This window comes from Bradyrhizobium daqingense, assembly GCF_021044685.1.
Lineage (GTDB): Bacteria > Pseudomonadota > Alphaproteobacteria > Rhizobiales > Xanthobacteraceae > Bradyrhizobium > Bradyrhizobium daqingense.
Genome location: NZ_CP088014.1, coordinates 2,527,017 through 2,637,563, shown reverse-complemented (window position 1 = coordinate 2,637,563; position 110,547 = coordinate 2,527,017). Strand labels below are relative to the sequence as shown.

Here is a 110,547-nt window from a genome sequence, read left to right as displayed (position 1 = left end):
CGGCCAGCCACTGCTGCCGAGCGGCGCCGCCAGCGCGATCGACGTCGCCACCATCCAGGGCCAGGTCCACGCCCAATCCGTCCACCGCGTCGGCGAGCTCGCCGAACGCAACCCCAACGAAACCGTCGCCATCATCCGCCAATGGCTGACAGAACCCGCGAAATAACCCAAACCAACTCTGCCAAGTGCATCAAGAAGTAATCTGACATGGCCGCCAATCTGCAGAACGCCAACTCCAACGACATCACCAGCGTGATCTCCACGCTCGGTCAGCGCGCCGGCAGCCGTGCAGGCGGCGCCAAGGCTGAAGCGCTTGCGGGTCCCAAGCGTGCCGCGATCCTGATGCTGGCGCTCGGCGAGCAATATGGCGGCAAGATCTGGTCGCTGCTCGACGACGATGAGGTGCGCCAGCTCTCGCTGGAGATGTCGACGCTCGGCACCGTCGAAGTCGACACCGTCGAGGACATGCTGCTCGAATTCGTCTCGCGCATGTCGGCCTCGGGCGCGCTGATGGGCAATTTCGACGCCACCGAGCGCCTGCTGCAGCAATACCTGCCGCCGGAGCGCGTCAACGGCATCATGGACGAGATCCGCGGCCCTGCGGGGCGCAACATGTGGGAGAAGCTCTCCAACGTGCAGGAAGAGGTGCTCGCCAACTATCTCAAGAACGAATATCCGCAGACCATCGCGGTGGTGCTGTCGAAGCTGAAGTCGGAGCACGCCGCCCGCGTGCTCGGCATCCTGCCCGAAGAGCTCGCGCTCGACGTCATCAACCGCATGCTGAAGATGGAGGCGGTGCAGAAGGAGGTGATCGAGAGCGTGGAGAAGACGCTGCGCACCGAGTTCATGTCCAATCTGTCGCAGACCCGCCGCCGCGACGCCCACGAAGTGATGGCGGAAATCTTCAACAATTTCGACCGCCAGACCGAAACCCGCTTCATCACCTCGCTTGAAGAGGACAACCGCGAATCGGCCGAGCGCATCAAGGCGCTGATGTTCACCTTCGACGATCTCGTGAAGCTGGATTCCGGCTCGGCCCAGACCCTGATGCGCAACGTCGACAAGGACAAGCTCGGCGTCGCGCTCAAGAGCGCCAACGAGGATGTCCGCAACTTCTTCTTCGGCAACATGTCCTCGCGCGCGGCCAAGATGCTCCAGGACGACATGGCGGCGATGGGCCCGGTGCGTCTGCGCGACGTCGACGAGGCCCAGGCGCTGCTCGTCAACCTCGCCAAGGACCTCGCCGCCAAGGGCGAGATCATGCTGACCAAGAACCGCGCCGACGACGAGTTGGTGTACTGATGGCCGCTCCGGCGAAATTCCTGTTCGATACCGACTTCGCGGCGCCCGAGCGGTCGACGCGCGAGAAGGGCGCGACCGCCGCCGAGATCGCCCAGAAGGTCGCGGAAGCCGAAGCGCGCGCCTATCAGGACGGCTTTGCCGCCGGCCAGCGCGAGGCCAAGGCGGAGAGCGACCGCCGCGTCGCGCTCGCCATGGAAGAGATCAACATCGCGGTCCGGGGCATCGCCTCCGGCATCGGCAACATCGAATCCAAGATGGAGACCGAGGCGGTCGATGTCGCAGTCGCGGTCGCCCGCAAGCTGTGCGCCGATCTGGTCGCGGCCGAGCCGCTCGGCGAGATCATGGCGCTGGTCAAGGACTGCTTCTCGCATCTGGTCGCGACGCCGCATCTCGTCGTCCGCATCAACGACGCGCTCTATGAGGCTGCGCGCGACAAGATCGAGCGGCTCGCCAAGCAGAGCGGCTTCGAGGGCCGGCTGGTGATCCTGGCCGAGCCGGAGATTGCGACCGGCGATTGCCGGATCGAATGGGCCGATGGCGGCGTCGTGCTGGAGCGCAACGCCATCGCGGCCAAGATCGACGAAATGGTCGGACGCTACATCGCGTCCCGCAGGGGGAATTAAACCATGAGCGACACCGACGGACAGGTCCCGCTGCCCGATCTCAACGGCCCGATGCCGCCCGCCGGCACCGACGTCGGCTATACCGAAGACGAATACGCGGCGCGCGTCGCGGCCGACCTCGAAGCCGTGTTCGACGTGCCGGTGCAGGTCTCTGCCGTGCTCGGCCGCTCCAAGATGGACGTGGGCGAGCTGTTGAAGCTTGGGCCCGGCACCGTGCTCGAGCTCGACCGGCGCGTCGGCGAGGCCATCGACATCTACGTCAACAACCGTCTCGTCGCCCGCGGCGAGGTGGTGCTGGTCGAAGACAAGCTCGGCGTGACCATGACCGAAATCATCAAGACCGAACGCGGCTAGCCAATACACGCGAATGACGCGCGGCAGCGCGAACAGACGGACAGGAGACTGACATGCGGCTTCTCATCGTTGGCACATTGAAGGGCCAGCTCACCACCGCCACCAAGATCGCGATGGAGAATGGCGCCACCGTGACCCATGCCGAGGATCACGAGCAGGCCATGCGCGTCCTGCGCGGCGGCAAGGGCGCCGACCTCCTGCTGGTCGACGTCGCGCTCGACATCCGCGACCTCGTGATGCGGCTGGAGGCCGAGCACATCCACGCTCCGATCGTCGCCTGCGGCATCACCAACGACGCCCGCGCCGCGGTCGCCGCGATCCATGCCGGCGCCAAGGAATACATCCCGCTGCCGCCGGAGCCGGAGCTGATTGCCGCGGTGCTGGCCGCCGTCGCCAACGATTCCCGCGAGCTGGTCTATCGCGACGACGCCATGGCGCGCGTGATTAAGCTCGCCCAGCAGATTGCGGGCTCCGACGCCTCGGTGATGATCACCGGCGAATCTGGCACCGGCAAGGAAGTGCTGGCGCGCTACGTCCACACCCGCTCGTCACGCGCCAAGCGTCCATTCATCTCGATCAATTGCGCCGCGATCCCCGAGCATCTGCTGGAATCCGAGCTGTTCGGCCACGAGAAGGGCGCCTTCACCGGCGCGGTTGCCCGCCGTATCGGCAAGTTCGAGGAGGCGACCGGCGGCACGCTGCTGCTCGACGAAATCTCGGAGATGGATGTCCGCCTGCAATCCAAGCTCCTACGCGCCATCCAGGAGCGCGTGATCGATCGCGTCGGCGGCACCAAGCCTGTAGCCGTGGACATCCGCATCATCGCAACCTCGAACCGCAACCTCGCCGAGGCCGTGCGCGAAGGCACGTTCCGCGAGGATCTGCTGTTCCGCCTCAACGTCGTGAACCTGAAGATCCCGCCGCTGCGCGAGCGTCCTGCCGACATCCTCGAGCTGGCCCAGCATTTCGTGAAGAAATATGCCGAGGCCAACGGCGTGCCGCTGCGCCCGATCTCGACGGAAGCGCGCCGCGTGCTCTCCACCAACCGCTGGCAGGGCAATGTTCGCGAGCTCGAGAACACCATGCATCGCGCGGTGCTGATGGCGCAGGGCGACGAGATCGGTGCCGACGCGATCATCACGCCGGACGGCGACCGCCTCGACCTCGCCAAGACGCCTCCGGCGGTGGCACATGCGACCATGGCCGCCGAGCAGGTGACGCGCGCGCTGGTGGGGCGCACCGTCGCCGACGTCGAGCGCGACCTGATCCTGGAGACGCTGAAGCACTGCCTCGGCAACCGCACCCACGCCGCCAACATCCTGGGGATCTCGATCCGCACGCTGCGCAACAAGCTCAACGAATATGCCGACGGCGGCATCCCGATCACGCCGGCGGGCGCACCCGGCGAATATCCGCGCATGCCGGCCATGGGATGAGCAAACAGCTCTTCGATCTCGTCAAGCCACCCAGGCATTCACATGAAGCGTGCGAGTGGCCGGGACGAGCCCGGCCACCGCCACCAAGTGTCTCGCCTCATGGCGGCGCCACGCTCAGACAAGCTACTTGCCAGGCGGAACGTAGACGCTTGTAAGCTTCGCAGCCTTTTCCGCAACACTCTTGAATTCACCCATCTTCCAGGCGCGTACGGTCTCAATCTTGGCGATAGCCCCGCTCGCCGCGGCCGCCATTCCGAGGGCGACAGCATCGGCTCCATCGGGGAACTCCGCAACGATGAGCGCGTCATGTGCGCCTGTTGTCATGAACGCTCCCTGGAGCTTTCCGCCGGCTTTTTCGATCATCGGTCCGATGACCGCGCTGCGATCGGACGGTTTGTCGACCAATCCCTTGATGCCGGAATTTGAGTATGAGACGTATGAGATGAACAGCGGCATGTTTTCTCTCCGTCGATGTTTGAACGATGACAAATGTCGCTTTGGAAAGAGCTCTCTGAGCGAGAGCAAGGCAGGGCCTGCCGACGGCACGCGAGCTGCCTTGAAAACTCAGTCACGGACTTCGGCACGTCCTACTGGCAGCCTGCCCAGATTATAACTGACGCCGCATCCTGCGCGAACGGTAAGCCAAGCCTACCCATCTCGATCGCGACTGTTGTGCCGATTGCCAACGGAATGTCCAAGGTCGCCGGCATCGACCCAGGGGAAGAAGGCCGCGACAAAGATCATCGCGCTTCGTACAAATGACGGTAGCACCGCTGCGGAAACTTAGCGGCCCCTGACGATACCGGGCGCCTACGTTCCGACCGTGGTCCCATAATTCTCGACCAAGGGCGCGACAATGCGAAGCGACATGCGGGACGGTCCCGACACGCCCCCCCAGTCATCGCTTCGGGCTACGCGACCGAACACATGGCCGCATCGCATTCGGCGACTAGGTCGCGTCTGCGCAAGGCCATATAACCCGCGTCAGGACCACGTGGGGATAAAACATGTCGGAAGCTCAAATCACGGACTGGCTGGCGTCGCAGCGGCAGGCAATGATCAATCTGCTCCGCGATGTCGTGAACATTGATTCCGGCTCCTATGACAAGGAAGGCGTCGATGCGGTCGGTGCGCGGTTCGAGCAGCATTTTGCCGAGCACGGCATTCCGTGCCGGCGCGAAAGCCACGGCACGTTCGGCGACGCGATCCATGCCGAAGTCGCAAAGCCCGGCAGCAACGAGAAGCCGGTGCTGTTGATGGGACATCGCGATACCGTGTTCGGCAAGGGCGAGGCCGGGCGACGTCCGTTCACGATCCGGGACGGGCGCGCCTACGGGCCGGGGGTCTCCGACATGAAGTCGGGCCTCGTCATGAACGTGTTCGTGGCCACCGCCTTCCACAAATTCGGCGGCCATCCGCATCCCATCAAGCTGCTGATCACATCGGACGAGGAAATCGGCTCGCCGTCTTCGCGGCCCGTGATCGAGCGCGAGGGACGTAGCGCCCGCGCCGTGTTCAATTCCGAGCCGGGCCGCCCCACCGGCAACGTCGTCACCGGGCGCAAGGGCGGCATCTTCATGCACATGGCCATCACCGGCAAGGCCGCGCATTCGGGCGCCAATTTCGCCGCCGGCGTCAGCGCGATCGGCGAGCTCGCGCACAAGATCGTGCAGATCCACGGGCTGACCGATCTCGACAAGGGCATCACCCTCAATGTCGGGCTGGTCTCGGGCGGGCAGTCCGTCAACACCACGGCGCCTTACGCCGAAGGCCAGATCGACCTGCGCTATGTCGATCCGGCGGATCGTGCGCGGATCATGGCTGCGATCGAGACGATCGTCACGACGTCCTACGTGCCGGGCACCAGCGCGACGCTGTCGATCAAGGGCGAGTTCGTGCCGGTGGTGCAGAGCGCGGATTCGAAGGCGCTGTTCGAGACCTACCAGGCCGCCGCGAGAGATGCGGGCCTCACCACGCTGCAGGGCGAGTTCTCCGGCGGCTGCGCCGACTCCGGCTTCACCGCCGCGGTGGGCACGCCGACCATCTGCGGCCTCGGCCCGGTCGGCGGGCTCGCGCACACGCCGGAGGAATATCTCGAGGTCGACAGCATCGTGCCCCGCGCACAGGCGCTGGCGCTGGCGATCTTGAGGGGGTAGGCCCACACTCCCTCGTCATGGCCGGGCTTGACCCGGGCATCCACGTCTCTCCCAGATCGCCGATGCACGTGGATGGCCGGGTCAAGCCCGGCCATGACGAGCTCTGAGAGCCGGCACATCGGCGACGCGCGGGCTGACCTACGAATAACTCGGCGCGTCGGGCTTGCGGAAGATGTGGATGGGGTCGCCCGGCACGATCGGCGATCCCGAGAACATCGCATAGGCGTAGAGCGCGAGATAGGCGATCGCGAGCGCGCCGATGGCGTAGAAGGCCCAGGTCGCAACGCGCTTCATCATTCGGCTCCCGCGCCTTCCAGCGGGAAGGCTTGGGGCGTTTCTAGAGCGATGGTGTCGAAAAGACCAGCCTCGGCGTCAGGGCACGGCGGTCAAGCGCCGCGGCGGCTGCGCGTGGGAACACTGACGTTGGCGAGCCTGACCGCGTCCTCGTCCTGGTCGACCGCCACATACTGGCCGTGCCAATAGGCCAGCGCGGCGGTGCGCGGCGAGCTCCTGATGTCCCGGACGCGGCCGATGACGATGCCATGCGAGTGACGCTCGACGATCTCCTCGACCTCGCAATCGACGGCGGACAAGGCGCCGATCAGCAGCGGAACGCCGGAGACGGATGTCACCCACTGGCTGCCTGCAAAACGGTCGGCGCCCTTCAAGCCGCCCTTCCCCGCAAAGCGCTCGGCCACATCGAGCTGGTCGGCGTTGAGGATGTTCACGCCGAAGGCGCCGTAGCGGCGGATCAACGGAAACGACGAGGCATCCCTGTTGATGCTGACTAGCAGCGTCGGCGGCTCCACCGACAGCGAGGTCACGGACGTGACCGTCATGCCGGTAATGTCCCTGCCGCGCCCGGCGGTGATGACGCTGACACCGCCGGTGAGATGACGCATGGCGCCGCGGAAATCGGCGGACGAGACGGGGATTTCGGTCATGAGATCGCGGGGGACTACATTCATGGTGTTGCTCCCCGGACCGGGGTTCCCTCTATTTAGGTACGATCGTCCGTCGACAACAGGTGGCTCAGGATCGAGCCTTCGAGGCCGGCCAGCTCGGCCGACCCACGCTGGCGGGGCCGGGCCACGTTAACCGTGACGTCATGGGCGATATGGCCCTCCTCGATCACGAGCACGCGGTCGGCCAGCGCAACCGCCTCGGCGACGTCGTGGGTGACCAGGATCGCGGTGAAGCCCTGGCCGCGCCAGACGCGCTCCAGAAGACGCTGCATTGAGATCCGGGTCAGCGCGTCCAGCGCGCCGAGCGGCTCGTCGAAGGCGAGCACGCGCGGGCGGGAGACCAGCGCGCGGCCGAGCGCGACGCGCTGCTTCTGGCCGCCCGACAACACCGAGGGCCATTGGTCGCGCTTGTCGGTCAGACCGACCTCGCTCAGCGCCTTCTCGGCGCGGGCCTGCGCATCGGTGGAGGCGCGCTCGCGGCCGAGGCCGACCTCGACATTGGCGAGCACTCGCGCCCAGGGCAACAGCCGCGGCTCCTGGAACATCACGCGAATGTCCTCGGGCTGGATGTCTTTTGGTTGCATGTCTTGGCCGAAGCTGATGCTGCCGGCATCGACTTTTTCCAGTCCCGCGATCAGACGCAGCAGCGTGCTCTTGCCGCAACCGCTTTTTCCCACGATAGCGACGAACTGGCCGGCCGGGATGTGCAGGTCGATGCCGCGCAGCACCTCGTTGCTGCCGTAGGATTTGCGCAAGCCCCGGATGCTGAGCGGGAGGCCGCTGTTCTGCGCCGGGCGCTCCTCGCGCACGACACGGGCGTGCGGCGCGAAACTGGCGCGGCTGGCGAGCTCGGACTCGGGAAGGGAGGTACGAAGCGCTGTCTGCATGTGATTCCCAGTATTTATGCTCAACGTTTCTGGAAGGCGGGATGCCAGGAGAGCGTCAGGCGCTCCAGCACGCGGGAGGCGCTGTCGGCGAGCTTGCCGAGCAGGGCGTAGATCAGGATCGAGAGCACGACGACGTCGATCAGCATGAACTCGCGCGCCTGCATCGCCATGTAGCCGAGGCCCGAGGATGCCGCGATGGTCTCCGCGACGATCAGGGTCAGCCACATGATGCCGAGCGCGAAGCGGATGCCGACGAAGATCGAGGGCAGCGCGCCCGGGAAGATCACCCGTCGGAACAGTTCGCCATCGGTCATGCCGTAGATGCGGCCCATCTCGATCAGTTGCGGATCGACGGTGCGGATGCCGTGCAGCGTGTTGAGGTAGACTGGGAAGAACACGCCGAGCGCCACCAGGAACAGCTTTGCGCTCTCGTCGATGCCGAACCACAGGATCACCAGCGGGATCAGCGCCAGATGCGGCACGTTACGCACCATCTGCAGCGTGGTGTCGGTGAGCTTGGCCGAAAGCTGCGACAGGCCGTTGGCAAGCCCGAAGGCAAAGCCGATGCTGCCGCCGATCAGGAAGCCGATCGAGGCCCGCCAGAACGAGACCCAGATGTTGCGGACGAGCTCGCCGGAGAGCAGCAGCTTCCAGCCCGCGAGCACGACGTCGCTCGGCGCCGGCAGCACGCGGGTCGGCACGAAGCCGGTGACGCTCGCAACCTGCCAGATCGCGATGATGGCGAGCGGCACGATCCACTGGATCAGGCCGTCGACGCGCGGCAGGCGGACGCTGCGCGGAAGCGAGATGCTATCGATCAGGCTCATGACTGCGACACCCGATGCTGCGGACGGAAGTCGCTGCCGACCGTCTCGCCGAACGGACCGCCGTTGAAATGCAGCTTGGTGACGTTGCTCGGCTGCTCCAGCGCAAGCAGCGGGAACACCAGCTCGGCGAAGCGATAGGCCTCCTCCAGATGCGGATAGCCCGACATGATGAACGTATCGATGCCGAGATCCTGATACTCCCTGATGCGGGCCGCGACGGTCTCGGCGTCGCCGACCAGCGCGGTGCCGGCTCCGCCGCGCACGAGGCCGACGCCGGCCCACAGGTTCGGTGCGATCTCGAGCCTGTCGCGCTTGCCGCCGTGAAGCTGCGCCATGCGCTGCTGGCCGACGGAGTCCATGCGGGCAAAATTCTTCTGCGCCAGCGCAATGGTGTCGTCGCTGACATGCTTGATCAGCTCGTTCGCATCGCGCCAGGCCGCCTCATTGGTTTCGCGGACGATGACGTGAAGACGGATGCCGAAGGAGAGCTTTCGCCCACGCGCTGCGGCGACCTCCCTCACCTTGGCGATCTTCTCGGCGACCAGCGCCGGCGGCTCGCCCCAGGTGAGGTATTTATCGACGGTGTCGACCGCGACGTCGATGCCGGCATCGGACGAGCCACCGAAATACAGCGGTGGGCGCGGCGACTGCACCGGCGGAAACAAGAGCTTGCTGCCCTCGACATGGATGTGCTTGCCCTCTGCGTTCACCGTCTTGCCGGCGAGCAGATCGCTATAGACGCCCAGGAACTCACGGGTGACCTCGTAGCGCTCGTCATGACCGAGGAATATCCCGTCGCCCTTGTTCTCGACGGGATCGCCGCCGGTGACGACGTTGACGAGAAGCCGACCATTCGAGATGCGATCCAGCGTCGCGGTCATGCGCGCCGCCACGCTCGGGGATTGCAGGCCGGGGCGGACGGCGACGAGATAGCGCAGCCGCTCGGTGAACGGCGCGACCGAGGACGCGACGATCCAGGAATCCTCGCAGGAACGCCCGGTCGGCAGCAGGACGCCGAAATAGCCGAGCTGGTCTGCGGCCTGCGCGATCTGGCGCAGATAGTTGAAGTTGACCTCGCGGCCGCCGATACCGGTGCCGAGATAGCGGCCGTCGCCGTGGGTCGGCAGAAACCAGAGGATGTTGGGGCTGGGTTGCTTGCTCATGGTCGTGCTCACGATCCTGACTTCCGAGCGACGTCGGAGATCTTGATGGATTTGGGGATGAGGCCCAGCGCGAAGAACGCGTCGGCCACCTGCTGCTGGTCGGCGATGACCGCATCGGTGATCGGCTTGATGCCGTAGGACTGCCGCTTCAAGGCGACCTCGACGACGGGGACCGACAGGCCGATCGCCGGCGCCAGTTGCTGGGCCACCGCATGGATGTCGCCCTTGGCCCAATCGTCGACCGCGCTGAGCTCGGCGAGCACGGCGTCGACGATCTTCGGATTGGCGTCGAGGAATTTCTTCGAGGAGAAGTAGAACTGGTAATTGGCGACGATGCCGGTGCCGTCGGCGAGCGTGCGCGCGCCGGTGGCCGCTTCTGCCGCGGCCTGGAACGGATCCCAGATCACCCAGGCATCGACTGCGCCACGCTCGAACGCGGCGCGGGCATCGGCGGGCGCCAGGAACACCGGTTCGATCTCGTTATACTTGACGCCGGCTTTCTCCAGCGCCTTGACCAGGAGGTAATGGACGTTGGATCCCTTGTTGAGCGCGACCTTCTTGCCTTTGAGGTCTGCGACGGATTTCAGCGGGCTGTCCTTCGGCACCAGGATCGCCTCGCCCTTCGGCGCCGGCGGCTCATAGGCGACATATTGGATCGGCGCGCCGGCAGCCTGCGCGAAGATCGGCGGGGCTTCGCCGGTGTTGCCGAAATCGATCGCGCCGACATTGAGCGCCTCGAGCAGCGGCGGGCCCGACGGGAATTCTGTCCACACCACCTTGTAGCCGTCGGCGGCGAGCTTCGGCTCCAGCGTGCCCTTGCTCTTGAGCAGCACCAGCTTGCCGTATTTCTGGTAGCCGATGCGGACGACCTTGTCCTGGCCGTAGGAGGTACCGACGGCGGCGGCGACGATGCCGACCGACAGCATGATGGCCGCGATCAGACGCTGGATGATACGCCTCATGTTCAAACCCTTGTGCGTGGGAAGAGTGGTCGGCACGGTCAGGCTGCCGGGTTGCGCCAGACGATGTCGCGGATGACGATCGGCTTCGGGATCAGGCCGAGCTTGTAGAAGCGGTCGGCGACGCCCTGCTGGGTCGCGACGATCTCGTCGGTAACGGGGCCAACCACGAAGTTTGCGCGATTGGCGGCGACGGCCTGGATGTCCAATGGGACGCCGGTGATCGCGGCGAGCGATTTGGCGACCTCGTCGCGGTGCTGCTCGGCCCATTTGCCTGCCGCCGTCGTCACGTCGACGATCTGCTGCAGGACGGCCCCATGGTTTCTCGCGAACTCGCGATTGGCGATGTAGAAGGAGTTCGTCTTGGTGACCTCGCGCGAATTGATCAGGATGCGGCCGTTCTGCTTGGTCTCGCCGATCGCGAAATACGGGTCCCAGATCGCCCAGGCCTCGATGCTGCCGTTGGCAAAGGCGGGGCCGGCGTCCGGCGGTGTCAGATAGACCGGCGTGATGTCGGCATAGGTCAGACCCGCCTCCTCCAGCGTTTGCACGACGATGTTGTGCGCGCTGGAGCCCTTGGTGAAGCCGATGCGCTTGCCCTTGAGGTCGGCGATGGTGCGGACCTGTGAATCCTTCGGAACCAGGATGCCCTGACCGTTGGTGATAGGCTGGCCGGCGGCATAGACGATGGCGGCGCCCGCGGCCTGGGCGAACACCGGCGGGGAGTCGCCGACCGCGCCGAAATCGACGCTGCCGACATTCATCGCCTCCATCATCGGCGGCCCCGAGGAGAACTCGATCCATTTCACGTCGATGCCGAGGGGCGTGAAATGTTTTTCCAGCGCGGCCTGCTGACGCGTGATGACCAGCACGCCGGTCTTCTGGTAGCCGATACGAATTTCCTTCGGTGTGCTCTGCGCATTGGCGCGCGAAGCGAACGCAGCGGTAGCCGCGGTTCCAACAGAGAGCTTCAGAAAGTCGCGACGCTGCATTCCACACTCCCGGCCGTGCGCGGCCGTTGTCCCCTGCGATCAGGGAATGATGGTGCGGGTCAGCGGACGTGTCGAGACATGCGGAAAAATAGCGATGCGCGCACTGCGCGCGAGGCAGAGGGCATGACTAATATTTCAAGGGGCGCAGCTGATGCAGCGCGAATTTTTTCCGCACGCGAATGTGACAAACGCGCCACTCAAGCCGAACTGCGAAAACAACCCCATGCACAGTAGCCAAGGTCTTGTTCTTAAACGAGTTTCGCATTTCACGAATTTCGCTTTGACCCGTCGGGCAAAACAGGGGCAGAATGTCATCATGCCGCGGACGGGTGGAGACCGCTCGCCGGCTAGTGCCGCCACTTCACAGGCAAATTCTGCAGCCCACGGAAGGCCCAGCCGCCGATCCGCACCTCCTCGTCATCGGCGATCTCGAGCTCCCCGGCGCGGGCAAACACTGTGGGCAGCGCGACATCCGCGATCATGGCACGCGAAGCCCAGGCGCCGGCGCAGAAATGCGGGCCGGCGCCGAAGGCAACGCTCTTGGAAGTGTCGCGTCGCACGTCGAACGCGTCGGGGCGTTCAAAGTGCTTCTCGTCGCGGTTGGCGGAGCCGAACATCAGGAACACGCGCTCGTCGAGCTCGAACGACACGTCGCGGATGGTCCAGGGCTTTGCGATGCGCCGCGGCGACATGCCGATCGGCGAGATCCAGCGGGCATATTCTTCGAAGGCCTGGAGCCAGGACACCTCACCGCGCCTGATAAGAGCGAGCTGGTCGGGATGGGTGAGCAGCGCCCAGACCGTGCCGGCGATCGCCTTGCGCGGCTCGTTCTGGCCGCCTGATATCGCAAGCTTGACATTTGCGCGCACGCTTTCCATCGGCATGCCCGAGGAAAGCAGCACGCCGAGGATGCTCTGGTCGGGATTCTTGCGCTTCACCGGCAAGATATCGTCGATCGCAGCATCAATGCCTGAGGTCGCCGTATGACAGCGCGCCTCGACCGCGGGGTCACCGCCATAATTGGCAATGCCCTCGATCATGCCTTGCGACCACGCATCCATGTCCTGAAAGCCGATATTGGTGAGGCCGGTGATCGACTTCAGGCATTCGCCAGAGAACGGCAGCGCGAAGTCGCGCATGAAATCGATCCGGCCGGGCTCGATTGCATCGATGATGCGGTCGGCATGAGCCTGGAACTGCGCGGTCCAGTGCGCCTTCACCGTCTTCGGCGACACCGTCGGGAACATGGCGCGGCGCTCGACCTGATGAGCCTCGCCGTCCTTGCGCATCATGTTGTGACCCATCAGCCGGTTCATCAGGCCTGCGGGCTGGTGCGAGGAGAACACGTCGATCTGCTTCTCGGAGATCGAGATGTCATCGCGGCTCGTCAGCAGCGTCGAGCCGAGCTGCGGCACGAAAGCGATCGGCGCCTCCTTGCGCATGGTCGCGAGCATCGGATACGGATCGGCCCAGAACGCGGCCGGGTCGATGTCGATGCGCGGCGCCGTGCTCAAAGGCGGTGTCTCCCCAATTTCTCATGTGCTTCAGGGAGACTAGCGGACTCCGCCGCCGGCGTCTGTCCCCAGCGATAGGGACGGCCAGAATTGGAACGCAGACCGGCAACCGAGGACTGCCGTTACCGGGCCTCGGCGATCCTCGGCTCGGGAGACACCATCTGCGCGTTGGCTGCCAAGGGCCGGTTCGAGGGCGAAGTCGGGGCCGGCGATCGGGAAGCGGCGTCGGCCGGCGCTCCCTGGGAAGGGCGGCGCGCAGCATTTGCCGGAAGCACGATCACCTTTGCGCCGACCTTCACCCGTTCATAGAGGTCCGTGACGTCGTCATTGGTCAGCCGGATGCAGCCGGACGACACCCGCTTGCCGATCGTATCGGGCTTGTTGGTGCCGTGAATGCGATATTCGGTTTCGCCCAGATACATCGCGCGCGCGCCGAGCGGATTGCCGGGGCCGCCTGCCATGAACCGCGGCAGATAAGGCTGACGCCCGATCATCTCGGTCGGCGGATGCCAATCCGGCCATTCGGCTTTGCGGGCCACGGTCTGCTCGCCGGACCATGTGAAACCTTCGCGGCCGACACCGATGCCGTAGCGTATCGCCTGCCTATCGTTCAGGACGAAATAGAGGAATGTGTTTCCGGTATCGATGATCACAGTGCCCGGCGTCTGGCGGCTGGCATAGTCGACCACCTGCCGAACCAATGCCCCGGGAGCGTCGGCATCTGCCTTTGGTGGCTCGGCCAGCGGCGCCGGGGCCGGGATCGGAGCCGGAGCCGACGTGGGAGCCGACGCGGATGCATGGACCGGAGGTGCCACGTAAACCGGGCTCGACGAGGCCCGGGCTTCCTGCGCGGACGGCTTGCGCACCGGTTGCGCGCTCCAAGGGCGAGACAACAAACCGTATCCCAAAGCGGCGACGGCCACCGCGCCAATTCCAACTCGCGCGGCCATCGACAGGGCGAACGGCTCCGCCTTTCCACGCTTGGCACGCTTGCTCATGCTCTCTCCCAGGTCACCATGCCCAAGAGAGGTACCCAGCAAAATTTAAGAAACTTCGAAGCGATGTCGCTCGGAAGGGAACCGTCAGCGATGGTTAACGCGGAGAGGACACGCTCCGCTTGTTCGGGTCACCTGCAGTAAGCGAACCCTCGCGGCGCTCTGAGCTGAGGTTTGCACGGGCTCAGATGCCGGCGTTCAGAGTGATTTGGTGAAACTCGGGAGCAGACCCTCGAAGCTGTTCGCCAGCCTCATTTCTGCCCGATATCGCAAGCGATTCTAGCAGCATTCCTTCTGATATTGATTGCTCCGGTCGGGTAATAACATGACCTTGATTGAGGCTATCGGTTATTTGGCATCGGCTCTTGTCCTGCTCACGTTCTGCATGAGCACCATGTTGAGCCTGCGTGCGGTGGCAATTTGCAGCAACTTCGCGTTCATCAGCTACGGTTTCGGGGCCGGGCTGTACCCTGTTCTTGTTCTGCACGTCGTGCTGCTTCCTTTGAACATTGTATTGCTCGTTCGCATGATGATCTTGCTTCGGAAAGCGAAGCTCGCGGCGGCCACCGATCTTTCACCATTGTGGATGCAGCCATTCATGTGGCCAAAGCATTTCAAGGCAGGGGAGACGATCTTCAGAAAGGGCCAGCATGCCGATTTGCTTTATATGGTCGCATCGGGCGAAGTTGGGCTTCCGGAGATTGACCAACGACTCTCGGCAGGTGATCTCTTCGGTGAAATTGGATTGTTCTCTTTAGAAAGAAGACGCACGCAGACCGCAGTTGCAGCAACCAATGTGGATTTGCTTTGCATCAGCGACGCAGCATTGAAAAAGCTGTGCGAGCGCAATCCTGGCTTATCGTTGTACTTCCTGCGACTGACGGCTACTCGAATGACGCAGAATGCCTCCCGGCTTCCCCCGATCGGCGCCGGCGCCCACTCGGACTGAGATCTTGGATCGGATCGCCTTCTTTAATCCGCAGCGGGTCACAACGCGGCGGCTCAGCGGACTGATTGCATGTCCGCTTTCGAATGCAGGCTGATGCCGAGCTCTTGCTGGCCGCAGGTCAGTTAAGGGGGACAGAGATGACCAGGCCGATCCGCTGCCTGTTTGACTACACCACCACCAGCACCGGCACGCTTCCGTTAGCCAAGACCTCAGATGTCTGACTTCCCAGAAAGAGCCTCTTGAGTCCGCGTCGCCCGTGAGACGACATCACGATCAAATCGCACCCTCTGGACTTGGCAGCTTCGACGATCGCGGTGGCTGGATGAGCGTCTGGAACGTGCAACAGTTCAGCAGATACACCGGACTGCTCCGCGACAGTTCGAGCCTCATGGAGAACTTTGCTCGCGCCTTCTCTCTGAGCGGTATTGAATCGATCCATTTCCTCTTGCGTAGGAATGTACCCTCCGGCGTGTCCGCTCCCATAGTCGATGTACATCCCTTCAGTGACGGTGATGATTGTCGCTCTGGCGCCAACGGCCTTTGCCAGGGCAATGCCATGCTTCACGCCCTTGTTCGCGAGCTCTGATCCATCCGTGCTCAAGAGAATATTGGCGTACATCACGCTCTCCCTTTTTGGTTGAACCGTCAGCAAACCAATCATACCCGCTGTGCAGCGGCGGTCCACTCCTCAGGGATGCGCGTCAGACAGGGCGACAGCTCCGACAGGATCACACATCCGCCTTGCTCTCGGAGTGCAGATACCGCGGACTTAGGGTGCCTCAGTTCAGGCCGTGCGGCCCCGCCAACAGCCGCAGCACGATTCCGAACAATTCGCTCTGCGAGGAGATGCCGAGCCGCTCATAGGCGCGCTTGCGGTAGGTCAGCGTCGAATGCAGGCTGATGCCGAGTTCTTGCGAGATCGCCTCCGAGCTGAAACCTGCGAGGATGCGGCGGCAGACCTCCTGCTCGCGCGGCGTCAGCGATGCCAGCGGCGCGCGCGTTGCGAACAGCGTCGCGAGATCGGGCGCCGGCTTTTCCTGGAAGTGGCGCGCGACACTCGCCGCGATCGCCGGTGCGATCGTCCCCAGCCGCTCGCGCTGTGCGTCGCTGAAGCGGCCCTGCGCGGCGATGCGATAGAAGTTGACGTAGAAGCAGGTGTCCTCAGTCCAGATCGCGGTCGCGCATTTGTCGACGATGCCGGAATCCTGGAAGAAGATCTTCCGATAGCGTGCGCCGTACATGCGCGGCGCGAAGGACGGCAGCATGATCGGCGCATTGCCCTTGCCTTCGAACAGCGCATCGCGGTTCGGATCGGATTCGTGGAACTGGCCGGCATAAGCGGCGCCGAGGTCGCCTCCGATCGGGATGTTGCCGGCATCGAGCAGGCAGCGTGTGGCACCGGCGCGCGACAGCGCAAACACCATGCAATGGCCGACATCGGCGTGCCGGCGCAGCGTGTCGATCAGGACATCTGGGAAATCGGAGCGGCCGATCGCGAGCACCGCGGACGCGATGTCGCCAGCCGGCGGATCGAGGGCTTTCCCGTGGGGTCGCATCGTGTTCCTCCGAAAAACGTTCTTTTGCGAAAGGATAGCAGCAACGGGATTTCGCCGGAAGACGTAGCATGAGGCCCATCGCCCCGGCCGAAGGCAATCGCATGGGCCATCATGGGCGGTTTGCGCGCCGCGCCTCGCCTTCCAGACGATTCCTTCACGGTCTTCCGAGATGAGGCTGATCCGACCGCCCACTCTCCGGTGTGATGTCTCACCTCAATCACACGATTGGGGAGCGGGCGCTATCATTTGAGACTTTTCGCGTTGCATCTGTGCGTGCACCGTTCGCGGCCATCACCTGTGCCAAGAAACGCGCCTCCTGTTCCATCCCGAGGAACGATTGCGTCTGCGTTGTTTTGTTGTCCGTATCGTCATGTCTGCCCAAGCTGCCATCGAAGGATCAGTCAATGCGCATCCTTCTCGTCGGGGCTACAGGACTTATCGGATCGGCGATCCACGCCAGGCTGTCCGCCGAAGGGCATGACTGCGTCCTGGTGTCGCGCCATCCCGCGGCGCCGCACGATCCCCGCCATGTCACGCTCGACGTCGCCCGGACCACCGATGCGTCGAAATGGAAGGGCCTCCTCACCGGCGTCGATGCCGTGATCAATGCGGCGGGTGCGTTGCAGGGACAGGATATGCAAGGCGTCCATGTCGCCGGCAGCGCGGCGCTCTATGCGGCCTGCGAAAGCGCGGGCGTCCGCCGGGTCATCCTGTTCTCGGCGATCGGCAGCAATGTCGATGCACTCAGCGCGTTCTCCCGCACCAAGCGCGCGGGCGAAGCCGCCTTGATGGCGCGGGAGCTCGACTGGGTCGTGCTGCGGCCTTCCGTCGTGGTGGGCCGGCCGGCCTATGGCGGCAGCGCACTGCTGCGCGGGCTGGCGACACTGCCGGTGATGCCGGTGATGCCCGACACGGCGGCGATCCAGCCGGTGCATCTCGACGACGTCGTCGAAACGGTGCTGTTCTTCCTGCAACCCGGCGCCCCTTCGCGGGTCGCGCTTGATCTCGCCGGTCCGCGGCGGATCGCCTTCAGCGACGCGGCCGCGCTGTTTCGCGCCTGGCTGCGCTGGAGGCCGGCTTACCGCCTGCAGCTGCCGTCCTGGGCGGCTTCGATCGCGTACCGCGCGGGCGACGTTGCGCAGATGCTGGGATGGCGAACACCCATCAACGCGACGGCACAGGCGGAAATGCGGCGCGGCGCAACCGGCGACCCCGAGCCCTGGCGGCAAATGACCGGCGTGACAGCGCGCGATCTCGAAGCGGCCCTCGCACGCGAGCCTGCCTCGGTGCAGGAGCGCTGGTTCGCACAGCTCTATGCGCTCAAGCCGCTGATCTTCGGCGTCTTCGGCGCGTTCTGGATCGCGACAGGCATCATCTCGCTGACCGCGGGCTGGAATATCGGCATGTCGTTGCTGCGGGAGGGCGGGCTGCAAGGGAACGTCGCGGCGCTCGTCGTCACCGCAGGCGCGCTCGCCGACATCGCCATCGGCCTCGCCATCCTTTACCGGCCTCTAAGCCGCTACGGCCTGTGGGCAGCATTGATCATCTCGCTCACCTATGCCGTGATCGGCACGGCCCTGGTGCCGCGGCTGTGGGCTGATCCGCTGGGGCCGATGCTGAAGATCTGGCCGGTGATCATGCTCAACCTGGTTGCCATGGCGATCCGGGAGGATCGCTGATGCCCTATCTCCTGGTTAAGATGGCGCACATCATCGGTGCCGCAGTGCTGCTCGGCACCGGGGCCGGCATCGCCTTCTTCATGCTGGTGGCGCATCTGCGCGGCGACCCGCGCGAGATCGCCGGCGTTGCGCGGACGGTTGTGCTGGCCGACTTCCTGTTCACGGCGAGTGCCGTGATCCTGCAGCCGATCACCGGAACATGGCTGGCCTGGTCGAGCGGTTATTCCCTCGGCGACGGCTGGGTGGCGGCATCCATCGCACTGTATCTCGTGACCGGCGCCTTCTGGCTGCCGGTGGTCTGGATGCAGATGCAGATGCGCGATCTCGCCGTCGCAGCGGTTGCGACCAACACCAAATTGCCCGCCCGGTATCACCAACTCTTCCGATGGTGGTTCGCCTTCGGCTTTCCGGCGTTCGCGGCCGTGCTGATGATCTTCTGGCTGATGATCGCCCGTCCGGCCATTCCATACTGGGATTAGGTTCGGACTTCTATCCTGCCACCTTCACTGGCGCCACATTGATCGCGAGCTTGCCGTAACGATCGGTGAAGGCTTCGGTATCGATCTCCTCCAGCTCGATCTCGCCGCTCATGACGCCCTGCTTCCAGGCGGTCTGTGCCGGGTCGTTCTGGAATTCCGGCATCACCTCGCGGCCGAACAGCTCGAGCGATTCGCAGATGTGCTCGTGGCTGTTCTTGCCGGCCTGGTTGAGCAGGATGACCTGGTCGATATGCGAGGACTGGAAGCGCTTCAGCTTCTTTCGGATCGTCTCCGGCGAGCCGATCAGGCCGCCGCGTAGCGCCGCCTCCTGGGCCTCAGGGTTGTCGCGCTTCCACTTGTTGTACTCGTCCCACATGTTGACGGTGTAGGGCGCGGGACGCTGGCGGTTCTGTGAGGCGCCATAGAAGCGCAGCGCGAACTGAAAGAAGGTAGCGCCGTCGGCGCGGGCGCGCGCCTCTTCATCCGTCTTGGCGCACATGAAGAACGAGACCAGCGCCATGTTCGGATTGATCTGGTAATCGGCGAGCTTGCGGAGCCGCTTGGTCATGGCGTTGTAATAAGCGTGCACCCAGGCGTGCGCGGCATCGGCGCTGACGAACTGGAAGCCGAGCGCGCCAAAGCCATGGCGGCCGGCACGCTCGATGGTCGGCAGCTGCGAGCAGGCCATCCACAGCGGCGGATGCGGCTTCTGCACCGGCTTCGGCACGACGTTGCGCAGGGGGATATCGAAATACTTGCCGTGATGCTCGCTTCCGGCATCCTTGAACATCGGGAAGATCGCGGCGACGGCCTCCTCGAACACCTCCTTCTTGGTCTCCATGTCGCGGCCGAACGGGGTGAGCTCGGTGATCGAGGCGCTCTCGCCCATGCCGAATTCGCAGCGGCCGTTGCTGAGCAGATCCAGCACCGCGACGCGCTCGGCGACGCGCGCCGGATGATTGGTGGTGAGCTGCAGGATGCCGTGGCCGAGCCGGATATTCTTCGTGCGCTGGCTCGCCGCAGCGAGGAAGGATTCCGGCGAAGGCGAGTGCGAGTATTCTTCGAGGAAATGATGCTCGACGACCCAGGCATGGTCGTAGCCGAGCTTGTCGGCAAGCTCCATCTGCGACAGCGCGTTCTGGTAGAGGGCGAGCTCGTCACCGGCCACCCAGGGCCGCGGCAATTGCAGCTCATAGAAGATGCCGAACTTCATGGCGTCGCTCTCCCGCACTTGTTGTTAAGAACATCTTAGTGCGTGAGCCGGCGCTGTCTACGCAAACGCAATTCCGTCGCGCGGCAGATCGCTTCCGCCGCGCGTGGCATGAAAGCCCGATTCCGACGAGCACTACGGGGGCCTGCCAACGCGACTGGTTGATCCAGATCAACGCGTTGGCGGCTCGAACGGATCTAAAGTGCGGCAAGGCAACGGCCCGGATGCCGTCCCGATTCCCAGTACCATTTCAGAGAGACCGAACATGTCGGCCCCTGACGACACGACTTCGCGCGTGCGCCGCAAGCGCATGGAGATCTTCGCCTTCTTGTTCCTCACCGCGGTCGTGATGCCCGTGCTCGCGGTTGGAACCGTCGGCTCTTATGGGCTCGGCGTCTGGATCTACCAGATGTTTGCCGGCCCGCCTGGCCCGCCACTCCCGCATTGATTCCTTATCAGCGAAAGACAGGCATCATGGCTCACGCCGCACTCAATCGCCGCGCCTTGATCACCGGCCGCGTGCTCAGCGCCGATCGCATCATCGCGCCGCCTGGCGCCGAGATCGCCAGTATCATCGTCCAGGCGCGCCCCGAGCGTCTCGTAGAGTTGGAAGCTGAGATCACTGCGCTGCCGGGCTGCGAGATCCACGGCCGCGATCCGCGCGGCAAGCTCGTCGTCGTCACCGAAGCGCCAGATAGCGGCAGCCTCGGCACCCTGCTCAACACCGTCCAGTCGCTGCCGAACGTCTATTCGGCAGCGCTCGTCTTCCATGCCATCGAAACCGCCTAAGTCAGGAAGAGCCGTCATGTCATCGCCCAAGCTCGACCGCCGCCAGATGCTCAAGCTCGAGGCCGCCGCCATCGCGGCCGCCGCCGCGGGCATGCCGGCTCCGGCGCTCGCCGCCAATCTCGTCACGGAGCGCAACAACAGCGAGATGAAGTGGGACAAGGCCGCCTGCCGCTTCTGCGGCACCGGCTGCTCGGTGATGGTCGCGACCAAAGACAATCGCGTCGTCGCCACCCATGGCGACATCAAGGCCGAGGTCAATCGCGGCCTCAACTGCGTCAAGGGCTACTTCCTCTCCAAGATCATGTACGGCCATGACCGCCTGATCCAGCCGATGCTGCGCAAGACCGGCGGCAAATACGACAAGAACGGCGAGTTCACGCCCGTGTCCTGGACCGAAGCCTTCGACATCATGGAGCTGAAGTGGAAGGAGGCGATGAGGAAGCGCGGCCCGAACGGCGTCGCCATGTTCGGCTCCGGCCAGTGGACGATCTGGGAGGGCTATGCCGCCTCCAAGCTGTTCAAGGCCGGCTTCCGCACCAACAACATCGACCCAAATGCGCGGCACTGCATGGCTTCGGCCGTGGCCGGCATGATGCGCACTTTCGGCATCGACGAGCCGTCCGGCTGCTATGATGACATCGAGGCGACCGACGCGTTCGTGCTGTGGGGCTCCAACATGGCGGAGATGCATCCCATTCTGTGGACGCGGATCGCCGACCGCCGGCTCTCCGCGCCCCACGTCCGCGTCGCCGTGCTCTCGACCTTCGAGCATCGCTCGTTCGATCTCGCCGACATCGGCATGGTGTTTGCGCCGCAAAGCGACCTCTACATCCTCAACGCCATCGCCAACCACATCATTAGGACCGGCCGGGTCAACAAGGACTTCGTCGCCAAGCATACCGTATTCAAGCGCGGCCAGACCGACATCGGTTATGGCCTGCGGCCCGAGCATCCGCTGCAGAAGGCGGCGACGGGTGCGGCGAAGCCCAACGACGCCACCGACATGAGCTATGACGAGTTCGTCAAGTTCGTGTCGGAGTACACGCTGGAGAAGGCCGCCGAAATGTCGGGCGTGCCGCTCAACCGCCTCACGGCGCTCGCCGAGCTCTACGCCGATCCCAAGACAAAAGTGGTCTCGTTCTGGACCATGGGCTTCAACCAGCACACCCGCGGCGTCTGGTGCAACAACCTCGTCTACAACATCCATCTTCTGACCGGGAAGATCTCCTCGCCCGGCAACAGCCCGTTCTCGCTGACCGGCCAGCCCTCCGCCTGCGGCACCGCGCGCGAGGTCGGCACGTTCTCGCACCGCCTGCCCGCCGACATGGTCGTGACCAACAAGGCGCATCGCGATCACGCCGAGCACATCTGGCGGCTGCCCGAGGGCACCATCCCCGACAAGAACGGCGCGCACGCCGTGCTGCAAAGCCGGATGCTGAAGGACGGCCTGATCAACGCCTATTGGGTGCAGGTCAACAACAACCTTCAGGCCGGTCCTAACATCAACGAGGAGACCTATCCCGGTTTCCGCAACCCCGACAATTTCATCGTGGTCTCGGATGCCTATCCGACGGTGACGGCGCTTGCCGCCGATCTGATCCTGCCGACCGCGATGTGGGTGGAGAAGGAAGGCGCGTACGGCAATGCCGAGCGTCGCACGCAGTTCTGGCACCAGCTCGTCACCGCGCCGGGTGAAGCCAAGTCCGATCTCTGGCAACTGATGGAATTCTCCAAGCGCTTCAAGATCGAAGAAGTGTGGCCCGCGGAGCTGATCGCCAAGAAGCCGGACGTGCGCGGCAAGACGCTGTTCGACGTGCTCTACAGGAACGGCCAGGTCGACAAGTATCCGACCTCGGAAATCGAGGCCGGCTACGCCAACGACGAAGCGAAGGCGTTCGGCTTCTACGTGCAGAAGGGCCTGTTCGAGGAATATGCGCAATTCGGGCGCGGCCACGGCCACGACCTCGCGCCATTCGACACTTACCACCGCGAGCGCGGCCTGCGCTGGCCGGTCGTCAACGGGCAGGAAACGAAGTGGCGTTTCCGCGAGGGCAGCGACCCCTACGTCAAGCAGGGCGCCGACGTGCAGTTCTACGGCTTCCCGGACGGCAAGGCGCGCGTCTTCGCCCTGCCCTACGAGCCGCCGGCTGAATCGCCCGACAAGGACTATCCGTTCTGGCTCTCGACCGGCCGCGTGCTGGAGCACTGGCATTCCGGCACCATGACGCGCCGCGTGCCTGAGCTCTACAAGGCCTTCCCGGAAGCAGTGTGCTTCATGCATCCCGACGACGCGCAGGAAGCCAAGCTCCGCCGCGGGGATGAGGTGAAGGTGGTCTCCCGCCGCGGCTTCATCCGCGCCCGCGTCGAGACACGCGGCCGCGACCGGCCGCCGAAGGGCCTCGTCTTCGTGCCGTGGTTCGACGAATCCAAGCTGATCAACAAGGTGACGCTCGACGCCACCGATCCGATCTCGCTGCAGACCGACTTCAAGAAATGCGCCGTGCGCATCGAGCGGGTGAACCTGTCATGATGAAACGATTTGGTATCGCCCTGCTGGCGATCGCGATCGCTATGGGCACGAGCTCGCTGACGGCGCAGACCGTCAGCTCAGGCCTGCGCGGCCCGACTCCGCTCAACGACGAGGGGCCCGCGCCGCCGATGCTGCCGAACCGCAATACCTCCGAGAAGGAGGTGCGCAATTATCCGGAGCAGCCGCCGGTGATCCCGCACAATATCGACGGCTATCAGGTCGACCTCAACGGCAACAAGTGCTTGTCCTGCCACGCGCGGGCGCGTACCGCGGAATCGCAGGCGCCGATGGTCTCGATCACGCATTTCATGGACCGCGACGGCCAGTTCCTCGGCTCGGTCTCGCCGCGGCGCTTCTTCTGCACGGAATGTCACGTGCCGCAGAACACCGCCAATCCGCCCGTCAGCAACGATTTCACCGACATCGACACGCTGCTGTCGCGCGCAAGTCCGGGTGGCCGCAGATGACGACGACTGCTGACGAGCCCAACGCAGAGCTGAAGGCCAAGCGTGGCTTCATCGCGCGGAGCTGGGCTTTCCTGCTCGAGCTCTGGCAGGTGCTGACCCGGCCAAGCTCGGTGTTCGCCCTCGGCACCCTGGTGCTGGCCGGCTTCGTTGCCGGCGTGATCTTCTGGGGCGGCTTCAACACCGCGCTGGAAATCACCAACACAGAAAAATTCTGCACCGGCTGCCACGAGATGAAGGACAACGTTTACGCCGAGCTGAAGTCGACCATCCACTTCTCGAACCGCTCCGGCGTGCGCGCGACCTGCCCGGACTGCCACGTGCCGCACAACTGGACCGACAAGATCGCGCGCAAGATGCAGGCCTCCAAGGAGGTCTGGGGCAAGATCTTCGGCACGATCGACACGAGGGAGAAATTCCAGGAGCACCGCCTCGAACTTGCAGCGCATGAATGGGCACGTTTCAAGGCCAACGATTCCCTGGAATGCCGCAACTGCCACAGCGCCGATTCCATGGACATCACCAAGCAGTCGCCGCGCGCCTCAGTGGCGCACCAGCGCTTCCTGTTCACCAAGGAAAAGACCTGCATCGATTGCCACAAGGGCATCGCCCACCAGCTGCCCGATATGCGCGGCGTTCCCGGCTGGCAGTAGGGCCGCGGGCGAGGCAACGATTTTGAGCGCCAAACACCTCCACGACGTCATGGCCGGGCTTGTCCCGGCCATCCACGCCTTTCCTCACGGCACAAAGAACGTGGATGCCCGGGACAAGCCCGGGCATGACGACCTCTTGCGAATGCTTCTATGCGGCCCCACCGACAACAGGGGCCTCCCTGCGCTTGAACCGGCGGAGCGAATGGTTAGTTTTGGCAGGTCGCGAATCGCCTCGTTCGCCCTTCCCTCAAGACAGACATGGCCACCTTCACTCCGCATCAGGACGCCGCGCTCAAGGCCGTCGGCGACTGGCTCAAGGCAAAACCCGGCCGGAACGGCACGCCGCCGGTGTTCCGCCTGTTCGGCTTTGCCGGCACGGGCAAGACCACGCTGGCGCGGCACATCGCCGAGGGCGTCGACGGCGAGGTGAAGTTCGCCGCGTTCACCGGCAAGGCGGCCCTCGTCATGCGCAACAAGGGTTGCGACGAGGCCTCCACCATCCACTCCCTGATCTACCGCGCCCGTGAATCCGGCGAGGAGCAGCCGAGCTTCGAATTGTGGGACGACGCGCCGGCCTCCAAGGCCAAGCTGATCGTGATCGACGAATGTTCGATGGTCGACGCCGAACTCGGGCGCGACCTGATGTCGTTCGATTGTCCGCTGCTGGTGCTCGGTGATCCCGCGCAGCTGCCGCCGATCCAGGGCGGCGGCTTCTTCACCAATTCGGAGCCCGACGCGATGCTGACCGAGGTGCATCGCCAGGCCCAGGACGATCCGATCGTGCGGATGTCGATGGACGTCCGCGAGGGCCGCGAGTTGGACATCGGCCGCTATGGCGAGAGCGAGGTGGTCTCACGCAAGGAACTCGACCCCGACCGCGTCATGGGCGCCGACCAGGTGCTGGTCGGCCGCAACAACACCCGCCGTGCCTACAACATGCGGGTGCGCCAGCGCCAGAACATCGAGGACACCTTTCCGGTCGCCGGCGACAAGCTGGTGTGCCTGCGCAACAACCGCAAGAAGGGCCTGTTCAACGGCGGGCTGTGGCGCGTGAAGTCGCGCAACACCGCGCGCTCGAAGTCGCGCATCCTCTCGATGCGGCTGTCGCCGGACGAGGATTTCGGCCACAAGGTGACCAAGGTCTCGGTCCGCGCCGATTGCTTTGAGGGCGGCATCGAGCAGATCGCCTGGGAGCAGCGGAAACCTTACGACGAGTTCGACTACGGCTATGTGCTCACCGTGCACAAGTCGCAGGGCTCGCAATGGGACGACGTCGTGCTGTTCGACGAGAGCTTCGCGTTTCAGGAATCGCGGGCGCGGTGGCTGTATACGGGGATTACGCGCGCGGCGAAGAGGTTGAGTATTGTCGTTTAAGACTCCGCTCCCGTAGGGTGGGCAAAGGCGCAATGCGCCGTGGCCTCCATCTCTCCACACACGCACTAGAAATGGTGGGCACGCTTCGCTTTGCCCGCCCTACGAGACCTGATTTGCTCGTCATTTCCCCACGACAAAATAAAAATCCTCCCTGCCCGGCGGTGAGCCGTAGGTGAACGGCTGCTGCTCGTGCTTGGTCGCGGCCCAGACATCGTCGCGGACGATATCGAACAGTTTTCGGATCTCGACGCGCGGCTGCTTGATCTCGCGGGCAAGCGCGGTGGCGAACGGGCTGTTGGCGGCACCATCGCCGTCCATCGCGGTCTCGCCGTGCTTGGCGGCATAGACCACCATGAATCCGGCGCCGGGCTCGATGTTGGAAAACCCCTTGTCGACCAGCTTCAGCGCCAGCGTGCGCTGCATGGTCGGCGCGAACGGATTGTCACGGCAGGCGTCGAGAACCACGAGCCGCATCTTTCGCGCGGCGCCGACCGCGGCGATCACCTGCTCCAGGGCAACCGCCTGGGTCTCGGCGTCCTTGTCGGCGGCGAGCTTGGCATCAACAGGAACGAGATAATTCACTCCGCCGATCTCGAAACCGTGGCCGGCGTAATAGACCACGGCCCAATCGGCCTTTTCGGCCTCATTGGCAAAGGTCTGCAACGCCTCGAAGAACTTGTCACGGGTGAGATCGCTGACGGAGATGACGGTCTGGAAGCCGACATCGCGTAGTACGCCGGCGATCAGTTTGGAGTCGCGCGGCGGATTGGGCAAAGCGTGGACGTTCTTGTAGGCGCCGTTGCCGATCACCAGCGCGACGCGGCGTCCGGGCGCGGCTCCCGGCGTTTGCGGCGTCAGCGCGGCGAGCCGCTCCTGGGCGACGGCACGGGCGCGCGCGACGTCGATCTCGTCGAGCCTCGTCAGCGAATAGGCCGCGGCGCGATAGTCGGCGCGCGCCTGGGCGAGATCCTTCCTCCGCTCGTAGATCTGGCCGCGGCCGGAATGGGCGCGGACGTTGTTGGGGTTGATCTGGAGGGCCGCGTTGTAGTCGTTCAGCGCAGCGTCGAGGTCGCCCTTCATCATGTTGACGTCGGCGCGGTTGTTGATCACGAATACGTTCTTCGGCTGCTTCTCGATCAGGCCGCTGCAGTCGGCAAGGGCCTGCGCATATTTGCCCATCATGCCGTAGGTGATGCAGCGGTGGCCGGCGATCTGCGGCGCGGCCGGATCAATCTTCCCGGCCTCCGCGAAATCGGCGAGGGCGCCGTCGAAATCCTTCATCAGCGTGCGTACGCGGGCGCGATTGGTCCAGGCGAGCAGGAATTTCGGCGTGTATTTGATCGACAGGCTGAAATCGTCGAGCGCGCTCTGCAGCGCGCCCCGGCGCAGGTGGATGACCCCGCGATTGTTGTAGGGCACGCCGTAGGCCGGGCGCTTCTGCAGCGCGAGGTTGTAGTCGGCCATCGCGAGATCCTCCTTTCCGCTGCGCTCATAGGCGAGGCCGCGCAGATTGAGGGTCACGACATAGTCGGGATCGAGGTCGAGCGCGCTGGACAGGACCTCGATCGCGCGCACGTAGTCGCGCTTGTTGAGCAGCGTGTTACCGCGCACGGAGAGCGCGATCGCTTTGTCCTTGCCGGCGACACGGTCGGCGCTGAGCAGATTGTCGCAGGCGGTGGCGCGGGCCGGCAGCTCCGCCTGGCGGTCGCGGCAAATGGCGAGATCGTCGCCGGCTTGGGGATCGGCTGCGGCAGTGGAGACAAAGGCGGCCAGAGCGGCGAGGGTCAGGGAAACGACGCGCAGCATGTTGTCAGGTCAGCTCCAGTCACCATTCCTATGGTTGATCGTCGATCGCGCCGGTTCATCTAGCGCGGAGTTCCGCATCCCGCCAAGTCGCGCTCGAAGGCGCTGCCGCTCCGGCGGTCTTCACGGCCTCGTGTCCGCCACGGCGTAACATTCGCTGGCGCTGTCCGTATCTCGGATGATGCAAATGCCGCCGAGCAGGCTGTTCGCCCGGGCCCGGCCGCCCTAGACTGTCAGACCTTCGGAAAGAGGATCGCCATGCGCCGACCTGCCGTCCTGTCCCTGCTCGCCGCAACCGCCGCGCTCGCGCTGGCATTTGCCATGCCGTCCCGGGCCGCGGAGGAAGCGGTCGTGATCCCCGCCCCCGCCATGGATGTCGCGCCCGCGAACGGAATCCAAACCGCCGTGATCGCCGGCGGCTGCTTCTGGGGCGTTCAGGGCGTCTTCCAGCACACCGCGGGCGTGGTTAACGCCGTCTCCGGCTATGCCGGCGGCACCAAAGCGACCGCCGACTACCAGAGCGTCTCGAGCGGCCGCACCGGCCACGCCGAGGCCGTCGAGATCAAGTACGACCCGAAGAAGATCTCCTATGGCAAGATCCTCCAGATCTACTTCTCGGTGGTGCACGACCCGACCCAGCTCAACCGCCAGGGTCCTGACGTCGGTCCGCAATATCGCTCGGCGATCTTCACCACCTCCGACGAGCAGAAGAAGGTGGCGGAGGCTTATATCGCCCAGCTCAACGACGCGAAGGTCTTCAAGAAGCCGATCGTGACCAAGCTCGGCGCGCTGGAGGCGTTCTATCCGGCCGAGGCCTACCATCAGGACTATCTGACGCTGCATCCGAACCAGCCCTATATCGCCTATAACGACATCCCGAAGGTCGAGAACCTGAAAAAGCTGTTCGCGGATAGTTACATCGAGAAGCCGACGCTGGTGAATGCCAGCAAAGCCACCAACTGATCGCGAGATCATCAACAGAAACGGGAGACCCATGCCCGACACCAGAACGAAAACCACGGAAGACAAGGTCATCAAGAGCGACGAGCAGTGGCGGCGCGAGCTGACTCCGATGCAGTACGCGGTGCTGCGCGAGAAGGCGACCGAGCGGCCCTTCTCCGGCGAGTATGAGCACGACCACCGTGCCGGCACTTACGTGTGCGCCGGCTGCGGCAACGCGCTGTTCGAGTCGGATGCCAAGTTCGATTCCGGCTGCGGCTGGCCGAGCTTCACTCAGCCGGCGGTCGAGAGCCATATCGACGAGGAGCGGGACGTCAGCCACGGCATGATTCGCACCGAGGTGCTGTGCTCCAAGTGCAGCGGCCATCTCGGCCATGTCTTCCCCGACGGTCCCGGGCCGACCGGCCTGCGCTATTGCATCAATTCGGCGGCACTCAAGCTGGAGCCGAAATAACCCCTAGGCCACGGCGGGTTCCGTGATGGAACCCGCCGTGGCGATGCGCTTTTCTCTCCCGATGGCGCGGCCGTCCTCGCATTTCGGCGGCCGCCAGGGAGGATGCCATGTCACTCGGGACCATCCTGATCATCCTGGTGATCATCTATCTGCTGGGGGGCCTGTCGGGCCGGATCGGCGGCTATGGCTATGGCCTTGGCCATTCCGGCATGGGAATCGGCGGCGTCGTGCTGGTGGTCTTGGTCGTGCTGCTGCTTCTCGGCAAACTGTAAGCCGTACAACTTGTTGAAATTACTGGAGTTATCTCTCGCGCGGGGCTGCCATGCGTGGATTCATCATCTCGCATCGCGGGGGTCGCATTTTTGTCAAATCGGGCTATATTAGAAGACGAAAATGACATGTGCGGCGGGCCCGCTCGATTGCGGCCCCTCCCCTCCCAAACCCCACGCGCTTAAAGCCCCAGAGAAGATCACGAGGTCTTTGACCATGCGTCCACTGCGTCCGTTCAACTTCAACACCTCCGCCGAACTCTTCCCCGCCGCGATCCGCAAGAAGAAGCGCGCGGGCTTCACCTATCGCCGGTTCGGCACCGCCGCTGAGGCCGTGCAGTTCGCGATGGAGCAATTGCCGACGGATTCGCTGAACGGCGCCTATCTGCAGGTCGAGGAAGCGCGCTTCGACCAGAACGGCATCCGCTCGCTCTATGAGAGCGAGGCCTTCCCGCTGCCCCGCCGCCGCAAGCTGGAAACCGAGACCGACGCCGACGCGGCGTAAGTTTTCGCAACACCGTTCGATGTGCGCAAAAGGCGCGATGGCTGAAAGGCTGTCGCGCCTTTTGTGTTTTTGGGCTTTCGTGCTTCCGCAGCGTCATGGCCGGGCTTGTCCCGGCCATCCACGCCTTACGCCACGAAGAACGTGGATGCCCGGGACGAGCCCGGGCATGACGGTCCTTCCGGCATTTCATTTATGCGCTGAAAAGAGGTCCTACATCCGCGGCTGCTTCTCCAGCCAGCGCTGGAGCAGGCGCACATTGCGCATGTTGGCGCGGAACATGACGTCGAAGGCGTCGCCCGCGAAGGGGACCAGGCCGACCACGCCGTCGACTGCGACATTGCCGAGCATGCGCGCGGTGATGTACCAGGGCGCGCCGAGCGCCCGCGCCTCGCGCACCAGCCACAGCGAGATCGCGGTGGTGATGATGTCGCCGACGACCGGGATCAGACCGATCAGCCCGTCGATGCCGTAACGGATATTGGTGCCGGGCAGGATGAAGGCGACGTCGAGCAGTTTCGCGATCGCCTCGAGCCGCGCAATCCGCTGCTCGCGCGTCAGATTGCCGAACGGGCTGCCAGCAAAGGGATTGTCCCTGCCGAACTCGAAGCGAAACTCGCGAAATCCCTGCTCCGGCATTTCGGGGCGGATCTCATGCCCCTCCTGATCGATGATCGGCCCGGGCGCCTCCTTGCCGGAGAAGGTCGCGCGCGAACCGCTGCCAGATCGGGATCGGCGCGGAGCAATGATATCGTCGTCGGACATGGTCATGGTCTCTAGGGAACGCGCCACCGCGGCGGAGGTTGCTGCGCCGCGCCCGAAGGTCGCGCGCTCAGGTCGGCGCCGCCACCGCCGGCGGCTCCTCGACATATCTATGCACGAGCCAGGACGAAATCACCGCCGGCACGAAGCCGACCAGGCCGTACAGGATGAACTGCACCGCGCCCGAATCCGGCCCGCGCGAGGAGTAGGTCATCGAGGCCAGGATGAAGGCGAACAGGCCGACCAGCAGCATTCGCACGCTTGGGCCGATCCGCCTTATATGGACCAGGATGTCGTCGACCGCGCCGATCATCAGCGCGGGCAGGAAGCCGAACAGATAGCTGTATTGCAGCGTCTTGAAGAACACCGCGAACAGCTTGCCGACCTCGCCGAGGCTGGTCTGGGCCCAATAGCCGGACTGATAGGTCGTCGTCAGCAGCAGCAGGAACCCGCCGACGAACGGACCGACCAGCGCAAACACCAGATAGCGTTTCATCGAACCACCTCTTGGACTTCCGCAGCTTTATAGCAGCGCCGCGGGAACCTTGAACAGCTGGGCGCGGGCTCCTCAAAGGGAACAAGTGGCAGGGCGACGAGTTCATGCAGGACCTGAATTTACCTCTGTCCGATTGGAGCGCCGATGGCCCGCAAAATTCTCCTGGCGACGATCACGCTGGCAGCCTTGACCGGTCTTTCGGAGGGGCCTGCTTTTGCGCAAGGCCACATGGGCACGCCGCAAGAACAGAAGGCCTGCACGCGAGACGCACAGCGTTTCTGCCGCAAGGAGCTCGGCAACGACATGGCGGTGCAAGGTTGCCTGCAAGCCAATCGCGCCAAGCTGTCGAAGTCCTGCAGCAACGTATTCAAGAGCCACGGCATGTGAAGACCGGCACCATCCCGGCGAATGGAGCGTGAAGCCATGTTGCGCGATGAACAACTCTCCATCCTCCGGGATATCAGCCAATCCGTTGCCTTCGCCGACGACCGGCAAGGCAAGGTGGGAGAATTGATTGCCGACGGCTACGTGATGAAGGACGGTGACCTGTTCGAGCTCACCGCCAAGGGCGTCACCGCCGTCGAGGAACATGCCGCATCACTCGGCGCGAGCGATGCGGAACAAGCGGACGCATCCTCGGATCGGCTGATGTGAGCACGCGCGACGTGACTCGCGTGCAACAATTGCGAATTCCTTTGCGCTGACCATTGCAGCCGCCGAACAATGGCGCATACTTCGCTCGGGCGGCGCAGCACTTTTCGATTCGAACATCAAGAAATCGAGCGACCACATGCGGGACTGGAGTTCCCGGCGTGAAGGCTGTGACATGCGGCAGATCAAGCCGCGTGCGGCGCCCCAAAAACCAAGTGGCTCAAGCCCAAGGGAAATCGGGGACCCATTCCGCATGACACGCAATCAGACCATGGCAACTCTGTTTAAGACCACCGCTTCGCTGTTGGCCGTCGCCGCCAGCGCCATCGCACTGCAGACATCACCCAGCCTCGCCTTCTCCTCCGAAGCGCAGCAGATGTGCACGGGCGATGCGATGCGGCTGTGCTCCAGTGAAATCCCCGACATCCCGCGGGTCAGGGCCTGCATGGTGCGGAACAAGGCGAATGTCAGCCCCGGCTGCCGCGCCGTGATGGACCGCGAGGCCACCGCGTCGCGCAAGCGGGAAGCGGCGGCGCAGTAGGGTCTGATCATCCGCAGCGTCATGGCCGGGCTTGTCCCGGCCATCTACGGCTTACCCCAGCGTACAGAGAACGTGGATGCCCGGGGCTTCGCCTCACCGAAGCAGCTTCGGTCGCGTAGGCGGGACAAGCCCGGGCATGACGATGTCGCTAAGGCAGAAGAAAGAGCCTAGTCGCCCCACTGCGCGAAGGCGTCGTTGAAGGCGCGTTCGCCGGGGGCGCCCTTCTCGATGGCGATGATGGCGCGGCGCTGGTTGGCGTAGACCAGCGGCACGTCGAACCACGAGCGCTCCTTCAGGAGCTGGACGTTGCGGCTGCGATCGGCATCGACATTGGACAGGCCGACCAGGAAGAAGCCGTCGGTGACCTTGACCGCGAGGCCGGCGAGCGGCGTGCCCCGCGCCTGCTCGTTCGACTTCATCAGGATGCCCGGCACGTTGGAGACGCTGCCGCCTGGAAAGTCCTGCGGCAGGATGAAGGTCAATTCCGCGGTGTGGCTCGCCGGCAGCGACGAATCGGTGTTGCGGCGGAACGACATCGTCATCTTGAACTTGCGGTCGGGAATCTCGATGTCGGCGCGCACGGCGACGTCGGCCTTCTGGTTGCCGGACGCCTTGATCGGCTCCAGCCGCCACACCACCGAGCCGACATATTGCTTGCCCTTCGGGTCGGACGGATCCTCGTCATAGAGCACGACCTTCTGCGCCACCGGCGCGACCGGCTGGTCCGCCGAAGGCTGGCCGACACGATCGGGAATCTTGGGCTTGCTCTGCGGCTGCGCCGGAGTCGGCGTGTCCGACACCTGTGTCACGGACGGCTTGAGGAAGCCGTTGATGATCTGGACCAGCTGCTTGCCCCAGAGGATGCCGGCACCGACCAGGATCAGCACGATGCCGACGGCGATCGCGCTCTTGAACGGGAAGGCGGAGCCGGTGCGGACCCGCTTCTTGACGTCGCGCTCGGCGGCGACGCGCGGACGCGGCGACGGCGGCTGCGGCGTGTAGCGCTCAGCCTCCTCGATCGACTCGTCGTAGGAATAGGGCGCCTCGGCTTCGCCGGAGCGATTTTCCAGGCTCGGCTCCAGCCGGTCGAACTCCGGCGTGGGCGAAGGCACGTTAGCGTAGGTGCGGCGCGCGGCACGGCTGGCCTGCGCGGCGGCGCCGCCGAGATCGTTGGCATCGGCCGTGATGTCGCGGAAGCCGCGCACGCCCGGCGCAGGCGGTACCGGTGGCGGCGGGCCCATGTCCGGTGGACGGCGCGCCCCCGCCCGATCGCGTCCGCCCGCGGGCGGCTCCGGCATTGGTGGCGGCGCGGACGGGCCAGGCTGGCGCGGGGCGTCGAAACGCGGCGCGCGCGGCGGCCGCGGCGCCTCGCCCTGGTCATCGACGTTGAAGGATGGCCGGTCGGCCCGCGGCGGGGTCGGAGCCGGACGCGTGCGCGGCGGGGCCGGCTGGGATGCGGAAGCGTTACCCTCGGCGGCGCGGGCGCTGGCCCGGCGGAAGGCATCGCCGCTGCCGCTGGCGCGGGTGCCGCCACCGGGGCGCGAGGCCTCGCGGGCGCGCTGGGCGGCCTCCGATTCGACCTTGCGGACGGCCTCTTCCAGCGACAGCCGTTCGCGGGTGATCTCGGATTCGGAGAGCGGCGGCTGCACGCTGCGCAGCTGCGCAATCAGCGCCGTGCGCGCCCGCTCATAGAGCGCGCGACGGCTTTCGCCGGGAGCGTTGGGGTCCAGGGCGGCAATAGCGCGGGCGATCAGCGGATAGTAATCAGCCATTTCAACTCAACTATACGCGCGTCCTGGTAAGATATCGTTAAGCCTCAAACGGATTTTGCACCAGGATAGTATCCTCGCGTTCGGGGCTGGTGGAAAGCAGTGCGACCGGGCACCCCACTAATTCCTCGATGCGGCGGACATATTTGATGGCCTGGGCCGGCAGGTCGGCCCAGGACCGCGCGCTGGCGGTCGGCTCCTTCCAGCCCTCGATGGTCTCGTAGATCGGCTCGACCCGGCTTTGCGCGCCCTCGCCGGCCGGGAAATGATCGATCTCCTTGCCGTCGAGCTTGTAGCCGGTGCAGACCTCGATGGTGTCGAAGCCGTCGAGGATGTCGAGCTTGGTCAGCGCCAGGCCGTTGATGCCGCAGGTGCGGACCGCCTGGCGGACCAGCACGGCATCGAACCAGCCGCAGCGGCGGGGCCGCCCGGTGTTGGTGCCGAACTCGCGGCCGCGCTCGCCGATCTTGCGGCCGGTCTCGTTGTCCTGCTCGGTCGGGAACGGACCCTGGCCGACACGGGTCGTATAGGCCTTGCACAGGCCGAGCACGTAGCCGACCGCGCCCGGCCCAAGGCCAGCGCCGGTCGCGGCCTGCGCCGCCACCGTGTTGGACGAGGTGACGTAAGGATAGGTGCCGTGATCGACGTCGAGCAGCGCGCCTTGCGCGCCCTCGAACAGCATTCGCTTGCCTTCACGCCGCTTGATGTCGAGCAGCCGCCAGACCGTCTCGGCATAGGGCAACAGCTGCGGCGCCATCGCCATCAGCTCCTTCAGGATCACTGCGCTGTCGAATTCCGGCAGATTGAGGCCGCGGCGCAGCGCATTGTGGTGCGCCAGCAGGCGGTCGATCTTGTGCGGCAGCGTCTGATGATCGGCAAGGTCCATCAGGCGGATGGCGCGGCGGCCGACCTTGTCTTCATAGGCGGGCCCAATGCCGCGGCGCGTGGTGCCGATCGCGGTCGCCGCGCTGGCGGATTCGCGGTGCGCATCGAGCTCGCGATGCAGCGGCAGGATCAAGGTGACGTTTTCCGCGACACGCAGGTTGTCGGGGCTGACATCGACGCCCTGCGATCGGAGCCTGGCGACCTCGTCGAGGAAGGCGGCGGGATCGAACACCACGCCGTTGCCGATCACCGACAGCTTGCCCTCGCGCAGCACGCCGGAGGGCAGGAGCGCGAGCTTGTAGGTCTTGCCGTTGATCACCAGCGTGTGGCCGGCGTTATGGCCGCCCTGGAAGCGGACGACGATGTCTGCCTGCTCCGACAACCAGTCGACGATCTTGCCCTTCCCTTCGTCGCCCCATTGGGCGCCGACGACGACAACGTTGGCCATTCGCGGGTAATCCCTATCAATCTGTCTCTAGAAGGCATGATCCTCGCGGAAAACCGGTGCCCACTCTTCCGGGATCATGCCTGCGCCCAGCCCAATCGGCGGCCGGAGCCGCCCGCACGCAAGGCAGCCAACCGGATAAAGGAAGCAGCCCCTCTAGGCAAGCAAGAACGGGGCTTTTTCGGGGACCAAAGCCCGACCCAAGCCTTTGATATCCCCTGAAAATCCAGAAACCTTCGGGACGGGCGCGACGGCTTCGACCAAAGCGCAAGACGCCTGTCCGCCGCTGCATGGTCGCGATGCGTCCGCCCCCCGTTGCTGCCATCTCGATTTCCGTGTTTTTGAGCAGGGCCGGGTGATCAACCGGCCCGGACCTCGCCGGGCCGGAGGCCTCGGCGCATCCGCGGGGCCATAACGATCACAATGTCCGCCACCGGCCAGACCAACGCCGCCGATACGTCCGGTCACAGCTGGATCGCCAACCAGCCTTACCTGCTGCTCAGCATCACCGCGCTGTGCTGGGCCGGCAACGCCATCGTCGGCCGTCTCGCCGCCGGCCATATCCCGCCGGTCACCCTGTCCTTCCTGCGCTGGTTCTTCGCCTTTCTCCTGGTGCTGCCGTTCGCCTGGAAGCATCTTGCGCAGGACTGGCCCGCGATCCGCGGGCGGCTCGGCCTGATGGTGACGCTCTCGATCACCGGCATCGGCGCCTTCAACACGCTGCAATACTGGGCGCTGGAGCACACCCAGGCGCTGAACACGCTGCTGCTGCAGTCGGCCGCGCCGCTGATCGTGGCACTGTGGTCGCTGGCCATCCTCGGCGTCAGACTCACGGCGGCGCAGGCCTTCGGCGTGCTGCTGTCGATGTGCGGCGTGCTGACGATCCTGCTGCATGGCGATTTCACCACGCTCTCGAATATCGAGTTCAACAAGGGCGACCTCATTTTCATCGTCGCGCTCGTGATCTTCGGGCTCTATTCGGTGCTGACGTTGAAGCGGCCGCCGATGCACGGCCTGTCGTTCCTCGCCTTCACCTTCGGCTGCGGCGCCGCCTGCCTCATTCCGCTCGAGATCTGGGAATTGCTCGCGCGCCCCGTGATGAAGCTCGACGGGCCGAACCTGCTGACGCTGTTCTACGTCGCGGTATTCCCCTCGACGCTCGCCTATCTCTGCTTCAATCGCGGCGTCCGCCTGATCGGCGCCAACCGCGCCGCGCCGTTCTTCCACGTCGTGCCGGTGTTCGGCTCGATCATGGCGATCGTATTCCTCGGCGAGCACCCGCAGATCTTCCACTTCATCGGCTTTGCCTTGGTACTGTCGGGCGTGTTCGTGGCGTCGCGAAAGCAGGCGAGCTAGCGGCTTCATCGAAGCGCTCGCTGCCTGTCCTGCGTGCGCCGCGAGATGACCACGCCTCAACTGGTCTTGAACTTGCTGTAGGCCTCGCTGGTGGCGACGATCACATGCTCGGCGCAGCCGTTGACGCGATGCGGATCGGCTTCACGCTCGTAGGCTTCCGACGTCATCATATCGAGAAATGCCGAGACAGTCGGGTAATGGACCAGCGCGACGAAGTCCCAGTCGTTGCCGGCGTGAGGACCGAGTGCGATGGCCTTCGCATCACCGGTCCAGAGCAGCGTGCCGCCGCGCGCCTTGATCATGGGCACGGTGATGGCGCTGTAGCGCAGATATGCGTCCCAGCCCGATCCATTGCCATCGCGCGAACGCGTGTGGAAGCGCATCAGGTTCAGCATCACCACCGGTGCGTTCGGATCGAGCCGCTCCAGGCCCTCGATGTTCAACATATTGACCGCCAATGGCACCTCCTCAGGGCTTGGCTGCATTGTAGCATTGCGGCGCCGTGACTTGTGTCATGCCGGCAATCCGCGCAAGCTCGTATCCGACGCCAATGACGATCGCTTCGCCCGCGCCACCGGCCTCGAATCCGGCCAGTTGGCTCAACAACCAACCATATCTGCTGCTCAGCCTGACCTCGCTGTTCTGGGCCGGCAACATCGTGCTCGCGCGCCATGTCGGCGCACATGTGCCGCCGTTGACCATCACAACGATCCGCTGGTTCGGCGTGTTCCTGATCCTGTTGCCGTTCGCCTGGCCGCACCTGAAGCGCGACTGGCCTGCCGTGCGCCGCAGCCTGCGCCTGATGCTGTTCCTGTCGCTGGTGGGCTTTGCCTTCAACAACGCGATCTCTTACTGGGCGATGCAATACACGGAGGCGCTGAACGCGCTCCTGATCCAGTCGGCAGGTCCCCTGTTCGTGGCGCTGTGGTCGCTGGTGCTGTTCGGCGTGCGGCTGACCGGCGCGCAGCTCGCCGGCATCGCGATCTCGCTGCTCGGCGTGCTCATCATCATCCTGCGCGGCGATCTTGCCGCGCTCGCCGGCATCAGCTTCAACCGGGGCGACCTCATGTTCGCCTCCTCGCTGGTGGCGTTCGGGCTGTATTCGGCCTTCATCCCGCGGCGGCCGAAGATCCATCAGCTCTCCTTCCTGTCCTTCACCACCTGCTGTGGCGCCACGATGCTGCTGCCCACCGCGATCTGGGAGGCGGCCAGTGGATACGTGCTGCATTTCGACGGGATCACGCTGGCGACGCTGGGCTACATCCTGATCTTCCCCTCGACACTGGCCTATCTCTTCTTCAACCGCGGCGTGGCGCTGATCGGCCCGAACCGCGCCGCGCCGTTCTTTCATCTGGTGCCGGTGTTCGGCTCGGCGATGGCGATCATCCTGCTCGGCGAAAAGCTGCAGGCGTTCCACCTGATCGGCTACGCGCTGGTGCTCGCCGGCGTCGTGATCGCCTCGCGCCAGGGCTCGGCGGTGAAGTAATTCCGCGCGGCGGGCGATGCACTCTCGTGTGTCCCGGACGCGGCGCAGCGCCAAGCGGTGCGACGCAGAGCCGGGGCCCAGTCTACCGCACGCACGGGCCCCGGTTCAGCAGTGCATCACGCCGCGAGCAGCGGCGCGCTGCACTGCGCCCGGGGCACGAGACAAACTCGCGACTTCCGATTTTGACGAAGAGAAGCTACGTTCCAGCCAACCAAAAAGAGGGAACGTCCAAAGATGATTTCAGCATTGATTCGACACCTGCGCACCATCGGCGCGGCCGTATTGTGCCTTGCCGCATCCACGGCGCAGGCCGACAATTATCCCAGCCGCAACATCACGCTGGTGCTGCCGTTTGCGGCCGGCAGCGGCACCGACACCACCACGCGCCTGATCTCGCAGCATCTGTCGCAGGCGCTCGGCGTCGGCATCGTGATCGAGAACAAGGCGGGCGCCAACGGCATGCTCGCCGCGACCTATGTCGCCAAGGCCGCCCCCGACGGCTACACGCTGCTGGTGACCACCAACACCACGCATTCGGCCAATCCCTATCTGCTCAAGAGCCTCACTTACGATCCGGTCAAGGATTTCACCCCGATCGCGCGCACCGGCGATCTGCCCTTCATGCTGGTCGTCAATCCCGAAGTTCCGGCCAAGACCGTCGGCGAGCTGGTCGCCTATGGCAAGGCCAATCCGGGCAAGCTGAGCTACGCCTCCGGTTCGTCCTCGGCGATCGTGTCGGGCGCGACCTTTGCGCACAATGCCGGACTCGACCTCCTGCACGTGCCCTACAAGAGCTCGCCGCCGGCGCTCAACGACGTCATGGGCGGCCGCGTCTCGATGATGTTCGTGGACATCCTGACCGGGCTGCCCCACGTCCAGGGCAACGCTCTGCGTGCGCTCGCAGTCACCACCAAGGAGCGCACGCCGCTTGTGCCGCATCTGCCGTCGATGCAGGAGGCCGGCGTGCCCGATTTCGACATCTCGTCGTGGCAGGGCTATTTTGGCCCGGCCGGCATGCCGAAGGAGATCGTGACGCGGCTCAACGCCGAGATCAGGAAGATCGTCGAGAATCCCGAGATCAAGGCCAAGCTCGCCACCCTCGGCATGGACGCCTTCTCGGGGACGCCGGAGCAACTCGGCACATTCGTGAACGAGCAGCTCGTGTTGTGGGAAAAGCTGATCACGAACGCGAAGATCGAGAAGCAGTAGGACGGTCTCGTGTCCCGGACGCGACGCGGCATGAGATGACGCGGCGCTGAGCTAGTACCCGGAATCAGAGCTGAGTGATACGGCGGCCTTTGAAACGGCGTTGACGGACCTTTTTCTTGGTCCAGACGAAGGGCTCGGCTCTGTCGTTGTATGCGTTGACGTAGGCATCGATGTGTTCCTGAAGCTGCTTGAGGCTCGTGAAGGAGGTGCCGCTGAGCGACTGCCCCTGCAAGATGGAAAACCATACTTCGACCTGATTGAGCCATGACGCACTTGTCGGCGTGAAATGAAATTGCACGTTGGGGTGGGCCTTGAGCCAGTCCTCGTTCTTTTTATGGGTGTTGAGGTTGTCGAGGATGACGTGAAGCTTGCGGTTCGGAAAAGTCGCGGTGACGCTGTTCATGAAATCGAGAAACTCGACGCGGCGCCGGCGTTTTGAATGGGTCGCGATGATCTTTCCGGTGGCGACTTCGAGCGCCGCAAACAATGTTGTGGTGCCATGCCGCTTGTAATCGTGGCTTTGGCCGGTTAAGGCGCGGCCATTGGGCAACTTCAGATAACCCTGCGCTCGCTCCAAAGCCTGGATCGAGGGCTTCTCGTCCACGCACAGCACAATGGCCTTCGCCGGCGGCGCGACATAGAGGCCGACAACATCGGCGGCTTTGGCCGTAAAGTTCGGGTCGTTGCTCTCGCACCAGGACTTGCGAGCCACCAGGTCAATCTTGTGGCTGCGCAGGAACCGCCAGACATATTGGACATCGACATCGCCCAGCGCCTCGGCCAGCAGGGGGCCGGTCCAGCGCGCAAACCCTTGCGGTGGCGGCTTATCCAGCAGCTTCAGAATCCGCTTGTCGGTCGTCTTCGTATAGATCGGCTGCTTGCCAGGCCGCGGCTTGTCTTGCAGCCCTTCAAGGCCATGGTCGGCATAGCGATGCCGCCAAAGGCTGACAATCCGCGGCTGGACCCCAACTTCCTTGGCGATCGACCGGGTGCTGCGCCCATCCGCCGCCAACAGAACTATCCGCGCCCGCTTCAAATCGCGCTGCAACGTCACCGGTGAGCGACAGCACGCCTCAAGCACCTTGCGATCTTTCCTCGAAAGGTGGACTTCTCTTGCTTCGGGTATCATCCCGACCTTGAATCACGACTCACGTTCCAAGAAAAGTGGGTACTAGGGCACGAGATCCCCGTGCTCCGCATTCTCCGTCATGGCCGGGCTTGTCCCGGCCATCCACGCATATCCGCACGCGGTGCCAAGAACGTGGATGCCCGGGACAAGCCCGGGCATGACGACTTCGTGGACGGAGATGATTGCGCAAAACTTAGGCCGCGCGGACCTTGGCGAGGAAGCTGTCGACGGCGCTGCGCAGCGCGCCGGACTGGTTGTCCAGCTCGCGGGCATTGGTGAGCACGTCGGTGGCCGCACTGCCGGTCGCTTCCGCGGCCGAGGTGACGCTGCCGATATGGGCGTTGATCTCGCTCGAACCGGCCGCGACCGACTGGATGTTGCGGGCGATCTCGCGGGTGGCCTCGCCCTGTTGCTCGATCGATGCGGAAATGCCGGCGGTGATCTCGCTCATCTCGGCGATGGTCTGGGTGATGCCGGAGATGGCCGTGACCGCGTCGCTGGTCGAGGTCTGCATCGCTGCGACCTGCGCCGAGATCTCCTCGGTCGCCTTCGCGGTCTGGTTGGCGAGCGCCTTGACCTCGGATGCGACCACGGCGAAGCCGCGGCCGGATTCACCGGCGCGGGCCGCCTCGATGGTGGCATTGAGCGCGAGCAGATTGGTCTGCGCGGCGATCGAATGGATCAGCTTGACGACCTCCCCGATCTTCTCGGCGCCGGTCGAGAGCATCTGCACGGTGGCGTTGGTGCGCTCGGCGTCGCTGACGGCGCGGCTCGCCACTTCGGTCGAGCGGGTGACCTGGCGGGAGATCTCCGCAACCGAGCTCGACAGCTCTTCGGCGGCGGCCGCGACCGTGCCGACATTGCCGGAGGCCTTTTGCGAGGCCGCGCCGACCGTCGCCGCACGCGACGAGGCGTCGCTCGCGGTTGCCGTCATCGACTGCGCCGTGCTCTGCATGCCGGCGGCGGCCGAGGACACCGAACGGACGATGCCGTTGACGCTGCGTTCGAAGTCGTTGGCGATACCCTCCATCGCGCTGCGACGTTCCGCCGCGGCGCGCTCCTTGGCGTCGGCCTCGGTCTTCTCGAGGTCGCGGATGCGGACGGCGTTGTCCTTGAAGATCTGGACGGTGGCGGCCATTGCACCGACTTCGTCGCCGCGGCCGGCACCCGGAATGTCACCCTCCAGCTTGCCATCGGCAAGGTCCTTCATGCGGGCACCGAGCAGCGCCAGCGGACGGCTGATGCCGCGCCCGATCAGCCAGGCCACGCTGCCGGCCACGATGACGATGCCGAGCATGGCAAGGCCGAGCATCCAATAGACCGGGCCCATCTTGGCGTCGATGTCGTCGAGATAGGCGCCGGTGCCGAGATACATGTCGAAGCCCGGCACGGCGACCGCATAACCGACCTTCCGGATCGGCGTCGGCTGACCAGGTTTCACATATTCATAATGCAGCAGGATCGAACCCTTGGCCTTGACGCCGTCCATCAGCTCCAGGGACAGCTTGCGGCCATTGGTCACGACATCCATGCGGTTGGTGCCGATCTGCTTGGGATCGGGCGCAAGCTGGGTGATGCCATCGTAAGACGTGCCGAACAGGTAGCCCGCGCCGTTGTCGTAGGTCATCGCATTGCCGTAGCGGCGGAGCTCGGCGATGGCCGCGTCCTTGGTCAGCTCGCCGGCATCGACGCGCTTCTTGAGCGCAGCCGCATAGTTGCGCGCCAGCTCGACGATCGCCTTGGCTTGGTCGATGCGCGCGTTCACCATCTCCTGCTTCATCAGATAGCCGGCGAGGACACCGGAGATGCACAGGCCCAACAAGGTGACGCCGACAAGAATGCCGAGCTTCGGGGCGATCTTCAGATTGCTCAACTTCACGGGAGGGCTCCGGCAATAATTGGATACGGGCGCGCGATCAGATCGAAAGGAATCGAATCAATTTTTAGGGGGCGAGGCCTTAGCAAGTTACTTACGAGCCTCCGTAGAAGCCCGGAAACAGCCCGCGGAATCGTCAGTTTATCTCGGTATCACCAACCGTGAATTGTACTCGCTCCCCTCGATTTCGCGTAAAAGAGGCAAGGGCCGCCCGGAAGGTGCGGGCCGCAACAACAACCGACAAACCAAATCGGGAGCCGAAAATGCCGAAATACAGGGTGGTGACGCCGAAGGGCGCGAGCTTCACGGTCGCGGGCAGCGATTATTCCTTCGAGCGCGAGGCGCTCGATCCGATCGATGCCGAGATCGTCGAGGCGCCGGCCGACGAGGCCGGGTTCATCGCCGCCGCGAAAAATGCCGACGCCATCTATGCCAAGGGCATTCCGATCACCAAGACCATCATCGACGCGCTGGAGAGCTGCAAGGTCATCACGCTCGGCTCGGTCGGCGTCGACAGCGTCGACGTCAAGGCTGCCACCGCCCGCGGCATTCCCGTCACCAACATCCCCGACACGTTCATCGAGGAGGTCGCCGACCACGCCATGATGCTGCTGCTCGGGGGCTTCCGCCGCCTGGTCGAGCAGGACCGCATGGTGCGCGACGGCCGCTGGGCCGAGGGCAGGCCGGCGCTGCTCAAGATCCCCAGGCTGATGGGCCAGACGCTCGGCTTCATCTCGTTCGGCCGGGTCGCCCGTGCGGTTGCGAAACGGGCAGCGCCCTTCGGCCTGCGCATGATGGCCTATGATCCCTTCATCCAGGAAACGCTGATGTACGAGCACGGCGTGGTCCCGGCGACGCTGAACGAGGTGCTGTCGCAATCCGACTTCGTCTCGATGCATGCCCCTGCAAGGCCCGAGGTGCATCACATGCTGGCCGAGAAGCACTTCCGGCAGATGAAGAAGGGCTCGATCTTCATCAACACCGGCCGCGGTGCCACGGTCGACGAGGAGAGCCTGATCAAGGCGCTGCAGGAGGGCTGGATCGCACATGCCGCGCTCGACGTGCTGGAGAAGGAACCGCCCTCGCACAACAATCCGCTGCTCGGCATGGAGAACGTGACCCTCACCGCGCATGTCGCTTCGGCCTCGGCACGGTTCGACGAGGCGCGCAAGCGCCGCGTGGGCTACGAATTGTCACTGGTGCTTCAGGGCATGTGGCCGGTAAGCTGCGTCAATCCGTCGGTGCTGCAGAACACCGCGCTCCGCCGCTGGCAGCCCGTCAGCATGGACCGCGGACCGAACAGCTAGGCGGGGCGGCGCGACGGCGCCGGACGATAGGAACGGCCCTTCACCGGCGATCAACGCCGGGAAGGGAGACATCATAGGGAGGAACTGATGAGGAACGACATCACGCGTCGTGATGCCTTAGCGCTGGGCCTGTCCGCTGCCACGCTCGCGGCCACTGGTGCTGCGGCGCAAACAACACCATCGCCAATCAAGGCCGCCGATGTTGCGGCGCCCAAGCTTGAGATCGAGAAGGGCGCGACCTTGCGCATGCTGCGGCCGGTACGCTTCGTCCAGGCCGACGAGGACGTGTTCCGCGCCAATGCGGCAAAGTTCACCAAGGACACCGGGGTCGAGGTCAAGGTCGACTTCGTCGGCTGGGAAGACATCAACCAGCAGACCGCGGTGACCTCGAACTCCGGCGCCGGCCCCGACATCATCATCGGCTTCTCCGACGCGCCTCACATTTACATCGACAAGCTGATCGAGCTCACCGACGTCGCCGACTATCTCGGCAAGAAGTACGGCGGCTGGCAGACTCTTGCGAAGACCTATGGAAAGAAGGCTAAGAGCGACTCGTGGATCGGGCTGCCGTTCGGCGCCACCGCTGGCCCCCTGATCTATCGCAAGTCCATTCTTAAATCAGTCGGATTCGACAAGGCTCCGGAAGATCCAGCCGGCTTCCTCGATCTCTGCAAGAAGCTTCAGCAAGCGGGCAAACCAGCCGGCTTCGCACTGGGCAACGCGGTGGGTGACGGAAACGGCTTTGCGGACTGGATGATGTGGGCGCACAACGCGGCGTTGCTGGACGAGGAGGGCAATGTCACAATCAACAGCAAGGAGACGATCGCGGCACTGAACTTCGTGAAGCAGCTTTACCCGACCTTCATCGCCGGCACGCCGTCCTGGAACGACGTCAGCAACAATCGCGCCTATTCCTCCCAGGAGATCGCGCTGACGGCAAACGGGGTGTCCTTGTACTTCTCGTTGAAGAACGATCCGGCGACCGCCGCCATCGCCGAAGATTCGGAACATCAGTTGTTGCCGAAGTTCTTTGCGCCGGCCCCGCCGATGTCTGGCCTGACGCTAAACGCAATGGTGTTCAAGCACAGCCCGTACCCGAACGCAGCGAAGGCATTTCTGCAATTCATGCTGGAGAAGGAACAGTACGAGCCCTGGCTCAACGCCAATAGCGGCTACTGGTCGCAGCCGCTCGCAGCCTATGCCGATGCAGCAGTGTGGTCAGGTGATCCGAAGGTCGCAATCTTCAAGAACACCATGAACAACGGCTACTACGCCGGCTATAAAGGTCCGATATCGACGGCCACCGGTGCGGTGCGGGCGGACTATGTCACGGTTCAGATGTTCGCGTCCGTCGCCACCGGCGCCGCCACACCGGAAGCCGCGGCGGCGGAAGCCGAGCAGCGCTGCAAGCGCTACTTCCGGCGGCAGGGCCGGTAGAGAACCAACAAGGCCGCCGTCATTGCGAGGAGCTCTTGCGACGAAGCAATCCAGACTGCCAAAGCAGAATCAGACTGGATTGCTTCGCGTCGCTCGCAATGACGAGTGTCATGAAGCCTAGAACAGGACAAACACGCTGATGTCCGTGACCACCCTCTCCTCCTCGGCCCTCGCGCACCGGCAGCCGAACTGGCTGGTGCGGCTGTTCGACTACAAGCCGTTTCTGATCGTGATGTGCCTGGCGCCGGCGCTCGGGCTGCTCGCGGTCTTCCTGACCTATCCGCTCGGCCTCGGGGTCTGGCTCGCCTTCACAGACACCACGATCGGCCGTCGCGGCATCTTCATCGGGCTGGAGAATTTCCAATATTTGCTCACCGATCCCTTGTGGTGGAACGCGGTGTTCTACAGCGTGTTCTACACGGGTATCGCGACCTTCGGAAAGTTCGCGCTCGGCTTCTGGCTCGCGCTGCTGCTCAACAACCATTTTCCGTTCAAGAGCCTGCTCCGCGCCATCGTGCTGCTGCCCTGGATCGTGCCGACCGTGCTCTCGGCGCTGGCGTTCTGGTGGATCTACGATCCGCAATTCTCGATCATCTCCTATCTTCTGGTCGACGTGCTGCATTGGAAGTCGAGCAATATCGATTTCCTCGGCTCGCCCTGGCCGGCCCGCTTCTCGCTGATCGCCGCCAACATCTGGCGCGGCATTCCCTTCGTCGCGATCTCGCTGCTCGCCGGCTTGCAGACCATCTCGCCCTCGCTCTACGAGGCCGCGATGCTGGATGGGGCCAGCGCCTGGCAGCGCTTCCGCTACATCACCTTCCCGATGATGATGCCGATCCTCGCCATCGTCATGACCTTCTCGATCATCTTCACCTTCACCGACTTCCAGCTCGTCTACGCCATCACCCGCGGCGGCCCCGTGAACTCCACGCATCTGCTCGCGACGCTGGCCTTCCAGCGCGGCATCGCCGGCGGCGAGCTCGGCGAGGGTGCGGCGATCGCCGTGTCGATGATCCCGTTCCTGGTGTTCGCGACGCTGTTTTCCTATTTCGGCCTGGCGCGCCGCAAATGGCAGCAGGGAGAGGCCAATGACTGACACCGTCGCGCAACAACCGACCGCGGACGCCAAGGCCGCGCCCGACACCATGGCCTGGGATTCCGGGCTGCGGCGGCTGATGATGATCTACCTGCCGCTGGGCTGCTTCGTGCTGATCCTGTTGTTCCCGTTCTACTGGATGGCGATCACGTCGTTCAAGCCGAACGCGGAGCTGATGAATTACAAGGATCACAACCCGTTCTGGATCTCCTCGCCGACGCTCGCCCATATCAAGCACCTGTTGTTCAACACCGCCTATCCGCACTGGCTGAAGACCACGATGCTGGTCGCGATCGGTTCGACCACTCTGTCGCTGATCGCCTCGACGCTGGCGGCCTACGCGATCGAACGCCTGCGCTTCCGCGGCAGCCCTTATGTCGGCCTCGGCATCTATCTCGCCTATCTCGTGCCGCCGTCGATCCTGTTCATTCCGCTCGCCACCGTCGTGGTGCAGTTCGGCCTGTTCGACTCGCCGATCGCGCTGATCCTGGTCTACCCGACCTTCCTGGTGCCGTTCTGCACCTGGCTCCTGATCGGCTATTTCAAGTCGATCCCCTACGAACTCGAGGAATGCGCGCTGGTGGACGGTGCCACGCGGCTCCAGATCCTGCGGCGGATCACGCTGCCGCTGGCGGTGCCGGGCCTGATCTCGGCCGGCATCTTCTCCTTCACGCTGTCCTGGAACGAGTTCATCTACGCGCTCGCCTTCATCCAAAGCGGCGCCAACAAGACCGTGCCAGTCGCCATCCTGACCGAGCTCGTCACCGGCGACGTCTATCAATGGGGTGCGCTGATGGCGGGCTCTCTGCTCGGCTCGCTGCCGGTTGCGATCTTCTACTCGCTGTTCGTGGACTATTACGTGTCCTCGCTCACGGGCGCGGTAAAGGAGTAGTCGAGACCCGACATGCACCAGCGATGATGCGGCGCGAAAACGCGCCGGGATCGCGTTGGGACTTTACACTCAACGACCGCCTGCATAGGCTCCAAGGCATTATTTTTTTGTTTCTGGAGCATTTGACATGAAAACGTTGGCATTGATCGTTGTCGCTCCCCTGCTTCTCATGCCTGCCGCATCCAGTGTGCAGGCGCAGACTGGAAGCACCACTGCAACCAAGAGCGCCAAGCAGCCGCCGCAGCAGCAGCAAACGAAGAATTTGCCCCGCTGCAGCCGCGCGATGAAGATGTCCGGAAAACCGTGTTACGGCGGATGAGGCTGGGCAGGCGAAACAAGCCCCGGCATCGCGTCGGGGCTTGATCTGCGGCCTTTGGCCCGGCTTCACAAAACTGCAACAAGCGATCCGCATAAGGCGTCGTCCGCCAACAGGAGACGCACATGCGCGCGACTTTTCTTGCCACCGTCGCAACGATCATTCTCACCGCGAGCTCGGCTCTCGCGCAGAGCGAAGGTGAATTCCCGGCCAAGCTCGCCGGCCACGTGGTGATGCCGGCCGCGACGTTCATCGACGCGCCGACTGACGCGCCCGCTGACCTCAAGACCTCGGGCAAATACACCACGGGCAAGCGCGTCGATGCGCCCGGCACCGTGATGGGCAAATCCTACGAACGGGCGACCGGGGTGTCGCTGCCGTTCAAGGGCCAGCCGCTGCAGGGCCATTCCGGCATCAAGACCATGCCCGACGGCACGTTCTGGGTGATCACCGACAACGGCATGGGCGCCCGCGCCAACTCGCCGGACTCGATGCTCTACCTGAACCACTACAAGATGGATTGGGCGAGCGGCAAGATCGAGCGTCTGGAGACCATCTTCCTGCACGATCCCGACAAACGCGTCCCCTTCCGCATCGTGCATGAGGACACGCAGAAGCGTTACCTCACCGGCTCGGATTTCGACACCGAGGGCTTCCAGATCGTCGGCGACACCTTCTGGATCGGCGACGAGTTCGGCCCCTATATCCTAAAGGCCGACAAGACCGGCAAGATCCTCGGCATGTTCGATACGGTCGCCGACGGCAAGCCGGTGCGCTCGCCGGACAATTGGGCGGTGGGAACGCCGGCCGCGCCGGGTGCGACCTACACCAACGTCAACCTCCGCCGCTCCAAGGGCTATGAGGGCTTTGCCTCGTCCAAGGACGGGAAATTCCTCTACGGCCTGCTCGAAGGGCCGCTGTGGGACGCTGACAAGAAAGATTGGGAGAAGGTCGACGGCAAGGAAGCCGCCCGTATCCTCGAATTCGACGTCGCCGCGGAAAAATTTACCGGCCGCTACTGGCACTATGTATTCGAGCAGAACGGCAACGCCATCGGTGACTTCAACATGATCGATCAGGCCTCCGGCCTCATCATCGAGCGCGACAACGGCGAAGGCACCGCCGACAAGGCCTGCCCGCAAGGCACCCGCGGCGACAACTGCTTTCCTGATCTTGCCAAGTTCAAGCGCGTCTACAAGATCGAGCTCACCGACGCCAATGTCGGCAAGCCCGTGCGCAAGATCGGCTATGTCGACCTCATGAAGATTAGGGATCCCGACAAGAAGGCGAGGAAGCCGCTCAACGACGGCGTCTACACCTTCCCGTTCTTCACCATCGAGAACGTCGATCGCGTCGACGACACCCACATCATCGTCGGCAACGACAACAACCTGCCGTTCTCGTCCAGCCGCGATCCCAACAAGGCCGACGACGACGAGTTCATGCTGCTCGAAGTCGCGGACTTCCTGAAGGCGAAGTGAGCGGAAGCGCTCTCTTCTGCCTCCTCCCGTTCTTGCGGGAGGAAGGTTGGAACGACAGTGGTTCCTCGCCATCCGTCATTGCGAGCGTAGCGAAGCAATCCAGAATCTTTCCGTAGCGGCAGCCTGGATTGCTTCGTCGCAAGGGCTCCTCGCAATGACGAGGATGGACCTCCATTCCCGCGCTCACGATGGATTCGCAGAGACAGCTTCCCATTCCTAAGGGTGGGAGTGAAAGGCAGTATCAGCGCACCGTAAAGTCGACGGGAATCGTGAAGTCCATCGAGCTGTTCTTGATTTCCGGCGGAATCGGCGGGAACGGCGCGGCCTGCCGGATCATCGACAACGCCTTGGCGTCGAACGCGGCAACGCCGGAGGAACTGATGCGGCTGGACATGATCTGTCCGCTGCGTCCGATCGTGAAACTCACCCGGACCAATCCCCGCTGGTCGTTGCCGCCCGACGGATAGGAATGAAAGCGCATCAAGTGCGCTCGCACGCGCTGATTGTAGGTCGCAACCAGCGACGCGAGAGCGCCCGCGCTCATGGCTGACGCGGCGGGCGCCTCGCGCTCGGCGCGTGGCGGTGCGCTGGTGCGCGGCGCAGGCGGCGCCTCCGACGGCTTCCTGGCCTCGCGACGGACTACCTTCGGCTTCTCAGGCGCAGGCTTTTCTTGCGGCACGATCTTCGCGGGCTCGGGCTTGGCCGGCGTCGGCTCCAATTTCTGCTCCGGTGGGGCAACGACGTCCGGCTTTTCCTGCGGCGGTGTGGGCGCGAGGGTCTCCTCGACCGTCTGCCGCTGCATGGGCTCCGGCGGTGAGGCCTCGGCCTCCTGCATCACGGGCCCCGGCGCCGTATCAACCGACGTGGACTGCGGTGCCGACGTCACGGGCGTCATGTCGACCATGATTGCCGGCAGGCTGACGCCCTGCTCCGGCGGCGATCTGAGCCAGTTCATCGCCAGTAACGCCGCGGCGACATGCAATGCAACGATCACTGCGGCCGATACGCCCCAGCGCGCGGTCTCCGCCTCACCGAGCGGCTCGTGCAGCGCAAACGCGTTAGCGGCAGCCATCAGCTGCGTCCGTCGAGGCCGACCAGGGCGACCTTGAGATAGCCGGCATTGCGCAGGCTGTTCATCACCTCCATCAAGTCGCCATAGGAGACGGCCTTGTCGGCGCGCAGATAGATGCGCTCGTCCTTGCGGCCCTTGGTGGCGGCGGTGAGCGCGTTGACAAGACCGTCGCGGGTCATGGTGTCCTCGCCGACGGCAACAGTAAGATCCGGCTTCACCGTCACGAAGACCGGCTTGTCCGGCCGTGGCGCAGGTTCGGCGGCTGTCGCCGGCAGATCGACGCCGATGTCGACCGTGGCGAGCGGAGCGGCCACCATGAAGATGATCAGCAGCACCAGCATCACGTCGATGAACGGCGTGACGTTGATCTCATGGGTGACGTCGAGATCGCCAGGATCGCCGCGCGACCTGAGCGGTGATCCCGAACGTGCGCCGAGCTTCGCGGCCATGGCCTACTCCGCCGCCCGCGCCAGGCTGAACGTCCTGTGGTCGCGCTGGCGGCTCACCAACAGCATGAGCTGTGCCGAGGCATCGCCGAGCAGCGCGCGATAATTGGCGATGCCGCGGACCAGGTGATTGTAGACCACCACCGCCGGGATCGCGGCGACGAGGCCGAGCGCGGTCGCAAGCAATGCCTCCGCGATGCCGGGCGCGACCACGGCGAGGCTGGTGGTGTGGCTCTCGGAGATGCCGATGAAGGCGTTCATGATGCCCCACACCGTGCCGAACAGACCGACGAACGGCGCGGTGGCGCCGATGGTTGCGAGCACGCCGGTGCCGCGCGCGATCTGCCTGGACATCGCCGCCTCTACGCGCTCCAGCCGCAGCGCCACCCGTTCCTGCAGTCCGTCGTCGAGGATGCCGCCGGAGAGCTCCGCCTCCCTTGCACAGGACTGGATGAGCTGCGCCACCGCGTCACGCGCATCGCCGGCGCGATCGGCCGCCTCGGTGAGCCTGATGTTGCCTTCGAGCGCGCGCGTCCGCTGCAGGGCAAGTGCGCCCTTGCGGCGTAGCTCGATGGACTTGGCCAGCCACACCGTCCACGTCACCAGCGAGGCGATGGCCAGTCCCACCATCACCGTCTTCACGACGATGTCGGCGCCCTGGAACATGCCCCAGGGCGACAGATTGCGCGGCAACAATGCCTCGTCGATCGCGAAGGCCGGTGCCGGCGCCAACGCCAGCACGATGGTTAGGATCACATGCCGAAGCCTGGAATTGCTCTGCATCTTGATCTCCCGACAGACATATAAAAGAGGCTACGCGGTGGGCTGCGCCACTATCCGGTCCGCAAGCTGCCGAAACTGCGCCAGCTGGTCCGTGCGCAGCGCCCGGGTCTCGTCACGGCCGACGAACACCTTGAACATGATGCCGCCATCGGCGTTGACGAACGCGGCGAAGGCGGACGTCTTGCCCATGAAAGGACGCTCGACGAAGGCAATTCCCGCGCAGCGCTCGTGGCGGAAATGGCCGTGCAGGCCCTTCGGCTGCATCAGGTTGAAATAGCCGCGGCCGATCTCGCCCACCGGGATGCTACCTGTGAACTCGAAGATCGCATCGTCCGTGTGCACGATCAGCGTGACCTCACCCCATTGTGCGATGTCCTGCATGGCGGCGGCGAAATGCTCGCCGTCCCCGATGCGCACCATGGACGACGGCAGTGCCTCAATCACCGCGCGCGGGGTGACCTTGCGCTCGCGCGCAACATCCTCGATCACCGCGCCGGGATTGTCGGCCATATACGCCTTGAGATCGGCGAGATCCGTGCTCAGCATATCCGGCTCCCTTAGCTGGTCGCGATCTAAGCGGCGGCGTTCGTCTTGCGCTCGGTCATGATGACCTCGAACCCCTCGAACTTGGGATGGCCGAGATAGAGGCTTTCGCCGGTCTTGTTGTCGGCGCGCGCATGCGCGCGGCGGAATTCCTCCGAGCGCGTCCAGGCCTCGAAGGCGGCCTTGTCGACCCACACCGTGTGCGAGGAATACAGCGTGTGATCCTCGAGCACCGGTCCCTTGAGCAAATGGAATTCGACGAAGCCGGCCATGCTGCCAAGATAGGATTCCCGGGTGCGCCAGACGGTCTCGAAAGCGGCTTCCGAACCGAGTTTCACCTGGAAACGATTCATTGCGATGAACATGAAAGTCTCTCCTTCTGATCTGGATGAAAACGCGCCGAAGCCGCGCTGGAGCATCAGCGCGGCCCGGCGGGGATCGCTGGTGTTGCGATGCCTGCCGGCTCACGCACCTCCAAAGTGGATCTTCATGCCAGCCTTGTAGACCCTGCCCGGGCCCGGGCTCGTCCACAGCACGTCGTTCTGCGAGGTGCCGTCGGTCGAACTGCCGGGAATGGCGTAAGGCCGGTAATACTGGTTCAAGAGATTGTCGATCGACGCCGAGAACACGATGTCCCTGGTCGCGTTGTAGGTCATATAGAGATTGACCAGGTCGTAGCCGGTCGACCGGACATAATTGGCAGGCACGTCGTTGTTGGGACCGAACGAGGCCCACTGCGCCGAAAGTATCAGCGTGCGATCGAGCAGGCGGACACCACCGGTCGTGACGACCTTGGTCGGCGTGATGGTCGCCAGCCCGATATTGGTCTGGACGTTCTTGCCCTGGATGTAGTGGCCGGCGACGCCGATGAACCAATCGCCGGCGTCGTACATCGTCTCCGCCTCGAAGCCCTGAATGCGGGCATTGGCGATGTTCTGATACTGATAGTACTGGCTGAACGAGCCGAACGGCGGCACCGGGACGGGCGCCGACGCGACCAGGTCGATATAGTCGCTGACGTCATTGCGGAACAGGTTGATCTTGCCGCGGAACGAATCGTTGGCGCTGAAGATGCTGTCATACTTCAGGTTGAAGCCGACTTCCTTGTTCTTGCCGACCTCAGGACGAAGATTCGGATTGGGCAGGAAGCAGAACAAGCCCACCGTGCCATCGGGACAGGGGAAGAAGGCCGGTCCACCACCGGTCGCGTGCGCACCGGAAATCACGGTCTCGGTGATCGACGGCGCGCGATAGCCTTCGGCATAGCTGACATAGGGCTGAAAGCCCGGGATCGGCGTGACGCCGAGGGTGATCTTCGGCGAGAACCGATCGCCGCCGGCGCTGGTCCTGCCGGAATCGAGGTCGTAGCGGTCATAGCGGATCGCGCTCACCGCCTCGAACCAGGTGCTGTAATTCTGCTTCAACTGAACGAAGCCGCCCGAGACGGTACGGATGCCACTCGGCGTGGTGATGTTGGAGTTGCCGCGGCTGTCCGTCGTGATCACATCGTCCTGGAACGCGTCGACACCCCAGGTAACGGCATTGCGCCAATCGCCGACGTTGAAGCGCGAGGTGTTGTTGACGTCGATGCCGTACGTATTGAGCACATAGCCGCGCGTGCCGCCGACACATCCCGAAACGTTGTTGCCGAGACCGCCGTTGCAATAGGCCGACGGCGTCGTGCCGTTGTGATAGGTCTTGGTCTGATCGTTATCGACGCGGTTGCCATACACCGACATCTGCCAGTCGAACAGATTGTCGCTCGGCAGCGAGTATTTCCAGGTGACGGTGCCGGTGTAGTTCTTGACGTCGGACGCATAGACCGACGAGCCCTGATAGAGCGCGCGCTGCGCCGCCGTTGCCACCGGGCCGCGATTGAACTGGCCGATGTCGTATTGATAGTCCTGGAACACCGCGCCGAACTTGACCTCGTGGCCGAGAGCGGGACGCACTGTGACCTTCATCAATCCGGCCTCGACCTGATTGCCGGTGTTGCCGATCTCGGTGCCGTTGCCGTCCTTGTAATTGCCCTGCGTGCGATAGACGGCGCCGCCGAAGACGTCGACGTCGGGCGTGGCGCGCACGCCGCCGAACACCGAGCCCAGGCCGCGATTATTGTTGGATCCGTAAGAGCCTGAGAGATCGACGCCCCAGCGCTCGCCGGGGCGCAGCACGTCATTGATGTCCTTGGTGCGGAACGACGCCACGCCGCCGATCGCGCCGGAGCCGTAGATGTTGGCCGTGGGACCGCGCACCACATCGACGCCGCCGATCAATTCAGGATCGAGGAAGAAGGAGCCGTTGGCATTGTGGCCGGTGCGCTGGTAGTTCTGCCGCGCGCCGTCGACGACGACCGCGACGCGGCCGAAGTCCTGCAAGCCGCGGATGTTGATGACCGTCGCGGGATCGTCGCCGCGCTCCTGAAACGACACGCCGGGCACGGCATAGAAGATGCTCGACAGCCGGTTCGGCTGCAGCCCCTGAATCTGGTCGAGCGAAATGGAGCTGACGGGCGCAAGCGAGTCGATCGCGCGCTCCTTGGTCTTCGTGGCGGCAGCCGTGATGGTATCGAGTGCCTGGACGCCGACAACTACCTGCGCGTGCGCATCGCGCACGCCGGCACTGGGCTGCTGTTGCGCGACTTGCGGCTTCGCCGGCTTGCGCTTGGCCTGCTTCGCCCTTTCCGACCAGGCACTTTCGACTTGCGGCGATGCGGTCTGCGCAAGACCCCGCTCCGCCGTCATTGCCGCGATTGAAACCACCGACGCGCCCAAAATCAGGGCGCGCGAATACCTAGCCCCGTCAGCCATATCAGCCCCAGCCTGCACTTCATTTTAATTTTGGCGTCTTTGGCTGGCGTGCGTTCGCGACGCGAACGGCTGGCTGGCTCGGTTCTCAAAATGCGGGGACGTCACCCCGCTGCCATAATTGGTTACGTGGCAACACTCTGACGGTCAATGACATCACGTTGCAGTTTATATCGATTGTAAACTGCCGCCGTTGGAATGCGCCGTGCGCCGCTTATACAAAGCAGGACGCATCTGAAATTTCGAAAGCGCATTACAGCACAATGTCAGCAACGTCCGGAAACAGCGGCAGCGTCGCGGCAGGGCCGGCGGGAAACCCTTCTGCGACAACGAGAACCCTCACGATGCGAGGGAGCCGGATCGACAGCCGCGAGCTGTTTGCGGCCGAGCGCGAGATCATCATCGCGCATGGCGAGGACAGCTATCGCTTGCGCCTGACGTCGCAGAACAAGCTGATCCTGACCAAGTAAACCGCAATGACATTTTGTCGCAGCATCGCAAGTCTCCTGCTCTCCTGCACATTCGCGCTCGTACCGGGCGCGCATGCCGCCGGTATCATCGTGCATGATGCGCGCAATCGCGACGTCGCCGTCACCGATGTCGCGCGCACGGTCTCGATCGGCGGCGCCATCACCGAAATCCTTTATGCGCTCGGCCTGGAGAGCAGGCTGGTCGGCGTCGACACGACGAGCCTCTATCCGCCCTCAGCGCTGCACGACAAACCCAATGTCGGCTACATGCGCAAGATCTCCGCCGAAGGCGTGCTCGGCCTCAACCCCTCGCTGATCCTGGCGATCCAGGGATCTGGCCCGCCCGAGACCATGGACATCCTCGAGGCGGCAAAGGTGCCGCTGGTGCTGGTGCCCGAGACGTTCTCGGAAGACGGTTTGGTCGAGAAGATCAAGCTGGTCGGCCATGCCATGGGCGTCGACGCGCGCGCCGCATGCCTGAGCGCTGCGGTCAGTGCCGATCTCGCGCAACTTCGCGCGCTGCGTGCCAAGGTGACGAAACCGGTGCGCGTGATGTTCGTGATGTCGCTCCAGAACGGGCGGGCCATGGTCGCCGGCCACAAGACCGCGGCCGACGAGATCATCCAGCTCGCCGGCGCGGCCAATGCCATCGACGATTACGACGGCTACAAGATCATCGGCGACGAGTCGATCGTAGCCGCCAAGCCCGATGTCGTGCTGTCGATCGAGCGCGGCAAGGATTCTCTCCAGGCCGACGCGGTCTATGCCCATCCCGGCTTTGCGCTGACGCCGGTCGCGGCCAACAAGAGCTTCATCACCATGGACGGGCTCTATCTGCTCGGCTTCGGGCCGCGCACCGCGGCGGCGGCGCGCGATCTCTCGGTCAAGCTCTATCCGGCACTGGCCAACCAGGGCGGCAGCTTCACGTCGGCTCTGTCGGCGACGAATTGCCGGCAATGAGCGTGGCGCTCGGGACGGACGCGCGAAGCCCGCGGCGACGCGCCGCTGCAGGACGGCGTTCGGCCTCCTTCGCGCTTCCCCTGCTGCTCGTGCTGCTCGCGCTCACCGCCATCGTTGCGTTGACGGTTGGCGCGGCCGGCATTCCGCTCTCGCGGCTGCCCGCTGCGCTTGGCCTTGCCGGCAACACGGCGGGCGAGGGCATGGCCGCCCGCGACCAGCTCGTGCTGTGGTCGATCCGCATTCCCCGGATCGTGGCGACCGCGATGGTCGGCGGCCTGCTCGCGGCCGCCGGCGCAATCATGCAAGGACTGTTTCGCAATCCGCTCGCCGATCCCGCGCTGGTCGGTGTCTCCAGCGGTGGCGCGCTCGCGGCGGCGAGCGCGATCGTGTTCACGGATTCACGCTTCGGCGAAGCGCTGCGCTTCCTGCAGACCGAGCTGTCGCCGCTCGCGGCCTTTGCAGGCTCGCTCGTCACCACCGCGGTCCTCTACGGCATCTCCAGCCGCTCCGGGCGAACCTCGATCGCGGTCTTCCTGCTCGCCGGTGTCGCCATCACTGCCATTGCCAATGCCGGCATCGGGCTCCTGGTGTTCGTCGCCGACGACCGCCAGCTCCGCGACATCACGTTCTGGCTGCTGGGCTCGATGAGCGGCGCGACCTGGACCAAGGCCGCCGTGCTTGCGCCGATCCTGATCGTTGGGCTTGTCGCCTGCGCCTTCATCGCGCGCGGGCTCGATCTGCTGGTGCTCGGCGAGGCCGACGCGTTTCACGGCGGGGTCGACGTCGAGCGGCTGAAACGGATCTCGATCGTCATGGTTTCGGCCATGACCGGGGTCGCGGTGTCGATCAGCGGCGTCATCGGCTTCGTTGGCATCGTCGTGCCGCATCTGCTCCGGCTCGTCATCGGGCCGGAGCATCGTCTGCTGCTGCCGGCCTCGGTGCTGTCAGGTGCGATCCTGATGGTGGGTGCCGACACGCTGGCGCGCACGATCGTGGCGCCGGCGGAGATGCCGATCGGCATCCTAACCGCGGCAGTCGGCGCACCGGTTTTCCTCGTCATCCTGCTGCGGCAGCGCGGGCTTGCTCCACTATGAGCGCCGTGATCGAGGCGCGTGGCTTGGTCAAGCGCGCCGGCCGCGCGACGCTGCTCGACGGGGTCGGCATGACTGTTTCGGCCGGCGAGATGGTCGCCATCATCGGTCCGAACGGCGCCGGCAAGTCGACGCTGCTGCGGCTACTCTCCGGCGATCTCCGCCCGAACGCGGGCGAGGTACGGCTGAAGCAGCGCGCCATCGGCAGCTACAGGCCGCGCGAGCTCGCCGCGCACCGCGCCATGCTGTCCCAGCACATCAACGTCACATTCCCCTTCACGGTCGAGGAGATCGTGCTGATGGGCGCGGGCGATCGCAGTTTGCGCGAGGCGGGCGCGCTCGTGGACGCCGCGCTGGACGAGGTCGGCCTCTCCTATTTCAGGGACCGGCAATTGCCGACGCTGTCCGGCGGCGAGCAGCAGCGCGTCCATTTCGCCCGCGTGCTGGTGCAGCTCGCCTGCGGCGAGGCCGAGCATGGTCCGGGACTTCTGCTGCTGGACGAGCCGACCTCGAGCCTCGACCTGCGCCACCAGATCGACCTCGTCGAAGCGGCGCGCCGCCGCGCTGGCCGCGGCACGGCCGTGATCGCGATCCTGCACGATCTCAATCTCGCGATCCGTTTCGCCGACCGCCTGGTCGTGCTGAACGGCGGCCGGCTCGCTGCCGATGGCCCGCGCACGGAAGTTGTGACGCGCGAGATCATCCGGGATATTTTCGAGATCGACGCGGTCGTGCATCAGGCTGACGGCGTGCCGTATGTGCTGCCGCAGTCGATGCGGACAATTGGGACTGGAATTTAGCCGATCCTGTTTCTGCAACAACGGTGCGCTCCCTCCCCCCCCCGCCTGCGGGGGAGGGTTGGGGAGAGGGTAGCTCCACAACGGGACAATCCTCCAGAGGAGAGAGCCCTCACCCCAGCCCTCTCCCGCAAGCGAGAGAGGGAGAGCACTTCATTCGCGGCTACAGCCCTAACCCGACGGCACGATCACCACGCCCTTGTCCTTCGGCCAGCGGATGCGCCAGGCGAAGTTGATATCGCGGGCCTCGCCTGGCTTGGCGTCGAATGACCATTCCAGCACGCCGCGCTTGTCGCGGATGTTGCTCGCGGTCGGCGGCATGGTTGCGGGCAGCATCTCGACCACGATCTCTTCGTTCTCGCTGACCGGCAATTGGTCCTCGATCGCGATCTTGATCGGGAAATCGTGTCCGTTGCGGACCGTCGTCTTGAACGAACGCTCGTCGGTCTTCGACGTCGTGACCAGCAAGCCCGCCGAGCCCTCATTGCGCTTGAGCACGGCGCGTTCAATCTTGACCTTGTCGTCGGCACCGAAACCGAGCCGTACGATGTCGTCCTTGGCCGATGCCGTGATCTTGCCGCGACCGACGAAGACGCCGTCGCGGTAGATCGCGACCTTGCCGGGCAGCAAGGTGGTGTCGTCGGTTTGCTTGAAGCTGGCTTCGAGGAAGGCGGTCGGATCGATCACCGGCGCGGCGCGCACCGAAAGATCGGCGGGCACGGTCGTCGCCGCGATCTTCAGGCTCTTGGCGCCCTCGGCGGCACCGAGACTGACGCGGCCGGGAATCCTGAAAGTGGCCTGGAAGTCGCCGATCTCGGCGACCGCTCGCCTTTCCTCGGCTCGCTGAGCGAATTCCTCCCTGGCTGCATCGGAAGAAGCTGCCTCCATCTTCCGCTGAACGGGAGGTGCCGGAGCGGGCATGGGTATATCCGCGACCGAACCCAGTGCGCGGGGCTTCGGCGACTGCGGATATTGGGCGACCAATGAATTCAGCTCCGGCGCGCTGCCGCTGCGGCTGATGCGGACGGTAGAGACGCCGAGCGCCACGTTGGACCAGTCCTCGCCGGTCGATTGCGTGATCTCGGCGCGACGGACCAGTTCCAGCTGCGGCTTGCGGTCCTTGGCGCCGGTGTCGAGCCGGGCGTCGTAGAGCGGCAGCCAGCGCGCATTGCGCACGTTGTACGTTACCCGCAGCGTCGCCTTGGTCGCGACCGGTGAGGCGACCTCCATGCGAACTTCGAGCTTGCTCGGCGGCTTGGCCTTGCGCTCGGCTTCGAGCTGGGCGACCTGGCGATCGATCTCGCGCTGCTTGCGCGTCGCTTCACGGATGGCAGCATCGGCGCTCGCGATTTCCTCGCCGACCGCAGCAAAGGCCGTGCGCCATTCGGCGATCGGACGCGCCTCGCCCCTCTCGCCGATGCCCACGGGGGAAGCTTCGGCAAAGTGCTCCGCGAACTTGCGGCGCGCATTGGCCGAGTCGATCGCGCCTTGCAGGTCGGCGCGCTGGTCGTTCAGGGCTTCGATGCGTTTTTCCAGCTCGGGCAGGTTGACCGGTGCCGCGCGCGGCGACCGCGCATCGATCGTGCCGATGGTGAGCTTTGCGCCGCCTTCCCCCTCGACCCGGATGGAGGACGTATCGAGGGTCAGCGGAAAGTCCTTGGCGACAAGTGTCGAATCCCCGGACGGCAGGTCGACATTGATGATGCGGGTGACGGTGGCACCGTCGGGATAGACGGTGACGGTGTCGATCGCCGACGTCGCATCCACATCGGCGGCCCAAGACGGCGATGCCGTCGCCATGACGACCAGAACGAGGCTCGTCGTTGCCAGATAGCTTGCGGTGATGCGCATAAGTCCCTCCTGCCGGTCCCGCCGCGCCGCCAGCCGGACGCGTGCGATCAAATGCCTCGCCATCGTGGTTGGACGCGGCAGCAAAGGAACTGGTTCGATTGGGGTTTCCGTGGGGCACTGCTGCGGCGGCACAATGGCCGTGCGGCGGATCGGGACGGCCTTGGCCAGCGCGGCGCGATCTTAGCGCGCCGGGAGGGGCAACCCCATGATGGCGAGCGCGCGCCGGCGGCTGCCCGCGAGCAGCGGACCAAACGCGATCGCAAACCCGAGGAACGCGACGACCCAGCCGCAGGCGGCAATGTGCAGCAGCACATCGCCATAGGCCGGCAGCACCATGGCGGCGACGCGCGCCAGCGCCGCGACGATGATCGCGAGGTAAATCCCTTGTGTCGCCGGCGAGGCCGTCAGCGCCTGTCCGGTATGGCCGAGGCTTGCCCGGGTCATCACCGCGAGCGTCATGATTCCGGCCGCGCCCGTCATCCAGGCGTGGATGCCCGCGCTCGGCGGCAGCACGCCGAAGCCCGCCAGCGCATGCAGGAGGAAGCCGAGCGGCACGAAGACATAGCCGACATGCAGGATCAGCAGGAGCCGCTCGCGCGTGGTGCGGTCGCCGGCCCAGCGCGCAAGCCGCACCAGATGCAGCACGCCGACGAGCCCCATCGCGACGCCGGTGACGGCATTCAAAGGCGTTACGATCCACGAGATGAGCGCGAGCGCGCTGCAGCCGATCACTGCGCCGTCGAAGCGCCCGAACGGTACCGGCAAGTGGCCGGGATTGAACTTGACCAGCCAATTGCGGGTGAAGCTCGGGATGATGCGGCCGCCGATCAGCGCGATCAGCAGAACGACCACACCGATGCCGACGCGGATGCCGGTGTCCGCCGCCCCTTCAAAGTGCGCTTCGAGATGAAAGCCGACGTTGCCGGCAAGCAGCACCAGCACGAGCGCCACCACCGGCAGGTTGCGCCAGTTGCCGCCCGCGATGATCTCACGCGTCGCGGCGGCGACGACCAGCGCCAGGAAGCCGGCATCGACGAGAAGGGCGAACACCCAGCCGATCTCGGCCGACAGCGTCACCGCGACACGTCCGGCAAACCAGACCACCAGCAACGCTCCAAGCGAGGTGCCCCGGATCGGCAGCCGCCCGGTCCAGTTCGGGATCGCCGTGAACAGGAATCCGGTGATCACCGCCGGCAGGAAGCCATAGAGCATCTCGTGGACGTGCCAGTCGCGAGGCGCGAAGGCCGATGTCACCGACAATTCGCCGTAGAACATCGGCAGCCAAGCCAGGATCGACAGGGCGGCCTGGATCGCGGCGAACAGGAAAAAGGGCCGAAAGCTGTTCGCAAACAGCGGCCAGCCCTCGAAGTTGCGGGATCGGGTGCCAGCCATGGGATCAACTCCTGGAAATTCAAACTGTGTCAGGAAAAATATTGCCGTCCGGCCGATCCGTTTTGCGCTATCGCAAACTGCTCGACGATTGCAGGTGCCATCACACTCCCCAGCGTCAAGGAGACGAGCCCGGAATCCGTCGTGCAGCGGATGACGTGGAAGAATGGATTCCCGGTTCGCGCTTCGTGCGCCTCGGAATAACAGACTGTGAGAGTTCACACCGCCCGGCTGTGCAGCTGTTTTCCCGGATCCAGATGCGCATCGAACGCCGCCGCGACGCTGCGGACGAGGAAGCGCGAATCCCTTGCGACCGCGAGCCTGGCGCCGTCCAGCCTGACGACGCCGTCAGAGATCAGCGGCTTCAGACGCGAGGCCGACTTCAACATCACCCCGGGCTCCGCGCCATGACGGGCGCAGATGTCGCCGAGATCGGCACTGAACTCGCACATGATGCGCTCGATGATGTCGGCGCGCAGCCGGTCGTCGTCGGTGAGGCCGTAGCCTTTCGCGGTGGCGAGATGGCCGGCGTTGATGCTCTGCGCATAGGCGCCGATCTGCGCCTCGTTCTGGACATAGCCCTGCGGCAAATGTCCGATCGCGCTCGCGCCGAAACCGAGCAGGACGTTACCCCTGTCTGTGGTATAGCCCTGGAAGTTACGCCGCAGCGTTCCCTCCTTGAGGGCCACGGCCATGGAATCGTCAGGTCGCGCGAAATGGTCGAGCCCGATCTGCACGTAGCCGGCCTCCTTCAGCACATTCGCGATCGCGCAAGCCTGGTCGTGGCGCGCCGGACCGTCTGGCAGGACGGCGTCGTCGATCATGCGCTGATGCTTCTTGAAATCAGGCACATGGGCATAGCCGAACACCGAGAACCGGTCGGGCGCCAGCGCGAGCGCACGCCGGACCGTGTCCAGGCACGAGGCGACGGTCTGATGCGGCAGCCCGTAGATCAGGTCGAAATTGATCCCGGTGATACCGGCACGCCTGAGCATGTCGACGACGGACGCCGTCCGCTCGAAACTCTGTACGCGATTGATCGCACGCTGCACGACCGGATCGAAACTCTGAACGCCGAGGCTGGCGCGATTAACGCCCGAGAGCTGCATCGCCTCCACCATGTCGGCGGTCAACGTGCGCGGATCAATCTCGACTGCGATCTCGGCCGCCGGCAACACAGAGAACGCCTGGCGCATCAGGGCCATCAACTCGGCGAAGGCTTCCGGCGCCATGATCGTCGGCGTGCCGCCGCCGAAATGAATGTGCTCGACTTTCATACGATGGCTGATGGTGTCGGCCACCTGCACGATCTCGCGGCGCATTGTCCGCTGATAGGCCGCGATCAGCTCGTCGCGGCGGACGATCTGGGTATGGCAGCCGCAATACCAACACATCTCGCGGCAGAACGGCACGTGCAGATAGAGCGAGGCGCTGGCGCCGGCCGCTAACCCGGCGAGCCACCCGGCGTAGGTATGTCCACCGATCGCAGGCGAAAAATGCGGTGCGGTCGGATAGCTCGTGTAGCGCGGCAATCTCTCTTCGCCATAGCGCGCTGCGAGATCAAATCTCATGTCTTACCCATTCGTAAATCGATGCCGCGCGTCGCGGCAGTTCCGGGCACTAGATTATCCGGATCCAGGCGAGCGACCTTTGCGCTCGCTCAAACTCCGAACGCCGGATTTGCGTTATGATGGGGTTCAATCATCGCTATCTGGAGAGAGCCATGGCGTCGTACGGCAATACGCGGCGCTGTCTTCCATCATCGTCTCGGCCCACGAATTAGAACGAGTCTAAAGTCAGTTTGGAATTTCTCTAAGTCATGTCTCTCGCGACATCGCGTCGCTGACGTTGCCGCATCGGCTGCGCTACTCAATCGGGCGTTCAATCGCCCCCCTGGGAGCTGCCCTTATGATCAATCTTCGCGTCCTCGCCGCGTCAGCGGCGGTGTTGAGCCTGACCCTATCCTTCGTGTCGGAAGCAGCCGCCAATGGCGAGGTCAACGTCTATACCTATCGTGAGACCAAGCTGATCCAGCCGCTGTTCGACGCCTTCAGCAAGGATACCGGCATCAAGGTCAATGTCGTGTCCGCAAGCTCCGGTCTGGAGCAGCGTATGAAGGCGGAAGGCGCCAACAGTCCGGCCGACGTGCTGCTGACGGTGGACATCGGCCGCATCGACGAGGCCGTGCAGGCCGGCGTCACCCAGCCGATCAAGTCAGAGGTGGTCGAGAAGGTCGTGCCGGCGCAGTATCGCGATCCGGACGGACAATGGGCCGGCATCTCCATGCGCGCGCGCGTGATCTATGCCTCGAAGGATCGCGTCAAGCAGGACAAGATCACCTATGAGGAGCTCGCCGATCCCAAGTGGAAGGGCAAGATCTGCATCCGCTCGGGCCAGCACATCTACAACAACGCGCTGTTCGCGGCCTATGCCGCCAAGCATGGCGAAGCCAAAGCCGAGGAGTGGCTGCGCGGCGTGAAGGCCAATCTCGCGCAGAAGCCGTCGGGCGGCGATCGCGAAGCCGCGCGCGACGTTGCCGCCGGCAAGTGCGACATCGGCATCGGCAACACCTATTACTGGGCGCTGATGATGAACAACGATCCCGAGAAGAAACCGTGGGCGGAGGCGACCCGCGTCATCCTGCCGACCTTCGAAGGCGGCGGCACCCACGTCAACCTCTCCGGCGTGCTGCTTGCCAAGCACGCGCCCAACAAGGCCAACGGCATCAAGCTGATCGAGTGGCTCGTCAGCGAGCAGGCGCAGCAGATGTATGCCGACCAGAACTACGAATATCCGGTTCGCGCCGGTGTGGCCATCAACTCCACCATCGCCGGCTACGGCAAGCTCGGCCCGGATCCGTTGCCGATCGCGAAGATCGCCGCCAATCGCAAGGCTGCGGCCTCGCTGGTCGACAAGGTCGGCTTTGACAACTGATCTCTGGCGGCCCTCGTCTCTCAAACTAGAAGAAACTAAGGGCGCACGGCCTCGCTCAAGAGGTCGTGCGCACGCCGGACGCGCTGCAACCGCCATCGCGATCGCAACCGCGATCCTGGTCGCGGCGCCCGTGATCTCGATCGTTTCGCTGGCTCTGCAGCCGGCGGGCGATGTGTGGCACGACCTGATCAACTACGTGCTGCCGGCCGCCCTCCGGGATACCGCCCTTCTGCTCGTCGGGGTCGGCGCACTCACACTTCTGATCGGCGCCGGCACTGCGTGGGTAATGTCGCGCCACGATTTTCCCGGCCGGGGCATGCTGCTGTGGCTGATGCCGCTGCCGCTGGCGATCCCGACCTATCTTGCGGCTTACGTTTATGCCGACCTGTTCGAACCGCTCGGGCTGGTGCATCGCACTTTGGCGATCTGGCTGCCGCTGGGCGATGCCCTGGGCCTTCTGCCCAACCTGCGCTCGCTGCCGGGCGCCATCTTCGTGATCGGGCTCGTGCTCTATCCTTACGTCTATCTGGCGGCGCGGGCGACGTTCCAGGTTCAGTCTGCCGAATTCGCCGAGGCGGCTACGACGCTGGGCGCCGGCCGATGGACCATTTTCTGGCGCGTTTCACTGCCGATGGCGCGGCCGGCGCTTGCGGTCGGCGTGGCGCTCGTCGCGCTGGAAACGCTCAACGACATCGGCGCCAGCGAATATCTCGGCATCCGCACGCTGACGGTTTCGATCTTCACCACCTGGCTTAACCGCGGCAGCCTTGCCGGTGCGGCGCAACTCGCATGCCTGATGCTTGCGATCGTCGCCGGCTTGATCGCGATGGAGCGTTACGGCCGCCGCAATGCCAGCATCGCATTCTCGGCCGAAAGCCCGCATGTGAGGCAGCGGACCCCGCTTTCGGGCGCAAGAGCGTGGATCGCGTTCGCGGTCTGCGTGCTGCCGGTGCTGATCGGCTTCGTCGTGCCGCTGTCCTATCTGGCGCATCAGGCTCTCGGTCGCGGTCTCCTGACGAATTTTGACCCGCTCCTGTGGCGCCACACCTTCCATTCGTTTGCCTTTGCAGCGCTCGCGACGCTCATGGCGCTGATGCTTGCGCTCGCCACGACGATCGCGCACCGCTTTCGGCCCGATCCTCTGCGCTATCTGGTGATGAGCATCGCGCAGACCGGATACGCGCTGCCGGGTCTCGTGATTGCGCTCGGCCTGCTGACCCCGGTTCTGGCGGTCGATAACGCGATGAGCGTGGTCGCCGCCTGGATCGGACGTTCGTCGCCCGGGCTGATCCTGGTCGGCTCCGGGATGGCCGTCGTCATCGCCTATACGATCCGTTTTCTTGCCGTGCCGGTCGGCATGATCAAGGCCGGGTTCGACAGCATTCCGCGCGACTATGACGAGAGCGCACGCACGGTCGGCGCCGGCCAGGCAGTCATGTTGAGGCAGATCTATCTGCCGTTGCTCCGGCCCGCGATGCTTGGCGCCGTCATCGTCATGTTCGTCGACTGCTTGAAGGAGCTCCCGGCAACGCTGCTCTTGCGTCCCCTGAACGTCGAAACGCTGTCGACGTCGATCTACCAGTTCGCAAGCCGTGGCAATTTCGAGGACGGCGCGCTCGCAGCCCTCTTGATCGTCGCTGCCAGCATCGGCCCGGTCGCCTGGCTGACTAAGTTCTCCGATGTGCCGAGCGGGCCCGCTTGACACGGACCCTGTCGTGATGCGCGCCCGGCGTTTCTCGCTTACGTGTTCTTCAGCGCGACGCGGAATTCGGCTTCGGTCTTGGACTTGACCTCGTCGAGCGTGACGCCCTCGGCGAGCTCGATCAGGGCCATGCCGCCGTCGCCGTGCTTGTCGATGGTGAAGACGGCGAGATCGGTGACGACCATGTCGACCACGCGCTCACCGGTCAGCGGCAGGTTGCACTGCTTCAGGAGCTTCGGGCCGTCCTTGGCGGAATGCTCCATCACCACGACGACGCGCTTGACGCCGGCGACGAGATCCATCGCGCCGCCCATGCCCTTGACCATCTTGCCGGGGATCATCCAGTTGGCGAGATCGCCGTTCTGGGCCACCTGCATCGCGCCGAGGATCGACAGATCCATGTGGCCGCCGCGGATCATGCCGAAGGAATCCGCGCTCGAGAAATAGGACGTCGAGGGCAGCTCGCTCACGGTCTGCTTGCCGGCGTTGATCAGGTCCGCGTCCACCTCGTCTTCATACGGGAACGGGCCCATGCCGAGCATGCCGTTCTCGCTCTGCAGGCTGACGTCGATGCCGTCGGGGATGTAGTTCGAGACCAGCGTCGGGATGCCGATGCCGAGATTGACGTAATAGCCGTCACGCAGTTCCTTCGCGGCGCGCGCGGCCATCTGTTCACGGGTCCAGGCCATATCAGTTCTCCTGTGTCGCGCTTAAGCCGCAGGCCGCGGGCGGGTGTTGCGGAATTCGATGCGCTTCTTGGCCGTGCCGACCTCGACGATGCGCTTCACGAAGATGCCGGGCGTGTGGATGTGGTCGGGATTGAGTTCACCGGCCGGAACCAGATGCTCGACCTCGGCCACCGTGATCTTGGCGGCGGTCGCCATCATCGGGTTGAAGTTGCGCGCGGTCTTGCGATAGATCAGGTTGCCGGCGGTGTCGCCCTTCCAGGCATGCACGATGGCGAGGTCCGCGAACAGGCCGCGCTCCATCAGGTATTTCTCGCCGTCGAACTCCTTCACTTCCTTGCCTTCGGCGATCAGCGTGCCGACACCCGTCTTGGTGTAGAAGGCCGGAATACCGGCGCCGCCGGCGCGGATGCGCTCGGCCAGCGTGCCCTGCGGATTGAATTCGAGTTCCAGCTCGCCGGCGAGGAATTGCTGGGCGAACAGCTTGTTCTCGCCGACATAGGACGAGATCATCTTCTTGATCTGCCGGGTTTCCAGCAGGCGGCTGAGCCCGATGCCGTCGACGCCGGCATTGTTGGAGACCACTGTCAGGCCCTTGACGCCGGACTCGCGGATCGCATCCGACAGCTCCTCGGCGATGCCGCAGAGGCCGAAGCCGCCCGACATGATCATCATGTTGTCTTTCAGAATGCCTGACAGAGCCGACTTGGCGTCGGGATAGACCTTGTTCATGCAAATGACCTTCGACTGAACCTTCGGCTTGCGGGCGTCGCGCCTTATTGGCGGCGATTATTAGGCGAAATCCTCCGAAGCCGTCAATGATACGGGGGTTCTCCGTTCCGCCGCCGGGTGATAGAAGCTGCTCACGCCGTGAGCAGAATCGTCCGCGGCCTTGAAAGCGACAAGAAAACCCATCAAGTTGCGGGGGTTGGGCGTGGGCACGCAGGTTTCCCGACCCGCCCTTCTGGCTCCAACAACCAACCCGATCAGGACATGCCATTGACCATGGCTCAAGGAATGAAGCGCCTCGGGACGCCGATCGTGGCGCTGCTCGGCGTGGCGCTGATCGCCCTGATCGCGACGTCCTGGCTCATCAACCGCGACGCGCTGCGCAAGGCGGTGGAAGCGCAGATTCGCGACGTGACCGGGCTCGAGCTCAGTGTTGCGGGTGCCATCGACATCTCGGTGCTGCCGGCAAGCTACATCTCCTTCCACGACGTCGGCCTCAAGGGCGGCGGCGCCAGCGATCCCGCGCTCCATATCGACGTGCTCACCGCCAATCTGCGGCTGCTGCCGTTGCTGCTGCAACGCTTCGAGATCGCCGACCTGACGCTGCTGCGACCGCGCATCCATGTCAGCCTGAAGCCGGACGGCGAGAGCAATTGGACACCCTTCATCCAGACCATCGCGCGCACCATGAAGCCCGGCGCCGAAAACCAGGTCTCGTTCTCCGAGATCAGGATCCAGGACGGCGTCCTCAATTACGAGGACGCCGCCACGCACGGCACCGAGAAGCTCGAGGACATCGACCTGTCGCTGGCCTGGCCCTCGATCTCGCGCTCTTTCGCCGCGACCGGACAGTTCGACTGGCGCGGCGAACGCGTCGACGGCACGATCAGCTTTTCCGATTTCGTCGCCGCCCTCTCCGGCGAGCGCTCGGGGTTGAAGGCGCGGATCGCGAGCGCGCCGCTCAAGCTCGCCTTCGACGGCAGCGTCGCCAACCGCACCAGCCCGATGATGGAGGGCACGCTCACCATCGACAGCCCGTCCTTGCGCAACGCGCTGCGCTGGACCGGACAGCCGCAGCCCGCCAGCGGCGGCTTCGGCCGCTTCGCCCTGAAGGCGCGCGCCAACGTCGTCGGCGCCTCGATCGCGCTCACCAACGTCAATGTCGAGCTCGACGGCAACACCGCCGAAGGCGTCATGACCTACGCCAACAACGGTCGCCAGGCGCTGCAAGCAACCCTCGCCGCCGACGCGCTCGACTTCACGCCCTATATCTCGACCTTCCGCCTGCTCGCGAGCGGAGCGCGCGATTGGAACAGGCAGCTGTTCGACCTCAACGGATTGTCGACCACCGACCTCGACATGCGCCTTTCGGCAGCAAAGCTGACGGTCGGCCCGACGAAGCTCGGCCGCACCGCGATCGGTGCCAATTTGCGCAACGGCACGCTGGCGCTGTCGGTGGGCGAGGCCCAGATCTATGGCGGCATCGCCAAGGGCTCGTTCGGCATCGCGCGCGCCGAGAACGTCGCCGACATCAAGGCGCAATTCCAGTTCACCGACGTCGACCTCCAGGCCTGCGCATCCGAACTGTTCGGCCTCAACAAGCTGTCCGGCCGCGGCAACATCAACGTCTCTCTCTTCGCCTCCGGCTCAAGCCCGTTCGGCCTCGTGCAGTCGCTCGACGGCAGCGCCACGGTCACCGGGCATAACGGCGCGATCTCGGGCTTCAATGCCGAGCAGCTGCTCAAGCGCCTGGAACGGCGGCCGCTGTCGGGCGGCGGCAATTTCCGCAGCGGCTCCACGCCCTACGACAGCCTCACCATCGCGGTGAAGTTTTCGGACGGGATCGCCACCGCCGAGGACATCCGCATCGAAGGGCCCACGGCGAAGATCACGCTGACCGGCACCGCCTCGGTGCCGACCCGCGAATACGACATGAAGGGCGTCGCAAGCCTCAACACGGCGTCCGGCTTTCAATTGCCCTTCATGGTGCAGGGGCCCTGGGACGATCCTCTGGTCTTCCCCGATCCCGAAAGCCTGATCCGGCAATCGCCCGCGGCGTCTCCCTTCCTCGATCTCCTGAAGCAACGCATCACCGGGGGTGGAAAGCGCCCGGCCCAGGACGGATCGCCGACGGCCGAGAATGCCAAAGAGGGCGCCAAGTCGAATTGAGAGTCCGACCCGAGCCAGGAATTCGAACCGAGGATTCGCGCTCCATCAAGCGACGCGAATTGATAGGGGCGAATTGATGCGGCGATTGGATCGATGCGTGCATTCAGCATCTCTCCTGCCCGACATTACGCGACCTTGGTCTGACAAGATGGCGCTAGATCGGCCTCCCGCCATGCGCTAGTGTTTTATACGACCGGTTAAAACACCGGCCGTTTGAGGGAGAAAAACGTGAAATCCAAGGTTATTGGCACAGTTTCATTGGTGGTCGCTGCGGCTGGGCTGTTTGCCGCCACTGCGCCCGCATTTGCGCAACAGAAGACGATCACGGTCTGGTGGGTCAAAGGCTTTTACAAGTCCGAGGACGAAGCGCTCGCCGAGACGATCAAGAAGTTTGAAGCCAAGACCGGCATCAAGGTCGAATTGTCGCAGTACGCGATCCAGGACATGATTCCGAAGACCGTCGCGGCGCTCGATGCCGGCACCGTGCCCGACGTCGCCTATTCCGACAGCTACGACGTGCAGGTACAGGGCAAGTGGGCCTATGAGGGCAAGCTCGAGGACCTCACGGACGTGATGGACCCCATCAAGGGCCGGTTCGTGCAGAACACGCTGGACGCCTCAATCCTCTACAACGACGTCGCCAAGAAGAAGGCCTATTACGGCTTCCCGCTGAAGCAGCAGAGCATGCACGTCCAGATCTGGAACGACATGCTGGAGAAAGCCGGCTTCAAGCAGAGTGACATCCCGAACGACTGGACCGGCTACTGGAGCTTCTGGTGCGACAAGGTGCAGCCGGCGATCCGTAAGGCCACAGGCCAGCGCATTTATGCCGTCGGCCAGCCGATGGGCGTGGAATCCACCGACTCCTTCCAATCGTTCTACACCTTCATGGATGCCTACCACGTCAAGCTCGTCGACGACGACGGCAAGCTGCTGGTCGACGACCCCAAGGTGCGCGACGGCCTGATCAAAGCGCTGAAAGACTACACCGACACCTACATCAAGGGCTGCGCCCCGCCCTCCGCGACCACCTGGAAGGACCCGGACAACAACGTCGCCTTCCACAACAAGACGATCGTGATGACCCACAACTTCACGATCTCGATCGCGGCGAAATGGTACGAGGAGTCACAGAATCAGAACCTCACGCCGGAACAGCGCGAGGCCGGCAAGAAGGCTTATGAGCAGGACATCGTCACGGCGTCCTTCCCCAAGGCTCCCGATGGCCCGACCATCAAATATCGCTCCGACGTCAAGACGGGTCTGATCTTCACCGCGGCCAAGAACAAGGCCGAGGGCAAGCAATTCCTCAGCTTCCTGCTGCAGGAAGAGAACATCCGTCCCTACATCGAGGGCGCGCTCGGCCGCTGGTTCCCGGTGACGAAGGAAAGCCAGGAGAGCCCGTTCTGGCAGGCCGACAAGCACCGCAAGGCTGTCTACACGCAGTTCAAGGGCGGCACCTCTCAGTTCGACTTTACCAGGAACTGGAAGTTCACGATCTTGAACAACGAGAACGTGTGGGCGAAGGCGATGAACCGCGTTGTCAGCGAGAAAGTTCCCGTCGACAAGGCCGTTGACGAGCTGATCGCCCGGATCAAGCAGGTCGCGGGCTAAGTCGTCCGCCCCTTCTCTCCGCGTTGCGGGGGATAGTGCAACAACAACACCGGCCGCGTCTCGCGGCCGGCTTCTCTTTGAAGAGTCCGAAAGAATGGCGATCACGCTCTCTGGCGATCAGGCAATACCCGGCCCGCCCCTGTCGTCGCGGCTGACCCCGGCGCAGGTCTGGGGCATCCTCCTGCTAACACCCTATCTGCTCGTCTTCCTTGCCTTCGTCGTCTATCCCGTCTGCTACGGGCTCTGGCTGGCACGCGATCCGGCGAACTATGTGGCGCTGTATCACGACCCGATCTTCGCGCGCGCTGCAATCAACACGCTGATCTTCCTGGTCGTCGGCATCAACATCAAGATGATGATTGCGCTGTTCCTGTCCGGCTTTTTCGCGCAGCAGCGCACCTGGATCAGATGGCTGTCGGTGATCTTCATCCTGCCCTGGGCGGTGCCGTCGATCCCGACCATCCTGTCGGTGCGCTTCATGCTCAATCCTGAATGGGGCATGGTCAACCACTTCATCTTCTCCCTGACCGGCGATGACGGCCCGAACTGGCTGAACGACCCGACCGTCGCGCTCTGCATGGCGATCGCCGTGCACATCTGGAAGTCGCTGCCGTTCTGGACGCTGATCCTGATCACCGGGCGCCTTGCGATCTCGCACGATCTGTTCGAGGCCGCCGAGGTGGATGGCGCGAGCTGGTGGCAGAAATTCCGCTACATCACCTGGCCGTCGATGCAGACGCTCTACGTCACCTGCACGCTGCTCTCGATGATCTGGACGCTGGGCGATTTCAACAGCGTCTACCTGCTCACCGGCGGGGGACCTGCCGACCTCACGCACGTGCTGGCGACGCTCGGCATCCGCTATCTCCGGCTCGACCAGCTCTCGCTCGCGATGGCATCCATCGTCTGCGCGATGCCGTTCGTGCTGCCGCTGGTTTACTTCATGATGAAACGGTTGTCACGATGAAGCTCCCCTCTCTCCGTGACGTCGCGACGGAAGCGCGGCTGCTGCTGATCGGCATCCCCGTCTTCCTGTGGACGATGATCCCGATCTATCACATGTTCCTGTTCGCGATCTCCCCGAAGGAGGACGCGTTCTCGGGCAAGCTGTGGCCGGACCATCCGACGCTGCACAACTTCGAAATCGTGTTCAAGCAGCAGCATTATTTCCTGCGCGACTTCTACGTCCAGTTCTGGAATTCGACCGTGATCGCCGTCTCCGTCGGTGTGCTCACGCTGTTCATCGCGACCTCTGCGGCGTTCGCGATCTCGCGATTGAAGGTGCCGGGCGGGCGCGCCGTGCTGAACCTCGCGCTCTTCACCTATTTCATCCCCGCGGCGTTTCTCGCCGTACCGATGTACCGCACCATGGGCAATTACGGCCTGCTCAACAATCACTGGTCGCTGATCCTGGCCATGGTGACGATCGCCTCGCCTTACGCGATCTGGGTGCTGAAGCAGGCCTCCGACAAGCTGCCGGTCGAGCTGGACGAGGCAGCGGTGATGGACGGCGCCACCACGCTGCAGATCTTCCGTCTGGTCTACCTGCCGCTGATGATGCCTTCGCTGGTCGCGATCGGCACCTATGCGGTGCTGCTGGCCTGGAACGAATATCTCTACGCGTTCCTCCTGCTGTCGAACGACCGCGAGATCACGCTCCCCGTCGCGCTCGGCAACTTCCTCGCCGCAGACGATTCTCCCTGGGAGCTGCTGATGACAACCGGCTTCATCTACGCCCTGCCGCCGGCCGCGGTCTATTACGCCTTCCGCCGCTACATGGTGGGCGGGCTCACGGCGGGTGCGGTGAAGTCCTAGGTATTTGCCGCACGCTTCCGGCGATAGGCGATCAGAAGCGCGATCGTCGAGCCAATGAAATAACCAGCGGTCGCGCCCGAGATGGCGCGGCCTATCAGCATTGCCAGTGCTCGATCGCCGGCATCGATAGCCGAGATCACGCCGACCATATATTGCAAAGAGAACACGACGAGGTTGCGGATCAGGCTTAGCACGCTACCCGGACGCATGAGCTCGCCGGTCACAGGATCCACTTCGAAGGACCATGGCGTCAGCAACCCCACTGGCGAGAGCGCCAGCGCGGCCGAGATCCAGGCGACCAGAGGCCATGCACTGTCTTGAGGTCCGCCGTTGCTGCGTGAAATGCCCCAGATGATGAAGACAACCGGCACGATCAGCGCACGCCAAATCGGCGACCTGCGTGGCTGCATCGCCTTGATGCCCTGCCAAGCCAGGAAGGCCAGCAGCAGCCAGACCCAGAGCGGCGTTTGGAACAGGACCTGATAGGCGAACATCATCATTCGTCCTCCACCCTACAGCGGCGCCGCGCTCTCGCCCTGCGAGCTCGACAGCTTTGAAGCGAGCGAGGCGATCACGATCACCACCGCGATCAGGGCGATCACCAGCGTGCAGATCGCGTTGATCTCGGGCTTCACGCCCAACCGCACCTCCGAGTAGATTCGGATCGGCAGCGTCGCCGAGCCGGGGCCGGTGGTGAAGCTCGCGATCACGAGATCGTCCAGCGACAGCGTGAAGGCCAGCATCCAGCCCGCGACGATCGCCGGCGCGATCAGCGGCAGCGTTACCATCGCGAAGGCGCGGACGGGGTCGCAGCCGAGATCCATTGCGGCCTCCTCCAGCGAGCGATCGAGCGAGCCGAGGCGGGATTGCACGACCACGGCGACGAAGCACGTCGTCAGCGTGGTGTGGGCGATCGTCACCGTCCAGAAGCCGCGCTCGGCGTTGAGCGCCACGAACAGCAGCAGCAGCGACAACCCGGTGATCACCTCGGGCATCACAAGAGGTGCATAGAGCATGCCGGAGAACAGCGTGCGGCCGCGAAAATGCTCGCCGCGCGACAGCGCAACCGCGGCGAGGGTGCCGAGCAGCGTCGCGATGGTCGCCGAGGTGACCGCGACCCGCAGGCTCATCCAGGCCGCCTCGATCATGGCGCGGTCATTGAAGAACTCGTGATACCAGCGCAGCGACCAGCCGCCCCACACCGTCACCAGGCGTGAGGCGTTGAAGGAATAGATCACGAGGATGAGGATCGGCAGATAAAGGAACGCCAGCCCCAGCGCCAGCGAAGCGATGTTGAAGGGGGAGAGACGAGAGAGCTTGCGCATCGTCTCAGCCCCCCTGTTCCAACTGCCGCTTCTGCAGCCGCTCGTACAGCAGCAGCGGCACCAGCAGCACGACCAGCAGCACGATCGCTGCCGCGGACGCGACCGGCCAGTCCTTGTTGGTGAAGAATTCGAGCCAGAGGGTCTGGCCGATCATCAGCGAATTGGAGCCGGCCAGGAGGTCCGGGATGACGAACTCGCCGACGATCGGGATGAAGCACAGCAACACGCCGGCGCCGACGCCCGGCAGCGACAATGGGAAGGTGACGAGCCAGAACACCTGCCAGGGCGGCGCGCCGAGATCACCGGCCGCTTCCTCCAGCGACGGCTCCATCTTGGCGAGCGTAGCGTAGAGCGGCAGGATCATGAACGGCAGATAGGAATAGACGATCCCGATATACATCGCGCTGTCGGTGGAGAGCCACACCACAGGCTGACTGACCAGATGCAGCGCCAGCAGGATCTGGTTGAGCAGACCGTCGTGCTGGAGGATGTTGATCCAGGCATAGATGCGGATCAGGAACGAAGTCCAGAACGGCACGATCACCAGCACCATCGCCACCGCCTGCCAGCGCTTCGGCAGCCGCGCCATGCCATAGGCGATGGGGTAACCGATCAACAACAGGAGCGCAGTCGCCGTGACGGCGACGGTGAGGCTGCGCACATAAGCGAACACATAGAGGTCGTCGGAGACAAGCAGCCTGAAATTATCAAGCGACAGGGCGGCGAACGCCGCCTTCAGCGCGTCCCATCCCGCCGTCAGGTCGAACACGGGCTCGTAAGGCGGCTGCGCGATCGCCGTCTGCGACAGGCTGATCTTCAGCACGAAGGCGAACGGCACCAGGAAGAACAGCGCCATCCAGACGTAGGGCGCAATCGCGGCAAAGCGCGCCGGGCGCGCGAAGATGCGACGGGAGCTCATGGCGGCAGCACCACGCAATCGTCGGGCGTGAACCAGGCAACGACGTTCTGATTCACGCTGTATGCGTCGGTCTCGATGCGCGCGCTGTTGACGACCGAAGCTTGCACCATGCCGCCGGCGTCGAGCTTCACCTTGTAAGTGGTGGTGCCGCCGAGATAGCAGATGTCGGCGATCACGCCCTCCAGGCTGTTGATCGCCGTTTCACGACCGACCTCGGACACCGGCCCGCGGCGCGACAGCTTGACCTTCTCGGGCCGGATCGCGACCGACAATGCGGTCTCGCCCACGGGCTCGCGCGGCTCGGCTGTCACCAGCGTGCCGGCTTCACGCGTGGCGATCACCAGGTGATGGCCGTCACGCAGCTTGAACTCGCCCTCGAACAGATTGACGTCGCCGACGAACTCCGCGATCCAGCGCGACCGCGGCGTCTCATAGAGCGCGCGCGGAGCCGCGACCTGCGCCAGCTTGCCGGCCTTCATCACGCCGATCCGGCTCGCCATCGTCATCGCCTCCTCCTGGTCGTGGGTGACGATGATGAAGGTCATGCCGAGCCGGCGCTGCAGCTCCATCAGCTCTCCTTGCGTGCTCTCGCGCAGCTTCTTGTCGAGCGCTGCGAGCGGCTCGTCGAGCAGCAGCAGTTGCGGCCGTCGTGCCAGCGCCCGCGCGAGTGCCACGCGCTGGCGCTGGCCGCCGGAGAGCTGGTCGGGCTTGCGCTTCTCGAGGCCCTCGAGCTTCACCAGCGCCACCATCTCCGCAACACGCGTGGCGATGTCGGCGCGCGCCATGCCGGCGCGCTTCAGGCCGAAGGCGATGTTGTCGCGCACCGACAGATGCGGAAACAGCGCGTAATTCTGGAACATCATGTTGATCGGGCGCTCATGCGGCAGCGCCTGCGCGATGTCCTTGCCACCGAGGAGGATGCGTCCCTCGTCCGGCGCCTCGAAGCCTGCGAGCATGCGGAGCAGCGTGGTCTTGCCGCAACCGCTGGGGCCGAGCAGCGCGAAGAACTCTCCGGCCTTGATGTCGAGCGAGACGCCGTCCACGGCCCGGAACGTGCCGAACGTCTTGGCGATGCCCTCGATACGCAAGAGCGGCTGCCCGGCCGTGGGATGTGCATCTCCGCCGGCCGCATTGGCCGCGGCGTCTGTTCTGGGCAACTCGTCCGTCATGGTCCCTGCCAACCCCGATTCCGCCGCACGCTAGCGGCCGATCGCCCTTTGCTCAACCGGCTCACAGATGAATGTCCCAAATTGGCCTTCAGAACGGGCATCAAAAGGCGTATGATATGGATATGACCAAGTTGCTGGATCAAGCCCTGAAGATCGCGCGCAGTCTGCCGGCTGACGCGCAGGATGATATTGCCCGGATCGTGCTCCAGCTCGCCGGCGCTGAAGCCTCTCCCATCATCCTCTCGCACGATGAGCGGTCGGCAATTGTCCGATCGAAGGAGGCCGCCGCGCGAGGCGAGTTCGCAACCGAGGCTCAGGTCCGCGCGACTTGGGCCAAACACGGCCTGTGAATATTCGCTATACGCTTCCGGCGCTAGCGGACCTCGAGTCCATTCTGACCTACATTGCGGAGACGTCTCCTCAGGGAGCGGCGCGCGTCCAAAAGCGCATTCAGGATGTGATCAGCCTGTTACCAGCGCATCCGGAAATTGGTTTACGGACTGACGATTCGGACATCCGAAGGCTGACCACAACGCCCTACCCATTTCTCGCTTCTACGAAATTAACGGCGAGGAGATCATCATCCACGCCATTCGTCATGGCGCTCGCGATCCCGGCGGGATGCCCGGCAAGCGCGGCTCCGTCTAGCTTGCTCCCGCCATGAACGCGGCCAGCGCGTCACGATCCGCCGCGGGCATGGTGAGGCCGAGCTTGGAGCGGCGCCACAGGATGTCGTCGGGAAAACGCGCCCATTCATGGCTCATGAGAAAGCGCACCTCGGCGCCGGTCAGCTCCGGACCGAAGGCCGGGCCGAGCTCTTCGCGTGTCTTCGCCTCGCCGAGCACCGCCGGCAGACGCGAGCCATAGGCGCCGACGAGGCGCCGGGCCTGCGGCTCCGACAGAAAGCGCCAGCGGTCGCGTGCGAGGTCGACCTCCGTGTCGAAATGATCCCAGGCAAAATCGCCACCGGGCAGCGCCGTGCCGGCGGTCCAGGGCGGCGACATCGGATAGAACGGCGTCAGATGCGTCACCGCCCGCTCCGCGCGCAGCCGTGAGGTGGTGACGTCACCGCCGAACATCGTGATCAGCGGCGCCTTGCGCCGGCGCGCGTGGAACAACGTCGTGGTATCGCGTCCTCGCACAGACGCCAGCGTCAGGTTGACGCCGGAGACCGTCCGGACCACGTCGGTCGGGTGGACGCGCTCGCGGAAATAGCGGCTGGCGGCTTCGCAGAGATAGCCGACATCGGCTCCACGCATCGCCACGATCGCGGGATCGCCGGTGAATTCATGCGTGACCGTGCCGATCAGGGTGAAGTCGCGTTCGAGCGGCTGAGCGAAGATCAGCCGCCCGTCGTTGTTCTGGAAGACGTAGACGTTATCGGACTCGAACAGGCTGGGCACGATGATCTGGCTCATCTGCGTTGCTGCCATCGGCGCTTGCTGATGCCGCAGCACGGTCTCCGCGACCATCGGCGTCCACGCCCCGGTGGCGTTGGCCAACGCCCGGGTCGTGATCGTGCGGCGGTGACCCCGATCGACCACCGCGAGGCGCCAGATGTCGGTTCGATCGGCGCGCACACAGCGCGCGCCGGTCCGGATCGCCGCGCCACGTTCGGCGGCATCGCGCGCCGTCAGCACCACCAGGCGGGAATCGTCGACGACGCAGTCCGAATAGGCGAACGCCGTGCCGAACGGACGCTTCAGCGCGTTGCCGACCGGATGATGCGTGATGTCGAGGGTCGTCGCGACAGGCAGGCCGCTCCGGCTGGAGAGGCCGTCATAGAGCAGCAGGCCGGCGCGCAGCAGCCATGGCGGACGTTCCTCGGCATGCGCGGGGATCACGAACTGCATCGGCCGGACCAGATGCGGCGCGATCCTGAGCCAGGTCCGGCGCTCGGCCAGCGCTCGGCGCACCCGCCAAAGGCCGCGACGTTCCAGAACCGAGAGATCGCCATGGATCAGCCGCGGTGTCGCCGATGACGCCGCGCCGCCGAGATCGCCTTGCTCGAACAGGATGACCCGCAAGCCGCGGCCGGCCGCATCGCGCGCAAGGCTGACCCCGTTCAGCCCGCCGCCGATGATCGCAAGGTCGTAATCCGCCATGAAGCCGTCGAGAAGGAGCAAAGCGCCCCGTCTTCACTAGCCGGTCTTGAGCGCAAGCTCCATGACTTCGGCGCGGCCGACGAGGTCGGCATATTTGCCGATCGGCAAGGGCTTGCCGAGCAGATAGCCCTGCACGCCGTCGCAGCCTTCCTTGGCCAGGAAAGCGAGCTGGTCGATGGTCTCGACGCCTTCCGCGATGATCGACATTTCGAGGCCGTGGCCGAGATCGATCACCGCACGCACGATCGCCGCCGATTGCGGGTTGCGGCCGAGATTGATGATGAAGGCGCGGTCGATCTTGATCTTGTCGAACGGGAACGCCTGGAGATAGCTCAGCGAGGAATAGCCGCTGCCGAAATCGTCCATGGAGATGCGCACGCCGAGCGCTTTCAGCCGGCGCAGCAGCGCAAGGCCGCGGGCGAAATCCTCGATCAAGACGCCTTCGGTGATCTCCAGCTCGAGCCGGCCAGGGGCAAGGCCGGTCTCGATCAGGATCGAATGGACCAGTCCGACCACGTCGCCGTGCATGAACTGCGCCGGCGACAGGTTGACCGCGACCTGGAGCGGTTTCGGCCAGGACGCCGCCTCGCGGCAGGTCTCGCGCAGGATCCACTCGCCCATCTCGACGATCAGGCCGCTTTCCTCCGCGATCGGGATGAACTCGGCCGGCGAGACCTGGCCGCGCACCGGATGCTGCCAGCGCGCCAATGCCTCGAAGCCGATGATCTCGCTCTCGGCGACACTGTTGCCGGCGACGCCCTGCGGCTGGAAGGCGAGCGAAAGCTCGCCGTTCTTGATCGCCATAGAGAGGTCCTGATGCAGCACGCGGCGATCGCGGATCTGCTGGTCCATCTCCGGCTGATAGAGGCTGATCGTGCCGCGCGATTTCTGCTTGGCGCGGAACAGGGCCGCACCGGCATTGGCGAGCAGCGAGGCGCCATCAGCGCCGTTATGCGGGAAGATCGACATGCCGGTGGTGATACCTGCGCGGACCGGCCGGCCGTCGATCTGGAATTCGCGGGCGACGGCTTCGCCGATCTGCTGCGCCAGCGCCAGGCCCGCCTGCGGCTGCTTGCCGTCGATGATCAGGCCAAACTCGTCGCCCGACAGGCGCGCCACCACCCCGCCGCGCGCGGAGTCCAGGAGCCGGTGGGCCACCTCGATCAAGAGCTTGTCACCAAGCGCATGGCCGAAGACGTCGTTGACCTCCTTGAGGCCGTCGAGATCGACGCAGAGGACGGCGAACTCCTCGCTGGTGCCTTCGCAGGCCTCGATCATCTGGGTCAGCGCCTGCAGGAAGGCGGCGCGGTTCGGCAGGTCGGTGAGGCCGTCGTGATAGGCCATGTGCGCCATGCGCGACTCGGTCTGCCGGCGATCGGTGACGTCCTCGTGGGTCTTGATCAGATATTGCGGCTCGCCGGCATCGTTCAGCACGGTGGCGCGGCGGGTCAGGAACAGCCGCAGGCCGTCCTTGGTGGAAATCGGATGCTCCTCGGTGATCATCCCGCGCTTCTTGATCGCGGCCTCGTCGCGCGCGATGATCAGCTTGGCTTCCCTGGGATTGAAGATATCGGCGGCGGTCAGGCCCGTGGTCTCCTCGCGCCTGCGGTTGAGAATCGACTCGGCGCTGCGGTTGGCGAGCAGATAGCGGCCGTCCTTGACCTGCTCCACGATCAGCGCCACCGGGATGTTGTCGACCACGAGCTCGAGGAACCTCTTGGTGCTCTCCAGTTCCTCCGACAGCGAGCGGCGGTCCGTGATGTCCTCGAACACCAGCAGCAGGAATCCGGGCTTGTCGCCGTCATTGCGGACCGCGATCCGGATCGAGGCGACCATGCGCCGCTCTCCGCCACGCTCGACCTCGAACTCGTTGCGGAACTGGCCGTCCGGCGAATCGAGCGCCGCACGATCGGTCGCCTCGATGGTGGCCGCCGAAGCAGGCGCGAAGAGCTCGCGCGCGTTCTTGCCGACGGCGTGGTCCCGCGAGAAGCCCCAGAAGCGCTCATAGGCCGTATTGGCGAAGATATAGCGGCCGTCCTCGATGTTCTTGGCGGCGACGCAGGCCGGCACGTTGTCCAGCACCGTCTCCAGGAACTGCTTGGTGGAGGCGAGCTGTTGCGACAGTCTGCGCTGTTCGCTGACGTCGAGATGCGTCGCCACCGAGCCACCGTTCGGCAGCACGAAGAACTTCACCAGAATGGCCCGCCCATCCGGCAGTTCGGTGATCAAGCCGTTGGTGCTCGACGCCTTCTGGTAGAACTCCTCGTCGGTCGCGGTATCCAGCACCCCCCGCCGGCGCCGCAGCTCGAGAAGGTCGTGACCGGTCATGTTGGGCCGGATCTCCGACCGCGTCAGGCCATAGATCTCGAGATAGCGGTCGTTGCAGAAGATGACGCGCCGCTGCGCATCCGTCATCACCACGCCCTGGTTGAGATTATTCATGGCGGAGGAGACGAAGGCATTGCGCCGCAACTGCAAGCGCCGGGTCCGGCGCAGCGAGGAATGGATCCACAGTACGATCGCGGCGAGGAACGAGCAGAGGACGATGCCCGCAATCAGGGCTTCCCAGATTACACTGGGATTGAGCCTGGCGAGATCAGCCGGAGCGGCGAAGGCGTCCGACAGCGCAGAGGCGCGCGCAGGCGCGACCGCGCCGGCCAGGCACACGACGGCCTGCACAGCAATCGGAAGCGTGCTGCCCACGTGCCAATTCTTCTCAGCCATCAGCCACCCGCGATTTCAACGTCGGATTGTCTGGCTTCACGGGTTTGGATCGGGTAAACGCCTGTACGTGCAACGGAAAAATGTGACGCGAAATACGGCAATTGCCCTGACATGATAAACGCTTCCTTAACGGAAAACGGCCGCACGCCCGCCTCTCCAGCGCTCCTGCCACCGCCTCCTCCAGCGGACCGCCTGCACAACCATGGATAGGGTCGACTGCGTCGTCATCGGAGCCGGCGTGGTCGGGCTCGCGGTGGCTCGAAGGCTCGCGCGGGCCGGGCGCGAGGTCATCGTGCTCGAGGAAGCCGAGGCCATCGGCACCATCACGTCATCACGCAACAGCGAGGTGATCCATGCCGGTATCTACTACCGCGCCGGGAGCTGGATGGCGCGCATGTGCGTGGACGGCAAGCACGCGCTCTATCGCTACTGCGCCGAACGCGGCATTCCGCACAAGAATTGCGGCAAGCTGATCGTCGCGACCAGTGCGAAGGAGACGGAAAAGCTGCAATCGATCAAGGCGCATGCCGAAGCCAACGGCGTGCTCGACATGGAGCTGCTTTCGGGTGAGGCCGCACGCGCGCTGGAGCCGGCGCTCGCCTGCGATGCCGCACTGCTGTCGCCCTCGACCGGCATCATCGACAGCCACGCCTACATGCTCTCGCTGCGCGGCGAAGCCGAGGAAGCGGGCGCGGCCTTCGCATTCCACACGCCCCTGATCCGTGCCAAGGCAGCCGCCGGCGTGATCGAGATCGAAGCCGGCGGCGAAGCGCCGATGACCCTGCAATGCAGCCTCCTCGTCAATGCCGCGGGGCTCTCGGCCACGCATGTGGCGCGCAACATCGAGGGCATGCCGCTGGACCGCATTCCACCGGCCTATCTCGCCAAGGGAAACTACTTCAGCTGCAATGCCAGGGCGCCGTTCTCGCGCCTGATCTACCCCGTGCCCGAGCCGGGCGGGCTGGGCGTGCACCTGACGCTGGACATGGCGGGGCAGGCCCGCTTCGGCCCCGACGTCGAGTGGATCGAGACGATCAACTACGAGGTCGACCCGTCACGTGCCGAGCGCTTCTATCCGGCGATCCGCAAATACTGGCCGACGCTGCCCGACGGCGCGTTGATGCCGAGCTATTCGGGCATCCGTCCGAAGATCGTGCCCCCGGCGGTGGCCACGCAGGATTTTCTGATGCAGGGCCCGCGCGATCACGGCGTCACAGGTCTGATCAACCTGTTCGGCATCGAATCGCCGGGGCTGACGTCGTCGCTCGCGATCGCGGATCACGTTGCCGAGCTCGCAGACATCTAAGCGCCGTGCAAACATCTTTGCACGGCGCGTACGTCCCTCGCAGCAGGGATGAGCGCAAAGGCGTCATCCCTGCGTGAAGGGTGATCAACTCTACATTGTTACGGGGGTACTAGTGGAGCGTGTCGCCAGATTGCTTCAGACGCTCGATCTGGTCCTTGACCATCAACTTCCGGCGCTTCAACTCAACAATTTGCAGGTCGTCTGTTGAAAGGTGCACGAGAGCTTCGTGCAATTCGTTTTCGAGAAGTTTGTGCTTCCGCTCCAATTCAACCAGATGTGCCTGAATTGTCATTCGAAACCTCCTCGGTAGGGTTGAACCTCAGGATTCGATCCGGACGAGCAAGTCTACATCACCGATTCGTTCTGTCGACGGATATCCGTCGTCGCTCCGTCATTTTTGAAAATTCATATGTAACGAAGCGTGAGTACGGGAACCGCGCGGGAAAAATCCATGATATCAATGCGCTTGCGCAGCCCCTCGGCGATCCGCAGAAATATGTTGCGGGAGATCGTCGAGCGGCGATCCGAGATCGCTTGCGATCACGCCGCGCAAGGACGATAATTTCCACAGGGCATCCACAGCCCAGATCTCACGCCTATCGGTTTTCGGCCACCGCAGACATGACCAATGAAGACGAGCGTGAGCTCGAAGCCGAGCTCACCCGGTTGCAGCAGGAACACCGAGATCTCGATGTGGCGATCGATGCATTGCATCAATCGCCCGCCCCCGACCTGTTGCGGCTACAGCGGCTGAAGAAACGCAAGCTGTTGCTGCGCGATCGCATAGCGTTCATCGAAGACCAGATCACCCCCGACATCATAGCCTGAGAGCTGAGCCGATCTCGCGGCCGCTCGCCGCATCTGAATCCGCTTGACTCGCAAAGAACAAAATAGGAACATTCGACACCCCAGCGCCGCGGAAAACGCCGACGGGCAAGGCCCAGCGACCACGCCGAAGAACACGCCAGACAAGGCAGAAGAACAACGCAGATGCCGGCAACCGCCCTTCTCGATAACAGCCACTATGAACAAGCCTGCGATCAGGCGATCGCGATGTGCGACGGCAATCTGCGCAGCACCATCAAGGCGCTGATCATGGCCAACGAATATCTCGAGACGGAGCTGGAAGAATTGCAGGCGGCGATTGCCGCCGGCTGCATTCCCGAGACATCGCGGAGCAAGAGCAGCGCCGCCTGAGCTTCACCATTGGAGCGCAACGCCATGTCAGATGTAACCTATTACGTTGCAATGCCCTTCCTGATCGATGCCGATGGCTCGCCGGTCGCCGGCGCCGCCGAGGAATGCCAGAGCTCCTCGGCGGCGTTGCGGCGCGCCGAGGCCTTGTCGCGTGGTGCGGGCCACATCGGTGCGGTTGCGTTCAGCCGCAGCGGCGATCCGATGACCGGCGAGTTCGGCGACGCCACGCTGCTGCGCAAATTCGGCAATGTGCCGGAAGATCTGGCCACGCTGTAACGTCAGCTGCTCACCAGCCTGATCCGCGGCTCGTGCCGCCGGTGCGCCTTGCGCACATACATGGCGGCATCCGCCTCCTCGAGGGCGCGGCGAGCGTCGGACTGCGCTCCCAGCAGCGCGACGCCGGCGGAGGCGCCAGCAGTCACCTGCTGGCCCCGAAAGGTGAATGACAATTCGTCGACCGCCTGCTCGAAGATGGCGGCCTTCGCCATGGCGTCGGTCTCGCTGAGATTCCACAGCAGCAGCGCGAACTCGTCGCCTCCGAGACGGCCCACGACGTCCGAGGCGCGGACCTGCCGCGTCAACGTCGCCGCGATCGCCTTCAGCACCTCGTCGCCGGCGGCGTGTCCAAAAGAATCGTTGATCGGCTTCAGCCGATCGACGTCGAGCACGATCAGGGCGCCGCTGGCGCGGTAGCGCTTCATATAGGCAACGGCACGTTGGAGCGCGTGCTCGAACCCGCGCCGGTTCGGAATCTCGAGAAGGAAGTCGGTGTCGGCGGCCGCCTCGAGCTCCGCAACCCGGCGCTCGGCCGCCTTGAGCTTACTCCGCAGGCCGCGGATGATCGCCTTGGTTGTATCCGTGGCCCCATCGGCCGGCGTTCGCCGCTGCCGCGGCCCGGCGGAGCGCTTGGCAGCAGTTTTGGAGCGGGTGGCGCTGGTCTTCCGGCCCATTTTGGCCTTCGCAGCACGCGCCCTTTTTGGCTTCTTCATGGGCATCCTGCTCAATGAAGGCTTGCGGGGATTCACCAAGACAGGATAGTGCATTCCCTTCTCCTTGCCACCGCCTTGCGAGCCGCCGGCCGGAACCATTAATCTGGCCTATCTTTCTGTTTTCCGAGCACAATTGACGTCATGACCGCGCCGATCGCCATCATCATGGGAAGCCAGTCGGACTGGGACACGATGCGGCATGCCGCCGATACGCTTGCCGCGCTCGGCGTCGCCGCCGATACCCGCATCGTTTCGGCACACCGCACCCCCGACCGCCTGTTCGCTTTCGCCAAGGGCGCCAGGGCCGCCGGATACAAGGTCATCATCGCCGGCGCCGGCGGTGCCGCGCATCTGCCCGGCATGGCGGCGGCGCTGACGGAACTGCCGGTGTTCGGCGTGCCCGTCGAATCCAAGACGCTCAAGGGCCTGGATTCGCTGTATTCGATCGTGCAGATGCCCGCAGGCATCCCGGTCGGCACCCTCGCCATCGGCAAGGCCGGCGCGATCAACGCGGCGCTGCTGGCGGCCTCCGTGCTGGCGCTGTCCGACCCGACCCTGTCGAATCGCCTCGCCGCCTGGCGCAAGGCGCAGACCGATGCGGTGGCCGAGCGCCCGGAGGACAAGGCGTGACCGAGGCCAGGCAGGTCAAGCTGAAGCCCGGTGACACCATCGGAATCCTCGGCGGCGGACAGCTCGGCCGGATGCTGGCGATGGCTGCGGCGCGGCTCGGGCTGCGCTGCCAGGTGTTCTCGCCCGATCCGGATTCGCCGGCCTTCGACGTGGTCCTGAATGCAACCTGCGCCGAATATGCCGATGTCGAGGCGCTCGAGCTGTTCGCCAATGACGTCGACGTCATCACCTACGAATTCGAGAACGTGCCGTCGGCGGCCGCGATGGTGCTGGATGCCCGCCGCCCCGTGCTGCCCAACCGCAAGATCCTCGAGACCACGCAGGACCGGCTGGCGGAGAAGGATTTCGTGACGAAGCTCGGCATCGGCACCGCAGCCTATGCGGACGTGACGTCGGTCGCGTCGCTGCGCGAGGCGATCGTCAGGATCGGCCTTCCGGCCGTGCTGAAGACCCGCCGGTTCGGTTATGACGGCAAGGGCCAGGCCATCATCCGCGAGGGCGACGACATCGCGAAGGTGTGGACCAGCCTCGCCACCAAATCGGCGATCCTGGAAGCCTTCGTGCCGTACGAGCGCGAGATCTCCGTGATCGCGGCGCGCTCCGCCACGGGCCAGGTCGAATGCTTCGACGTCACCGAGAACGAGCACCGCGACCACATCCTGAAGATATCCCGCGCACCCGCGCAGATTCCCGATTCGCTCGCCGAGGACGCGCGCAGCATCGCCGGCACGATCGCGAGCGCGCTCGACTATGTCGGCGTGCTCGCCGTCGAGATGTTCGTGCTCGCCAATGGCGCCGGGCCCAAGGTGCTGGTCAACGAGATCGCCCCGCGCGTGCACAATTCCGGCCACTGGACGCTGGACGGCGCCTCCGTGTCGCAATTCGAGCAGCACATCCGCGCCATCGCCGGCTGGCCGCTCGGCAAGCCGGTGCGGCACGGCGAGATCGTCACCATGACCAACCTGATCGGCGACGAGATCAACGACTACGGCAAGTGGCTGACCGTGCCCGGCGCGACGGTGCACATCTATGGCAAGGGCACGCCGCGCCCCGGCCGCAAGATGGGCCACGTCACCGAAGTCCGGCCGACCAAGGACAAATGAGGGGACCGCAGCAAGCGCTGCGATCCCGCTTTGCGCAAAAACGCTCTACGCCGTCTTCACGCCCGCGACGATGCCCGTGGGCTCCTCGCTGAGCCAGCGATAGATCACCCCGCCCAGCGCCCCGCCGATCAGCGGTGCCACCCAGAACAGCCAGAGTTGCGCCATCGCCCAGCCGCCGACGAACAGCGCGGGGCCGGTGCTGCGCGCCGGGTTCACCGAGGTGTTGGTGACGGGGATGCTGACGAGATGGATCATCACCAGCGCGAGCCCGATCGCGAGCGGCGCGAAGCCCGCGGGCGCTCGGCCATGGGTGGCGCCCATGATGATGAACAGGAACATCATGGTCATCACCACCTCGGTCAGGAAGCACACGATCATGCTGTACTGGCCGGGCGAATGCGCGTCATAACCATTGGACGCGAAGCCCTTGGTGACGTCGAAGCCGGGCGCCCCGCTCGCGATGACATAGAGCAGCCCCGCAGCCACGATTGCGCCCGCCACCTGGGCGATCACATAGGGCAGGATCTGGCCGGCCGGAAAGCGGCCGCCGGCGGCAAGGCCGACCGTGACGGCCGGATTGAGATGGCACCCCGAGATGTGCCCGATCGCATAGGCCATGGTGACGACGCTCAGGCCGAATGCGAGGGAAACACCGACCAGGCCAATGCCGACCTGGGGGAAGCCGGCGGCGATCACCGCGCTGCCGCAACCTGCGAATGTGAGCCAAAAGGTGCCGATGGCTTCGGCTGCGTATTTTTTCAAGTCCATGTGGCGTCTCCCCTGATTTCAGCTCCGGATCAACTTCCGGAAAATGGCCCGCGTTTTGGCGCCGAATCACCCAAATCGCGTCCATACGGAGGTATTTTCGCCGCATTTAATGGCCGAACTTGGCCCAAATCCCCGCTTGGCCGGTGGACATCCTGGGTTTTGTCTGATACATCCGCGCGCTCAAGGTTAAGGGCTTGTGCGTTTCGCCATCCCCTTTGACTTACCAGAATTCAAATCCGATCCACCTGAAGAGGATGCCGCGTGCAGGTTCTCGTTCGCGATAACAATGTCGATCAAGCCCTCAAGGCGCTGAAGAAGAAGATGCAGCGCGAGGGAATTTTCCGCGAGATGAAGCTCCGCGGTCATTACGAGAAGCCCTCCGAGAAGAAGGCCCGTGAAAAGGCCGAAGCCGTGCGCCGTGCACGCAAGCTGGCCCGCAAGAAGCTCCAGCGCGAAGGCCTGCTGCCGATGAAGCCGAAGCCGGTGTTCGGCGCCGGTCCCGGCGGCGATCGCGGTGGTCGTGGCGGCCCGGGTGCAGGTCCGCGCGGACCGCGCTGATCGACTGCATTTAGCAAGACTTCAGTTTTCGATGACGCGGGCCCCTGGCCCGCGTTATTGTTTTGTGAGCAGTGTCCTTCTGGGACGGGGCACTGCCGATGCGGCGCCAAAGCGTGTTGAGGCGCTCGACTTATCATCGCGCTCTCGTCCCGCTGTCACTTTCCGGATGCTCTAGCGCGAGCGAAGCGTAAATGGCCTCCCCTTTCCCCGAGCGCGGCGTGGCGCGGCGACGCCAGATCTGGCAGCGACCGTTCGCGCTGCTTGCGATGGGAATTGCGCTGTGCGGCTGCTCCTTCGATCTGGGATCGCTGATGCCGGAGAAGGAGAAGCCCCCGGAGGCGCCCAGGGCAGCCGCGACGGCAGCTGCGACCGCCGAAAGCGCGGTCAGCCCAGGCAATGTCAGCGAAGCCCAGGCCCATACGGCAAAGGCGCAGTCCCTGGCGAAATCGGGCGAGATTGCAGTTGCGCTCGACGAGTTCAATCGCGCAATCGGCCTCGATCCCTACAATGCGCAGGCGCTCTATGGTCGTGCCTTGATCTATCAGGGCAAGAACCAGCACGATTTCGCGATCGCCGATTTCAGTGCTGCGAGCGGGCTCAACCCGCAGAAGGTCGAGCCGCTACTCGGCCGCGCCACCAGCTATCTCGCACTCGGTAAGGCCAAGGAGGCCGCAGCCGATCTTGACGAGGCGTCCGAGGCCGATCCGCACAACGCGCAAGTCTGGACCACGCGAGGACAGGCTTATGAGCGGCTGGGCGACAGGGCCAAGGCGGCGGCGTCCTACACCAAGGCCGTCGCGCTTCGCCCACGCGACGACACCGCCCGCAGCGGCCTTGCCCGCGTCGGCGGCTGACAACGCGGCTCTGCCGCCGCCTTAATCGGGTGTGGCGCCCTTCGGCAGCACCGCCTGGAACATCGACTTCATGCCCGACAGCATCTCGTCGGCGACATTCGTCTTCTTCGGCCGCGGCAGAGCGCCACCGACATCGGCACGAAGGTCGAGCGGCGGCGCGATCACCGGCACGGGAATATCGGCCGGCGGCGTCACCCGGGTTGGATCGTCCTTGCCGATCGAGGCCGTGTAGGGCGGGCTCCCCTGTGACCCGCCGCCATTGCCATAGGCATCGGATGAGGGCGTCGACACCGTGATCGGCGGCGGCAGCGGACGGACCATGGACGGCTCCGCAGTGATGACACGCGGGGCCTCCGGCGTACGGGCAGCCTCGCGTACCGGCGGCTCCGCCGGCTTGGTTTCGGCAGATTTGGTTTCAGAGGACTTGGTCTCGGAGGATCTCGCCTCGGGGGCCCTGCCCTCGGGCGACTTGCGCAACCGCTCGATGGCGGCGCGCGCGAGATCGTTGGCGTCAGGGGCCGGGGATGCTGCAGCCGGCGCCGAATTGGCCTCCACGACGGCCGGAGCGGCGGGCGCCGGATTGGACTTGGCAGCGGCTTTCTCACGCGGGGGCATGCGGCCACGCGGACCGGTCTCGGCGGGAGCCACATCCGCGGCCTTGGTCTCGGCAGCGGGCTGATGATCGGCAGGCTTCTCGGCCGCCGCCTTGTCCGTAACACTCTTCTCGGAGACGCTCTTCTCGGAGACGCCCTTGGCCTTGACGCCGGGCGCGGGAAGGTTGGCGGTGTCGGTCGGCTTGCCCTCGCTGCCAGCCTGGGCCGGCGCCGTCACGGCTGCTGGAGCATCGGGGGCGGGCTTGGCATTGATGTAGTGGTTAACGATGTAAGCCCCGATGATCGTCGCGAGCACCGAGGGGAAAATATCCATCGAGATTTTAGCGAGGTATTTCAGCATTTCTCGGCCACTCCCCGCGCGATCTGATGCGGGAACTTTAGGGCATTGTGAGGGATCAACTGCGACGGATCGATGGCAAACAGTCGCGCCAACTTACGGTTTCAGCTCGATTTCAAGGAACACGATCTCGGTTGAGGTTTCGTTAAGTACGTCATGCTGGACACCGGCCTTGCGGAAATAGGATTTCCCTGCCGCAAGCTGCGCCTTGGACCGCTCGCCATTCGGCGCCACGATGGTCATTTCCCCCGCCACGACGGGAACAATCACGTAGTCCATGCCGTGGGTGTGATGCCCGGTGGCACTGCCAGGCGCAAGCCGCCATTCGGTGACCCGGACCTCTTCGTTGTCGATCTGAACCTCGGACTTGGCGGCAAGCATCGGAACTCCCCGTATCGCGCCTCAGGGCACGAAAACCATGAACACGTAGACCGCAAATACCACCATATGGACCAGTCCGAACAGGACATTGGTCCTTCCCGTGCCGAAGGTCAGCATGCTCAGGAAGAAGGTCAGGAGCATGAGCACGCTGCCCTGGGCGTTGAGGCCGAGCTCGAGCTCCTTGTCGAGCGCGTAAGTGGCAACCCCGACAGCTGGGATCGTCAGCCCGATTGTCGCCAGCGAGGAGCCCAGCGCGAGGTTGATGCTCTTCTGGAGGTCGTTCTTGCGGGCCGCCGAAACGGCCGCGACGCCTTCCGGCATCAGGATCAGGAGCGCGACCAGAAGTCCGGTAAAGGCCGGCGGCGCGCCGATCTTGATGGCGACGGCGTCGACCACCAGCGAAAACTTCTTGGAAAGCAGCACGACCGCCAGCAGCGCGATCAGCAGCAGCACAACGCTGAGCACCAACGTCCTGCCCGACGGATGCGCCTCGCCGCTGCCGCCGCCCGCCCGCTCGTGGACGAAGTAATCCTTGTGCAGGACGGTCTGGGTGTAGAGGAACACGCCGTACAGCGCGAGCGTGACCACGTCGACGAAGCCGAGCTGGACCGCCGAATAAACCGGTCCGGGCGTGGTGGTGGTGTAATTCGGCATGATCAGCGTGATGGTCGCGAGCGCGAACAGGACGCTGAGATAGACGTTGGCGCCGGAGAGCTGAAAACCCTGCTCGCGATAACGCAGGCCGCCGATGAAGATGCAGAGCCCGACGAGGCCATTGCAGACGATCATGACGACGGCGAACACGGTGTCGCGGGCCAGCGCCGGGGCAGGCTTGTCGCCCAGCATGATCGTGGTGATCAGCGCCACCTCGATGATGGTCACCGACAGCGTCAGCACCAGCGTGCCATAGGGTTCGCCGACCCGTTCCGCGATCACCTCGGCATGATGGACCGCGGCAAACACCGTGCCGAACAGGATGACGAGAAGGACGATGGCGAAGACGAGCCCGCCGAGCGACAGCGTGAACACGTAGTCCGTGGCGCTGACGGCTGCGAACAACAGCATGGCCAGCGCCGGAAAGATCCAGGCCGTCCGGGGCATCGGATTATGCGCGCTCATCCACCGCTTCCATTTGCTTGGATCAGCAGTAGCAAATCAGGCGCGAGATTCAATGCCAGTGCAGGATCGGCGCGATCGGCAGCAGCGTCAGCAGCAGGAAAAGCGGGATCAGCACGGCGCCGGCGCGCAGGAAATAGCCGAAGAAGCTCGGCATCTCGATGCCGTTCTCGCGGGCGATGCTGCTCACCATGAAGTTCGGCGCATTGCCGATATAGGTGAGCGCACCCATGTAGACCGCGCCCATGGAGATCGAGGCGAGCGTGCCCGAGAGCTGATGCATCAGCACCTGCGGATTGCCGCCAGCGAGCTCGAAGAACAATAGATAGGTCGGCGCATTGTCGAGGAACGCGGACATCAGGCCGGTGAACCAGAAATAGACGACCTCGCGCGGCGCACCGTCCGGCGCGGTCACTGCCGACAGCAGCCAGGCGAACGCGCCGTGATGGCCGGCATTGAGCATGGCGATGACCGGAATGATGGCGACGAAAATGCCCGCGAACAGTTTTGCGACCTCGCGGATCGGCTCCCAGGTGAAGCCGTTGGCCTGTCTGTGCTCGTCGGGCGTCAGCCACACCGACAACGCCGCGATGGCCAGCAGCGCCAGATTGCGCGCGACGTCCTCCAGCTCTAGCTTGGTGCCGAAAATGTCGAAGGCGATGCCGGGCTTCCACATTGCCGACGCCAGCAGGCTCGCGACGATCGCCGCGATCAGCACCAGATTGACGAGGCCGCGAATGCGCAACGGTTCCCCGCGGCCTGTGTCGGCCGGGGGCGGCTCGCTGCGAAAGCGCCAGACGTCGATGACGGCGAAGATCGCGAGCAGCAGCCCGGCCACGATGGCGGTCTGCAGCCAGATGGTCCGCGTCGTCCAGAAGAAGTCGACACCGTGCAGGAAGCCGACGAACAGCGGGGGATCGCCGAGCGGGCTCAGCGCGCCGCCGACATTGGCGACCAGGATGATGAAGAAGATGACGACATGGGCATTGTGGCGCCGCGGCCGGTTGGCGCGGATCAGGGGACGGATCAGGATCATCGCGGCACCGGTGGTGCCGACGATGCTCGCTCCGACCGTGCCGAGCGCGAGGATGCCGACATTGGTCGCTGGTGTCGCCTTGATGTCGCCGGTGATGAGGATGCCGCCGGCCACGACATAGAGCGCGAACAGCAGCACGATGAAGCCGAGATATTCGGCGAGCATGGCGTGCACGAGCGCCGCCAGCGTCGCTGCGCTGCCGGCAAAGGCGACGAGCGCTGCGAGTGCCAGCAGCGACCAGCCCGCTGTGATCTTGCCGTAATGATGATGCCAGATCTTTGGGAGCAGCAGCGGCCCCAGAGCGATCGACAGCAGCAGGCCGGCAAAGGGCAGTGCGTAGGGCCAGCGCATCGCCGCGCCGTCGAGACCGGCTGCCGCAAACGCATTCTGCGGCAGAAGCGTCAGGCAGACGACGGCGAGCGCGGACCCGCAACGTGCAAACGAGCTGTCAGCTGCCAATGAAATCTTTCGCTGTTTCGATCGCGCCATATTGGTCGAGATTTTCGTGTCCGCCGCCCTCTATGCGAACGAACCGTTTGGGCTCACGGGCGAGTGCGAACAGACGCTCTCCGAACGCGATCGGAATGACAAGATCATTGGTGCCATGCATCACGAGGAGCGGCACAGTGACGCGCGTAATGCGCTCGTCGGAATGGAAGGGATCGCGCATCAGCAGGCGGACTGGAACGTACCAGAACGATGCAGCCGCAATGTCGGCGGTCGATGTATAGGGCGCCTCCAGGATGAGTTTTCCAACGCGGTGCTCCGAGGCGATGGCAACCGCGACGCCCGTCCCGAGCGAAAACCCCCAGGCAACGATCCGTTCCGCCTCATAGCGCGCGGTGGTGAAAGCATAGGCGGCCGCACCGTCGCGCAGCAGCCCCTGCTCGCTCGGCGCCCCGCTCGAGCCGGCGTAACCGCGATAGGACAGCGCGACGAGACCGGTGCCGTCGGCCGTCATCGCCTTGAAGCGGCTGACGGGGCCGGCGAGAAAATCGCCATTGCCGGGAAAGTACAGGATCACGGGGCGGCCGGGCTTGGCCGGCACGTGCCAGACGATGACCTTCTCGCCGTCCGACGTCGTCAGGATGTGTTCTTCCGCCTCGGGCAGGCCCGCGGCATCGGGAGAGGTGCGGCCGACACGTGGGATCGGAAACAGCATCTCGCGCTGGCGGACATACAGCACGAGGAGACCGGCGCAATAGGCGGTCACGAGCAGGATGGCGATCCACTTGACGATGGTCATGATGCGCGGCCGGCCTTTCGGCTCACGGCTTGCGACGGCTCCGCAGCAATTTGATGACGTCGGGCCGGAGGCTCGCCGGAATGTCGCGGCAGCCGCACGCCGCCTTGTGGGCGGCGTGCCAGCCGACGCGCTGCTCGCGCGTCGCCTTCACTGGCATGCGATGCGCCATTCCTTGTTGATGGCCACGGTCCGCGCGCCTCGCGCTACATCGCCTTGACGATGTTCTCGGTGACCTTCTTGGCGTCGCCGAGCAGCATCATGGTGTTGTCGCGGTAGAACAGCGGATTGTCGATGCCGGCATAGCCGGAGGCGAGCGAGCGCTTGATGAACATCACCGTGCCGGCCTTCCAGACCTGGAGCACCGGCATGCCGTAGATCGGCGAGGACTTGTCCTCTTCGGCCGCCGGATTGGTGACGTCGTTGGCGCCGATCACGAAGGCGATGTCGGCCTGCGCGAATTCTGAGTTGATGTCCTCGAGCTCGAACACCTCGTCATAGGGCACGTTGGCTTCGGCCAGCAGCACGTTCATGTGGCCGGGCATGCGGCCGGCGACCGGGTGAATGGCGTACTTCACCTCGACGCCTTCCTTCTTCAGAATGTCGCCCATTTCACGCAGCGCGTGCTGGGCCTGCGCCACCGCCATGCCATAGCCGGGCACGATGATGACCTTCTGCGCATTCTTCATGATGAAGGCCGCATCGTCGGCCGAGCCGAGCTTGGCCGGCTTCTGCTCGCCCGTACCACCGCCGGCCGCGGCGGTCTCCCCGCCGAAGCCGCCGAGGATCACCGAGATGAAGGACCGGTTCATCGCGTGGCACATGATGTAGGACAGGATCGCGCCCGACGAGCCGACCAGCGCGCCGGTGATGATCAGCGCGGAATTGCCGAGCGTGAAGCCGATGCCGGCGGCGGCCCAGCCAGAGTAGGAGTTCAGCATCGAGATCACGACCGGCATGTCGGCGCCGCCGATCGGAATGATCATGAGCACGCCGAGCACCAGCGCCAGGATGGTGATCATCCAGAAGTCGAACGCGCCGCCGGTGAGGACGAGACGGACGACGAAGAACACCAGCGCCACGGCCAGCGCGATGTTGATGATGTGGCGGAACGGCAGGATGATCGGCGCGCCGCTCATGCGTGCGGACAGCTTGAGGAAAGCGATCACCGAACCGGTGAAGGTCAGTGCGCCGATGGCGACGCCGAGCGACATCTCGACCAGGCTGGAGGCATGAATGGCGCCGGGCTTGCCGATGTCGAAGGCCTCCGGCGCGTAGAACGCGCCGGCCGCGACCAGCACCGCGGCCATGCCGACCAGCGAGTGGAAGGCGGCGACCAGTTCCGGCATGGAGGTCATCGGCACGCGGCGGGCAATCACTGCACCGATGCCGCCACCGATCGCGACCGCGAGGATCACGAGGACCCAGGCCACGCCGTCGGCCGGCGGATGGCTCGCCAGCGTGGTGGCGACCGCGATCGCCATGCCGATCATGCCGAACAGATTGCCCTGGCGCGACGATGCCGGGCTCGACAGCCCGCGCAGCGACAGGATGAACAGCACCCCCGCCACGAGATACAAGAATGCAGAGAGATTGGCGCTCATCTCAGGTCCCCATTGATCCCTTCAGCCCGAGGTGGCCGCTTACTTCGACTTCTTCTTGTACATCGCCAGCATGCGCTGGGTGACAAGGAAGCCGCCAAAAATGTTCACGCAGGCGAAGATGAGCGCAACGAAGCCGAAGCCGCGCGCCCAGCCCGAGCCGCTCGAAACCATGCCGACGCCGACCGCGAGCAGTGCGCCGACCACGATCACCGATGAGATGGCGTTGGTCACGCTCATCAGCGGCGTGTGCAGCGCGGGCGTCACCGACCACACCACGAAATAGCCGACGAACACGGCGAGGACGAAGATCGACAGCCGGAAGATGAAGGGATCGACGAGTTGTGCAGCATGCTCCATGGCGGCTCTCCTTACACCTTCGGCTGGAAGTTCGGGTGGATCACGGCGCCGTCCTTCGTGAGCGCGGTGGCCTTGACCAGTTCGTCGTCCCAGTTGACGGCGAGCTTCTTCTCCTTCTTGTCGACCATGGTCTCGATGAAGGAGAACAGATTGCGTGCGTAGAGGCTGGAGGCCGAGGCCGCGACACGGCCTGCGACGTTGGTGTAGCCGACGATCTTGATGCCATCGAGGTCGACGACCTCGCCCGGCTTCGCGCCCTCGACATTGCCGCCGCGCTCGACGGCGAGATCGACCAGCACCGAGCCCGGCTTCATCGACTTGACCATCTCGGCGCTGACGAGCTTCGGCGCGGGCCGGCCCGGAATCAGCGCGGTCGTGATCACGATGTCCTGCTTCTTGATGTGCTCGGCGGTGAGCGCGGCCTGCTTGGCCTGATACTCCTTGGACATCTCCTTGGCGTAGCCGCCGGCGGTCTGCGCGTTCTTGAACTCCTCGTCCTCGACGGCGAGGAATTTAGCACCGAGCGATTCCACCTGCTCCTTCGTTGCGGGACGAACGTCGGTCGCGGTCACGACAGCGCCGAGACGGCGGGCGGTCGCGATCGCCTGCAGGCCGGCGACGCCGACGCCCATCACGAACACCTTCGCGGCAGGGACGGTACCGGCCGCCGTCATCATCATCGGGAAGGCGCGGCCGAAGGCTTCGGCGCCCTCGATCACGGCGCGGTAACCCGCAAGATTCGCCTGGGACGACAGCACGTCCATCACCTGCGCGCGCGTGATGCGCGGCATCAATTCCATCGCGAAAGCGGAAACGCCGGCGTCGGCGATCGTCTTCAGCGCGGCCTCGTTGCCATAGGGATCCATGATGGCGATGACGAGCGCACCGCGCTTGTACTGCGCAAGCTCGGAGGCTTCAGGGCGCTTCACCTTGATGATGATGTCGGCATCCTTCAGCGCGTCAGCGCTGACCGTGGCGCCCACGGCGGTGAATTCGGAATCCGGCAGGCCAGATTTGAGGCCGGCACCCGGCTCGACGGCGATCTCGGCGCCAAGCGCCCTAAACTTCTTCACCGTATCAGGCGAAGCGGCGACACGCGGCTCCGACAGATCGATTTCCTTGGCAACGGCAATCTTCATGAGGCCTCCGGCGGCGCATGACAGCGCGCGCGCAAAACTGAGCGTTACTCCCGCGGCGTTCGATACCGGTTTTAACACCGGCTTGGATGCAAATTTTCTGGGCAGCCGCTGCCGCTGGCGTGTGCAGCTGCCGATCAGTCAGATCAGGTCAGGAAGATCGCCATCAGGATGACGATGAGCGCGACCGAGACGGTGCCGTACTTCACCAGCTTGATGAAGCCCTCGTAGGTCTGCTCGTGGGCAACGTAGTCGTTGCCGTCGGCGGTGGTGTACGCCACTTCGCTATGGTCAGCCATGGAATGTCCCCAGTCGAAAGTCGAATTCTCGGGCTGGGATTACCTTAAAGATCTGGACAGGGCAACGGCACCTGGAAGCCGTTTTCCCGCAAATCGCCTCATTTGGAATTCCAATTGTCGCGGATCCAGCGCGTCAGGTTCTCCTCGCTGACGTCACCGGCAGCGAGCGACATGATGATGGCGGCCGCTTCCGCCTCCGGCACAACGAAGTCGATGCCGTTAACGCCGAGAAACGTGTACAGCGCCAGCAGAGACGTACGTTTGTTGCCGTCGACGAACGGATGGTTGCCCGCGATGCCGAAGGCGTACGCCGCCGCCAGTTCAGGAAGACCGGCGCTCTCGTACGACCATTTGTTTTTGGGCCGATCGAGCGCGGATTCGAGCATGCCCTCGTCCCGCAGGCCGCTTGCACCGCCATGGATCGCCAGCTGTTCGTCGTGGATCGCTATAATGATCCGGCGCGTCAGCCAGATCGGCTCGCTCATTTGGCAAGCTCGGCGAGCGCGTTGTGATAACGCTTCATGCCTCGCCGCGCGACTTCCATCGCCTTTTCGAAGTCGGGGTCATGCGGGGTCAGCAAGACGCCACCGTCCGATTGCTCGACCGGAAACAGCTTGTCGCCCTCTTTGAGATTCAGACGAGCCGCGAGCTCCTTCGGCAGGATAACGCCGATCGAATTGCCGATCTTGCGCACCTGCAGCACCGTCGATTCGTTCTTCAGGTCGTTGGGGTTCGCGTTCTCGTTCATGGCCACACCTCGTTATACATTTGTATAACATCAGCCCGCTGCCCGTTCAACAAATGTTTTACGGCCTCACCCTCACCCCATCGCCTCCAACTCGTCGATCATCCCCGCGATGACGCTGAGGCCGCCGTCCCAGAACTTCGGGTCCTTGGCATCCAGCCCGAACGGACGCAGCAGCTCGGAATAATGCTTGGTTCCCCCTGCGGCGAGCATGTCGAGATAGCGCTCGGCAAAACCCTCGGCCGCGTGCTCGTATACCGCATAGAGCGAGTTCACGAGACAATCGCCGAACGCATAGGCGTAGACGTAGAACGGCGAGTGGATGAAGTGCGGGATGTACATCCAGTAGTTCTCGTAGCCCGCCTTGATCTCGATCGCCGGCCCCAGGCTCTCACCCTGCACCGACAGCCAGATCTCGCCGAGCCGGGCCGCGGTGAGCTCGCCGTTCTTGCGCTCGGTGTGGACCGCGCGCTCGAAGGAATAGAACGCGATCTGCCGCACCACGGTGTTGATCATGTCCTCGACCTTGCCGGCGAGCAGCGCCTGGCGCTGCTTTGGGCTCTTGGTCTGCGCCAATAGCCGCCGGAAGGTCAGCATCTCACCGAACACGCTCGCCGTCTCCGCCAGCGTCAGCGGCGTCGGCGCCATCAGCGCGCCGTTCTTCGCGGCGAGCACCTGATGCACGCCATGGCCGAGCTCATGCGCGAGCGTCATCACGTCGCGCGGCTTGCCCTGGTAGTTCATCAGCACGTAAGGATGCGCCGACGGCGTGGTCGGATGCGAGAACGCGCCGGGCGCCTTGCCCGGACGCACCGGCGCATCGATCCAGCGGTCGATGAAGAAGCGCTCGGCAATGTCGGCCATCTCTACCGAGAAGCCGCGATAGGCCGTCAGCACCATATTGCGTGCATCGGGCCAGCCGATGACGTCCGTCGCGGCAAAGGGCAGCGGCGCGTTGCGGTCCCAATAAGCGAGCCGCTTCTTTCCGAACCACTTCGCCTTCAGCGCGTAGTAGCGATGCGACAGCTTTGGATAGGCCGCGCGCACGGAGGCGACCAGCGCGTCCACCACCTCGCGCTCGACGCGGTTGTTGAGGTGGCGGGAATCGGCGACATCCTGAAAGCCGCGCCAGCGGTCGGAGATGTCCTTGTCCTTGGCCAGCGTGTTGGTGATCAGCGCAAAGGTGCGCTCATTTTCCTTGAAGGTCTTGGCCAGCGCCTCCGCTGCGGCCTTGCGCTTGGCCCCGTCGCGATCCTGCAGCAGATTGAGCGTCGGCTCGATCGCCAGCTCCTTCCCGCCGACCTTGAAGCGCAAGGCCGAGATGGTCTGGTCGAACAGCCGGTTGAAGGCTGAATAGCCGGTCTGCGCCTTCTCCAGGAACAGCTGCTCGAGCTTGTCGTCGAGCTGATACGGCTTCTCCTTGCGCAGATCCTCGATCCACGGGCGGTAATACGCCAGCTCCGGCGCCTCCAGCGCGCGGGTCAAAATATCGTCATCGATCCGATTGAGCTCGAGCGCGAAAAACAAAAGATGCGTCGAGGCCGCCGTCAGGCGCTCGGACACGTCGCCGTAAAACTTTGAAATCTTGGGGTCCACGCTGTCGCCGGCATGGACGAGACCGGCATAGGAGCCGAGACGGCCGGCGAGATCGTCAATCGCCTCATAGCGTCGCACCGCCTCGGCGAGCCATTTTCCGCCATCTTCGTTTGCTGTCCCTGTTCCGAGCTTGCCCTTGTAGTCCGTCTCGAACGCGACGCAGTCGGCATCCATCTTTTCGAGGTCGCGCGCCACTTCCGGCGCATCGATCCCGGAATAGAGATCGGCCAGGTTCCACTCCGGAAGCTTGCCGATCTTGCTCGCGGGCTTTGCGGGCGAAGATTTTGCGGACGAAGACTTTGCAGACGAAGACTTTGCAGACGAAGATTTGGAGGGCTTTGCCTTGGCGACAGACTTCTTGGCGGCGGATTTCTTGGTGGCGAGCTTGCGGAGTGCAGTCTTGGAGCGCGAAGTCATTGTGTGGGAAACCTGTGTTCAACAAGCGCGACGGCGGGCGGGGGCATCAAGGTTTAAGAGTGCGTTAATCGGCTTCGGCCAGAGTGCCCCGAATCGAGACAGATAGTTGTAGCGTGCGGGGAACACCATGGCTGCCAGTATTTTGATCGCCGACGACGACGCTGTAGCCCGCCGTCTGGTCGAAAACATGGTGCAGAAATGCGGCTATGAGACGGTCGTCGTGGACTCCGGTGACGCCGCGATCGCCGCCCTCACCGCGCCCGAGGCCCCCGCGATCGACGGCGTCATCCTCGATCTCGTCATGCCCGGCCTCGACGGCATGGGCGTGCTGGCGAAAATTCGAGAGGCCGGCCTCAGCATCCCCGTCATCGTCCAGACCGCACATGGCGGCATCGACAACGTGATCTCGGCGATGCGCGCCGGCGCGGCCGATTTCGTCGTCAAGCCGGTTGGCCTGGAGCGACTTCAGGTCTCGCTGCGCAACTCGCTCAACGCCTCCGCGCTGAAGGGCGAATTGCAGCGCATCCGTCACAGCCGCGAGGGCCGGCTGACCTTCGCCGACATCATCACCCGCTCCGAGGCCATGGCGGGCGTGATGCGCGCCGCGCAGAAGGCCGCGAACTCCTCGATACCCGTGCTGATCGAAGGCGAGTCCGGCGTCGGCAAAGAGATGTTCGCGCGGGCCATCCATGGCAGCGGCGAGCGCAAGGCAAAACCCTTCGTCGCCGTCAATTGCGGTGCGATCCCCGACAATCTCGTCGAGTCCATCCTGTTCGGGCACGAGAAGGGCGCATTCACCGGCGCCACCGAGCGGCACATGGGCAAGTTCGTCGAGGCCCATGGCGGCACGCTGTTCCTGGACGAGGTCAGCGAGCTGCCGCTGACCGCGCAGGTCAAGCTGTTGCGCGCGCTCCAGGAAGGCGCAGTCGAGGCGGTCGGCGGCCGCAAGCCCGTCAAGGTCGACGTGCGCATCGTCTCCGCAACCAACCGCAAGCTCCTCGAGCGGGTCAAGCAGGGACACTTCCGCGAAGACCTGTTCTATCGCCTGCATGTGCTGCCGCTGACGATCCCCTCGCTGCGCGCCCGGCGCGAGGACATCCCGCATCTGCTGCGGCATTTCCTGGCGCGCTTCGCCGCCGAGGAAAACCGCCCCATCACCGGCATCAGCGGCGAAGCGGTGGCGCATCTCGCCCAGCTCGACTGGCCCGGCAACATCCGCCAGCTCGAAAACGCGGTCTACCGCGCGGTGGTGATGAGCGACGGCGACCAGCTCGGTCTTGGCGATTTCCCCCTGCTGGCCGCGCAGGCGCATGCTGCCGACATTCCGACTGCGCCATTGATGATCGAGCCGATGGCGGCGCCTTCGCTGGTATCTAGTAACGAAATACCGATAGCCCCCCTCGCCTCGGCGGCAAGTCTCTCCATGCTGACGGCGAATGGCGATGTCCGCCCGCTGGAGGAGATGGAGAACGAGATCATCCGGTTCGCGATCTCGCATTATCGCGGGCAGATGTCCGAAGTCGCCCGCCGCCTCAGAATCGGCCGCTCAACGCTCTACCGCAAACTCGACGAAGCCGGGGTTCCCGGCCACGGCGGGAAAAGCGGCGAGGAGACGCACTGAGCCTGATGCGAACAGAGGTTCGCGCCGTGCTGAGACGAGGCCGCAAGCCCTTCGCATTACGGTGAGATTTGACCTCGTCGTGAACCGTGACCTGGAAGTGACAGACACAGGGAAAAGCGCGTGGCAGAAGCGCACAATCCGTTGCCAAGAGGCTCCCTTGAAGTCAGTTTGTCGTGAGTTGTCCCGGGTAGCGCTGGCTGCAAAATCGGGGCCTGTATATCGTCTGCGTATGAATCGTTGCGTGCAGGCGTGCGACTTTCGAGAGGCCGGCGCAGTTTAGCCGAAGATCTACAGACGATAACGAAGCTGTTCCACGAGGGACAGTTCACCCGAGGGGTGTGACACAATGCGTGACTGTTTGAACCACCGTGCAGGCTTCGACCGCGTCTTGATGACGGTCGCGGCGACCTTCCTCACGGTGTCTGCCAGCTCAGCCCTGGCGCAGGATCAGGGGCGCAGCAGCGCCGCCGAGCTCGCGATCGAAGCCGCGATCCCGCGTCCCGAGCCGGCCAACGTCCCGCCCCCGACCGCATCGGACATCAAGCTCGACACCACCGCGACGCTGCAGGACGCAACCAAGGAACCTGCGAAGGCTGAAGCCGCACCCGCCAAGGTCGAGCCGAAGCCTGCCGACGTCGCGACGACGCCCGCCACCGAGGCGCCGAAGAGCGAGACGGCAAAAACCGAGCCTGCGAAATCTGAGCCCGCCAAGGCCGAACCCGCCAAGGCCGATACCGCGACCGCCCCAGCAGTGCCCGCTGCGGCTCCGGCCGCCGAGCCCGTCAAGGCCGCGAGCAACGTTCCCGCTGCCGACCAGCCGGTCGCCGACAAGCTCAAGGACATCATCGGCGCCAAGACCTCGCGCCATTTCGACCGCAAGAACGAGCGGGCCGCGATCGAGAAATTCTACGGCGCGCGCGACTTCGCGCCGGTCTGGACCCAAGGCGGCAGCCTCACCGCCGCGGCCAAGGGCGTGATTGCGCGACTGAAGGATGCCGCCTCCGACGGCCTCAATCCGGCCGATTATCCGGTGCCCGATTTCGCAGCCGCCACCACGCCCGATGCGCTCGCCGATGCCGAGCTCAAGCTCACCGCCAGCATGTTCGACTATGCGCGCCAGGCCCAGAGCGGCCGCATGCACTGGTCGCAGGCCAGCGGCGACATCCTCTATCCCGAGCATCCTGTCGATCCGAACGAGGTGCTCGCCAAGGTCACGACCGCAACGGATGCGTCCGCTGCGCTCGACAGCTACAACCCGCCCCACAAGCTCTACAAGGAGCTGAAGGCCAAGCTCGCCGAGCTCCGCGGTCAGGGCAGCGGCCCGGCCATCGAGATCGCCGACGGTCCGGCGCTGAAATACACCCCGGCCGGCAAGAAGCAGGCCGAGATCATCGTGGAAGATCCGCGCGTGCCGCAGCTGCGCGCCAAGCTCGGCATCACCGAGAACGCGAACGACACCCGCTACGACGCGGCGGTCGCCGAAGCCGTGCGCAAATTCCAGAGCGGCGCCGAGATGAAGGCGACCGGCATCCTTGACGACAAGACCGTCAAGGCGCTCAACACGCCCAAGCGCGACAAGCAGATCGACGTGGTGCTGGTCAACATGGAGCGCTGGCGCTGGCTGCCGCGCGACCTCGGCGCACCGGCGATCGGCGATGCCTATGTCATCCTCAACATTCCCGATTTCACCTTGAAGGTGATGCAGCGTGGGCAGCAGGTCTGGACCACACGCGTCGTCACCGGCAAGCCGGGCAAGCACGCCACCCCGCTTCTCACCGAGACGATGAAGTACATCACGGTCAATCCGACCTGGAACGTGCCGCCGTCGATCGTCTACAACGAGTATTTGCCGGCGCTGCAGCAGGATCCGACCGTGCTCCAGCGCATGGGCCTGAGGCTCGAGCAAAACCGCGACGGCTCGGTGCACATCTCGCAGCCACCTGGCGAAGCCAACGCGCTCGGCCGCATCCGCTTCAACTTCCCGAACAAGTTCCTGGTCTATCAACACGACACGCCGGACAAGCACTTGTTCGCCAAGGAAGAGCGCGCGTTCAGCCATGGCTGCATGCGCGTGCAGAATCCGGATCAGTACGCCTCCGTGCTGCTCAACATCGTCATGCCCAACGAGAAATACACGCCGGAGCGCATCCGCAGCATGTACGGCAAGAGCGAGATCGACCTGAAATTCCCGACGCCGATCCCGGTCAACATCACCTATCAGACCGCGTTCGTGGATGACGCCGGCAAGCTGCAATTCCGCAAGGACATCTATGGTCGCGACGCGGTCATGATCAACATTCTGAAGAACAGCCGCGGCAAGGACATCGAGAACGTGGTCGCGCATTCGCAGCCGAGCTATTCCCGCCCGGCGACGACACTGCCGTCAGGCGTGGCGGTGGCCAACAATGGCGGCGGTTTCGGCTCGTCCGGCCCGAATTTCTTCGAGCGGCTGTTCGGGGCGGGGCCGCCGACCCCGCCGCCGGCGCCCGTCGGCCGCCGGCCGGCGCAGCAGCGGGTGTTCACCCGCTAAGGCTCAGCGCCTGAATCACTCAAATTTTGCAGAGAAATCAGCGACCTCATCCCTTGGATGGGGTCGCTTAACTTTAACCATTCTCCACCTCGATCGGAGACGCGGGCGTTTTTTTGCCACAGTCAACGGTTTAGGATCGTATTCTGACTTGGTTTGGGGGCGGGAAGGTCAACCTCAAATTAACCTTCGCGCTTTAAGAAAGCGTTCATCCTCTTTCGCGCTGCTAACGGGGTTGGCGGGAGAGTCCATTTGAACGCTCGTCGACTGGGTGGGCTCATACGTGCTGACGGGTCTCGCACGCCAATTCGCTGTGCTGTCGTTGTCCCATGCGGGAGTGAAGGTCGGATCCCGGATCGGCCTCGCTGCCGCACTGCTGCTTGCCGCCGCAGGCTCGGTTCATGACGCCGCCGCCCTGAACGAGACCAAGACGCTCTCCTTCCACCACACCCATTCCGGCGAAGACCTCTCCGTCACCTTCAAGCGCGACGGGCGCTATGACGAAGCCGCGCTGAAGCAGCTCAACCATTTCCTGCGCGACTGGCGCACCCAGGAATCGACGGTCATGGACCGTCGCCTGTTCGACATCCTCTGGGAAGTCTATCGCGACGTCGAGGGCAAGCAGCCGATCCAGATCATCTCCTCCTACCGCTCCCCCGCCACCAACGCCATGCTCCGCCGCCGGTCCTCCGGTGTGGCGCGCGCCAGCCAGCACATGCTGGGCCATGCGATGGACTTCTACATCCCCGGCGTGCCGCTCGAGCAGATCCGCTTCGCCGGCCTGCGCCTTCAGCGCGGCGGCGTCGGCTTCTACCCGACCTCCGGCTCGCCCTTCGTGCATCTGGACACCGGCAGCGTCCGGCACTGGCCGCGCATGACGCATGACCAGCTCGCCCGCGTCTTCCCGGATGGAAAGACGGTGCACCTGCCGACCGACGGCGTGCCGCTGAAGAACTATGAGCTCGCCAAAGCCGAGATCGAACGACGCGGCAGCGGCGATGATTCCGGCAGCAAGCCGAATTTCTTCGCCGCCCTGTTCAAGGGCAAGTCGGCGGCTCCGGCCGCCGGCGACGAGGACGACGAGGGCGCGCCCGCCCCGGCCGCAAAGCCTGCGGCGCCGACCGTCGTCGCGGCCGCCGCCAAGCCCGCCGAGCCGGTGCCGACGCCGCGCGCCAAGCCGCAGATCGCCGCCACGATCCAGCTCGCCTCGGCCGATGCGCAGATCGTTGCGCCGCCCAAGCCGAAGCCCGTGGCTGACAAGCCGGCGGCCACACGGTCAGCCGACGCCAAGCCCGAGACGCCGGCGGATATCATCAATGCCCGCGGCTTCTGGGATGACGTCCCGGCCGCGCCGCAGCAGGCAACGCCGGCTCAGGTGGCCGCGCTGAAAGCGCGCCAGGCCCTCGCGGCCGCCACCGACGCGCACCCGACCGCCAGCGTCGCCAGCGCAACTCTTCAGGCCCTGGCTTACGCGCCGGCCGCTTCCCCGGTCGACCGCGCCAACGTCGTCGCCGCCTCCGCACCGATCCCGCGCTCCACGCGGCCCCGCAACGTCGCTCAGGCGACCGAGATCAATACGGTGGTCGGCAAGAGCATCGACGGCATGGTCGCGACCGCAACCCGCCTCTCAGCCGCCAAGGGCGAGAGCATCTGGCTGAAAATCGTGATGCTGTCGCCGAGCGCCAGCCGCGCGATGTCGGTGACGCTGATGGGCGAGCTCGATACCGCGGCGCTGCGTGGTTATTTCGTCAAGCCGCAATCCGTGATCGCGATGGGCTTTGTCGACGATCCGATGCAGGGCCTGTCCTGCGAGACGTTCTCCGGCAGCGCCACCGCCAAGCTCCCGACGACGTCGTTCGTCATGCGGACGGCGGCGCTGCGCTGATAGCAGCGACAATTTCCAAACACTCGTTCTCGTAGATGGGGTAACGGGCCGGCCTCCCGGATGAGCGAAGCGGCATCCGGGGAAGCTGCGTGTGCTTGGGAATCCCGGATATCGCTTTGCGCATCCCGGCTACGAGTGCCCTAACGCGCCCTCTTGCTCCGCCGGTCGAGGTGATACGTCAGCGCCAGCGACAGACAAACCGAAAGCTCCCGCGTGGGCAGCTTGCCCGCTACCGGCAACAGCAGCGCCCTCGTCTGCCGATACTCGAACTGTTCGGGAAAGCGTTCGCGGAAAGTGTCGACCAGGGTCGTCTTGCAGTTGAAGAGAATGGCGGCGTGGTCGGAATCCTTCAGGCGGCCGAGCCGGATCGTGCTGCCGCTGCCCGTCTCCTCGGTCAGATAGGCAGGCTCGCCCCATTTCAGCGTTTCGCTGAGCCGTCCGACCCCGTCATGCGCCGAAGCCGTCGCAAAGATCAGATCGCGTACCTGCAGGAGCCGCTTGCGCATCGGCACGGGAAAGGCGTCGAAGGCCCGGCGCACCTCGGGCAGCAACAGCGGCTCAGTCACGGTCTCACTCTCGATGATCGCCAACCGGTTTCCGCTGCGCGCCGGATCAAGCCGGCAGGCCTGCCTTGAGAAGGCCTGCCTCATAGCGCTGGCGATCGACGTTTTGCTTATAATGCTGGGTCGAAAGATGATTGGCCACCGAAAATGCCGGTTCACGCTTGAGGACTTCGGCCGCATGCGCACCCGCGGCCACCGTGTTGCCCATTTGCGCGAAGATGCCTGCAAGGAACGCGTGATGAGTGTGATCGGGCCGTGAGATCCGCGAGAGAGCTTCGGCGGCTTCGGCGTACTTCTCGGCACAGTAATAAGCCCGCCCGAGATGACTCCAGAACCGTTCCGGATGATAAGGGTTGAGCCTCATCGCCTTCTTGATCCAGTCGATGCCCTCCTCCGGCCGCCCCAGCCAGGTCAGCAGCTCGCCCTGCTGCACCACCACGAGATCATAGTTCGGGTTGAGCGCGAGCGCGCGCTCCTGATGGTAGGCGGCCTTGTCATGGTCGTCGCGGTTCAGATTGAGCGCCGCGAGGATGCGGTGAACGTCGCTGTCATTGTCGTCGAGAACCAGCGCGATCTCCAGCTCGGCAGCCACCTGCTGGAAGGTGGCGTCGCGATCGGCGCACCAGCTATAGACCCAGCTCTGGCCCAGGACGCACGCCTTCCACGCATGTGCGTGAGCATAGTTCGCGTCGAGCTCCAGCGCCCGCTCGAGCAGAAGCCGCGCACGTGCGTTGTCTTCGCGATTGGAGCGGTGGTGCAAGATCTTCGCGGCCAGAACGCATTCATAGGCTGCCATGTTGTCAGTTGGCTTGCGGTTCGCCCGATCGTGCGTGGCCGCCTCGACGCGGCCCGGCAACGTGGCTGCGATGGCCCGCGTCATCTCGTCCTGGATCGCGAAGATGTCCTTGAGCTCGCCGTCATACCGCTCGGCCCAGATATGCCGATCCGTTTCCGCATCGATGAGCTGCACGGTGACGCGGACACGATCCCCGGCCTTTCGCACGCTTCCCTCGATGACGTAGTCGACACCGAATTCGCGGCCGACGTCCTGCACCTTTACGGCCTTGCCCTTGTAGACGAAGGTCGAGTTGCGGGAGATGACGAGCAAATCGTGGAAGCGCGACAGCTCTGTAATGATGTCTTCGGTCAAACCGTCCGCGAAGAATTCCTGTTCCGGATCGCCGCTCATGTTGGCGAACGGCAGGACTGCTATGGACGGCTTCCTCGAGCTACCGGATGGCGTTGCGGAGAGCCTTGCTCCTTCTTGCTGACTTGCGGGCCGCTCCGGCAGCCGAATCCGAAAAACACGGATCGGGCGCGCAATGTTCTTGACGTTCTGTTCGCCGAGATCGTCGAATTGAACTCCGTCGAGCCGGTCGCCGACCTGATCGCGCACCGCGCCTGAAACGCAGATCCCTCCGGGCTCGGCGAGCGCCTCCAGCCGCGCAGCGATGTTGACGCCATCACCGAAGATGTCGTTTTGGTCGACGATGACGTCGCCCAGATTGATGCCAATGCGGAATTGTATCCATCGCGGCGGCGGGACATCGGCGTTGCGCCGCGCCATGCGGCGCTGAACTTCCGCGGCACACAATACGGCATCGACCACGCTGTGGAATTCCACGAGCAGGCCATCGCCCGTCGTCTTGATGATGGTGCCACGATTCTTGGTGATGGCCGGATCAATGAGTTCGACCCGATGGGTCTTGAGGCGCGCAAGCGTACCCGCCTCGTCGACCTCCATGAGCCGGCTAAAGCCGACCATGTCGGCGGCGAGGACCGCGGCGAGCCTGCGCTCTGGTCCGGGCACATCCATCGCTCGGTCCTTTCGCCGAGCACTGTAGCAGACGAAGGGATTTCGCCAAGCTTGGTGCGCTGCAATGCCGACCGGGCGGTGCGCCTCAGATCATGCCCAGCGCCTGCATGTAGGTCTCGAGGATGGTCTCGGCCTCGGCGCGTTCGTTGGGGTCCTGCTTGCGCAGGCGCACGATTGTGCGCAATGCCTTGACGTCGTAGCCGTTGCCCTTGCTCTCGGCATAGACGTCGCGGATGTCGTCGGAGATCGCCTTCTTCTCTTCCTCCAGCCGCTCGATGCGCTCGATGATGGATTTGAGCTGGTCCTTGGCAAATTTCGTCGCGGGCTCGTCGTCGCGGACGGCGGCGGAGGTGGCCATCTTGGTACTCCCAATGGAACTGGCAAAACGAGGTGACGCCGGCATCGTCACCGCGCGTGCTGGGTAGACCCTTAGGGTTGGCGCCGACCGCGTTCAAGCAAGCATCACGCTCGTCCACAGCGCGCCCACACCTTCCTGCAGCGAGGCGAAGAAAGCTATTGTGTGGTGCGACTCGGGTGACGCCGCAAAGAGGCCGCTTCAGTGCCCGTGGGGATGGACCTTCTTCATCGCCTCGAGCTGCTCGGGCGTGGCCGCGCCCTGGTATTTCGCCTTCCACGTCTCATAGGGCATGCCGTAGACGGCCTCGCGGCTCTCGTCCTTGCTCAAGCTCACGCCCTGGGCGTCGGCGGCGTCCTTGAGCCAGTTGGACAGGCAGTTGCGGCAGAAGCCGGCGAGATTCATCAGGTCGATGTTCTGGACGTCCGTCCGTGTCCTCAAATGATCGACCAGGCGCCGGAATGCGGCCGCCTCGAGTTCCGTTCTGGTTTTGTCGTCGATGGCCATGGCTGGATTCCTTGGGGCTGCCCGGATGGCGCTCACCCTTACGGGATCAGGTGGGGCCTGTCACAGATTTTGCCATATCCCGGCGCAAACGGACCCCGAACCGGGCCTTCCGGGCAGCTCCCTGCCCCTACGCCAAATCATCAATGATCTGATATAGCTTCCGCGACAATGATCGCCGAATCTCCCCGCTCCCCCCTTCGCCTGCTCGCCCGGTTGGTCCCGGTGCTGGCGGTCGCGCTGCTGTGCTGCTGGAGCAGCCCGGCATCGGCCGATTTCCGACTCTGCAACAATACGTCGAGCCGGGTCGGGATCGCGCTGGGCTACAAGGACGCCGAGGGCTGGACCACCGAGGGTTGGTGGAACATCTCGTCCCGGTCCTGCGAGACGCTGCTGCGGGGAACGTTGGTCGCCCGTTACTATTACATCTACGCCATCGACTATGATCGCGGCGGCGAATGGTCGGGCCAGGCTTTCATGTGCTCGCGCGACAAGGAGTTCACCATCCGCGGCACCGAGGATTGCCTGGCACGCGGCTACGACCGCACCGGCTATTTCGAGGTCGATACCGGCGAGCAGCGGGCCTGGACCGTCCAGCTCACGGATGCCAACGAACAGCCGGCGCAGCAGCGCGTGCCCGGCCTGCCCGGCCCGGTTGGACCGGGCGGGGTTCCGGGTTTGCCCAATAGCCCGCCCGGTGGTACGCCCCCCGCGCCTGGTCTCCCGCCAGGCGCTGCCCCCCCGTCTGGAAGTAAGCCATGAGGCGCCTTCGCCGTATCAAGATTCTCGCGACGCTCGGACCTGCTTCGTCGGACCTCGCGATGATCCGCCGCCTGTTCGAGGCGGGTGCCGACCTGTTCCGCATCAACATGAGCCACACCCCGCATGACAAGATGCGGGAGCTGGTGGCGACGATCCGCAACGTCGAGAGCAGCTATGGCCGGCCGATCGGCATCCTGGTCGATCTCCAGGGCCCGAAGCTGAGGCTCGGCTCCTTCGCCGACGGCGCGGTCCAGCTCCAGAACGGACAGACCTTCACGCTCGATTCGGACAAGGCGCCGGGGGATGCCACGCGCGTCCACCTGCCGCATCCGGAGATCCTGGCCGCACTCCGGCCGGGCCATGCCCTGCTGCTCGACGACGGCAAGGTGCGCCTGATCGCCGAGGAGACCTCCAAGGAGCACGCGGTGACGCGTGTCGTGGTCGGCGGCAAGATGAGCGACCGCAAGGGCGTCAGCCTGCCCGACACCGACCTGCCGGTCTCCGCCATGACGCCGAAGGACCGCGCCGACCTCGAGGCGGCCCTCGTCACCGGCGTCGACTGGATCGCGCTGTCCTTCGTGCAGCGCGCCGACGACGTGATCGAGGCCAAGAAGATGATCCGCGGCCGCGCCGCGGTCATGGCTAAGATCGAGAAGCCGCAGGCGATCGACCGCCTCGCCGACATCATCGAGGCCTCCGATGCGCTGATGGTGGCGCGCGGCGACCTCGGCGTCGAGCTGCCGCTGGAGCGCGTGCCGAGCCTGCAGAAGCAGATGACGCGGATGGCGCGCCGTGCCGGCAAGCCGGTGGTGGTCGCGACCCAGATGCTGGAATCGATGATCCAGTCGCCGGTGCCGACCCGCGCCGAAGTCTCCGACGTCGCGACCGCGGTCTATGAAGGCGCCGACGCCATCATGCTGTCGGCGGAATCGGCGGCCGGCAAATTCCCGGTCGAGGCGGTCTCGACCATGAACCGCATCGGCGAGGAGGTCGAGCGCGACCCGACCTACCGCTCCGTGATCATGGCGCAGCGCCCCGCACCGGAATCCACCGCGGGTGACGCCATCGCGGACGCCGCCCGGCAGATTGCCGAGACGCTCGACCTGCCCGCTCTGATCTGCTGGACCAGCTCGGGCTCGACCGCCGTGCG

The 110,547-nt window shown here is 64.5% G+C and carries 114 protein-coding genes (2 of these 114 running past the window's edge); 56 read left to right on the top strand and 58 right to left on the bottom strand.

From position 1 onward, the window contains the following. The 5 genes in view from fliF to flbD are tightly spaced (at most 53 nt apart) and all read left to right on the top strand, a layout consistent with a single transcriptional unit that may run on beyond the window. Positions 1 to 166, top strand: the final stretch of a protein-coding gene (fliF, locus tag LPJ38_RS12650) for a flagellar basal-body MS-ring/collar protein FliF (protein ID WP_145642450.1). It extends 1,448 nt beyond the left edge of the window; only the last 166 of its 1,614 coding nucleotides appear in the window; its start codon lies off the left edge, out of view; its stop codon occupies positions 164 to 166. Between the two features lie 41 nt (positions 167 to 207). After that, positions 208 to 1,302, top strand: a complete 1,095-nt coding sequence (gene fliG / locus LPJ38_RS12645; RefSeq protein WP_008546004.1) for a flagellar motor switch protein FliG — start codon at positions 208 to 210, stop codon at positions 1,300 to 1,302. Next, complete coding sequence (locus LPJ38_RS12640; RefSeq protein ID WP_145642448.1) at positions 1,302 to 1,925, top strand: FliH/SctL family protein; 624 nt, start codon at positions 1,302 to 1,304, stop codon at positions 1,923 to 1,925. The genes fliG and LPJ38_RS12640 overlap by 1 nt, the downstream gene beginning before the upstream one ends. 3 nt (positions 1,926 to 1,928) lie before the next feature. Further along, entirely contained in the window at positions 1,929 to 2,279 is a 351-nt protein-coding gene (fliN, locus tag LPJ38_RS12635; RefSeq protein WP_145642446.1) for a flagellar motor switch protein FliN, read from the top strand. A 53-nt stretch (positions 2,280 to 2,332) separates the two neighbouring features. Then, complete coding sequence (gene flbD, locus LPJ38_RS12630; RefSeq protein ID WP_145642444.1) at positions 2,333 to 3,715, top strand: sigma-54-dependent transcriptional regulator FlbD; 1,383 nt, start codon at positions 2,333 to 2,335, stop codon at positions 3,713 to 3,715. 123 nt (positions 3,716 to 3,838) lie between these two features. Here flbD and LPJ38_RS12625 read toward each other — a convergent pair whose 3' ends face one another. Continuing rightward, a complete protein-coding gene (locus LPJ38_RS12625) occupies positions 3,839 to 4,171 on the bottom strand; it encodes a GYD domain-containing protein (protein ID WP_145642443.1) in 333 nt (110 codons plus the stop codon). Positions 4,172 to 4,722: 551 nt separating this feature from the next. Here LPJ38_RS12625 and LPJ38_RS12620 point away from each other — a divergent pair. Beyond that, a complete protein-coding gene (locus tag LPJ38_RS12620) occupies positions 4,723 to 5,871 on the top strand; it encodes a M20 family metallopeptidase (protein WP_145642441.1) in 1,149 nt (382 codons plus the stop codon). 138 nt (positions 5,872 to 6,009) lie between these two features. Here LPJ38_RS12620 and LPJ38_RS12615 read toward each other — a convergent pair whose 3' ends face one another. The 9 genes from LPJ38_RS12615 to LPJ38_RS12575 form a co-directional block, all read right to left on the bottom strand. Then, a complete protein-coding gene (locus LPJ38_RS12615; RefSeq protein WP_156489411.1) occupies positions 6,010 to 6,168 on the bottom strand; it encodes a hypothetical protein in 159 nt (52 codons plus the stop codon). 89 nt (positions 6,169 to 6,257) lie between these two features. Beyond that, positions 6,258 to 6,839 carry a flavin reductase family protein gene (locus LPJ38_RS12610; RefSeq protein WP_145642439.1) on the bottom strand — a complete coding sequence of 194 codons (582 nt, stop codon included), beginning with the start codon at positions 6,837 to 6,839 and terminating at the stop codon, positions 6,258 to 6,260. A 32-nt stretch (positions 6,840 to 6,871) separates the two neighbouring features. Then, positions 6,872 to 7,723: an ATP-binding cassette domain-containing protein gene (locus tag LPJ38_RS12605; protein WP_145642438.1), complete on the bottom strand. Its 852-nt coding sequence runs from the start codon at positions 7,721 to 7,723 to the stop codon at positions 6,872 to 6,874. A gap of 20 nt (positions 7,724 to 7,743) precedes the next feature. Then, entirely contained in the window at positions 7,744 to 8,550 is an 807-nt protein-coding gene (ssuC, locus tag LPJ38_RS12600) for an aliphatic sulfonate ABC transporter permease SsuC (RefSeq protein ID WP_145642436.1), read from the bottom strand. Continuing rightward, entirely contained in the window at positions 8,547 to 9,713 is a 1,167-nt protein-coding gene (gene ssuD / locus LPJ38_RS12595; RefSeq protein WP_145642434.1) for an FMNH2-dependent alkanesulfonate monooxygenase, read from the bottom strand. Before ssuD ends, ssuC begins: the two co-directional genes overlap by 4 nt. 8 nt (positions 9,714 to 9,721) lie before the next feature. Next, positions 9,722 to 10,675 carry a sulfonate ABC transporter substrate-binding protein gene (locus LPJ38_RS12590; protein ID WP_145642432.1) on the bottom strand — a complete coding sequence of 318 codons (954 nt, stop codon included), beginning with the start codon at positions 10,673 to 10,675 and terminating at the stop codon, positions 9,722 to 9,724. Between the two features lie 38 nt (positions 10,676 to 10,713). After that, complete coding sequence (locus LPJ38_RS12585) at positions 10,714 to 11,664, bottom strand: sulfonate ABC transporter substrate-binding protein (protein ID WP_145642429.1); 951 nt, start codon at positions 11,662 to 11,664, stop codon at positions 10,714 to 10,716. Between the two features lie 347 nt (positions 11,665 to 12,011). After that, positions 12,012 to 13,178 carry a cytochrome P450 gene (locus LPJ38_RS12580; RefSeq protein ID WP_145642426.1) on the bottom strand — a complete coding sequence of 389 codons (1,167 nt, stop codon included), beginning with the start codon at positions 13,176 to 13,178 and terminating at the stop codon, positions 12,012 to 12,014. Between the two features lie 122 nt (positions 13,179 to 13,300). Continuing rightward, on the bottom strand, positions 13,301 to 14,176 hold the full coding sequence (locus tag LPJ38_RS12575; protein WP_167520786.1) for a L,D-transpeptidase: 876 nt from the start codon (positions 14,174 to 14,176) through the stop codon (positions 13,301 to 13,303). A gap of 322 nt (positions 14,177 to 14,498) precedes the next feature. Here LPJ38_RS12575 and LPJ38_RS12570 point away from each other — a divergent pair, with 322 nt between their 5' ends. After that, positions 14,499 to 15,122 (top strand): Crp/Fnr family transcriptional regulator, encoded by a 624-nt coding sequence (locus LPJ38_RS12570; RefSeq protein ID WP_145642421.1) that lies wholly within the window; start codon positions 14,499 to 14,501, stop codon positions 15,120 to 15,122. A gap of 166 nt (positions 15,123 to 15,288) precedes the next feature. Here LPJ38_RS12570 and LPJ38_RS12565 read toward each other — a convergent pair whose 3' ends face one another. Next, complete coding sequence (locus LPJ38_RS12565) at positions 15,289 to 15,741, bottom strand: universal stress protein (protein ID WP_145642419.1); 453 nt, start codon at positions 15,739 to 15,741, stop codon at positions 15,289 to 15,291. A gap of 160 nt (positions 15,742 to 15,901) precedes the next feature. Beyond that, positions 15,902 to 16,678 (bottom strand): helix-turn-helix transcriptional regulator, encoded by a 777-nt coding sequence (locus LPJ38_RS12560; protein WP_145642416.1) that lies wholly within the window; start codon positions 16,676 to 16,678, stop codon positions 15,902 to 15,904. A gap of 404 nt (positions 16,679 to 17,082) precedes the next feature. Between LPJ38_RS12560 and LPJ38_RS12555 the strand changes: the two genes are divergently transcribed. Both LPJ38_RS12555 and LPJ38_RS12550 read left to right on the top strand, forming a co-directional pair. Beyond that, a complete protein-coding gene (locus LPJ38_RS12555) occupies positions 17,083 to 18,357 on the top strand; it encodes an SDR family oxidoreductase (RefSeq protein ID WP_145642414.1) in 1,275 nt (424 codons plus the stop codon). Further along, on the top strand, positions 18,357 to 18,836 hold the full coding sequence (locus tag LPJ38_RS12550; RefSeq protein ID WP_145642412.1) for a DUF2269 family protein: 480 nt from the start codon (positions 18,357 to 18,359) through the stop codon (positions 18,834 to 18,836). The genes LPJ38_RS12555 and LPJ38_RS12550 overlap by 1 nt, the downstream gene beginning before the upstream one ends. Positions 18,837 to 18,846: 10 nt before the next feature. Here the strand turns inward: LPJ38_RS12550 and LPJ38_RS12545 are convergent, their stop codons facing one another. Continuing rightward, positions 18,847 to 20,049, bottom strand: coding sequence for an LLM class flavin-dependent oxidoreductase (locus LPJ38_RS12545; RefSeq protein WP_167520785.1), 1,203 nt, complete (start codon positions 20,047 to 20,049; stop codon positions 18,847 to 18,849). A 262-nt stretch (positions 20,050 to 20,311) separates the two neighbouring features. On the opposite strand from LPJ38_RS12545, the gene napE reads away from it, so the two are divergent. The 6 genes from napE (at position 20,312) to LPJ38_RS12515 (ending at position 25,856) form a co-directional block, all read left to right on the top strand. After that, positions 20,312 to 20,494, top strand: a complete 183-nt coding sequence (gene napE / locus LPJ38_RS12540) for a periplasmic nitrate reductase, NapE protein (RefSeq protein ID WP_145642408.1) — start codon at positions 20,312 to 20,314, stop codon at positions 20,492 to 20,494. A 26-nt stretch (positions 20,495 to 20,520) separates the two neighbouring features. Further along, positions 20,521 to 20,835, top strand: coding sequence for a chaperone NapD (locus tag LPJ38_RS12535; protein WP_145642406.1), 315 nt, complete (start codon positions 20,521 to 20,523; stop codon positions 20,833 to 20,835). A 16-nt stretch (positions 20,836 to 20,851) separates the two neighbouring features. Next, positions 20,852 to 23,365: a nitrate reductase catalytic subunit NapA gene (napA, locus tag LPJ38_RS12530; protein WP_145642404.1), complete on the top strand. Its 2,514-nt coding sequence runs from the start codon at positions 20,852 to 20,854 to the stop codon at positions 23,363 to 23,365. Then, entirely contained in the window at positions 23,362 to 23,832 is a 471-nt protein-coding gene (locus LPJ38_RS12525) for a nitrate reductase cytochrome c-type subunit (RefSeq protein WP_060737076.1), read from the top strand. The genes napA and LPJ38_RS12525 overlap by 4 nt, the downstream gene beginning before the upstream one ends. Beyond that, entirely contained in the window at positions 23,829 to 24,482 is a 654-nt protein-coding gene (locus LPJ38_RS12520; protein ID WP_145642402.1) for a NapC/NirT family cytochrome c, read from the top strand. Before LPJ38_RS12525 ends, LPJ38_RS12520 begins: the two co-directional genes overlap by 4 nt. Before the next feature lie 258 nt (positions 24,483 to 24,740). Continuing rightward, complete coding sequence (locus LPJ38_RS12515; protein WP_145642400.1) at positions 24,741 to 25,856, top strand: ATP-dependent DNA helicase; 1,116 nt, start codon at positions 24,741 to 24,743, stop codon at positions 25,854 to 25,856. Positions 25,857 to 25,976: 120 nt separating this feature from the next. Here LPJ38_RS12515 and LPJ38_RS12510 read toward each other — a convergent pair whose 3' ends face one another. After that, positions 25,977 to 27,662 carry a caspase family protein gene (locus LPJ38_RS12510; RefSeq protein ID WP_145642397.1) on the bottom strand — a complete coding sequence of 562 codons (1,686 nt, stop codon included), beginning with the start codon at positions 27,660 to 27,662 and terminating at the stop codon, positions 25,977 to 25,979. 255 nt (positions 27,663 to 27,917) lie between these two features. On the opposite strand from LPJ38_RS12510, the gene msrA reads away from it, so the two are divergent. The 4 genes from msrA to LPJ38_RS12490 all read left to right on the top strand — a co-directional run bounded on the left by msrA (position 27,918) and on the right by LPJ38_RS12490 (position 29,847). Continuing rightward, positions 27,918 to 28,622 carry a peptide-methionine (S)-S-oxide reductase MsrA gene (gene msrA, locus LPJ38_RS12505; RefSeq protein WP_145642395.1) on the top strand — a complete coding sequence of 235 codons (705 nt, stop codon included), beginning with the start codon at positions 27,918 to 27,920 and terminating at the stop codon, positions 28,620 to 28,622. Between the two features lie 31 nt (positions 28,623 to 28,653). Continuing rightward, positions 28,654 to 29,073, top strand: a complete 420-nt coding sequence (gene msrB / locus LPJ38_RS12500) for a peptide-methionine (R)-S-oxide reductase MsrB (RefSeq protein ID WP_145642393.1) — start codon at positions 28,654 to 28,656, stop codon at positions 29,071 to 29,073. Between the two features lie 107 nt (positions 29,074 to 29,180). Further along, positions 29,181 to 29,345 (top strand): DUF3309 family protein, encoded by a 165-nt coding sequence (locus LPJ38_RS12495; RefSeq protein ID WP_060737078.1) that lies wholly within the window; start codon positions 29,181 to 29,183, stop codon positions 29,343 to 29,345. A 214-nt stretch (positions 29,346 to 29,559) separates the two neighbouring features. Beyond that, positions 29,560 to 29,847: a hypothetical protein gene (locus tag LPJ38_RS12490; protein ID WP_145642389.1), complete on the top strand. Its 288-nt coding sequence runs from the start codon at positions 29,560 to 29,562 to the stop codon at positions 29,845 to 29,847. A 210-nt stretch (positions 29,848 to 30,057) separates the two neighbouring features. On the opposite strand, the gene LPJ38_RS12485 is transcribed toward LPJ38_RS12490, so the two are convergent. Both LPJ38_RS12485 and LPJ38_RS12480 read right to left on the bottom strand, forming a co-directional pair. Then, positions 30,058 to 30,615, bottom strand: coding sequence for a DUF4112 domain-containing protein (locus LPJ38_RS12485; protein WP_145642387.1), 558 nt, complete (start codon positions 30,613 to 30,615; stop codon positions 30,058 to 30,060). A gap of 61 nt (positions 30,616 to 30,676) precedes the next feature. After that, a complete protein-coding gene (locus LPJ38_RS12480; protein WP_145642384.1) occupies positions 30,677 to 31,102 on the bottom strand; it encodes a DUF5413 family protein in 426 nt (141 codons plus the stop codon). 144 nt (positions 31,103 to 31,246) lie between these two features. Between LPJ38_RS12480 and LPJ38_RS12475 the strand changes: the two genes are divergently transcribed. The 3 genes from LPJ38_RS12475 to LPJ38_RS12465 all read left to right on the top strand — a co-directional run bounded on the left by LPJ38_RS12475 (position 31,247) and on the right by LPJ38_RS12465 (position 32,294). Beyond that, positions 31,247 to 31,489: a hypothetical protein gene (locus LPJ38_RS12475; RefSeq protein WP_145642382.1), complete on the top strand. Its 243-nt coding sequence runs from the start codon at positions 31,247 to 31,249 to the stop codon at positions 31,487 to 31,489. 36 nt (positions 31,490 to 31,525) lie between these two features. Continuing rightward, positions 31,526 to 31,756 (top strand): hypothetical protein, encoded by a 231-nt coding sequence (locus LPJ38_RS12470; RefSeq protein WP_145642379.1) that lies wholly within the window; start codon positions 31,526 to 31,528, stop codon positions 31,754 to 31,756. Between the two features lie 268 nt (positions 31,757 to 32,024). Then, a complete protein-coding gene (locus LPJ38_RS12465; RefSeq protein ID WP_167520784.1) occupies positions 32,025 to 32,294 on the top strand; it encodes a hypothetical protein in 270 nt (89 codons plus the stop codon). Positions 32,295 to 32,461: 167 nt separating this feature from the next. Here LPJ38_RS12465 and LPJ38_RS12460 read toward each other — a convergent pair whose 3' ends face one another. Next, a complete protein-coding gene (locus LPJ38_RS12460; RefSeq protein ID WP_145642375.1) occupies positions 32,462 to 34,066 on the bottom strand; it encodes a hypothetical protein in 1,605 nt (534 codons plus the stop codon). A gap of 37 nt (positions 34,067 to 34,103) precedes the next feature. Then, complete coding sequence (locus LPJ38_RS12455) at positions 34,104 to 35,396, bottom strand: adenylosuccinate synthase (protein ID WP_145642372.1); 1,293 nt, start codon at positions 35,394 to 35,396, stop codon at positions 34,104 to 34,106. Between the two features lie 420 nt (positions 35,397 to 35,816). Here LPJ38_RS12455 and LPJ38_RS12450 point away from each other — a divergent pair, with 420 nt between their 5' ends. Continuing rightward, positions 35,817 to 36,749, top strand: a complete 933-nt coding sequence (locus LPJ38_RS12450) for a DMT family transporter (RefSeq protein ID WP_145642369.1) — start codon at positions 35,817 to 35,819, stop codon at positions 36,747 to 36,749. A gap of 56 nt (positions 36,750 to 36,805) precedes the next feature. On the opposite strand, the gene LPJ38_RS12445 is transcribed toward LPJ38_RS12450, so the two are convergent. Next, positions 36,806 to 37,207: a DUF1330 domain-containing protein gene (locus tag LPJ38_RS12445; protein ID WP_167520783.1), complete on the bottom strand. Its 402-nt coding sequence runs from the start codon at positions 37,205 to 37,207 to the stop codon at positions 36,806 to 36,808. Between the two features lie 92 nt (positions 37,208 to 37,299). On the opposite strand from LPJ38_RS12445, the gene LPJ38_RS12440 reads away from it, so the two are divergent. Together LPJ38_RS12440 and LPJ38_RS12435 are read left to right on the top strand one after the other, a co-directional pair. Beyond that, positions 37,300 to 38,235, top strand: a complete 936-nt coding sequence (locus LPJ38_RS12440) for a DMT family transporter (RefSeq protein ID WP_145642366.1) — start codon at positions 37,300 to 37,302, stop codon at positions 38,233 to 38,235. A gap of 234 nt (positions 38,236 to 38,469) precedes the next feature. Continuing rightward, positions 38,470 to 39,444 carry a Bug family tripartite tricarboxylate transporter substrate binding protein gene (locus tag LPJ38_RS12435; RefSeq protein WP_145642363.1) on the top strand — a complete coding sequence of 325 codons (975 nt, stop codon included), beginning with the start codon at positions 38,470 to 38,472 and terminating at the stop codon, positions 39,442 to 39,444. A gap of 64 nt (positions 39,445 to 39,508) precedes the next feature. Here the strand turns inward: LPJ38_RS12435 and LPJ38_RS12430 are convergent, their stop codons facing one another. Both LPJ38_RS12430 and LPJ38_RS12425 read right to left on the bottom strand, forming a co-directional pair. Then, the gene (locus tag LPJ38_RS12430) at positions 39,509 to 40,573 is read right to left on the bottom strand and encodes an IS630-like element ISRj1 family transposase (RefSeq protein ID WP_011084514.1); all 1,065 of its coding nucleotides are present in this window, start codon (positions 40,571 to 40,573) and stop codon (positions 39,509 to 39,511) included. Positions 40,574 to 40,766: 193 nt separating this feature from the next. Then, the gene (locus tag LPJ38_RS12425; protein ID WP_145632535.1) at positions 40,767 to 42,452 is read right to left on the bottom strand and encodes a methyl-accepting chemotaxis protein; all 1,686 of its coding nucleotides are present in this window, start codon (positions 42,450 to 42,452) and stop codon (positions 40,767 to 40,769) included. Between the two features lie 260 nt (positions 42,453 to 42,712). Between LPJ38_RS12425 and LPJ38_RS12420 the strand changes: the two genes are divergently transcribed. The 6 genes from LPJ38_RS12420 to LPJ38_RS12395 all read left to right on the top strand — a co-directional run bounded on the left by LPJ38_RS12420 (position 42,713) and on the right by LPJ38_RS12395 (position 48,978). Continuing rightward, positions 42,713 to 43,756, top strand: a complete 1,044-nt coding sequence (locus LPJ38_RS12420; protein WP_167520440.1) for a C-terminal binding protein — start codon at positions 42,713 to 42,715, stop codon at positions 43,754 to 43,756. 87 nt (positions 43,757 to 43,843) lie between these two features. Continuing rightward, a complete protein-coding gene (locus LPJ38_RS12415; protein WP_145632540.1) occupies positions 43,844 to 45,193 on the top strand; it encodes an ABC transporter substrate-binding protein in 1,350 nt (449 codons plus the stop codon). Positions 45,194 to 45,332: 139 nt separating this feature from the next. Next, on the top strand, positions 45,333 to 46,289 hold the full coding sequence (locus LPJ38_RS12410; protein ID WP_145632543.1) for a carbohydrate ABC transporter permease: 957 nt from the start codon (positions 45,333 to 45,335) through the stop codon (positions 46,287 to 46,289). Beyond that, a complete protein-coding gene (locus LPJ38_RS12405; protein ID WP_145632546.1) occupies positions 46,282 to 47,181 on the top strand; it encodes a carbohydrate ABC transporter permease in 900 nt (299 codons plus the stop codon). The genes LPJ38_RS12410 and LPJ38_RS12405 overlap by 8 nt, the downstream gene beginning before the upstream one ends. A 127-nt stretch (positions 47,182 to 47,308) precedes the next feature. Continuing rightward, positions 47,309 to 47,500, top strand: coding sequence for a hypothetical protein (locus LPJ38_RS12400; protein WP_008546119.1), 192 nt, complete (start codon positions 47,309 to 47,311; stop codon positions 47,498 to 47,500). Between the two features lie 122 nt (positions 47,501 to 47,622). Further along, positions 47,623 to 48,978, top strand: a complete 1,356-nt coding sequence (locus tag LPJ38_RS12395; protein WP_145632549.1) for an esterase-like activity of phytase family protein — start codon at positions 47,623 to 47,625, stop codon at positions 48,976 to 48,978. Between the two features lie 241 nt (positions 48,979 to 49,219). On the opposite strand, the gene LPJ38_RS12390 is transcribed toward LPJ38_RS12395, so the two are convergent. The 6 genes from LPJ38_RS12390 to LPJ38_RS12365 form a co-directional block, all read right to left on the bottom strand. Continuing rightward, positions 49,220 to 50,050 (bottom strand): energy transducer TonB, encoded by an 831-nt coding sequence (locus tag LPJ38_RS12390; protein ID WP_145632553.1) that lies wholly within the window; start codon positions 50,048 to 50,050, stop codon positions 49,220 to 49,222. Then, complete coding sequence (exbD, locus tag LPJ38_RS12385) at positions 50,050 to 50,499, bottom strand: TonB system transport protein ExbD (RefSeq protein WP_145632555.1); 450 nt, start codon at positions 50,497 to 50,499, stop codon at positions 50,050 to 50,052. Before exbD ends, LPJ38_RS12390 begins: the two co-directional genes overlap by 1 nt. 3 nt (positions 50,500 to 50,502) lie before the next feature. Next, positions 50,503 to 51,279 carry a tonB-system energizer ExbB gene (gene exbB, locus LPJ38_RS12380; RefSeq protein WP_145632558.1) on the bottom strand — a complete coding sequence of 259 codons (777 nt, stop codon included), beginning with the start codon at positions 51,277 to 51,279 and terminating at the stop codon, positions 50,503 to 50,505. 30 nt (positions 51,280 to 51,309) lie between these two features. Next, positions 51,310 to 51,825 (bottom strand): heme utilization cystosolic carrier protein HutX, encoded by a 516-nt coding sequence (hutX, locus tag LPJ38_RS12375; RefSeq protein WP_145632562.1) that lies wholly within the window; start codon positions 51,823 to 51,825, stop codon positions 51,310 to 51,312. A gap of 26 nt (positions 51,826 to 51,851) precedes the next feature. Next, the gene (hmuQ, locus tag LPJ38_RS12370) at positions 51,852 to 52,187 is read right to left on the bottom strand and encodes a heme-degrading protein HmuQ (RefSeq protein ID WP_145632565.1); all 336 of its coding nucleotides are present in this window, start codon (positions 52,185 to 52,187) and stop codon (positions 51,852 to 51,854) included. A 99-nt stretch (positions 52,188 to 52,286) separates the two neighbouring features. Beyond that, on the bottom strand, positions 52,287 to 54,632 hold the full coding sequence (locus LPJ38_RS12365) for a TonB-dependent hemoglobin/transferrin/lactoferrin family receptor (RefSeq protein WP_208750534.1): 2,346 nt from the start codon (positions 54,630 to 54,632) through the stop codon (positions 52,287 to 52,289). Between the two features lie 260 nt (positions 54,633 to 54,892). Here LPJ38_RS12365 and LPJ38_RS12360 point away from each other — a divergent pair, with 260 nt between their 5' ends. Genes LPJ38_RS12360 through LPJ38_RS12345 form a run of 4 tightly spaced genes read left to right on the top strand, consistent with a single transcriptional unit; the run spans position 54,893 to position 57,950 of the window. Continuing rightward, the gene (locus tag LPJ38_RS12360) at positions 54,893 to 55,099 is read left to right on the top strand and encodes a hemin uptake protein HemP (RefSeq protein WP_231088618.1); all 207 of its coding nucleotides are present in this window, start codon (positions 54,893 to 54,895) and stop codon (positions 55,097 to 55,099) included. 6 nt (positions 55,100 to 55,105) lie between these two features. Next, positions 55,106 to 56,059 carry a heme/hemin ABC transporter substrate-binding protein gene (locus LPJ38_RS12355; RefSeq protein ID WP_145632571.1) on the top strand — a complete coding sequence of 318 codons (954 nt, stop codon included), beginning with the start codon at positions 55,106 to 55,108 and terminating at the stop codon, positions 56,057 to 56,059. After that, positions 56,056 to 57,153, top strand: coding sequence for a FecCD family ABC transporter permease (locus LPJ38_RS12350; protein ID WP_145632574.1), 1,098 nt, complete (start codon positions 56,056 to 56,058; stop codon positions 57,151 to 57,153). The genes LPJ38_RS12355 and LPJ38_RS12350 overlap by 4 nt, the downstream gene beginning before the upstream one ends. After that, on the top strand, positions 57,150 to 57,950 hold the full coding sequence (locus tag LPJ38_RS12345) for a heme ABC transporter ATP-binding protein (protein ID WP_145632576.1): 801 nt from the start codon (positions 57,150 to 57,152) through the stop codon (positions 57,948 to 57,950). Before LPJ38_RS12350 ends, LPJ38_RS12345 begins: the two co-directional genes overlap by 4 nt. A 168-nt stretch (positions 57,951 to 58,118) precedes the next feature. Here the strand turns inward: LPJ38_RS12345 and LPJ38_RS12340 are convergent, their stop codons facing one another. The 3 genes from LPJ38_RS12340 to hemN form a co-directional block, all read right to left on the bottom strand. After that, on the bottom strand, positions 58,119 to 59,798 hold the full coding sequence (locus LPJ38_RS12340) for a mucoidy inhibitor MuiA family protein (RefSeq protein WP_145632579.1): 1,680 nt from the start codon (positions 59,796 to 59,798) through the stop codon (positions 58,119 to 58,121). 180 nt (positions 59,799 to 59,978) lie between these two features. Beyond that, positions 59,979 to 61,190: an NnrS family protein gene (locus LPJ38_RS12335; protein WP_145632581.1), complete on the bottom strand. Its 1,212-nt coding sequence runs from the start codon at positions 61,188 to 61,190 to the stop codon at positions 59,979 to 59,981. A gap of 215 nt (positions 61,191 to 61,405) precedes the next feature. Then, the gene (hemN, locus tag LPJ38_RS12330) at positions 61,406 to 62,758 is read right to left on the bottom strand and encodes an oxygen-independent coproporphyrinogen III oxidase (RefSeq protein WP_145632584.1); all 1,353 of its coding nucleotides are present in this window, start codon (positions 62,756 to 62,758) and stop codon (positions 61,406 to 61,408) included. Between the two features lie 337 nt (positions 62,759 to 63,095). Here hemN and LPJ38_RS12325 point away from each other — a divergent pair, with 337 nt between their 5' ends. Then, positions 63,096 to 64,121 (top strand): Fe(3+) ABC transporter substrate-binding protein, encoded by a 1,026-nt coding sequence (locus LPJ38_RS12325; RefSeq protein ID WP_145632587.1) that lies wholly within the window; start codon positions 63,096 to 63,098, stop codon positions 64,119 to 64,121. 130 nt (positions 64,122 to 64,251) lie between these two features. Next, positions 64,252 to 65,823, top strand: coding sequence for an ABC transporter permease (locus LPJ38_RS12320; protein WP_231088617.1), 1,572 nt, complete (start codon positions 64,252 to 64,254; stop codon positions 65,821 to 65,823). A gap of 38 nt (positions 65,824 to 65,861) precedes the next feature. Here the strand turns inward: LPJ38_RS12320 and LPJ38_RS12315 are convergent, their stop codons facing one another. Then, on the bottom strand, positions 65,862 to 66,512 hold the full coding sequence (locus tag LPJ38_RS12315) for a 3-oxoacid CoA-transferase subunit B (RefSeq protein ID WP_145632595.1): 651 nt from the start codon (positions 66,510 to 66,512) through the stop codon (positions 65,862 to 65,864). Positions 66,513 to 66,533: 21 nt separating this feature from the next. Then, on the bottom strand, positions 66,534 to 67,241 hold the full coding sequence (locus LPJ38_RS12310) for a CoA transferase subunit A (protein WP_008546160.1): 708 nt from the start codon (positions 67,239 to 67,241) through the stop codon (positions 66,534 to 66,536). Between the two features lie 273 nt (positions 67,242 to 67,514). Here LPJ38_RS12310 and LPJ38_RS12305 point away from each other — a divergent pair, with 273 nt between their 5' ends. From LPJ38_RS12305 to LPJ38_RS12290, 4 genes are all read left to right on the top strand, one after another. Further along, positions 67,515 to 69,407, top strand: a complete 1,893-nt coding sequence (locus LPJ38_RS12305) for an AsmA family protein (RefSeq protein WP_167520441.1) — start codon at positions 67,515 to 67,517, stop codon at positions 69,405 to 69,407. A gap of 228 nt (positions 69,408 to 69,635) precedes the next feature. Further along, positions 69,636 to 71,021 carry an ABC transporter substrate-binding protein gene (locus LPJ38_RS12300; protein ID WP_145632602.1) on the top strand — a complete coding sequence of 462 codons (1,386 nt, stop codon included), beginning with the start codon at positions 69,636 to 69,638 and terminating at the stop codon, positions 71,019 to 71,021. 94 nt (positions 71,022 to 71,115) lie between these two features. Continuing rightward, positions 71,116 to 71,988 carry a carbohydrate ABC transporter permease gene (locus LPJ38_RS12295; RefSeq protein WP_035998764.1) on the top strand — a complete coding sequence of 291 codons (873 nt, stop codon included), beginning with the start codon at positions 71,116 to 71,118 and terminating at the stop codon, positions 71,986 to 71,988. Continuing rightward, positions 71,985 to 72,836 carry a carbohydrate ABC transporter permease gene (locus LPJ38_RS12290; protein WP_145632606.1) on the top strand — a complete coding sequence of 284 codons (852 nt, stop codon included), beginning with the start codon at positions 71,985 to 71,987 and terminating at the stop codon, positions 72,834 to 72,836. The genes LPJ38_RS12295 and LPJ38_RS12290 overlap by 4 nt, the downstream gene beginning before the upstream one ends. Here LPJ38_RS12290 and LPJ38_RS12285 read toward each other — a convergent pair. Genes LPJ38_RS12285 through LPJ38_RS12270 form a run of 4 tightly spaced genes read right to left on the bottom strand, consistent with a single transcriptional unit; the run spans position 72,833 to position 76,249 of the window. Beyond that, positions 72,833 to 73,336 carry a DUF6622 family protein gene (locus LPJ38_RS12285; protein WP_231088616.1) on the bottom strand — a complete coding sequence of 168 codons (504 nt, stop codon included), beginning with the start codon at positions 73,334 to 73,336 and terminating at the stop codon, positions 72,833 to 72,835. The genes LPJ38_RS12290 and LPJ38_RS12285 overlap by 4 nt on opposite strands. A gap of 12 nt (positions 73,337 to 73,348) precedes the next feature. Continuing rightward, positions 73,349 to 74,161 (bottom strand): ABC transporter permease, encoded by an 813-nt coding sequence (locus LPJ38_RS12280; RefSeq protein ID WP_145632609.1) that lies wholly within the window; start codon positions 74,159 to 74,161, stop codon positions 73,349 to 73,351. 4 nt (positions 74,162 to 74,165) lie between these two features. Continuing rightward, positions 74,166 to 75,080: an ABC transporter permease gene (locus LPJ38_RS12275; protein WP_145632612.1), complete on the bottom strand. Its 915-nt coding sequence runs from the start codon at positions 75,078 to 75,080 to the stop codon at positions 74,166 to 74,168. Beyond that, the gene (locus LPJ38_RS12270) at positions 75,077 to 76,249 is read right to left on the bottom strand and encodes an ABC transporter ATP-binding protein (protein WP_145632615.1); all 1,173 of its coding nucleotides are present in this window, start codon (positions 76,247 to 76,249) and stop codon (positions 75,077 to 75,079) included. The genes LPJ38_RS12275 and LPJ38_RS12270 overlap by 4 nt, the downstream gene beginning before the upstream one ends. A gap of 71 nt (positions 76,250 to 76,320) precedes the next feature. Here LPJ38_RS12270 and LPJ38_RS12265 point away from each other — a divergent pair, with 71 nt between their 5' ends. Further along, positions 76,321 to 76,599, top strand: coding sequence for a hypothetical protein (locus tag LPJ38_RS12265; protein ID WP_347339024.1), 279 nt, complete (start codon positions 76,321 to 76,323; stop codon positions 76,597 to 76,599). After that, on the top strand, positions 76,596 to 76,913 hold the full coding sequence (locus LPJ38_RS12260; protein WP_231088615.1) for a type II toxin-antitoxin system RelE/ParE family toxin: 318 nt from the start codon (positions 76,596 to 76,598) through the stop codon (positions 76,911 to 76,913). Before LPJ38_RS12265 ends, LPJ38_RS12260 begins: the two co-directional genes overlap by 4 nt. On the opposite strand, the gene LPJ38_RS12255 is transcribed toward LPJ38_RS12260, so the two are convergent. Beyond that, entirely contained in the window at positions 76,894 to 78,354 is a 1,461-nt protein-coding gene (locus tag LPJ38_RS12255) for a glycerol-3-phosphate dehydrogenase (RefSeq protein WP_145632618.1), read from the bottom strand. The two genes, LPJ38_RS12260 and LPJ38_RS12255, sit on opposite strands and share 20 nt — an antisense overlap. 36 nt (positions 78,355 to 78,390) lie before the next feature. Next, positions 78,391 to 81,078, bottom strand: a complete 2,688-nt coding sequence (locus tag LPJ38_RS12250) for a sensor domain-containing protein (RefSeq protein ID WP_145632621.1) — start codon at positions 81,076 to 81,078, stop codon at positions 78,391 to 78,393. Between the two features lie 202 nt (positions 81,079 to 81,280). Between LPJ38_RS12250 and LPJ38_RS12245 the strand changes: the two genes are divergently transcribed. Further along, a complete protein-coding gene (locus LPJ38_RS12245) occupies positions 81,281 to 82,384 on the top strand; it encodes an NAD(P)/FAD-dependent oxidoreductase (RefSeq protein WP_145632624.1) in 1,104 nt (367 codons plus the stop codon). Positions 82,385 to 82,493: 109 nt separating this feature from the next. On the opposite strand, the gene LPJ38_RS12240 is transcribed toward LPJ38_RS12245, so the two are convergent. Further along, a complete protein-coding gene (locus LPJ38_RS12240; protein WP_008546178.1) occupies positions 82,494 to 82,676 on the bottom strand; it encodes a YdcH family protein in 183 nt (60 codons plus the stop codon). Positions 82,677 to 83,005: 329 nt separating this feature from the next. Here LPJ38_RS12240 and LPJ38_RS12235 point away from each other — a divergent pair, with 329 nt between their 5' ends. From LPJ38_RS12235 to LPJ38_RS12225, 3 genes are all read left to right on the top strand, one after another. After that, positions 83,006 to 83,212: a YdcH family protein gene (locus LPJ38_RS12235; protein WP_145632627.1), complete on the top strand. Its 207-nt coding sequence runs from the start codon at positions 83,006 to 83,008 to the stop codon at positions 83,210 to 83,212. A 162-nt stretch (positions 83,213 to 83,374) separates the two neighbouring features. Further along, positions 83,375 to 83,581, top strand: coding sequence for a hypothetical protein (locus LPJ38_RS12230; protein WP_008546180.1), 207 nt, complete (start codon positions 83,375 to 83,377; stop codon positions 83,579 to 83,581). A gap of 24 nt (positions 83,582 to 83,605) precedes the next feature. Further along, positions 83,606 to 83,857, top strand: coding sequence for a hypothetical protein (locus tag LPJ38_RS12225; protein WP_100179446.1), 252 nt, complete (start codon positions 83,606 to 83,608; stop codon positions 83,855 to 83,857). A 2-nt stretch (positions 83,858 to 83,859) separates the two neighbouring features. Here LPJ38_RS12225 and LPJ38_RS12220 read toward each other — a convergent pair whose 3' ends face one another. Next, entirely contained in the window at positions 83,860 to 84,570 is a 711-nt protein-coding gene (locus tag LPJ38_RS12220) for a GGDEF domain-containing protein (RefSeq protein ID WP_167520442.1), read from the bottom strand. 141 nt (positions 84,571 to 84,711) lie between these two features. On the opposite strand from LPJ38_RS12220, the gene purE reads away from it, so the two are divergent. Continuing rightward, positions 84,712 to 85,200, top strand: a complete 489-nt coding sequence (gene purE, locus LPJ38_RS12215) for a 5-(carboxyamino)imidazole ribonucleotide mutase (RefSeq protein ID WP_145632633.1) — start codon at positions 84,712 to 84,714, stop codon at positions 85,198 to 85,200. Next, entirely contained in the window at positions 85,197 to 86,303 is a 1,107-nt protein-coding gene (locus LPJ38_RS12210) for a 5-(carboxyamino)imidazole ribonucleotide synthase (RefSeq protein ID WP_145632636.1), read from the top strand. Before purE ends, LPJ38_RS12210 begins: the two co-directional genes overlap by 4 nt. A gap of 45 nt (positions 86,304 to 86,348) precedes the next feature. On the opposite strand, the gene aqpZ is transcribed toward LPJ38_RS12210, so the two are convergent. Next, on the bottom strand, positions 86,349 to 87,071 hold the full coding sequence (aqpZ, locus tag LPJ38_RS12205; protein WP_145632639.1) for an aquaporin Z: 723 nt from the start codon (positions 87,069 to 87,071) through the stop codon (positions 86,349 to 86,351). 261 nt (positions 87,072 to 87,332) lie between these two features. Here aqpZ and rpsU point away from each other — a divergent pair, with 261 nt between their 5' ends. Together rpsU and LPJ38_RS12195 are read left to right on the top strand one after the other, a co-directional pair. Beyond that, positions 87,333 to 87,629 carry a 30S ribosomal protein S21 gene (gene rpsU / locus LPJ38_RS12200; RefSeq protein ID WP_008546194.1) on the top strand — a complete coding sequence of 99 codons (297 nt, stop codon included), beginning with the start codon at positions 87,333 to 87,335 and terminating at the stop codon, positions 87,627 to 87,629. A 191-nt stretch (positions 87,630 to 87,820) separates the two neighbouring features. Then, positions 87,821 to 88,483 (top strand): tetratricopeptide repeat protein, encoded by a 663-nt coding sequence (locus LPJ38_RS12195; RefSeq protein ID WP_145632641.1) that lies wholly within the window; start codon positions 87,821 to 87,823, stop codon positions 88,481 to 88,483. A gap of 21 nt (positions 88,484 to 88,504) precedes the next feature. Here LPJ38_RS12195 and LPJ38_RS12190 read toward each other — a convergent pair whose 3' ends face one another. The 13 genes from LPJ38_RS12190 to LPJ38_RS12135 all read right to left on the bottom strand — a co-directional run bounded on the left by LPJ38_RS12190 (position 88,505) and on the right by LPJ38_RS12135 (position 99,364). Further along, a complete protein-coding gene (locus LPJ38_RS12190; RefSeq protein WP_145632644.1) occupies positions 88,505 to 89,437 on the bottom strand; it encodes a hypothetical protein in 933 nt (310 codons plus the stop codon). Between the two features lie 93 nt (positions 89,438 to 89,530). After that, positions 89,531 to 89,815 carry a cupin domain-containing protein gene (locus tag LPJ38_RS12185; protein ID WP_145632647.1) on the bottom strand — a complete coding sequence of 95 codons (285 nt, stop codon included), beginning with the start codon at positions 89,813 to 89,815 and terminating at the stop codon, positions 89,531 to 89,533. 21 nt (positions 89,816 to 89,836) lie between these two features. Next, positions 89,837 to 90,934: a calcium:cation antiporter gene (locus tag LPJ38_RS12180; protein ID WP_145632650.1), complete on the bottom strand. Its 1,098-nt coding sequence runs from the start codon at positions 90,932 to 90,934 to the stop codon at positions 89,837 to 89,839. Positions 90,935 to 90,983: 49 nt separating this feature from the next. Further along, positions 90,984 to 92,318, bottom strand: a complete 1,335-nt coding sequence (locus LPJ38_RS12175; RefSeq protein ID WP_404438556.1) for a sodium:proton antiporter — start codon at positions 92,316 to 92,318, stop codon at positions 90,984 to 90,986. Between the two features lie 97 nt (positions 92,319 to 92,415). Beyond that, positions 92,416 to 93,213 carry an alpha/beta hydrolase gene (locus LPJ38_RS12170; RefSeq protein WP_145632657.1) on the bottom strand — a complete coding sequence of 266 codons (798 nt, stop codon included), beginning with the start codon at positions 93,211 to 93,213 and terminating at the stop codon, positions 92,416 to 92,418. A 22-nt stretch (positions 93,214 to 93,235) separates the two neighbouring features. Next, a complete protein-coding gene (locus LPJ38_RS37925) occupies positions 93,236 to 93,370 on the bottom strand; it encodes a hypothetical protein (RefSeq protein ID WP_283811468.1) in 135 nt (44 codons plus the stop codon). Between the two features lie 46 nt (positions 93,371 to 93,416). Then, complete coding sequence (locus tag LPJ38_RS12165) at positions 93,417 to 94,814, bottom strand: NAD(P)(+) transhydrogenase (Re/Si-specific) subunit beta (RefSeq protein WP_145632660.1); 1,398 nt, start codon at positions 94,812 to 94,814, stop codon at positions 93,417 to 93,419. Between the two features lie 39 nt (positions 94,815 to 94,853). Beyond that, positions 94,854 to 95,171: a proton-translocating transhydrogenase family protein gene (locus tag LPJ38_RS12160; RefSeq protein ID WP_008546224.1), complete on the bottom strand. Its 318-nt coding sequence runs from the start codon at positions 95,169 to 95,171 to the stop codon at positions 94,854 to 94,856. A gap of 11 nt (positions 95,172 to 95,182) precedes the next feature. Beyond that, positions 95,183 to 96,310: a Re/Si-specific NAD(P)(+) transhydrogenase subunit alpha gene (locus LPJ38_RS12155; protein WP_145632663.1), complete on the bottom strand. Its 1,128-nt coding sequence runs from the start codon at positions 96,308 to 96,310 to the stop codon at positions 95,183 to 95,185. A gap of 143 nt (positions 96,311 to 96,453) precedes the next feature. Beyond that, positions 96,454 to 96,606, bottom strand: a complete 153-nt coding sequence (locus LPJ38_RS12150) for an aa3-type cytochrome c oxidase subunit IV (RefSeq protein WP_008546229.1) — start codon at positions 96,604 to 96,606, stop codon at positions 96,454 to 96,456. 98 nt (positions 96,607 to 96,704) lie between these two features. Next, positions 96,705 to 97,091, bottom strand: a complete 387-nt coding sequence (locus tag LPJ38_RS12145) for a type II toxin-antitoxin system death-on-curing family toxin (protein ID WP_145632665.1) — start codon at positions 97,089 to 97,091, stop codon at positions 96,705 to 96,707. After that, the gene (locus tag LPJ38_RS12140) at positions 97,088 to 97,354 is read right to left on the bottom strand and encodes an AbrB/MazE/SpoVT family DNA-binding domain-containing protein (protein WP_008546231.1); all 267 of its coding nucleotides are present in this window, start codon (positions 97,352 to 97,354) and stop codon (positions 97,088 to 97,090) included. Before LPJ38_RS12140 ends, LPJ38_RS12145 begins: the two co-directional genes overlap by 4 nt. A gap of 72 nt (positions 97,355 to 97,426) precedes the next feature. Beyond that, complete coding sequence (locus tag LPJ38_RS12135; RefSeq protein WP_145632670.1) at positions 97,427 to 99,364, bottom strand: M3 family oligoendopeptidase; 1,938 nt, start codon at positions 99,362 to 99,364, stop codon at positions 97,427 to 97,429. Between the two features lie 127 nt (positions 99,365 to 99,491). Here LPJ38_RS12135 and LPJ38_RS12130 point away from each other — a divergent pair, with 127 nt between their 5' ends. The 3 genes from LPJ38_RS12130 (at position 99,492) to mepK (ending at position 105,397) form a co-directional block, all read left to right on the top strand. Continuing rightward, positions 99,492 to 100,985: a sigma-54-dependent transcriptional regulator gene (locus LPJ38_RS12130; RefSeq protein WP_145632672.1), complete on the top strand. Its 1,494-nt coding sequence runs from the start codon at positions 99,492 to 99,494 to the stop codon at positions 100,983 to 100,985. 346 nt (positions 100,986 to 101,331) lie between these two features. Then, positions 101,332 to 103,515: a L,D-transpeptidase family protein gene (locus LPJ38_RS12125; protein WP_145632675.1), complete on the top strand. Its 2,184-nt coding sequence runs from the start codon at positions 101,332 to 101,334 to the stop codon at positions 103,513 to 103,515. 268 nt (positions 103,516 to 103,783) lie between these two features. Continuing rightward, entirely contained in the window at positions 103,784 to 105,397 is a 1,614-nt protein-coding gene (gene mepK, locus LPJ38_RS12120) for a peptidoglycan L,D-endopeptidase MepK (protein WP_145632678.1), read from the top strand. Between the two features lie 140 nt (positions 105,398 to 105,537). Here mepK and LPJ38_RS12115 read toward each other — a convergent pair whose 3' ends face one another. The 4 genes from LPJ38_RS12115 to LPJ38_RS12100 all read right to left on the bottom strand — a co-directional run bounded on the left by LPJ38_RS12115 (position 105,538) and on the right by LPJ38_RS12100 (position 108,638). Then, positions 105,538 to 105,963, bottom strand: a complete 426-nt coding sequence (locus LPJ38_RS12115; protein ID WP_145633279.1) for a DUF1801 domain-containing protein — start codon at positions 105,961 to 105,963, stop codon at positions 105,538 to 105,540. 46 nt (positions 105,964 to 106,009) lie between these two features. Continuing rightward, positions 106,010 to 107,776: an adenylate/guanylate cyclase domain-containing protein gene (locus LPJ38_RS12110; RefSeq protein ID WP_145632681.1), complete on the bottom strand. Its 1,767-nt coding sequence runs from the start codon at positions 107,774 to 107,776 to the stop codon at positions 106,010 to 106,012. 85 nt (positions 107,777 to 107,861) lie between these two features. Next, the gene (locus tag LPJ38_RS12105) at positions 107,862 to 108,134 is read right to left on the bottom strand and encodes a DUF2312 domain-containing protein (RefSeq protein ID WP_008546273.1); all 273 of its coding nucleotides are present in this window, start codon (positions 108,132 to 108,134) and stop codon (positions 107,862 to 107,864) included. A gap of 198 nt (positions 108,135 to 108,332) precedes the next feature. Further along, the gene (locus LPJ38_RS12100; protein ID WP_145632683.1) at positions 108,333 to 108,638 is read right to left on the bottom strand and encodes a DUF1244 domain-containing protein; all 306 of its coding nucleotides are present in this window, start codon (positions 108,636 to 108,638) and stop codon (positions 108,333 to 108,335) included. A gap of 168 nt (positions 108,639 to 108,806) precedes the next feature. Between LPJ38_RS12100 and LPJ38_RS12095 the strand changes: the two genes are divergently transcribed. Continuing rightward, the gene (locus LPJ38_RS12095) at positions 108,807 to 109,397 is read left to right on the top strand and encodes a DUF1036 domain-containing protein (protein ID WP_060737109.1); all 591 of its coding nucleotides are present in this window, start codon (positions 108,807 to 108,809) and stop codon (positions 109,395 to 109,397) included. After that, a protein-coding gene (pyk, locus tag LPJ38_RS12090) for a pyruvate kinase (RefSeq protein WP_145632685.1) crosses the window boundary here: on the top strand, positions 109,394 to 110,547 show its 5' portion. It continues 283 nt past the right edge of the window; only the first 1,154 of its 1,437 coding nucleotides appear in the window; it begins with the start codon at positions 109,394 to 109,396; the stop codon falls past the right edge of the window. The genes LPJ38_RS12095 and pyk overlap by 4 nt, the downstream gene beginning before the upstream one ends.

Coding starts and splice junctions, on each gene's coding strand:
- fliG (WP_008546004.1), top strand. CDS start 208: ATGGCCGCCAATCTGCAGAACGCCAACTCCAACGACATCACCAGCGTG.
- LPJ38_RS12640 (WP_145642448.1), top strand. CDS start 1,302: ATGGCCGCTCCGGCGAAATTCCTGTTCGATACCGACTTCGCGGCGCCC.
- fliN (WP_145642446.1), top strand. CDS start 1,929: ATGAGCGACACCGACGGACAGGTCCCGCTGCCCGATCTCAACGGCCCG.
- flbD (WP_145642444.1), top strand. CDS start 2,333: ATGCGGCTTCTCATCGTTGGCACATTGAAGGGCCAGCTCACCACCGCC.
- LPJ38_RS12625 (WP_145642443.1), bottom strand. CDS start 4,171: ATGCCGCTGTTCATCTCATACGTCTCATACTCAAATTCCGGCATCAAG.
- LPJ38_RS12620 (WP_145642441.1), top strand. CDS start 4,723: ATGTCGGAAGCTCAAATCACGGACTGGCTGGCGTCGCAGCGGCAGGCA.
- LPJ38_RS12615 (WP_156489411.1), bottom strand. CDS start 6,168: ATGATGAAGCGCGTTGCGACCTGGGCCTTCTACGCCATCGGCGCGCTC.
- LPJ38_RS12610 (WP_145642439.1), bottom strand. CDS start 6,839: ATGAATGTAGTCCCCCGCGATCTCATGACCGAAATCCCCGTCTCGTCC.
- LPJ38_RS12605 (WP_145642438.1), bottom strand. CDS start 7,723: ATGCAGACAGCGCTTCGTACCTCCCTTCCCGAGTCCGAGCTCGCCAGC.
- ssuC (WP_145642436.1), bottom strand. CDS start 8,550: ATGAGCCTGATCGATAGCATCTCGCTTCCGCGCAGCGTCCGCCTGCCG.
- ssuD (WP_145642434.1), bottom strand. CDS start 9,713: ATGAGCAAGCAACCCAGCCCCAACATCCTCTGGTTTCTGCCGACCCAC.
- LPJ38_RS12590 (WP_145642432.1), bottom strand. CDS start 10,675: ATGAGGCGTATCATCCAGCGTCTGATCGCGGCCATCATGCTGTCGGTC.
- LPJ38_RS12585 (WP_145642429.1), bottom strand. CDS start 11,664: ATGCAGCGTCGCGACTTTCTGAAGCTCTCTGTTGGAACCGCGGCTACC.
- LPJ38_RS12575 (WP_167520786.1), bottom strand. CDS start 14,176: ATGAGCAAGCGTGCCAAGCGTGGAAAGGCGGAGCCGTTCGCCCTGTCG.
- LPJ38_RS12570 (WP_145642421.1), top strand. CDS start 14,499: ATGACCTTGATTGAGGCTATCGGTTATTTGGCATCGGCTCTTGTCCTG.
- LPJ38_RS12565 (WP_145642419.1), bottom strand. CDS start 15,741: ATGTACGCCAATATTCTCTTGAGCACGGATGGATCAGAGCTCGCGAAC.
- LPJ38_RS12560 (WP_145642416.1), bottom strand. CDS start 16,678: ATGCGACCCCACGGGAAAGCCCTCGATCCGCCGGCTGGCGACATCGCG.
- LPJ38_RS12555 (WP_145642414.1), top strand. CDS start 17,083: ATGCGCATCCTTCTCGTCGGGGCTACAGGACTTATCGGATCGGCGATC.
- LPJ38_RS12550 (WP_145642412.1), top strand. CDS start 18,357: ATGCCCTATCTCCTGGTTAAGATGGCGCACATCATCGGTGCCGCAGTG.
- LPJ38_RS12545 (WP_167520785.1), bottom strand. CDS start 20,049: ATGAAGTTCGGCATCTTCTATGAGCTGCAATTGCCGCGGCCCTGGGTG.
- napE (WP_145642408.1), top strand. CDS start 20,312: ATGTCGGCCCCTGACGACACGACTTCGCGCGTGCGCCGCAAGCGCATG.
- LPJ38_RS12535 (WP_145642406.1), top strand. CDS start 20,521: ATGGCTCACGCCGCACTCAATCGCCGCGCCTTGATCACCGGCCGCGTG.
- napA (WP_145642404.1), top strand. CDS start 20,852: ATGTCATCGCCCAAGCTCGACCGCCGCCAGATGCTCAAGCTCGAGGCC.
- LPJ38_RS12525 (WP_060737076.1), top strand. CDS start 23,362: ATGATGAAACGATTTGGTATCGCCCTGCTGGCGATCGCGATCGCTATG.
- LPJ38_RS12520 (WP_145642402.1), top strand. CDS start 23,829: ATGACGACGACTGCTGACGAGCCCAACGCAGAGCTGAAGGCCAAGCGT.
- LPJ38_RS12515 (WP_145642400.1), top strand. CDS start 24,741: ATGGCCACCTTCACTCCGCATCAGGACGCCGCGCTCAAGGCCGTCGGC.
- LPJ38_RS12510 (WP_145642397.1), bottom strand. CDS start 27,662: ATGCTGCGCGTCGTTTCCCTGACCCTCGCCGCTCTGGCCGCCTTTGTC.
- msrA (WP_145642395.1), top strand. CDS start 27,918: ATGCGCCGACCTGCCGTCCTGTCCCTGCTCGCCGCAACCGCCGCGCTC.
- msrB (WP_145642393.1), top strand. CDS start 28,654: ATGCCCGACACCAGAACGAAAACCACGGAAGACAAGGTCATCAAGAGC.
- LPJ38_RS12495 (WP_060737078.1), top strand. CDS start 29,181: ATGTCACTCGGGACCATCCTGATCATCCTGGTGATCATCTATCTGCTG.
- LPJ38_RS12490 (WP_145642389.1), top strand. CDS start 29,560: ATGCGTCCACTGCGTCCGTTCAACTTCAACACCTCCGCCGAACTCTTC.
- LPJ38_RS12485 (WP_145642387.1), bottom strand. CDS start 30,615: ATGACCATGTCCGACGACGATATCATTGCTCCGCGCCGATCCCGATCT.
- LPJ38_RS12480 (WP_145642384.1), bottom strand. CDS start 31,102: ATGAAACGCTATCTGGTGTTTGCGCTGGTCGGTCCGTTCGTCGGCGGG.
- LPJ38_RS12475 (WP_145642382.1), top strand. CDS start 31,247: ATGGCCCGCAAAATTCTCCTGGCGACGATCACGCTGGCAGCCTTGACC.
- LPJ38_RS12470 (WP_145642379.1), top strand. CDS start 31,526: ATGTTGCGCGATGAACAACTCTCCATCCTCCGGGATATCAGCCAATCC.
- LPJ38_RS12465 (WP_167520784.1), top strand. CDS start 32,025: ATGGCAACTCTGTTTAAGACCACCGCTTCGCTGTTGGCCGTCGCCGCC.
- LPJ38_RS12460 (WP_145642375.1), bottom strand. CDS start 34,066: ATGGCTGATTACTATCCGCTGATCGCCCGCGCTATTGCCGCCCTGGAC.
- LPJ38_RS12455 (WP_145642372.1), bottom strand. CDS start 35,396: ATGGCCAACGTTGTCGTCGTCGGCGCCCAATGGGGCGACGAAGGGAAG.
- LPJ38_RS12450 (WP_145642369.1), top strand. CDS start 35,817: ATGTCCGCCACCGGCCAGACCAACGCCGCCGATACGTCCGGTCACAGC.
- LPJ38_RS12440 (WP_145642366.1), top strand. CDS start 37,300: ATGACGATCGCTTCGCCCGCGCCACCGGCCTCGAATCCGGCCAGTTGG.
- LPJ38_RS12435 (WP_145642363.1), top strand. CDS start 38,470: ATGATTTCAGCATTGATTCGACACCTGCGCACCATCGGCGCGGCCGTA.
- LPJ38_RS12430 (WP_011084514.1), bottom strand. CDS start 40,573: ATGATACCCGAAGCAAGAGAAGTCCACCTTTCGAGGAAAGATCGCAAG.
- LPJ38_RS12420 (WP_167520440.1), top strand. CDS start 42,713: ATGCCGAAATACAGGGTGGTGACGCCGAAGGGCGCGAGCTTCACGGTC.
- LPJ38_RS12415 (WP_145632540.1), top strand. CDS start 43,844: ATGAGGAACGACATCACGCGTCGTGATGCCTTAGCGCTGGGCCTGTCC.
- LPJ38_RS12410 (WP_145632543.1), top strand. CDS start 45,333: ATGTCCGTGACCACCCTCTCCTCCTCGGCCCTCGCGCACCGGCAGCCG.
- LPJ38_RS12405 (WP_145632546.1), top strand. CDS start 46,282: ATGACTGACACCGTCGCGCAACAACCGACCGCGGACGCCAAGGCCGCG.
- LPJ38_RS12400 (WP_008546119.1), top strand. CDS start 47,309: ATGAAAACGTTGGCATTGATCGTTGTCGCTCCCCTGCTTCTCATGCCT.
- LPJ38_RS12395 (WP_145632549.1), top strand. CDS start 47,623: ATGCGCGCGACTTTTCTTGCCACCGTCGCAACGATCATTCTCACCGCG.
- LPJ38_RS12390 (WP_145632553.1), bottom strand. CDS start 50,050: ATGGCTGCCGCTAACGCGTTTGCGCTGCACGAGCCGCTCGGTGAGGCG.
- exbD (WP_145632555.1), bottom strand. CDS start 50,499: ATGGCCGCGAAGCTCGGCGCACGTTCGGGATCACCGCTCAGGTCGCGC.
- exbB (WP_145632558.1), bottom strand. CDS start 51,279: ATGCAGAGCAATTCCAGGCTTCGGCATGTGATCCTAACCATCGTGCTG.
- hutX (WP_145632562.1), bottom strand. CDS start 51,825: ATGCTGAGCACGGATCTCGCCGATCTCAAGGCGTATATGGCCGACAAT.
- hmuQ (WP_145632565.1), bottom strand. CDS start 52,187: ATGTTCATCGCAATGAATCGTTTCCAGGTGAAACTCGGTTCGGAAGCC.
- LPJ38_RS12365 (WP_208750534.1), bottom strand. CDS start 54,632: ATGGCTGACGGGGCTAGGTATTCGCGCGCCCTGATTTTGGGCGCGTCG.
- LPJ38_RS12360 (WP_231088618.1), top strand. CDS start 54,893: ATGTCAGCAACGTCCGGAAACAGCGGCAGCGTCGCGGCAGGGCCGGCG.
- LPJ38_RS12355 (WP_145632571.1), top strand. CDS start 55,106: ATGACATTTTGTCGCAGCATCGCAAGTCTCCTGCTCTCCTGCACATTC.
- LPJ38_RS12350 (WP_145632574.1), top strand. CDS start 56,056: ATGAGCGTGGCGCTCGGGACGGACGCGCGAAGCCCGCGGCGACGCGCC.
- LPJ38_RS12345 (WP_145632576.1), top strand. CDS start 57,150: ATGAGCGCCGTGATCGAGGCGCGTGGCTTGGTCAAGCGCGCCGGCCGC.
- LPJ38_RS12340 (WP_145632579.1), bottom strand. CDS start 59,798: ATGCGCATCACCGCAAGCTATCTGGCAACGACGAGCCTCGTTCTGGTC.
- LPJ38_RS12335 (WP_145632581.1), bottom strand. CDS start 61,190: ATGGCTGGCACCCGATCCCGCAACTTCGAGGGCTGGCCGCTGTTTGCG.
- hemN (WP_145632584.1), bottom strand. CDS start 62,758: ATGAGATTTGATCTCGCAGCGCGCTATGGCGAAGAGAGATTGCCGCGC.
- LPJ38_RS12325 (WP_145632587.1), top strand. CDS start 63,096: ATGATCAATCTTCGCGTCCTCGCCGCGTCAGCGGCGGTGTTGAGCCTG.
- LPJ38_RS12315 (WP_145632595.1), bottom strand. CDS start 66,512: ATGGCCTGGACCCGTGAACAGATGGCCGCGCGCGCCGCGAAGGAACTG.
- LPJ38_RS12310 (WP_008546160.1), bottom strand. CDS start 67,241: ATGAACAAGGTCTATCCCGACGCCAAGTCGGCTCTGTCAGGCATTCTG.
- LPJ38_RS12305 (WP_167520441.1), top strand. CDS start 67,515: ATGGCTCAAGGAATGAAGCGCCTCGGGACGCCGATCGTGGCGCTGCTC.
- LPJ38_RS12295 (WP_035998764.1), top strand. CDS start 71,116: ATGGCGATCACGCTCTCTGGCGATCAGGCAATACCCGGCCCGCCCCTG.
- LPJ38_RS12290 (WP_145632606.1), top strand. CDS start 71,985: ATGAAGCTCCCCTCTCTCCGTGACGTCGCGACGGAAGCGCGGCTGCTG.
- LPJ38_RS12285 (WP_231088616.1), bottom strand. CDS start 73,336: ATGATGATGTTCGCCTATCAGGTCCTGTTCCAAACGCCGCTCTGGGTC.
- LPJ38_RS12280 (WP_145632609.1), bottom strand. CDS start 74,161: ATGCGCAAGCTCTCTCGTCTCTCCCCCTTCAACATCGCTTCGCTGGCG.
- LPJ38_RS12275 (WP_145632612.1), bottom strand. CDS start 75,080: ATGAGCTCCCGTCGCATCTTCGCGCGCCCGGCGCGCTTTGCCGCGATT.
- LPJ38_RS12270 (WP_145632615.1), bottom strand. CDS start 76,249: ATGACGGACGAGTTGCCCAGAACAGACGCCGCGGCCAATGCGGCCGGC.
- LPJ38_RS12265 (WP_347339024.1), top strand. CDS start 76,321: ATGTCCCAAATTGGCCTTCAGAACGGGCATCAAAAGGCGTATGATATG.
- LPJ38_RS12255 (WP_145632618.1), bottom strand. CDS start 78,354: ATGGCGGATTACGACCTTGCGATCATCGGCGGCGGGCTGAACGGGGTC.
- LPJ38_RS12250 (WP_145632621.1), bottom strand. CDS start 81,078: ATGGCTGAGAAGAATTGGCACGTGGGCAGCACGCTTCCGATTGCTGTG.
- LPJ38_RS12245 (WP_145632624.1), top strand. CDS start 81,281: ATGGATAGGGTCGACTGCGTCGTCATCGGAGCCGGCGTGGTCGGGCTC.
- LPJ38_RS12240 (WP_008546178.1), bottom strand. CDS start 82,676: ATGACAATTCAGGCACATCTGGTTGAATTGGAGCGGAAGCACAAACTT.
- LPJ38_RS12235 (WP_145632627.1), top strand. CDS start 83,006: ATGACCAATGAAGACGAGCGTGAGCTCGAAGCCGAGCTCACCCGGTTG.
- LPJ38_RS12230 (WP_008546180.1), top strand. CDS start 83,375: ATGCCGGCAACCGCCCTTCTCGATAACAGCCACTATGAACAAGCCTGC.
- LPJ38_RS12225 (WP_100179446.1), top strand. CDS start 83,606: ATGTCAGATGTAACCTATTACGTTGCAATGCCCTTCCTGATCGATGCC.
- LPJ38_RS12220 (WP_167520442.1), bottom strand. CDS start 84,570: ATGAAGAAGCCAAAAAGGGCGCGTGCTGCGAAGGCCAAAATGGGCCGG.
- purE (WP_145632633.1), top strand. CDS start 84,712: ATGACCGCGCCGATCGCCATCATCATGGGAAGCCAGTCGGACTGGGAC.
- aqpZ (WP_145632639.1), bottom strand. CDS start 87,071: ATGGACTTGAAAAAATACGCAGCCGAAGCCATCGGCACCTTTTGGCTC.
- LPJ38_RS12195 (WP_145632641.1), top strand. CDS start 87,821: ATGGCCTCCCCTTTCCCCGAGCGCGGCGTGGCGCGGCGACGCCAGATC.
- LPJ38_RS12190 (WP_145632644.1), bottom strand. CDS start 89,437: ATGCTGAAATACCTCGCTAAAATCTCGATGGATATTTTCCCCTCGGTG.
- LPJ38_RS12185 (WP_145632647.1), bottom strand. CDS start 89,815: ATGCTTGCCGCCAAGTCCGAGGTTCAGATCGACAACGAAGAGGTCCGG.
- LPJ38_RS12180 (WP_145632650.1), bottom strand. CDS start 90,934: ATGAGCGCGCATAATCCGATGCCCCGGACGGCCTGGATCTTTCCGGCG.
- LPJ38_RS12175 (WP_404438556.1), bottom strand. CDS start 92,318: ATGCGCTGGCCCTACGCACTGCCCTTTGCCGGCCTGCTGCTGTCGATC.
- LPJ38_RS12170 (WP_145632657.1), bottom strand. CDS start 93,213: ATGACCATCGTCAAGTGGATCGCCATCCTGCTCGTGACCGCCTATTGC.
- LPJ38_RS37925 (WP_283811468.1), bottom strand. CDS start 93,370: ATGCCAGTGAAGGCGACGCGCGAGCAGCGCGTCGGCTGGCACGCCGCC.
- LPJ38_RS12165 (WP_145632660.1), bottom strand. CDS start 94,814: ATGAGCGCCAATCTCTCTGCATTCTTGTATCTCGTGGCGGGGGTGCTG.
- LPJ38_RS12160 (WP_008546224.1), bottom strand. CDS start 95,171: ATGGAGCATGCTGCACAACTCGTCGATCCCTTCATCTTCCGGCTGTCG.
- LPJ38_RS12155 (WP_145632663.1), bottom strand. CDS start 96,310: ATGAAGATTGCCGTTGCCAAGGAAATCGATCTGTCGGAGCCGCGTGTC.
- LPJ38_RS12150 (WP_008546229.1), bottom strand. CDS start 96,606: ATGGCTGACCATAGCGAAGTGGCGTACACCACCGCCGACGGCAACGAC.
- LPJ38_RS12145 (WP_145632665.1), bottom strand. CDS start 97,091: ATGAGCGAGCCGATCTGGCTGACGCGCCGGATCATTATAGCGATCCAC.
- LPJ38_RS12140 (WP_008546231.1), bottom strand. CDS start 97,354: ATGAACGAGAACGCGAACCCCAACGACCTGAAGAACGAATCGACGGTG.
- LPJ38_RS12135 (WP_145632670.1), bottom strand. CDS start 99,364: ATGACTTCGCGCTCCAAGACTGCACTCCGCAAGCTCGCCACCAAGAAA.
- LPJ38_RS12130 (WP_145632672.1), top strand. CDS start 99,492: ATGGCTGCCAGTATTTTGATCGCCGACGACGACGCTGTAGCCCGCCGT.
- LPJ38_RS12125 (WP_145632675.1), top strand. CDS start 101,332: ATGCGTGACTGTTTGAACCACCGTGCAGGCTTCGACCGCGTCTTGATG.
- LPJ38_RS12110 (WP_145632681.1), bottom strand. CDS start 107,776: ATGGATGTGCCCGGACCAGAGCGCAGGCTCGCCGCGGTCCTCGCCGCC.
- LPJ38_RS12105 (WP_008546273.1), bottom strand. CDS start 108,134: ATGGCCACCTCCGCCGCCGTCCGCGACGACGAGCCCGCGACGAAATTT.
- LPJ38_RS12100 (WP_145632683.1), bottom strand. CDS start 108,638: ATGGCCATCGACGACAAAACCAGAACGGAACTCGAGGCGGCCGCATTC.
- LPJ38_RS12095 (WP_060737109.1), top strand. CDS start 108,807: ATGATCGCCGAATCTCCCCGCTCCCCCCTTCGCCTGCTCGCCCGGTTG.